Here is a 112,582-nt window from a genome sequence, read left to right as displayed (position 1 = left end):
GTCGGTTTTTCGCCCGCGGGCCTATCCTGACGTCGCCTGACACCGTGGCGGCTTACCTAAAACTGCGTCTTGCGCAACAAGACCATGAAGTCTTTGGTGTGATTTTTTTTGACGCCCAGCACCGGGTGCTGGCGTTCGAAATCCTCTTTCACGGCAGCATTGATGGCGCCAGCGTTTACCCCCGCCAAGTCGTTAAGCGTTCCCTCGCGCATAACGCTGCAGCCGTCATTTTTGTTCACAACCATCCCTCAGGGTGCACAGAGCCCAGCCAGGCGGACCGTGTTTTGACCGCACGGTTGAAAGAGGCCTTGGCATTGATCGACGTGTGCGTACTGGATCACTTCATCGTGGGTGAAGGTCGCCCGCTCTCCCTTGCCGAATACGGCTGGATTTAACCCTCACAGGCGCCTACGGGCGCCTTGTTCATTTCAATTCTGGAGAACCCTCATGAACCAAACCCTAGCCCTGCTCCCGGCTTCAAACCCATTTGCTCGCGGTTATGACAACCTTCATATCGAACGGCTGCTACTGATCACCTACGAAAACAACTACCCTCCCTGCTTTCGCCCCCTGCACTACTCACAGGTCCATTTGCCCGACGATGAACTACAGATGTTCCTCTGCATCTTCAATGAAGATTTCGCCTTGATCAGCGAAGGTCAATTCATTCCGGATGAGTTGGAAGAACGCTGTCAGTCCACCGGACTGGTGCGCCAAGTGATCTACGCCGTAATGGGAGAAATGCTCAACGAGCGGCATCATGTCGGCGATCTGTACTCCCTGGAAGATGCCGAAGCTGTGATCCGTCGCTTGAGCTTCGAGACAGGACACTACAGTCGAATCTGGGAGATCAGTACCACACACCTCACTGAAGAAGCATTGCGTTACGTGGAGCGCCGGGCTGGCAATTTCGACTCCAGACCATCCGGTCTGCTGTTCGAACCCTTTGCCCTGAAGGACTGCAATGGCGTCGGGTGTAAGCTGATCGGCACGCCCTGGACCGACGATAACCTGGTCAAAATCGAGGGCTGTTCTTACTCATCGCTGAGGCAACAGCAACTCGATGCCGGTACACCGGCAGCCTTGGTCAACGTACTGTATCTGGCGGCATTGGCGGATGTGCGCTTGTTGATTTTCGACCCCGACGCTGCCGTCTTGGACACGCTCGCCATTTTTGATGAATAGCAACGCATTTAGCGTTAACACGACCCGCCATAAATCGACTTTCTCACTGAATCGCTCCTTCACCTCATGTCAGGTTCTGCACTGAATCTGACATGAGGTTTTTTTCATGGAGCGTTTTTTTACGCCTGTCTGCCTGCTGGGTTTTTTGAGTGCCTGCAGCGCGCAAATCCCCACCCCATTGCCGACTAATCCAAAGATCGACAGTGGTTCCAATCGGACCCAGTTATCAAGGAGCCCAGCCGAAGCAAGCCATCCGGCGGAAATCCGTTATGGTCGCTATACGCTGGTGAGCACCGAGCCCACCACGGAGCAACGTGATCTTCTCGCTCAAATCATTGATGTGAACATACCGTCCAACTTTAATCCCTCGGTACAGGAGGCGATGCACTACGCGCTGCAGCGCTCGGGTTATTCGCTCTGCCCTGCCACCGAACCAGTAAAGACACTTTTCACTCGACCTCTGCCTGCAGCCCATTACCGGCTCGGCCCGGTTCCGTTACGCAGCGCACTACAGGTATTGGCTGGCTCCGCCTGGCAACTCATGACCAATGAGGTCAGCCGTTCGGTCTGCTTCGAACAGCAGAAAGCTGATGTCGGCATCGTGCCGGCTAAACCAGACTCGTCCCATCAGACGGAGGCACGGCCATGAAAGCCTCGACGTTTCAAACCATCATTGTTGGCTTACTTTGCCTGGCGGTCTCCGGACTGAGTGGTGGTTTGTATGACCAGCATCAACGCGTGACCGAGCTGGGAAATGCGAACGCCCAACACCTACAGATCCTGCAAACCTTGCAACGTGATTCGAGCGATCTCAAAGACGCGCAGGAGAAGCTGCAGCATGCACTGAAGGACCTGAAGCAGATGGTGGATTCCGGTGAACAACAGGCCAACACACTCGGCCCTATGTTGGATCAATGGGCACAAGAGATACAGGAGCTACGCGACGGTCTGGCAGACCGAGCCACCACAGCCGACATGAACGCGCTACGCGCACGACTTGAGCACGTCGAGCAGCAACTCCTGGACCTCAAGCCACAGCCAACACTTCCTCCACCGACATCTTCCCCGGCCAAACCGAAGAAAACCTCTCGCCCCAAGTCTGTACCGCTCCCGCCGCCATTCTCAGTGTTGAGTGTCGAGTCCCGTGGTGGCGAGCGCTTTCTGGCGGTCGCGCCTCCTGATAGTCGCTCGCTCAACGATACCCGGTTGCTGCACACCGGCGAGCAGCTTGGCACATGGCGACTGAAAGTGCTGGAGCCGAAGGCGGCCATCTTCGCAGTGGCTGCTCAGCCAGACCAGACAGTGCAACTCCCTTGAGAAGCGATCATGAACAGAGCCTCACTACTCCCCATCGTCTGTCTCGCTTCGCTACTGGCCATAGGCGCTGCGATGGGCAACCCCGTCACGACACCGTCAAGGAACCAGGACACGCAGGTCGCGCCCTTGGGGCGCTCTGACTCTGAACAGGCAGCGAGTTGGGGCCTGACCGAGCAGGAATGGACACGCTTCGAACAGATCCAAGCCGGTCCACGCGGTTTCTGGAGCCCGAACCTCGATCCGTTAACCGCCCTCGGGGTTGAGTCCAAGACCGACCAAGAGCGCCAGCGATATGCCGAATTACAGGTAGCACTGGAAGCCAAGCGCGCCGAGCGTGAATTGGCCTACCAAAACGCTTACACAGCGGCCTGGGCCAAGCTGTTTCCGGGGCTGTTGCCGGTTCAGGGTATGGCATCCCCGCCCTCGTCTAGCTCACCGGTAGAGCCGCGCCGAGCTCTGTTTGTCGAAGATCACTGCTCTGCGTGCACCGCCGAAGCACAGCGTCTGCAAAGCAGTGATACGGCGTTCGATATCTACCTGGTGGGCAGCCAAGGCGAGGATGAACGCGTCCGCAGCTGGGCTCGGCAAGCGGACATTGATCCGGCCAAGGTTCAACGCCGGCAGATCACCCTGAACCATGACCGTGGTCGCTGGTTCAGCCTGGGCGCCCCAAGACCATTACCCGTCACATTTCAACAGGTGAATGGACAATGGCAAAGTCTCGATTGATTGCTATTGCGCTCCAACTGGCAGTGCACGCGGTTCGGGCTGACGAACTTCCGCCTCCGGCTTATCAACTGGCGGCGCATGATGCCGACATCCCGTCTACGGTGTTGTTCGCGATTGCCTTACAGGAGAGCGGTATTCGCGTCCGTGGTCGACTGCTGCCGTGGCCGTGGACCCTAAATATAGCCGGAACACCCTACCGTTTCGCCACTCGCCAGGCCGCATGTCACGCCTTGCTCCAGGCGCTCAAACAATATGACGCTAAACGGGTCGACGCCGGACTTGGGCAAACCAACCTGGGTTATCACGGACAACGTTTTTCCAGTCCCTGCGAAGCTCTCGAACCCTACCGCAATCTGGCTGTGACTGCCGCCCTGCTGCAAGAGCATCACGCGGTCACCGGTGATTGGGTTTCAGCCGCTGGGCGTTATCACCGCCCTAGGGGAGGTTTACCCGCAGCGCGTTACCGCGATGGATTCTCCCGGCAACTCGCACGGCTACAAGCTTCCGCTGAACAAGGCACACCACCATGAAACGAATTCCTATTACCTATTACTTCTCCCTGCTCTTGGCTGCTTTCGCCCAGTCGAAACAATCCGTTGCAGAGGACCAGTTTGGCGGCTTCAACCGTCCCCATTTTCAAGTTGCCAGGCCGCCCATGAACAACAATCTCCAGCCTGGTCGCGCCATGCATGCGGACTTATCCACGTTTGCCGATGAAACCTGGATATTACCCGTTCGCAGCGCTCACTTGAGCCCCGGCCAAATCACGTCTCGCGCCCTAAACATGCCAGGCTTACGGCCATTTTTCCTGGTGGGTGAGGATACCCACTCACTGGCTTGGTTGCGTCAACGCGCGCCTGAACTGCAGGAAATGGGCGCAGCCGGTCTAGCGGTTGAAGTAACCGATACCGAAGCTTTGTCCCGGATTCGAGCCGCCGCGCCGGGCATCACCATCCTGCCGGTCAACGGTAACGACATCGCCACCCGCTTGCAGATCGAGCACTACCCCGTCTTGATCACCGCCACCTCACTGGAACAGTGAGTCCAGGTCATGGCCGAGCATGCGATGGAGTCCAAGCTCCGACCGGCGGTGGAGTTGTACACCGTAGCGATCTGCATCGCCGCCGCGGTGTTGTGCGTGTACTCGCCCTGGGCTGTGGCCCTGTCACCCGAGATCGGGCTGGTTGCGGCGCTGGCCTATACACTATTCGGCCTGATACGCCTGCGACAAGCATGGGAGGTACTGCGCTATCGGCGCAATATTCGCAGACTGCCCCGATACGAACTGACTAGTGGGGAAATCCCGGTCAGCCGCAAGCGTCTGTTTATGGGCAGAGGATTTCGCTGGACGCGCCTGCACACCCAGCGCTTGGTCGAGGCTCAGGATCCAGCGGTCGCCCATTATGTCGACCAACCAGCCCGTTATCGCCTAGCCCGTGGACTCGAACGGTCCCTTGAGCAGGCACCGTTTCCGCTCTCGACATTGGCCCGTGTCACTGCCTGGGACAGTGCCTTCAATCCATTGCGCCCTTTACCTCCGGTAGGAGGCTCACCGCTGCTGCATGGGGTCGAGCCCGATGAAACGGAAGTCAGTCTACCTCTGGGCGAACGGGTCGGTCACACCCTGGTGCTGGGCACGACCCGCGTCGGCAAGACGCGACTCGCCGAGGTATACATCACTCAAGACATTCACCGCGTTGAACATGAGGTAGTGATTGTCTTCGACCCGAAGGGCGATGCCGACTTGCTCAAGCGCATGTACGTCGAAGCCAAACACGCCGGTCGGGAGAAAGAGTTTTATGTCTTCCATCTTGGCTGGCCAGAAATCTCCGCGCGCTACAACGCGGTGGGACGTTTCGGGCGCATCTCGGAAGTGGCGTCGCGCATCGCCGGGCAGCTCAGCGGTGAAGGCAACTCGGCGGCCTTCCGTGAGTTCGCCTGGCGTTTCGTCAACATCATAGCTCGCGCTCTGATCGAGCTGGGCCGGCGCCCGGACTACCTGCAGATCCAGCGACATGTGGTTAACATCGACGCCCTGTTCATCGAGTACGCCCAGCAGTTTTTCGCCAAGACCGACCCGAAGGCGTGGGAAGTGATCGTCCAGCTCGAAGGCAAGCTCACAGAGAAGAACATTCCCCGGCATATGATAGGACGCGAAAAGCGGGTGGTGGCCATCGAGCAATACCTGGCGGTGAAGCGTGTATTTGATCCGGTAATGGACGGACTGCGTTCGGCGGTGCGCTACGACCGCACTTACTTCGACAAAATCGTGGCCTCGCTACTGCCGCTGCTGGAGAAACTCACCACCGGCAAGACCGCTCAGTTACTGGCTCCCAACTACACCGACCTGGATGACCCGCGGCCGATCTTCGACTGGATGCAGATCATCCGAAAACGCGGCATCGTCTACGTTGGCCTGGATGCGCTGACTGATGCCGAAGTGGCCGCCGCCGTGGGCAATTCAATGTTCGCCGACTTGGTCTCGGTCGCGGGACATATCTACAAACATGGCATTGACCATGGGCTGCCTCAATCTGGCAACGCTGGTGACAAACTGCCAATCAACCTGCATGCCGATGAGTTCAACGAGTTGATGGGCGATGAGTTCATTCCGCTGATCAACAAGGGGGGCGGTGCCGGTATCCAGGTAACCGCCTACACCCAAACCCTCAGCGACATCGAAGCACGTATCGGCAACCGCGCCAAGGCCGGCCAGGTGGTCGGCAATTTCAACACCCTACAGATGCTACGGGTACGCGAAACCGCGACCGCGGAACTGCTCACCCAGCAGTTGCCCAAGGTTAATGTGCTGACCAAGACCCTGGTCTCGGGTGCGACCGACACCTCCGATCCGGGGGCCAACACGGACTTCACCTCGTCCTCACAGGACCGTGTCAGCAGCACCAGTGTGCCGCTGATCGAGCCAGCACACATCGTTAGTTTGCCCAAAGGGCAGATGTTCTCCTTCCAGGCCGGTGGCCAGCTCTGGAAAGTTCGTATGCCGTTACCGAAACCTTCTAACGACGACGCCATGCCCAAGGACCTGCAGGAGCTCACTCAGATGATGCGGGCGACTTACAACCAGCAGGCGGGTCAATGGTGGAGGGCTAGCGGTGGTGGCCCGACTACAAACTTCGATTTGGATCAGGTGGGCTAGCCCGGTCTCACCACAGGAGTCGATGCAGCAGCAAGCTATTCAGAAAGTTTCGTGACGATACCAAATGCAAAGCACAATGGAGTGAACGATGGCGACTTCCGTCCGGAACACGCCGCCACAACAGACCCAGCGCTCAGGATTGCTCATCTCGGCGATCGGCTTAGTACTGCGCACTATCAGTTTGTTAATTGCCTCATTGCTGTTCTCGATCTTGATCGAGTGGGCTGGCCTGCTTTTCTTTTGGGGGGATCAAGGCTGGAGGCACAGCCAAGGCATGCTGACTAATGAACTGGGGTGGCTTAGCGCGCACTTCAAATCTTCACTCATTCTTCAACAACCCGGGCAGATGATTGTCCAGATACTGGATATCCTCACCCAGTGGCTTTTGGTCAAAACTGGATTTGCGGACTTCGCTCATCAGGCCCGGGTGTCGAGCCAGGGACACGGGTTCTGGCACTGGACCAATCAGCTCTACGTGAGTATTGAGGATTTCGTGCTGGCCGCGGTGTACGTTACCTTCACCTTCGTAGTGCGCCTGACCATTCTGGTCTTAGCCACGCCGCTGTTCTTACTGAGCATGCTCACTGGTTTTGTTGATGGATTAATGCGCCGTGATCTGCGCAAATTTGGCGCTGGGCAAGAAAGCAGTTTTGTCTATCACCGTGCTAAGCGAGCAGTGTTACCACTGCTAATCGTGCCCTGGATTATCTACCTATTCCTACCGTTTTCGCTCAATCCCATGGCGATTTACTTGCCTTGCGCGGTGATGGTCGGAATAGCAACTGCTATCACCGCGGCAACGTTCAAAAAACACCTTTGATAGAACGTACTGCTTGAATGTAATGCACGAGGTTGCTATAGCCAGAGAGAAAGGAACCGGGCTTCGGTGCGTGGGATTGTGGCGGTAAGGATGCTTGATGGCTCCGTTTTGTCAGGCCTGTAGGTTTAGGCATTCCAAGCCATCCTCGGCGTGTGAGAAAGTCCTGCAGCGGGCTGTAATAGACCACTTTTCGGCAGTAATCGGCCAAAAGGATACTACACAAGGGCTTATCCAATGCCGGTACACATACGCCAGTCAATGCCGACCACGGCCAATTCCTATATCGACTGGATTGCCGAACAGATGGGACACACCAATAGCACATGATCCGCCAGCACTATGCACATGGATCAACGAGGACGGCCCGGACGTGGTGGGTATGCTGCAACTGGCCTTGAAGCTTTCGCCCGTCACAGCTCAACATTAAAGCTACGCAACTCAATCCCATCGGCAAAGCGCCCTACAGCCGTCAGGCTGGTCCAAATGCGCAACGCCTCACGGCGCGAGCGTACCGCCAACCAGCTACTGCCAGAGCCGCCTAGGCGGATAGCCAGCGTCCACTTTTCCTCTTGTCGGCTGACCAGCGTATCGCGCACCGCGCCGCCTCCATCAGGGCGCGCAGTGCTTCTTCCTGAATCCGTTGTTCATGATTAAGCGTGCCTCCTGACTCGATCGGTAAAGTCGCTGACCTGGGTGGGTATCAGGCAATTCAACTTACCGAAGGTCGCCAGGTGCTGGATCATTGCTTCTTGACTGCCGGGTTCACGGGCGACCATGCGCCGGCAGGTCTTGTCCAGGATCAACACGGCCAGCTCCGGGTTTTCGACCCTCGCGGCATCGAAGGCCTGTGCGATAGCGATGGCCAGTTCGCCCAGGTCCGGGTCCTGCCGCTGAAGCGCCTTTAGCGCATTCATCTGCCGCGCAGTGATGGGTAGCGACACGTCGCTCTTCCTTAGTAAGCACGCTTCGACCAAGCGCAGCGGTAATGGTAGACCAGCCTGCCGGGGCCTGGTTTACGCAGGCAAACAAAAAGGCCCGCGCACCTGGTCAAAGTGTGGGGGCCTTTTGAACATAAGCGGCGATATCAGAATACTTCGCGTTGTTAGCCGCGGGATACCGTTGCGTCCGATACGTTGAGTAATCCCGCAGGGGGCATGCGCCGACGTTCGAAAGCTTCCCAGTGTTCGCGCCTGCGCTGTTCTCCGCAGCGCATGCACACGTATACATCCGGGCTCAACCCTAGGTAGTAGCCCTTTCTGATATAGGGATGGGGGCATTGGCTTGATGGATACCCGCCATTAACTTCATACGATTCAGTCATCATATAAAAACCTAAAAAAAGCCCGCACTTAGTGCGGGCAAAACAGGAGTAATACCTTGAGACTGATTGAGCGAACAGGCTCAGTATTGAGAGCCAAAGGATGCAGAGTCAGTTTAGTTTTTATTTGTCGCTGTCGACGAACGGCGAATAACAAGCGAGACGGAATTGTACAACCCGAACTATTTTGTACAACACAAAAATTCTGAACCTTCTTTCTGATGAAGTAACAAAAAAGTTCAGGGAGAAGCGATATGAAAAATTCTTTATATATCATCGAATACGAAATCCATGACGTACCTAAATCTTTCATCGTAAGAGCGGAGGTCATGAACAATGCGGAAGCTTGGCACTGGGCAGCGTGCGATGTAGGGATAGGGATCATCCCTAGGTTTCGGAACGAAAAAATAAAACGGATCAGCAAGCCAATGGGTGAGCGGTACGGCCTTACAAACGTGAGGTGGCGTCCGTCGGGTGATATCCCGTTTATCGCCCAAGCATATGTACCGCCCCCACCAGATTTGAGCGAGAAAGCGACCCAACTACACGATGACTGATGGCGCTTAGCTATAACGCGTTCTAATTTTTTCGGTTGTCCACCATGATGTACATCCTTTTAACGCTTTGGCTAAGTGCGGTGTTCATGACCCGCACGGAGTACTTGCGTCGGCACTTTGGGCAGCGCTGTTCAGATGCGGATGGAACCATGTAGGTGACCTCGCTCTCGCCAAGTTCGAGCGGTGCATCACATTTGATGCACTTGTGATCGTCGTAGTTAGCAAACATATCGGGTCGTCCATGAATAGTCGAACATATACCATCGACCATAAACGCCATGTATTCAATGAAAACGCTGATGAAGATTCAAACAAGCGCTTACTTGCCACCCTAATGCCAGCATTCGGAGATTAGTTAGCTAGCTGTCGCGCACTTCCGTCGACAGCCTGAGGGCGGAGTTCTGGCGGGTTTGCAGGTGGCTGACGAATTGCCGGGTGATCTCGCCGAAGTTGACGTCAGTGCCGATGGGCGTCCAGGTCGCGGCGATTTTTGCGAGGGATCGCGGCCCTCCATCATCAACGGCACCCATTGTTTGATCTGAGTCGGGTCTTCGGAATACTGCATCGGCCGGAACAGCGGGCTGGCCTGCAACGCCTCGTAGCGTTTTTTCAGGAAGCGGATGTTGTCGTCGCCCCACACGAAACTCATGTGCGGCATGGAGTTGATGAACGAGCGCGGGTTGTGCAGCACGCCGGTTTTGACTTGCCAGGCCAGGAACTGCCGGGTGATCTGGAACGCTTCGTTAATTTCCACGGCCTTGGTGATGTCGATCTTGCCGTCTTTTTCCGGGGTGTAGTTCAGCTCGGCGAGCGCCGAGTGGCCGGTGCCGGCATTGTTCCAGCCGTTGGAGCTCTCCTCGGCGACCTTGTCCAGGCGCTCGACCATCTCCATTGACCAACCCGGCTCCAATTCACTGAGCCACACCGCCAGGGTCGAACTCATGATCCCGCCCCCCACCAGCATCACATCGACGCGCTTGGTTTCGGCGGCATACGCGTGCGGGATGCCCAGCGACAGGGCCAGGGCAGTCAGTGCCCCTTTGAGTGTCGGGTTGTTCATGGTTGCCTCCAAGACACGACGGTCGGTTTATTTCGGGGAGGACGTCGACTGCGCCGCATCGATGCACAGGTCGATGGCCACGGTGTCGAGTCGATCACGTTCCTGGGCTGCAAGGCTTTGCAGCGTTTTTGCGTAGACCGCGTCTGCGGCGTCCTTGAGCCGCTGCCACTCCTCCAGGCTGATGATCTCGCGCAGCACCAGCTCGTCGGCGCGGTTGATGAGGGTCCGATAAAAGTCGTCAAGCTGATCCAGGCGGTAGCTATCGTCTTCAAGCAAAAGGTGCCAGGCCCGAATCTCCATCGCTTTTTCGCTTTTTTCCATGCTCGCGCTCCTGCTGAGTAAAAAGCCCGTGCGCCTCAGTAACGCAATACAGCCGCCGCGCGGGTGTCGGTGGGCATCGAGCGCTCGGCAGGCACCACCACCACTTCGCCGCCCTGGCGGATAACGGCCAGGATCAGCTCGTCCAGCGCAGCGTCTTCCTCGGCGACCTGGGCGCCTGGCTCGCTGCCGTCAGCCTCCACCAGCAACAACGCCACCCGGCCTTCCAGCGTCGCATGCTCAATGTCCACCAGCCGCGAGGCATAAAGCCGCTGCCCTACGGCCACGCCAAATCGATCAAACGCGGTGTTCAGCGAATCCTCGTAGCGCTTGCTCATCACGGCGGTGCAGGCCTGCGCCAACTCGGTTGATGAGAGCGTGGCGGGGTCTTTACGCACGCCGTCCGCCAGCAGGAAGGGGTTGTGACTGAGCGCCCTGAACACGGCCTGGTTCTCGGGCAGCGCCACCAGCACCAACGGCAGTTTGCAGACGCGCGAACAGTGCTCGGTGATCGCTTTGTCGACGGCACGGAAGAACCGCTCGCGGTCCAGGTTCACTTCGTCCTGCTTACCGCCACCGCCCGACTCATGCATCATCGGATCGCCGCGCTCACCCGCGCCGCTGAACCCGTCGGGGTGGCCTTGCTGGTCACGGGAGGTCAGTTGATCGCCCAAGGCATCGGCCTGGGAAGTGGGCACCGCCTCCGGCAATTCGACTTGCTGCAGTGTCTGCGCGGCACCCTCGTAAACCCGCACGCTGTCCCGCGTCAGGCACAGCGCCTGGTAGCGTTCGGTCATTGGCGCCTGGCGCAGCAGCGGCCTGAGATAGGGGTGGCGGTTGACGATGGCGGTTTCTTGGACCATCCGATGCAACCCCACCACCAGAAAATACTCGGCGCCGCCAAAGATCGCGATCGAAGGCGGGCAGCTATTCCAGAATTCGGTGTCGGCCACCAGGTCATGAAACGGTGCAAGCAGCGTCTCGGCCTGCGCCTGATCAGCCAGCAGGCCTTCGAGGTCTTTGATGAGGTTCTTCAAACGAATCGGGTTTTGCGTGCGCTCGGGAAACGTCTGCTGGGCGGGCATGTAGACACTCAGGTTGGTGCGATCCGCCAGGGCCAGAAGCGTGTCCAGAGTGTCGCGGGTAAAGGTTTGAACGTGGACCATGGGGAGCCTCCTCAGTGTTTGTCCAGATCAGCCTGCCTGGCCAGGAAATCGTCTTCGAGCAGCGCGTCGATTTGCGCCGGCGATTCTTCCTGGACCGGAGGCGCCGTCAGATGCCCGGTGGATTCGACTTTGGGCGACAAGCGTCCCATCAGATGTTCCAGCGCGTGGTGGATTTTGCGCGCGGCGCCAGCGACGGCCAGCTCCAGGCTTTCCGCCTGATGCGTAACGGACAACGAGCTGTGGCCCTTGGGGCGCACTTCGATCTGGCAACGTTTGTCTTGCGGACCGGACTTCTGCGCATTCACGTCGCCCACGTGGATTTCCACGCGCGTCAGCATCGAGCTGTAGCGCTCGACCTCGTCAACCACTGTACTGCCTACCCACGCCTGAAGATCGGCACTGCCTTCAATATGATTACTGTCTACCTGTACCAGCATGGTCAATTCCTCTTCTGTCCTGAAAAGTAGGCTCGCCCAAGGGCGTCAACGGCCATGTAAGGTTCGAACCGAGGCTATTCTCACGCGTTCGTTCGGCAAACGGCGCAGGCCGATCAACGGCGTACTCCGCTCCGAGCACGCTCAGGCATCAGTGGTCCTGGACCATCGTCTGCATCTGCCAGAGCGTGCGGAAACGTCCCTGGCGGCGACGCAGTTCATCGGGTGCACCGTCCTGAACCACCTTCCCCTCTTCCAGCACCAGCACCCGGTCGAAGCTGGCGATGGTCGAGAGTCGGTGAGCCACCGCAAGTACCGTCCTGCCGCGCATCAGGTCCATCAGCGCGCACTGGATGATGGCCTCGGAATCGGAATCCAGTGCGGAGGTCGCCTCGTCGAGGATCAAGATTGGCGCGTTCTTCAGGAACGCCCGCGCCAGCCCCAGGCGCTGGCGTTGCCCGCCGGAAAGCGTCACGCCACGTTCCCCCACAAGCGTGTGATAACCATCAGGCAGCGCCTGCACGAACTCATCGCAGTAGGCTCGCCGGGCGGCATCAATAATCTGTTGCTCAGTCGCGCGCGGCTGGCCGTAGCCGATGTTTTCCAGGATGCTGCGATTGAACAGCGCCGGCTCCTGGGGTACCACGGCGATTTGCCGGCGCAGGCTGTCCTGGCTGACCGAGCGGATGTCCCGGTCGTCGATCAGGATCGCGCCGTTGTGCACATCGTCCAGACGCTGGAGCAAGCTGAGCAGCGTGGATTTTCCCGAACCCGAGGTACCGGCAATCCCGACGCTCTGGCCCGCAGGAATGTCCAGGAATAAATGGTTGAACACCTGGCGCCCGCCGGGGTATGCATAGCTGACGTCCAGCAATTTGATGCTGCCCCGGGTCGGCGCGAGTTCTTCCGGCGCATCGCTGAGTTCGTGCGGCTGCGCGATGATGCCGAGCGTTTCGGTGATGACGCCCATCTGCTGGCTGGCTTCCACCAGCGCCAGCGCCAATTCGCGCGAGCCGTGGAGGATACGAAACGTCAACGCGCTGACCATGACCACATCGCCCGCCGTAACCTGGCCCTGGCGCCACAGCAGGATCGCCCAGCCCAGCATTGACCCGGCCATGATGGACAGGCAGATATCGTGGAGCACGCGTGCCTTTTCCAGGTAGATCCAACTGCGCCGATGCGCGCCCGCCTCGACGCCTATCTCCCGCTCCAGCCTGACGCGCTCGCGCTCGCGCCCGGAGAACGCCTTGATCGTCCAGACATTGGACACCAGGTCGACAATCTCGCCCCCGACCTGCGCCGACTGCGAGGCGAAGGCGATATGCCGGTTCCTGCCACGCACGCCGACCACAGTGATCAACGCGGCCACCAGCACCACACACGCGATCAGGGCCAATGCCATTGAGCCGCGCACGGCGAACAACACCACTACGGCACCGATAAAATCCACGCACGGCGGTACGATGCGCCAGGCCAGGCCGCCGTATACCGTGTTGGCGGCGGCACCGGCCGCCGACACTCGATTAGCCAGCGAGCCGGCGAAATGCCGGTTGAAATAGCGCATCGGATGACCGGTCAGGTGATGAAAAAGGTCAACGCGCAGGTCGGCGCAACTGCCCACCACGGTATGGCAGCCGACCCAACCGCCCAACCGCCACAGCACGTTTTCCAACACGATCAACCCAATGAACAGACTGAACGCATGCCACACCTGGTCGGCCTGCGACTCTCCGGCCATGGCGTCCACCAGCAACTTCATGCCGTACTGCACCGCCACCGCGCAGCAGGCCGCGCCGATCACCAGTGACAACATCGCGCTGAAATGCAGCGGGCGCACCCTCACGTAGCGCCATAAAAACGCGCTGGCTGTCGTCGGCAAAGGCTCGTCGCGCAAGCGCTGGAAGATCATGTGCGCAGCCTCTGCGCCCGCCTTGCATCAAGCTCGCGCAAGCGTGCCTCGATACGCTCGGGCAGGGCTTTGAGCTGCAGGTGCAACGGGTGGAAAGGCGCGCGTTCGCCCTCTCCGTCGGCGTAGCCAAACACGCCGGTGGGGCAATAACGGCCATCATCCCAGCCGGGGTAATCGAGAAACGGGTACCAACAAATGCCTTGCACCGGCACCCCCCGTTCCAGCGACATCAGCACCTGGTCCACGACATAGCTCAACCAGGGCAAACGCTCCTGGTCCTCCGCCCCGGTTTCGGAGATCAGCAGCGGCCGCTGATAGCGTTGGTGCAACTCTTTGAGCATACCGGCGAGTGGGCGGTAATCCGACTCACCCAGCGCAATGCGCCCGCCGTGGAAATACCACTGATTATGCGGATAGAAATTCGCGCCGATGATATCCAGGTAATCCTCCTGCCCGCCCAGGCCCGGCCACTGGCGCCCGATCAGCATGTCCCAGGCCTCGAATTGGGCCACCCGGTAGCGTTCGGCGTTTTCAATGTCCTCGCTGCGCTGCGACTCGGAGACCACGTTGATCAGCGGGTCGCACTGCACGAAACGCGCAGCCGGCGCGCGCTCGCGAATCGCCTCGATCGCGGCGATGCTGGCGCGCACCAACTGGTGCTTGAGCTCCTGGCCGCGCCCGTGGGCATTGGGGTTGAAATAACCGACGTCGCCCCCCGCCCAGCTCCAGAACGATATCTCGTTGACCGGCGAATAGATCGGAACGCTGATACCTTCATCCGCCATCAGCCCTGCCACCGCGCCGGCAAAACGTGCGAACCGGTCGACAAACGACGGGCGCCAGACGTCCAGGTCATCCGGATACCCGTAATGGCAAAGGTCCCAGATCACTTGCACCTGGTGATCGCGCGCAGCCCTGAGCATCGGCAGGAAACTGCTCCAGTCGTAGCGACCGGAGCTGCGCTCGATCAGGTGCCAACGCAGGCCGTCACGGGCGCAACGCACATTCAGGCCCGCCAGTTGCGCGTAGTCCTTGTGTGCCCAGCGCGCGTGCCCGGTGGCGGCCAGCAAGTCCAGGCGCCGACCATCCTGGCGGCGCTGGCTGGAGCACTCATAGCCCGCCATCACGAAGCTGTTGAAGAGCGCGTGATGACCGCGCTCGCGGGGCTCCCTCTGGCTCTGCTCCGGCGGCGCGCTCATAACACATCGAGCCCGGCTGCAACGGTGGCTTCGCTGCTCGCGGCTTCAATGTCGCGGTACAACGCAAGCGCCTGGCCCACCACTTGGTCCATGTTGTAGTACTTGTAAGTACCCAGGCGCCCGAGAAACGTCACATTCGGCGTCTGCTCCGCGAGGGCCTTGTACCGCTTGTACAGCTCGACGTTTTCGGCGCGTGGAACCGGGTAATAAGGGTCGCCCTCATCGCAGGGAAACTCGCGAGTAATGCTGGTGCAGGGGTGGACCTGACCGGTCAGGTGCTTGTACTCGGTGATGCGCGTGTAGGGCACCTCCGGGTCCGGGAAGTTGACCACCGCCACCGGCTGATAGCGCTCCTGCTCGAGCGTCTGGTGCTCGAACCGCAACGAACGGTAGGGCAAGCGTCCCAACTGGAAATCAAAGTACTCGTCGATCGGGCCGCAATAGATCACGTGGTTGAACTTCACCTCATCGCGCACGTCCTTGAAGTCGGTATCCAGCAGCACGTCGATCCGGGGGTGATCGAGCATCTGCTCGAACATGCGCGTGTAGCCATCGCGGGGCATCATCTGGAAGGTGTCGGTGAAATAGCGGTCGTCTTCATTGGTGCGCGTGGGGATCCGCGAGGTCACCGACTTGTCCAGCGCGGAAGGGTCCAGGCCCCATTGCTTGCGGGTGTAGCCACGGAAGAATTTCTCGTAGAGCGTGCGCCCGATCTGATTGACCACCACGTCCTCCGACGTGCGAATCGTGGCCACCGGCTCCGCGCGCTCGGCCAAGAACACTTCGGCTTGCTCGGACGTCATCGACAAACCGTACAGTTTGTTAAGCGTGGTGAGATTGATGGGGATCGGCACCAGTTGCCCATCGACCTGCGCCAGCACACGGTGCTCATAGGGCCGCCACTCGGTAAAGCGCGACAGGTAGTCGACGATCCGCTGCGCGTTGGTGTGAAAGATGTGCGGACCGTAACGATGCACCAGTACCCCCGCCGCATCCGGGTGATCGTATGCGTTGCCGGCGATATGCGCGCGTCGGTCGATCAACAGCACGTTGCGCCCCAGCCCCTGGGCCAGCCGTTCGGCGATGACGCTGCCGGCAAACCCGGCACCGACGACCAGGTAGTCATAGACCCCGCGCCCGGGTTGGCAGGACGGTCCGGACTTGGCGGTTTCAAGGTTTATCTGAGGCATTCGATCTGCTCCTTCATAAAGCGGCACGTGTTGTCCCAAGACATCCCCTCAAGCGCCGCATCGGCACGTTTTAGGAAATCGGGCGTGCCTTTCAGGCGCAGAGCGCCTTCGATGGCGCTGACAAACGCGTCGGCAGTGTCGGCGATAAATACGGCACCGCTTTGGCCGTAGCCATTGACTACATCGCGTATCGGCGTCGAGACCACGGGGCAGCCGCCGGCTAGGTACTCGGGGGTCTTGGTTGGGCTGATGAAACGGGTGGACGCATTGAGCGCGAACGGCATCAGGGCCGCGTCCCAGCCGTTCAGGTAAGCTGGCAGCTCGGCGTATTGCCGCCCGCCCAGATAATGAATATTGGGGCGTCGCGGCAGGGTCTGCGGATCGATCTTGACCACTGGCCCAACCAATACGATCTGCCAGTCGGGACGCAACGCCGCCACATGGTCAACCAGCTCGATGTCGAAGCGCTCATCGATCACACCGAAAAAGCCTAGGCGTGGCCGCGCGACCGGCGCCTGGTCGGCAGGGTCCGCCAACGCGTTTCGTGCCTGCGCAAAATGGCCAATGTCGACGCTGCTAGGCACAGGGTGCGCATTGCCGTGCTGGTGCTGCTTGACCTCCCAGATGCTGAAACCGCCAGTGAACACCACGTCGGCCTTGTCCATGAGCAGCCGCTCCATGTGCACCAGTTGGGCCGGCGCGCCCTTGAACGCAGACAGCTCATCCATGCAGTCGAACACCGTGACCCGCGCCTGGAGGTGGTCGGTAAACGCCAGGCTCATGGGCGTGAAATACCAGAGCAGAAGATCACCTTGCACGGCCTTGGCAAGACGCTCATCCAGCAACCGTCGCTGCGCCTCGATCATCGCCTGCTCACCCAGGCCCTCAGGCAGGTGCGGGACGACCACCCGGATGCCCGCCGCCGGGCTCGACGTTTCCAGGCGAGGAGGCTCGCCACCGCCTACCACCGGTTCTTCGAAGAAGATCACGTCGTAGTCTTTCGCCAGGCGCGACATCACATGCTGCGGACGCTGGTAGACGAACTCCCAGCGCAAATGGGATAGGCACACCAGCGTAGGACGGGCCTGGCTGGCGGATTCAACAGGACTTAGCCCACTTACTTGGGCAAACGGCACGGGCTGTTCCGAAAGGTTCATATCAACGTCCTTATCAAGCGAAAAGATGACGGCTCATGCATCGAGCCCTTTGGCCATACCGTGTCGATACGGCAAGTGCACAACAGTCTTTATCCAGGCTATTCGGCTCTTGAAAGTTGGAAGCACGGTCGTCGCAGGTCGTTCAGTGCAAGAATCAGCGCAGCCGATGAACTGCATATACCGATCAGTCAAACGGCTTGAACTCCTCCTAGAAAGCGACCCCTACCTTGAACAGTCAGCTGCACAAACAGCGCTGACCGAACTGAGGAAACAGGCATCGGGTAGATGCCAGGCGAACGAGGGCGAGCGCATGATTTTGATTACGGGCGGTGCGGGATACATCGGTGCGCACGTCGCATTGGAATTGATGGTCCGAGGCGAAGAAGTGTTGATACTGGATAATTTGTGCAATAGCCGTCGCTCGACGATCGACCGGGTAAGCGCCTTGGCGGGCAAGCGGCCGGAGTTCATTTATGGCGACGTGCGTAATCGACGGTTGCTCGACAGGCTGCTGCGTGACTACCCCATCGACGCCGTAGTGCATTGCGCGGGGTTGAAAGCCGTCGGCGAGAGCGTGCGCGAGCCATTGCGCTACTACGACACCAATGTCGGCGGCAGCGTGGTGCTTTGCCAGGCCATGGCAAAGGCCGGCGTATTCCGGTTGGTGTTCAGCTCATCCGCAACGGTGTATGGGGATTGCACCCGCATGCCAATCAACGAAGCGTGCGCCACCGGGCAACCGACCAACCCGTACGGGATGTCGAAGCTGATGTGTGAAAACGTTATGAAAAGCGTGGCTAGCTCTGACCCGCGCTGGTCGATAGGCCTGCTGCGCTACTTTAACCCAATCGGTGCCCATGCCTCCGGCCTGCTGGGCGAAGCGCCGACCAGCACACCGAACAATCTATTGCCCTATCTGCTTCAGGTTGCCAGTGGCGAGCGGCAAGCGTTGTCAGTGTACGGCAAGGACTACCCGACCCCGGACGGCACCGGCGTTCGCGATTACATCCATGTCGTCGATCTAGCGTTGGGGCATATCAGCGCGCTAGAAGCGTTGCGCGAACGCTGTGGCGTCAGTATTTGGAACCTGGGAACGGGGCGCGGGTATTCGGTGCTGGATGTGATCAACGCCTTTGAAAAGGTGAGCGGCGTCAGGATCCCGCTGAATTTCGAAGCGCGTCGCCCAGGCGACATAGCCTGCTGCTGGGCCGACCCCCAAAAGTCCATCGACGAGCTGGGCTGGCAAGCGCGCTTTTCACTGGAGCAAATGCTCTACGACGCGTGGCGCTGGCAAATCAACCAGCGTGAGCATAAGGCGATTTGGCAGACAAAGTGAAGCGCACACATTGGCAGGGAACATTGATTCAGACACACCGGAGTCAGCGCTGGAATGGAGGAGATGTCTCAAGAAGTCATCTTTTGGCTCGAAGCGCGTGGGACTGGGTTCCGCAATTTCCCTGCAAATGTAGCGCCGTTCGTGAACTGGGAGTCAAATGCGGCCCTCCTGCTCCAAATAAGATATAAACCCTGAAGACGGGCAGCAACCAAGGGCAGCGTTGCGCACCCATGCTGTTTGAGCACATCCAGAAAGGCGAGCTCGACCCGTCGTTTCTACTGACCTATCCGATGAACCCTGAGGCAGTGCGCGTAGTTTCACGCCCATGTCCGGCGCGAAACTACGCATCGCGCAAACCGTCAGCTCACTTGGGCAAGCAGGTCGTCGCGAATGAATTGGCTAACCGTCGCTAAGTGTGTTTCCTCCTGCTGCAACGCATGCTCGAAGCGCTTCGCAATCAGCGGATGGCCACCTGCGCGGGCGAGCTCAATCAACAAATCCCACGCCGCGTTGTCCTCCAATTCAATGGTCAGGATCGCACTCATCGACTGCGACACAGTCGTGCGTGGGTCAGTCAGTACCTGCAGAACACCCATGGCCTTGACCCCGGCCACGTCCGCGCACGGCGTCATGGCGGTGGGGTCGGCGCCCAGGGTTTCGATGGCTTCGCGCACCAGGTCCATGTGCTCTAGTTCTTCGGCCTGGATCTGGCGCAGGGTGCCCACCAATGCGGGGTTGGCGCCCGGTGCGGACATGGCCTTGGCCACCATCGCTTCATATAAACGTACGCCAGTGCGCTCGAAAGCCAGGCGCTCGCCGAGCTTGTCGAGCAGCACTTCAGGCGCCTTGCCTATAGTTTTGTCCAGCGCAGTCTTGACCACACCCTTAGCGCTACCTGGAGACGGCACCGAACCGATCAGGTCGGCTTCGCGAATAGCACTCTCGCGCGCGGCGGTGTAGGCGCCCATGTCGCCCGGGACATCGGCGGGAAACATGCGCGTAGCTTCCAATTGGCGTGCAGTGCCTTCAGGCGACATCTGCGCGCCGGTGCGGTTGGTGCCGATGATCACTTGACGTTCGCTCATTGCTGTTCTCCCGCTGGGTTGAGTTCGGTGCCCGGTTTGAAGGCGTAGCCAGCTGACACCACGTTGGCTGGAACGCCCTCACTGTTAAGGCGTGCGCGTTGATCCAGAGACGCCTGCCCTTCCCTTTCCTTTGGTAAGTAATTGATACCATGGGCGCGCAGGTCGACCTCGCGAGACAAGGTCTCGCGCACGAAATCGCGCTGGCTCTTGAACTCGATCATGCGCGGCAGCGGGCCGGCCAATACCTCGGCGGGATCGCGGCGTTCATATTGCTTGAATAACTCGCAGGCCAGGTTCAGGTGTCCCAATTCATAGTCGACGAAGCGTTCCCAGAGCGCCTTGATGCGCGGATTTTCTTCCTGCTCGGCGCAACTGGCGTAGGTGTAGACCTCCATCGCCTCATGCACCAGCCACTTTTCCATGAAGGTTTCGCTGGGGTCCTGCAACGAACCGTACTGGGTCACGTGTTGCTCCTCGACCGAGGCGATTTCGGCGTACAGCGCGCGAGCCACCGGGTCGGCGAACAGCGGACCGATGTTCATGTAATAGTCGTGTGTCTGGTATTCGGCCCCGGTGATCAGTGCGGCGTGAATCTTGGTGATCAGTGCGGCACTGTCTTTCTGATAGTTGTCTCGCAGGTCATCGCCGGGGGCGCGGTGATGTTCGCTGGTAGGCCTGCCGGGTACGAGGTCGGTGTAGCCCTGCAGAATATTGTTGGCGTCCTTTCCCTCTAGCCGGTCGAGCATAGCGGCGTAGCGGTAGAGGTGGTCGAAGTCTTCCAGCAAGCCAAAGCGATAGGTTTGGGCCTGGTAGGGGTCGGGCTCATTCTGGGCGACGGCGGCGGTCACCTCGATCGCTACCTGCTCGTAGGCAACGGTGGTTTCCAAGGGAGAATGATCCGCGGACAGCAGCCAGTTGACCGCCGTCATCTGGTGCTGCTCGACACGGCGGATCTGTGCCAGCGGCAGCTGCAACTCTTTGTGAAACCGCGAGCCGAAGTGCTTGAGTCGTAAGGCGTCGGATTCAACGCCGTTCATCAAAATCACCCGTACCCGGGTGAATGCATCATCGTCCAGCTTACTGATCGGCTTGCCGGCCAGATCGCGCCAGGTAAAGCTCTGCTTGTCCAAGGGCGTGCCCTTGTTGTCCAGCAGATTATCGATTTTGGACATTGGTCGATCTCCTTCATCAGTCATCACCAAGTGAATGTTTCAACGAGCCGGCACCTGAATTCTCCGCTCTAATTGATGACAAAGAGATCTGAGGAGGGCATCGAAATTTTTTGATCATCCTCAGACGAACGGTTAGCTACGACGGCTAGTCGCACATGCAACCAGACTCCGCAACTGTAGTCGCCAAGCGGTTGCACCCGTAAAGGGCAATTCCCAGCAGCATCAGCGCACCGCCGCATACCCAAGTATTCCCTTTACTGGGAAGAAAGCGGCAACCCTGGCGGCGTTCCAGTCGTGTACTTGCACGGCTGCCGTGGTGAAGGAGCGCCGCTCGGCAAACGTCAGTTCTGGGATCCGGATCACTACCGCATCGTGCTGTTCGATCGACGCGGCGCCCTTCGCTCAACGCCACTTGGAGAACTGCGCAACAACACGACGCAGGCGCTGGTCGGGGACTTGGAAAAACTTCGCGAGCATCAAAGCAGGCTGATCACCGGTGGCTCGTGGGGCACCACGCTCGCTCTGGCTTATGGCGAGACTCATCCGCAGCGCTGTCTGGGTTTCATCTTGCCGGGGCGTATTCATGGGCACCGAAGATGAAATCAACTGGTACATCCACGGTATGCGCCGGTTTTCCCCTTGCACTTGAGGATTTCATTAACTTCATTCCCAAGGAGGAGCGGCACGATCTGCTGCAGGTATATCTTGATCGAATGACAGGCGATGACGAGGTTTCAAGCGGCGGAGCCATTCGCGCTTGGGTTCGTTACTCGGCCAGTGTTCATTATTGCGCCACGATCCGGACGGCATTGAAGAGCAAGCCGCCGATCAAAAGACCAGCACCAGCATGGGACTTCTTGATGTTTGGTATTTCAAGAACTGGATGTTTCTTGGAAAAGACCAACTGATAAATAACATTGAGGCAGTCAAATACCTACTGTGCAAGATCATTCAAGGGGGGCACGACATGATTGCCACGCCCAACTCCGCTTTTCGCTTGCATAAAGCCTGGACAGACTCGGTGCTGAAAATCATCATAGCAAGCCCCCCCATCGCGGGTTGCCTGACTTCCACGTCGAATAAATACGTGCTATCAGGATTTAGAGATCGAAACGGTGAATTGAAGTGTCCGATGACCTCTACCGTGGAGCTCGCGGTGTTACGCTGGTTAGGCTGAAACTATTTTGACCGAAGACGCTATTCCGCTTATGTACTCAAGCGGTACCCCGAACGGTTCTTTCGTCCCGTAACCGATCCCAAAGACGTAGTTCCAGGCTGTTATGCACAGCAGTCGCGCAGACCGCCGCCTGGCCTGTAGCGACGCTAATTTGCTTGAGCGAGTCCACGACATCCCCGACAGCGTAAAGCCCGTCAATCGATGTGCGCTGATGGTTGTCAACGCACAAAGCGCCCTCCTCGTCCACCTGCGCGCCCAGTTGCACCGCTAGCTCCGAGCGATACCGTGAGCCCAGCGATGGATAGACGATATCGAAGCAGTAATCTTCACCTTTCCCCGCTTTTACGTAGACTTTGCCGCCCCTCACTTCGATGTACTCGACCCGGTCCCTAATCAAACGTATACCGGCGCACCGCGCTCTCGCGCTCACGTCCTCACCAGCTTCGCTATCACCCTCGGCCAGCACCGTCACGTGGTCGGTGAAGTTGCGCAAAAATAGCCCGTGCTCAACAGCACAGTGTGCTTCGCCATATACCGCCACGTTGTCACCGTTGACTTCGTAGCCATCACATATGGCGCACAGCCGAATCACCGAGTGTGCAATGCCATCGTAGGGTCGATCCATCTGCGGCAAGGTATCGACCATTCCAGTTGCCAGCACCACACGCCGCGCGCTCAGCGCTCGTCCGTTGAGTTGCGCAACGAAACCAGTGTGGTCTTTGCGCAGACATTCCACGCTTCCGGCTTCAATCGTCGCCCCGTAAGACACGGCCTGCTCGCGCAATCGATCGAGCAAATCGTTGCCCGATATGCCTGGCGCAAAGCCGGGATAATTGTGCGAAAGCGGAATTAGGCTTGCACGGCTTTGCCCCCCGTCGGCGACCACGACTCGCCGATGGAAACGACTCAAATAAACCGCCGCCGTTAACCCTGCAGGGCCGGCGCCGACAATCAAGCAATCGACCTCGATATGACCTGCTGACGGTGATTCGGGGCGCTCTGGAACGTCCCGGTATTTGTCTGACTTAACTGACATCCGCTGCCCTCCTGGTTTGCTTGGAAGCCGATTGAATGACGACAAAAAGATCGAGCTATCACCTCAGTTTTTAAACGGCAGCATCCGATGAGTGGTCACCTAAGCCGATGAAACGCAAATTCTTTTTGCCGTTCGTCTGCTCAACAAAAGGAGTTTCGAACCGCCAGGCAACACCTTGGTTCGCATTTACATAATCTGCCGCATTCAATCCGTAAAAATTGATAAGACGCGACGCGGCAGACTCTTTAGAAGTGCCACTGCCAGGAATTTCGCGATGTGTGAATACATTGTTCAATATGATGTAGCCGAGGGTTTCGAAGCGCTGTTTGCCAAGGTGCAAAACCAAGGCGTGGGGAATGCAACTGGCATTGCGGATAGTAGCCTGCACCGAACCTTTGAACCGCAGGACAGCCGAAACGTGATCAAACCGAACATGCAGGTCAATGCCATACACAGCCGCAACGGCGTCCTAGAATGCATCAAGGTTCGTTGGGGCTGGAAACCGTTCTGGTCGATGGGAACAATGCCGCCGATGACTCATCTGCCACTCCATCTTGTAATGCGTTCGAGGGTATTCGACCGGGTGAAGCGCGACGGACGCATGCTAGTAGCGGTTGACGGTTGGTATGAAGCCTGCGAACCCGAGCAATTGAAAAACAGCCACCGCCTCAGCTACACCACGTCACGCGAGAACGGGCCGATCTTCCTCGCGGCGCTGGCGCAGGTCAGTGAACACTTCAATGGCTGTGACGGGCTCGTATTGGTCATGCACAACGACAGTTCCACAAGACAGCAGCGCCTGCTGGCGTTCACTGCCGAGGATGCGCAGGTATGGTTACGCCCCGATCTGCAATGGGAACAGGCGCAGGACCTGGCCATGCACATGGCGCTGGCAGAACCGCAACTGGAGCATGTTCTGACCTCCACGCGCAGCCTGCGTGGCCGATGAGTACCGACATGACCTTGGGCCGCTTGGAACCTCACAAGGCCACTCCGAGCGGCCCGCCATCGACTCGGTGCCGAAGTCAGGAATCTATGAGGCACCAGCAGTTTGCCGAGAGGATGAATAATGCAAGCTCCTTGTGAAGTCACCTACAACTTGTTCCCTGCCATCGAAGAAGCGCGACGCAGCGGTACGTTGCAAGTCGATGAACCTCATACCCTCTATTGGGAGGAAAGCGGCAACCCTGGCGGAGTCCCAGTGGTGTACCTGCACGGTGGCCCCGGTGAAGGTGCGCCACCCGGCAAGCGCCAGTTCTGGGATCCCGATCACTACCGCATCGTGCTGTTCGATCAACGTGGCGCCCTCCGTTCGACGCCACTGGGAGAATTGCGCAACAACACGACACAGGCGCTGGTCGACGACTTGGAAACACTTCGCAAGCATCTGGATATCGAAAGCTGGCTGATAACCGGTGGCTCGTGGGGCACCACGCTCGCTCTGGCTTATGGTGAGGCTCATCCGCAGCGCTGTCTGGGTTTCATCTTACGGGGCGTATTCCTTGGCACCGAAGATGAGATCGACTGGTTCATCCATGGCATGCGTCGGTTTTTCCCACAAGCACACGAGGATTTCGTGAACTTCATTCCCGAGGAGGAGCGCCAGGATCTGCTGCAGGCTTATCTCGATCGAATGACGAGCGACGACGAGAAATCAAGCGGAGAAGCCATTCGCGCTTGGGTTCGCTACTCGGCAAGTTGTTCGTTGTTACGCCACGATCCGGACGGGGTTGAAGAACAAGCCGCCGATCAAACAACCAGTACCGGCATGGGGCGCCTTGACGTTTGGTATTTTAAAAACCGTCTGTTTCTTGAAGAAGACCAACTGATAGCCAACATTGAGGCGATCAAGCATCTCCCGTGCAAAATCATCCAGGGTGGACACGACATGATTGCCACGCCCAATTCCGCTTTCCGCTTGCACAAAGCTTGGCCAGACTCGGTGCTGAAGATCATAAACGACGCAGGCCATGCGCCGTCTGAACCAGGGATTATCAGCGCGCTGATCGAGGCGACCGAGCAGTTCAAGGAAATGGGGAAGTTCTATTGAAGCGAAGGCGTGGTCCGCTCATACGGGTTGACTGAACAGTGAAATATGTAGTGAGTAGACGCGCGGAACATCGTGTCTGAGAGGGAATTCGGAATGTCTCTGAAGAACTCGAAAAGCGGAGTGAAGACTTCAAAAAAAAGTGTGGTCATCCCTATATACGCAAGGGTTACTACCTGGACTTAAATCCGGAGGAATATGTCTGCACGTATTGTGGAGAGCAGCGCAGGCCTGAGCAGTGGGACGATCTCGAACGTCGCCGTACGCCGCCGGCTGGGATGCTCAACGCCAAGGAGTCGCGTTAGCCTTTTAGCGCGATTGATGGCTTTTTTGATGCGCCGTTTATGTTCAACAGGCCCCCAACACCTGACTCAGGCGTGGGGGCCTTTTTTTGCGCTGGCGGCAACCACTCTCCCGGTGCTGGTCTGCCACGCTAACTTTCTGGTCAATGCGTCGGACGCTGCCCCATGTCATACGCCTATGAAGGCCTGGCGACCGCCACCGTGCTGTCACTGTACTTGGGTCAGCCGTCGAAGGACCTCACCATGCTGGAATTGAACGCCCGCGTGCGTAATGTCGGTACCGGACGGTTTCGCACGAGTTCGACCGTTACCTGCAGGGCCCGAATGAAGCGAACGCCTTGCGCGTGATCCTGCCGGGTGGCTTGTTGCTGCAAGGACCGATCACCGACGGGCGCAACGAGCCGGGTGGCTGGCTGTTGATCCAGGCAGAACAATACGACCTTGCGGTCGAGCAGCCCGCGAGCTTCAATGCTGGAAATGGGCATGAACAGCGTGATCGACCCCTTCGTGGCGTTGGACTTCCCGCAAGCGGTGCATGTCCGAGCCCTTAAGTTGCTGAACAGTATTGCCCAAGCGAGCACCGTGGCCGATACGTTGCACGCCGCCGACCGGGCCGAGGGCTTCGCCTTCGGCATCGAGACAGTGAAGGACGCATATGCTCTACGCCCCTGACCAAAGACTGCCCCCAAAGCTGAGCAGCTTTTTGGAGTTCGCACGTGAGGCGTTTGGGCAACGGGGGCTCTCTGACTATAGGAGAATTACGGCCGCTGCTCGCCGATTTCTGCCGGTCAGGAAAGGCAGCTTTCGGCCCAGAGTGTGTAAAAACGCTTCGCCAAAATTGAAGTGTGCGCGTCTACGTTAAATCTGAAATTTATCGGCACGTCTGAAGATGTGGATTTTGCGTAGAAACGCGATTTTCAGTCCGGTTTTGGGCACATGGCGCGCTCAAAAACGTTTTTACACAGCCTCGGCCAGAAGCGGTCATTCATACGCGTCTACCAATTGGCATTCAGAACGGCGCGACAGGCTAGAACCCACTATTCAGTGCAGTCGTCCTGCAAATCGCTCTTCAGGCAATCCGGCAGCTAAAACGGCTTCGGCTTTATCAGCGTGCCATCGAAATCTGCCGGCTTATCCAGCCCTATCCTTGCGCTGGTGCAGTAAAGCGTTTCATAACCAGGTCCCGCTAAGACCGGGCAAGTGGTCTGAATACACGGGGAGCCGATCACGCTGTCAACTTTGCCGTCTGCCGCGTAACGCACGACTCTGCTACCGCCCCATTCCGCACTCCAGAGAAAACCATGCGCATCAATACAAGAACCGTCTGGAGCACCCTGACCGTTGACTGTAGTGAATACACGCTGGTTTTCTAGCGATGGGTAATCGCAGCAGAAAATGCATCCTTGCAGGGAGTCCGCGTAATACATGGTGAAACCGTCCGGGCTAAAACAGATGCTGTTCGGGATCGCCACTTCGGGAAGGTCCAGCGTTTCTGTCTCGAGCGTCGCGGCATTGAGCCGGTGAAATCTGCCTATGGTTTGCACCGGCTCGCCGGTGTCCATCGTGCTGAATACGAAGTTTCCCATACGGTCGCAGCGGCCATCATTGATCCGGGTTCCTGCCACGCCAGGGGTGGCTGTGACTTTGCTGAAACGACCGGAGCTCAGGTTGTAGTAGCCCAAGCAGGATGCCAGTCCCATCAGCAATATGTCTTCGTCTGCCGTGAGGGCAAATGACCCTAGCGGCTCTGGCAGGGACCATCGCTGCACTTCGCCGTTTTCGGGGTCCAGAGCACGCAACTCGCGGCCGGGGATGTCGGTCGAGAACAGGCGTTCGGTTCTTTCACACCAGACAGGACACTCGCCAAGAAGACTGGTCGTGTCGGTTAGGGCTTTAAACATGGTTGCGTCCTACGAAACAGGATGGGATAAACAAGGCAGTCAGTTGGAGAAAAGCGCTAACCACCTGTCACCGAACAGAGCGATGGCCAGGCCTGCGAGCATCACCATTGCCCCGGCCAACTTGACGAGAGACACCGGCCTTTCCAATGCCCCCATCAAGCCGAAGTGATCGATAACCAGTGACGAAATAATCTGCCCGGCGATAGCGAGGCCCAGCAGGGCTGACAGACCGATTTTTGGCGCAAGCACCACATAACTAAGCAACGCGCCGGCACCCAGCAGACCGCCCAGCAGGCTCCACCAGGGCTGGGCAGGTATAGCCGCCAGTGAGACCACTATCCCGCCGCGCATCAATGAAAAGATACTCAGGCATAACGCACCGGCAGTAAAAGAGAACAGCGCCGCCGCGACCGAATCTCCACCCACGCCTTTAGCGAGTTGGCCATTCAGCGTGGTCTGCAGGGTGATGCCAAGCCCTGCGCAGACGGCCAGCAGGTAGTAGGCTGCGTTCATCTCACGCCTCCTTACTTGGCTGACTCAAGCGGCAGGAATTTCTCGGCAAACATATCCGGCTGATAGCCTGCAGCAGCAAACAGATGCTCACGGGATTCGTCGATCGCCGCACGCAGCCTTTCGCTGTCCACGCCCAGCACCTTGCCGCCCTGCTTGACGATGCGCCCGCCAATAATGACGGTATCGACATTACTGCGTTCGGCCGCGTGTACAACGGTGCCGAATGCGTTGCCTGACGGGTAAAGGTTGATGTCCTGCGCGTTTATAAGGATCAGGTCGGCCTGTTTGCCGGGGGCCAGGCTGCCGACTTTGTCCTGCAATCCGGCACAGGTAGCGCCGTCGAGAGTGGCGGCTTTCAGTAGGCCATGAGCAGGTAGGGTCACCGGATGATGTTCTGCGCCGCAGCAGCGCTGCTGGTGCATGCCCATGACGCGCTGCAGGTAGAACGCCACCCGCATCTCCATGAACATGTCACCGCTGTAGGAGGTTTCGTTATCGACACTCAGCCCCGGACTGATGCCGTGACGCTGGGCCGACTGCATGGCGAACATTCCATCTTCAATGCCGTAGTGGGCATCTGAACGCGGGCATACGTTGACCCGCACGCCAGCCTCGCGAAGGATTTTCCAGCCGGCGTCCGGCAGCGAGGTGCAGTGGTTGAAGATGTTATCGGGGCGCAGCAGACCCTCGCGATGCAAACCCTCCAGCTCAGCTGCCATGTCCCCACCGAAAAATTCGGTAATGATCGGCAGCCCCAGACGCCGGGCTTCAGCCCACAGCTCAAGCTCCAGCTGCGCCATCACCGCCAGCGAGAGCAGTGGGTTGTCGCCGTTCTTGACGTATTTTTCCTGCAGGCGCTCCAGGTTGCCGGGCCAGTGGGCTTTGTCCCACTCACCGGAAACTGGCGCACCGGAGGCGTGTACAGAGCGGATACCAGCATCGAGCAATGCCTCGACTGCGGCGTCAGAATGCGCGCCGGTACGGCTGTTGTGCGAGTTATCGACCACGGTGGTGATGCCGGCATCGATGCAGCCCAATGCAGTCAGCAGGTTGCCGATATACATGTCAGCCGGGCGATAGTATTTAGCGAACGAGAAGTGCGTGGCGTTGCAGTAGTCTTCAAGGGTTTCGGCATTTGGATTGATTCGACGCAGTTGCCCTTCCCAGGAGTGACGGTGCGTATCGACCATGCCCGGCATGGCGATCATGCCGGATGCTTCGATAACAACAGCATCGCCTGCCTCGAGGTTTTCACCAATGGCCGTGATGGTGCTGCCTTCGATAAGGATATCGCCGCGCGCCAGATTGCCGATATCGCCATCCATGCTCAGCACAGTGGCGCCACGGATAAGTGTGCGGCCGGCCGGAGCGGCTGGGCCTTGCACGATGCTGCGGTTATATTCAGCCATTTTCTGTACACCTCTTCAAATTTCGTTGGAAGCAATGTACGCAAGGCGATACTGCGGGAAAAAGGTGTAAAACTGTTTTAGTTATTCAATTTCTACGAATAATAAGACCTTTCCCGATCACTGCTTTGAGGCTGCTAACAGTCATGGACCGTATTCAAGCGATGCAGGTTTTCGTCCGTGTGGCTGAAGCAGGAAGCTTTATCCAGGCGGCGCAGACGCTCTCTCTGCCGGCCTCGACAGTTACCAGCAGCGTTAAAAATCTTGAGAAGTACTTGCAGGTGCGCCTGCTGAACAGAACAACGCGGCGAGTCAGCCTGACGCCTGAGGGCGCTCAATATCTGGCGCAATGCAGGGAAATATTGGAGCTGATCGAACACACAGAGAACAGCCTGACGGATTCCGTAAAACGGCCACAGGGGCGTTTGCGTGTCGATATGCCGGGTGGCATTGCACACTTCATCGTCATGCCAAATCTGCAAGACTTTTACCGGCGCTACCCGGATATCTATCTGATGATAGGCGTCAATGACCGGCAGGTTGATCTGATTCAGGAGGGTGTCGATTGCGTCATTCGTACAGGCGAGCTCGATGACTCAACGCTCGTTGCGCGCCCACTCGGACGGTTTCGCTGGGTGACCTGTGCGTCTGCCGCCTATCTCGAAGAGAACGGTACTCCGCAAACCCCGCAAGATTTGTCTCACCATCGATCCATTCATTACTTATCAGGCCGCGCAAGGCAAGCAGGTGAAATGCGCTTTGCCCGTGGCACTGAAAAGGTCTCAGTCCCGGTCAACGGCACAGCGGCCGTCAACGAGACTGGGCTCTACATCAAAATGTGCCTTGAAGGTTTTGGGTTGGTGCAGCTCGCCGAGAACGTGGTCAGCGAGCATCTGCGAGAAGGGCGGCTGGTCGAAGTGCTTGCTGACTGGCAGCCTGCATCGGTTCCTGTGCACCTGCTATACCCTCATCAGCGCTTTCTTTCGCCAGCCGTGAGTGCATTCGCTGACTGGATTGCCGGGCTTGTTCGCGACGATGATTCAGCATGTTCAAGTTGAACGTTGCGCCCGGCCAGCATGCCAGTGAATGCGCCGGCTACGGAGATTGCGGCTGTGATCAGCAGCGGTGCTGTCCAGCCACCGGTCCAATCGTGCAGTTGGCCCAGCAGCAAGGGGCCTGCAGCTGCCATCAGGTAGCCGACGCACTGCGCCATTCCTGAAAGTGCCGCCGTGTCACCGGCATTTTTTGTGCGCAAGCCGATGAAGGTCAGACCGAGCATCATGATGGCACCAGAGCCCAAGCCCAGGAACGCGGCCCACAACATGGCGTAGTCTGGCGCGTAAATGAGCCCGATCAGGGATGAGGCGGTTAACAGGCTGACGGTAGCGGCTGCCAGTTTCTGGTCTTTGAGACGGCGAAGCGTGGCCGTTAGAATCAGGCCGGGAATGGCCGTGGTCAGTTGAAGCGTGCCGTGTACGGTGGCTGCTGGCTCCGGGGATATGCCATGGTCTATCAGAATCGTCAGCAGCCAGCCGACGGCGACATAAAAAGGCATCGCGTTCAGTCCCATGAAGAGTGTGACCTGCCATGCCAGCGGCGAACGCCAGACGGCCACGGTTGGCGCTTGTTTCGGACCGGACAGATTTACGTGTCCGTGTTTTTTCAACTGCGGCAGCCACACCACCAGCGCCAATAATGGGGCTGCGACCAACAAACTCAGGGCCATCGGCCATCCCCATGATTGGGTCAGCGGCACTATTACGGCTGAACCGACAGCGCCCGCTGCGCCCATCGTTATGGAATAAGGGCCGGTCATGGACGCCATTTTTGTCGGGAAGTCGCGTTTGATCAGGCCGGGCAGCAGCACGTTGCCCAGGGCGACCCCAGTGCCTATCAATATCGTACTGGCGTACAACGCCCACGCGCTGCCATCGCTTGAAGCTCCTTCATTTGCATTTAAGCTTGGCGATTTTCTCTTCCAGCCGCACGGCGCTGGGCTCGGAAGCTGTGGGTTCTTGCTGGTCGGCAGAGTCGAGTGCCGCCAGCTAACGATTGATACTCGATTCAATTTCTTCTATTCGCCGCTTCAGCTTGGCGCTGGTAAAATTGCGGTCGCGGTTGTTGACTGCTTTGAATTTACCGCCATCGATGGCGATCAAATTTTCTCCGAACAGTCCCAACTGCTGACACAGCACAACGAACTGGCGACAGACGCCTTGGATGGCCTTGCTGTTGTCGTTCCGGAAGTTAGCGATGGTTTTGAAATCTGGCATCAAACGCCAGGGCAGCCACATCAGCTCGACGTTGCGCTGGGCTCCTCGTTCCAAACGTCGGCTCGACTGGATGCGGTTGAGATAACCGTGGATATAGATCTTCAGCAGGATTGCGAGGTAGTAACCAGGCCGGCCTGTATCAACAGGAATAGCACCGTCAAAACCCAGACTGGCCACGTCGAGTTCATCGACGAAGGCGTCGGCTATGCGCACCGGATTTGTATCGCTGACGTAATCGTCAAGGCTTTCGGGAAGTAACGTGCCTTGGCCTCGATATTCCCCTTGGATAAAAGTCATGGCGATCCTTGCGATGAATTCTGAAATCATAGCGAGTGTTCGCGAAGGCGTTTTTACACACTCTGGGCCAGAAGCAGACTGACTTACCGCATACTCGGAAATATGGTTTACATCGACTGGACCGACGCCACTTCTACATACCGGAATTTTTTTCTGGCTGCTTTGGTGGCTTCCTGCTCTGCCAGCAACGTACTGAGAGTATCGGCTTCATGGGCGATCTCAAGCGTCTTTCCTTCAAACTCATTGCTCACACGAAGAGTTACCCGAAGCCTTGGGGTAAAGGCTTTGGGGGCTTTCTTTTTCGCCATTTTTGATACGGGTGCGGCAACGAAGTCCGGCTGGATTTTTTCCACGGGAACGGTGCTCATCGGCGCAGCTATTTCAGCGTTGCCGAACAATGCTTGGCGCATCTCTTCTTCGGTCAATTTTTTGTTCATGCTGGTTCTCAAGCGCCTGATCACTAAACCGGTGTAATTCTAACAGCTAATCTTGGCGAGGCAGTTTCCAGCTACCGGAATGTTTCCTGAACACTACTCTCCGGTGGGGAACAAGGCTGGTCAATTCGCATCGGACTCCCCACATCTCAAATGATCAGATCCAACGAATAAAGCGACAGGTTACAGGTTAATTCAACAGAATCACTTCGGTACTTGCAAGCGTGTAGCGGGCGTTAGAGGATGCCTATAACTGACGTAGCCGCATAATCGCATCAGTGATGGCTCGGGCATTTTGGTCGAGCGTTTCCATGGTCCCGATTGCGTTAACGGCGACACTTTCCACTCCATTCTCTGAGATCCATTTGGTCACCTCTTCAAGGGCGGCTGCTAGGGCGTGCTGGTTGTGCAGGAGCAGTGTGAGAGCGTCCGCTGTGGCTATGTTGGCTTCAGAGTTATCTGACATGGGGATCATCCTTGAGTAAGTGGTATTGGAAGACTAGTTAAACACACCGTTGGCTGGAGCTATTTCTCCCAGACCCGCTGACACCTGGAGGTATTTGCACTGACTTAACGACTCATTTGCACGACCTCAGTAAGCCCTCATAAATCGAACTCGTATTTGCGCTCCAATTCACTTCCTTTCTCCGCGACATAACCTCGACACAGGGAACAAGCTCGCTACATCGTCAGCGCCGGTATCGAAATAAAATGACGTCGCGCACTTCGTATTTTTTACTGCTGAGCCCTATTCGTCAGTTGGATGCTAGCCCCATAACCAAATGGGCTATGCACATGCCAACTGTATTTTGCCGAATCTGCTGCCTGCTCGTACTGACCACGTTCAATAGTGGCAGCTATGCCGCATCTGCTCATGAACAGGAGCAGTTGAGTCTGATTTTGCAGCAACTCGACGCTATCGAACATCTTGCGACAAGAGCCCAGACAGCTAGCCAGGATGAATCAACCGAGCGTTATCGCTTCGACTATCCCCACCTAACTCGAGACATCCAGCGCATCCGCCAGGGTGTGCAGGACTATCTCTCCCCCTCCCGCGCTCAACCTCGCGATCCCCGTGAAATGGTCGGTGATTACCGACTTGATACCCCGTCTGCGGAGCCTTCGCCATGAGCATGACTGACGCTCAGACCGCCGCCTTTCAAAACGCTTCCGGCTTCTCGGCACAGAGCAGTTCGGCGCTTTGGATTTCCATGGTTATGGTCCTGGCGTTGCTGTGGTGTGCCTGGGTGATGTGGACCGCTTACCGAGGTTGGGCCACCGGCAATGTGCGTTTTGGAGCCTTCGGCGGAAACGCTGCGCGCGTACTGCTTACCTTGCTGATTTTGATGTTCTTCACCCTGTCCTAACACCGGAGATCGCCATCATGCTCAAGTGCCTTGTCCCCCTTAAAAACAACCTGCGTGATCGTGCAAGCCAACGCCTGATCGGTCTGCTGCTGGTCCTTGGGCCAGGCCTAGCCTTTGCCGAGCTACCGACCATGGAGGCGCCTTCCCGAGGCGAAGGTTCGGGATTGATCGAGACGATCAAAAACTACGCCTACGACGCCGGCATTCTACTAGGTCTGCTGATTGCCCTGCTCGCGTTTCTCGGCGTGGCTTGGCATTCCCTGACCGTATTTGCCGACGTCCAAAACCAGCGCAAGACCTGGAAAGACCTCGGCGCGGTAGTTGGTATCGGCGCCCTGTTGGTGGTGATCATCATCTGGTTCCTCACCAAAGCTTCCGCGATTCTCTGAGGTTGGCATGAACGACACTATCGAACGCCTTGCCGACGGCACTTTGGTCTTTCTGCCGGAGCGACTCAATCGTGATCCCGCCGTATTGCGCGGTTTAACCAATGATGAAATGTGGGTGGCCCTAGGCACCGGCGCCGTCATTGGCCTGCTGGTGGGCGTTCCTCTGGCAATCGCCACCGCCTCGATTGCCATGGCGCCGACCAGCATGATCGCAGGCATGACAGTGGTGTTGTTGGTTGGGGGCACGCTACTGCGTCGGGCCAAACGGGCTCGACCGGAGACCTGGTTGTACCGCAAGCTCGAATGGATACTCGCCAGCCGTTGGCGCCTGGGGCGTGGAAGTTTGATTCTCCACTCCGGTGCCTGGACAGTTCGCCGTTCGCGTCGACTGCGCCCTGCCCTGTCTCGGTGGCAGCCATGAGTCGATTTCGAAACAAGGTCGATGCCCAACAGGCCCATATCTTCAGCCTACGTCTGGCGATAGTGACGCTCGCCCTGCTCAGCGCCGGACTATGGTATGGCTGGCGCTCAGCACCAACCGATCTGACCGTGCATGTCCCCCCTGATCTGCGCGCGGGCAGCACGCGCAAGTGGTGGGATGTTCCCCCAGAGAATGTGTATGCCTTTGCCCTGTACATCTTTGGCCAACTCAACCGCTGGCCCTCGGATGGCGAACAGGATTATCGCCGCGCGATCTATGGCTTGCAGTCCTACCTGACACCCGCCTGCAAGGCCTTCCTCGATGGCGACTACGAGTATCGCAAGGCCGCAGGCGAACTGCGTCAACGGGTGCGTGGCGTCTACGAAATTCTAGGCCGAGGCTACAGTGAAGATCCGGAACTGCGGGTCAAGCAACTTGATCGCGACAGCTGGTTGGTCACACTCGACCTCAACGCTGATGAGTATTACGCCGCCGAACCGGTGAAACGGGTGGTCGTGCGTTATCCGTTACGGGTGGTGCGGTTCGATCTGGACCCCGAACGCAATAAGTGGGGCCTTGCACTGGATTGCTATCAGGGCACGCCGCAAAAAATCTCCCCGCCTGGAGGTGAACCATGAAGCGGATTTCTACCCTGGGACTCAGCCTCACACTGATGCTATCGGGCGCAGCCGCGCAGGCCATCGAACTGATGCACTGGGAACGCCTACCGCTCGCGGTCCCACTGGTGATCAATCAGGAACGAGTGGTCTTTATCGATGAAGCTGTTCGTGTCGGCGTGCCTTCCGCTCTGAAGGATAAACTGCGCGTGCAATCAACCGGAGGCACGCTGTACCTGCGCGCGTCGGAAGCCATTGCACCGACACGACTGCAGCTGCAATCGGTTAAGACGGGCGAGATCATCCTCTTGGATATCGCGGCCACGCCTGGCGATCAACCCCTGGAGCCCGTGCGTATTCTCAAGAATGCTCCGATGCAAGCTATCGAGTCTGAATCGAGCACCGTCCCCGTTCCCGAACGTACACCGATCCCGGACGCGTTGACGCGCTACGCCGCGCAAAGCCTGTACGCGCCGCTGCGCACCGTGGAGTCCCTGCCCGGTGTACGCCGCGTCCCGCTCAAGCTGCGCACCGAACTGCCGACCCTGCTGCCGAGCGAAAACGTTTCCAGCACACCTATCGCCGCCTGGCGGCTTGGTGACTATTGGGTGACGACCGTGAAGTTGCGCAATCGAGGTACAGCTACGGTGCAACTAGATCCACGTGGACTGCAGGCAAAGCTGTTCGCCGCGACCTTCCAGCATGCTTTCCTCGGGCCGGTCGGCAGCGCGGAAGACACCACGATTGCCTACCTCATCACTCGCGGTGCCGGCCTCGAACACGCCCTGATGCTTCCGCCCGTTGCGCGGGGTGCTGACGATGAAGGCTAACGCCTTGCTCAAATGGCTGGTACCGGCTGCGCTGCTGGCCGTGGTACTGATCATCATGAAAAGCTGGGTCGCGGGAGGCAGCAAGCCGTCTCCAGAGCACCCAGTTCATCAGGGCGATATTCAATTATCTGCCGAGCAAGCCAAGTCGCTCGGCATTGCGGGCGATACCCCACGCGACACGGTCGCCACCTTGGTAGGCCAAGTGAAGGCCATGCGCAGCGACATGCTAGGTTTGAAGAAACACAACGATTCGCTGCAGACGGAGAACAACCGCCTGCGCGAGCGGGAAAACAGCGTCGACTCGCGTATTCAGACGGCACTTGGCAGTGTGACCCAGCAGGTAGACGAAGGCCGCCGGCAAGCCAATGAAGCACGCATCAAAGCGGAACAAGACAGTCGTCAGGCTAGCGGTCTGCTGACGCAATTGCAGGAACAGTTGTCGGGGCTGACCGGCAAAGGCAAGGATATGCCGATCGGACTGGGTCTTGAACCGGGCGATGGGGACCAGTTCGAAGGGCGGCATACTGCCAACGATGCGCTGCAGTGGATTGAACCCTCGGATGCTCCCTCCACCGAAGCCCGAGGTAAAACCAAGACCTCTTCCGCACCGAGTCTGCCTAATGCCTTCAACTCGCTCGAGGGCTTGAAGGACAATGCCATCAACCGCAGCCAAAAGCAGTTACGCGAGGTCACCAAGGGTGAGCGTGACCTGACGCGATCCGGTGATCGTACCGAAGGTGCGCAGCCGGTCTACACCATTCCCGAAAATGCGACATTGATGGGCTCGGTCGCCATGACCGCGCTGATCGGCCGAGTCCCTGTGGACGGCACCGTGAATGATCCCTATCCCTTCAAGGTGCTGGTCGGCCCCGAGAACCTAACGGCCAACGGCATCGACCTGCCGGACGTCGCAGGGGCCGTGATGAGCGGCACAGCCTCCGGTGACTGGACCTTGTCTTGCGTACGCGGACAGGTCGAGTCGATCACCTTTGTGTTTACGGATGGCACCATCCGCACGGTGCCTCAGCCAAAGACGGTCTCCAGCCGCAATGCCTCCACCACCCAGAGCTCAAATACCGACAAGATCCGCGGTGGACTCGGTTACCTCTCCGATCCGTATGGCATTCCTTGCATTGCCGGCGAGCGTCGCTCGAATGCTCAGCAGTACTTGGGCAGTCAGACTCTGATCACTGCCGCCGGTGCTGGCGTCGCCGCCCTGCTCGGGAATGAACAGAACAACAGCAGCGTCATCAGTTCGGGCGGCAGTGCCTTCGGGGTCACTAACAACAGTGGTAATAGCGCACTGACCTCAATTCTCAGTAGTGGGGCCAGCGACATTCGAGAGTGGGTCAACAAACTGTATGGCGAAGCCTTTGCTGCCGTGTACGTACCACCGGCAGCAGAAGTCGCCCTTCACCTCGACCATGAGATCACCATCGACTACGAGCCCAAGGGCCGGAGTGTTCGCCATGAAAAAGACCATGCTTCTCTGCCTAACCTGGATTAGCTTGATCTGCGGGGTCCTGACGGGGTGTTCCACCGACAAGGACACACTTTTGCCCCATGGCGAGCAAACCATGCTGGATATCTGGAACGGCGCCGGCTCACAGGGTATTCAACAGCAACTGTTGGATGCTCGGCGACAGTTGCGTCGCCCGTTGGCTCAAACAGATCTCTCCACTGCGCTCCAGGAACCGTATACGCGTACAGCAGCGAATGAAATTCGCAACCTGTTCCCTCGCCTGCCCAATCCTGATTTGGTGATGTACGTGTATCCGCATCTGAGTGGTACCGAGCAGGCACCAGTGCCGGGGTACTCGACCGTCTTTCCATTCTACCAGCGGGTGCAGTACGCACTGCCGGGTGAACGTCAGGAAGATCTGTAATGTGTAGCGACGATACGGGCGACCGCACGTCTGCATGGAAAGACTGGCGCAACCCATCGCGCCCCCGCGCGACACTGGCCGATGAAGCTGCGCTCTATGCGCACAATCCCAGCTTCGCCGATCACCTGCCGTGGGTCGAATACCTCGAAACCGAGCAGTGTTTTCTACTAGATGACAATCGCTCTGTGGGTGCGGTGTTCGAGTTACTGCCCATCGGCACCGAAGGGCGTGAACCCGATTGGCTAACGGCAGCCCGCGATGCCCTTGAGGATGCCCTGCAGGATAGCTTTGACGAGCTGGACCAAGCACCTTGGGTGGCGCAGTTTTTCTGCCAGGACGACAACGACTTCACCCCCTACCTCACCCGGCTCACCGACTATATTCATGACAGCGCCCGAGGCACGGTTTTCACCGAAGCGTACCTGGAACTCATTCGCCGACATCTGAAAGCCATCTCCAAGCCTGGCGGCCTGTTCGAGGACAAGGCAGTCACGCGCCTGCCCTGGCGAGGAAACAACCGTCGGGTGCGATTGGTGATCTATCGCTGGCTTGAGTCTGACGGTGAGGAAGCGGGACTCAAGCCAGTGCAATCGCTGCGACAAACTTGCGAACGTGTCGCTGTTTCGTTGCAGGCGTGCGGGGTGCAATCGACGCGCGTCGATGGCCGAGGTTTGTATGCCTGGTTGTTGCCCTGGTTCAATCCAGCCCCCAAGCTCACAGACGAATCGCCCGAAGATTTCTACCGCCGTGTGGCCTATCCGGAGTCTGGCGAGAGCGAGTCGCTGGAACTGCCCTTCGATCATGACTTTGCCGAACGCCTGTTCTTCAACGAACCGCGTTCGGACGTGCAGCAGGGACTCTGGTTTTTTGATGGTCAGCCCCACCGGGTCATGGTGGTGGACAAGCTGCGCCGGGCGCCATTGATTGGTCAACTCACTGGCGAAATCCGCAAGGGAGACGCGGTGAATGCACTGTTCGACCAGTTACCCGAAGGTACGGTGATGAGCCTGACCCTGGTGGTCAAACCCCAGGATGTGCTCGAGGACCAGTTGAACCGCCTGGCGCGCAAAGCCATCGGTGAAAACCTGGCCTCGACCCAGACCCGCCAAGATGTTGAAGAGGCTCGCGCGATCATCGGTCGCCAGCACAAGCTGTACCGCGGCACCCTGGCGTTCTACGCGCGCGGTCACAATGAGCAGCAATTGCACCAGCGTTCGGTCAGCCTGGCTAACACACTACTGGGTGCGGGCCTACAGCCGGTACGCGAAGGCGATGAAGTCGCCGCCTGCAACAGTTACCTGCGTTGGTTGCCGATGGCTTACAACCCGGCCCGCGACACGCGAAACTGGTACACCCGCCTGATGTTTGCCCAGCACCTGGCTAACCTGGTTCCGGTGTGGGGCCGCAGTACCGGCACCGGCCACCCGGGCATCACCCTGTTCAATCGTGGTGGCTCGCCGTTGAGTTTTGATCCGTTGTCACGTCTAGACCGGGCCATGAACGGCCATCTACTGTTGTTCGGCCCCACCGGTGCCGGCAAGTCGGCCACCCTGGTCACCCTGCTGATGCAGGTCATGGCGGTGTACCGCCCTCGCCTGTTTATCGTCGAGGCCGGTAACTCATTCGGTTTGCAGGGTGACTACTTCGCGACACAGGGCCTCTCGGTCAATAAGGTCCAATTGAAACCTGGCGCTTCGGTCAGTCTCGCCCCCTTTGCCGATGCTTGGCGCCTGGTCGAGCAGCCGGATCAGGTGGCGAGTCTGTCGATCGATGAGCTGGACGATGAGGTGGTAACCAATCGCGAAGACCAGCGCGATGTCCTCGGCGAACTGGAAATCACCGCCCGGCTGATGATCACCGGCGGTGAGGCCAAGGAAGAAGCGCGCCTGAGCCGGGCCGATCGCAGTCTGATTCGCGAGTGCATCTTGGATGCGGCGCATACCTGTGTCGCTGCGGATCGCCAGGTGCTGACCCGCGACGTGCGCAATGCCTTGCTGCGCGTCGCCGCTGACCCGCACTTGCCGGAGAAACGTCGTGAGCGTGCCCAGGAAATGGGCGAGTCCATCGACCTGTTTTGCCAGGGCTTCGAGGGTGAACTGTTCGATCGCGAGGGGACGCCTTGGCCTGAGAGCGATGTGACCATTGTCGATCTGGCCACTTACGCTCGCGAAGGCTACGAGGCACAGATGTCCATCAGCTACTTCAGCCTGATGAACACCGTGAACAACCTCGCCGAACGCGACCAGTACCTGGGGAGGCCGATCATCATGGTCACCGACGAAGGCCATATCATCACCAAAAACCCGCTGCTGGCGCCATTCGTGGTCAAGGGGACGAAGATGTGGCGCAAGCTCGGCGCTTGGTTCTGGCTGGCGACGCAAAACCTTGCCGACTTTCCCGCTGCCGCGCAGACCATGCTCAACATGATCGAATGGTGGATTTGTTTGAACATGCCGCCCGCGGAAATCGAAGAGATCGCACGGTTCAAGAAACTCACGCCGGCACAGAAAGCCTTGCTGCTCTCCGCCAGTAAGGAGCCGGGTAAATACACTGAGGGGGTCGTGCTATCGAAGAAGCTCGAAACGCTGTTTCGGGCCGTGCCACCCAGCCTCTATCTCGCCCTGGCCATGACGGAGCCCGAGGAAAAAGCCGAGCGCTGGACACTGATGCAGGAGAACGTTTGCTCAGAGTTGGAAGCGGCTTACCGGGTAGCTGAACGGATCGATAGAGCGCGAGGAATAGAATCAACATAGGAATAGCTATTCAGGCATTGCTCTTCCAGAGAGTGAACTATGAAATTGCATCGCAACTGACCAGACGTTTGCACGGCAACTGAACAGTTGATTGCATTCGTATTCCACACTTAACCGGGCGGTCTGTTGCTGGCCATCGCCCGCGCGGGGCCACTTCAAATATTTTTTATATCCGCAAAATGCAACACCACTTTCTATGATTAATGATGCGACCCTGGTTGTGACCTTGCTTTAGCAGCCTTCTTCACTTCTGATTCCAAGCTGTTTATCAGATAACTCAAATCATGCTTCGAAATACGCTTCGGTCTGGCCATACGTACTGGGTCATTTATTCGCACCTTTGTTTTATCCGAAAGCGCGCGATCTAGACAAGTGGAAAATTCCATCTCATCATCAAATATAGCTTCTACTTTTCGAGCCTCATCATGAATCAAAAGCGCCCTCAGTGGACAGCTCTTAATGGCTTTTAACAAACCATCATCAAGCGTAGTTACAACAGGAATCATGAATTGATTACCCTTCTTTTCTGTCATAAGCGTTTCGCAATGTCGAAACATATAAAGGTCCCACGCAAGCGCGGAAATCCTATTATTCGAATCTCCGTTCGGGTTCCGCAATGCTGGCTCGTCAAAGATAGGCATTCTATTCTGCTTATCAGCGAATCCGCTCAGGGCCTTCCATCCGAAGTAAAGTTCCTTTAGGGGTATGACGTCAAAATTATCAAGACAAAAATCCACCAAGCAGCGAATACCATCATCTACGCTTTGGCCACTCCAGCACTCTAGCATCGCGCGTAAAATTATCGACTGCATCATATCTCGCCGCTGGATACAGGCCCATACCTCCCGATTGGTCAAGAATGCATCCCACATTTCCTCAGCTGCCGGTATGTAGTCCTGAATCTGTTCGGCATGCCCGTTCAGCACCCTTCCCTTCCCCTAACTTCGGGGATATGCATCATGGCATCAAACATCTTTGCCGCCGCAACTTTCTGGTACGGCCAAGGGTTATTAGGTTTTACAACCTCACGTAGGTTTTCCAGTGCCGCAAACATCCAATCAAAACCACGCCCGCCTTGATCTTCAATGAACTGCAAGGTCGCCCGCACCTTTTCGCGGTGACTCGAATCTTCATGACGAAAAAAACCAGGTAACTCAGTAAGAAAGTTTGTATCGAGTAGTGAGAAAAAGGGAAACTCCAAAGGCGCACTACCGCTCCTCATCTGCCTCTCGATTGCATCGGAAAACGCAAAAATGCCCTTTCCAGCAAATAGAGGAACCACGGGCACATTTGGATTATCTGACCGGCCCAAAGCTTGCAATGGAACCCCTCCCTCATCGCTCGCGAACAACACACGAATGCCCGAGAACGCTTCACGATCAGAAGCGACGATGTCTGCGAGGGAATCACCTGGTGAGCGACGTAGAATGGCAGTCTTTACGCGTAGCATCTTTTTCATTTCGTGATGCAGATCGAGTTTGTTTGCCATAGTGATGTGCCCTCTTGAAGATATGCTGGTGCTGTTACCGACGCGGAGAATGAGAGAGATCGGTGGGTTGCTGCCACATATCTGGACTCCTTGCGCAACCTGATGCCCGCTCGCTTTCGTCGAGGGCAGCGCGAGTCGCAGAGCAAACATCGGGACAAAACGCCGCACCTAAAAACCAAAAGTAATTTAGGACCGCAACCTGCTGGACTGTGCCAATGCGATAGGCCAGGCTAAATGCAAACGGGTGGTCAAGTCGATACAGGTATCCGTGTACCGCGCTGAAGCCGCTGCTGAATCCTCAACAAGAATCCTGCTTCAAAAGCATCTTGGCAGTCACCGACAGGAAAGGTCTTGCGGGTTTGAACCAGTTCCCACCACAAAGGAGTATCGGTCGTTGCCTCAAGCCAAGCCTGGGCACATTGCACACCAAGCTCGATCATCGGCGAAAATTCGCTACCCCAAGGTGTCAGAAGACTTGGGCAACCATCCGCCGCGGGAATTGAAATGTAGTTTTCGTCCATACACACCCTAGATGTCTGATTTTATTGTTAGACGCTGGACCCAGCCTCGAAATCTTAACGACACCAAATGAACGCTCGATAACAGGCATAAGCCTCAAATGGCCTAGATCAATACCAATGTAGACTATATCCCGTGGATTGAGAGTCCCTCAAGGCGCAATTTGCGCGCATGACTCAAGACTACGAACAGCTTCGTCTGCAGCTGGCGGAAAACATCCGCTGGATGCGACGCGTAAAAAACCTTACCCAAGAGCAGCTCGCGCTCATGGCCGAGGTGGATCGCACCTACGTCAGTCAAATCGAACGATGCACGGGCAATCCGTCGCTGTTGGTCCTGTGCAAACTCGCCAATATTTTCGAAATTACCGCAGATCAGTTACTTGTGGAACCCGATATCCTGCGCAGCTCCCTTCACGTCAAATAATAGTCTCACGTCTCACAAACCCGATACATCCGCCTTCATAATTTCCACTGACAGTCTTCGGTTCCTAACCGAACCTGCCCAGGCCATACACTGAGAGCCTGGATCATGCCTGTTGCCTGCTCGTCAATCACGCCCACAAAGCTACGGCCCTTGGCGCTGGGCGTCCTGCTGGCGTGCGGCCCAAGCATGGCGCTGGATACCGGCAGCATCACCGCCTCTGTGCTTTCGCCAAATTGCCTCGCATACAAGGTCGTAGGCATTTGTTTCTGGCTCCTCTGCACACCCTTCGGCTGCAAGGTCAAAACCTCAACCAAGGTTCGTCATTTCATTCCTGAACTGGTGGTTTCGAGCTATACCACCACCGGCAACAATCCCTGGGCCGAGATGGCTGCCCTCTCATCTCCCATCAGCGGTGCGGAAGGTGGCGGCAACCTGATCACCCCGAACACCCACCGCGACAACCTGCCCCGCTTTAAGAACGTCGACGGGATCGGCCACCCCGGTGGCTGGATCGCAACGCAACTGGCTTCGCAATCCGGCTATGCCTGCGCCAGCGGTGCAACTGCACTCATGCCTTACTACCTGAGTACCCTGGACTCACTGGCCTGGCGCCATGGCATCCCGGAAAGTTTCTACCCCGAGTCGCTCGTGCCGGGGATCCGTGAAATCGGACGTCAGGCCACGGGAAACATGTGGGGTAACGTTTATCCCCGGCAGGGTTTTCTGGTACAGCCCGACGACTTCAAGGCTGCCGCGGTCATGGCGCAACGGGCCGGCGATGTGATGACCCGCAGCTGGCAGCCGCATGTGTATGTACCGCTCACACCCATACCACGCGACGGCTACTGGCCGCCTGGCCCGATCGTCGAAAACGACGCCTCAACCCACAAATGGCAGTTGCTCTACCCCCAGGTTCAGCCCACGTGCGCCATCTTCCCCAGCGATCCGGTCCAGAGCACGGATGGCGGCTACGCCTGGTCGTTGTGGCGCCCCTATAGCTGCTGCAAGCGTGAGGGGCAGACCTTCCTGTTCAGCATTGACTTCGAAGGAGGTGCTTCATGAGTCGGTTTCTCGTACGATCCTGGTTGGGCATGATAAGTCTGTTGCTCTGTGGACTGCTCGCCATGGCCACGCATGCCCACGCCGCCGAAGGCGATTACCGCCTGGGCACTCAAGGCGAAGTGCTCGATGACCGAGTGATGTACACCATTGGTGGCGGCTCGGCAGTCGGCTCACCGAGTTCGCTCTACCGACCCAGTGGTCTCGGTGTCGGCGGCTCCTGGCGAGCGAACATGATGTGCGGAAACATGAGCCTCACCAACACCCTGCAAAACCAGCTGAACGGCGTCACCGAAGGTTTCCAGCAGATCATGGGCAGCATCGTGCAGAACGCGACCCAAGCGGTGATGTCGCTGCCGGCGTTGATCATCCAACGCGCCAACCCCGGTCTCTATGAGTTGCTCAGTAACGGGGTGATGCAAGGTCGGATCGACTTCGACCGCTCCAAGCTAACCTGCCAGGCCATGGCCGAAAAGATGGCGGATAAGGTCGGTCAAGCCGGTTGGGGTGCGCTGGCCAAAAACCAGGAGATGCAGGGCAATCTGGAGCAAACCGGCGGTGATGCGGTGGCAGCGGTGAAAAACACCGAGGCCCATAACGGCAACAATGGGGTGTCCTGGGTCGGCGGTTCGAAAGCCGGAGGTAACGGACAGACACCCATTCGGGTGACCGCCGACGTGGTCCGCGCAGGCTATAACCTGCTGCATAACCGGTCGGTGGATGACAGTGCCTCGATCAGTAGCAGTGATTGCCTGGGAGGGGCTATTTGTCAGACATGGGCTTCGCCCCAGGAGGAGTCCGACTGGGCCGTTCGGGTGTTGGGCGAGAACGAAGTCGCGACCTGCGACAGCTGCGAAACTCTGCGTGCGACCGCTGGCAGCGGACTGACGCCGCTGATCCAGGAGGCCTATAACGAGCGCCTCAAGGCCCTGCAAGGGCTGTTGTCTGGCGCGCTGCCGCCTACTTCTGACAATCTGACTAAAGCCTCCAGCCCAATGCTGCCGGTGACCCGTGGCGTGATTGAAGCCCTGCGCGACGATCCCGACCAGGATCTGTTGACACGGCGCTTGGCCAGCGAGACGGCCTTGTCCAGTGTGCTCGACAAAGCACTGCTGCTACTGCGCACGCTGCTGGCAGGCAGTCACGAACCGAACATCGCCTCCGCCGAGCCAGCCCAAACCGCCTTGACGAAAAATATCGAAACCCTGGAGCGCGAAATTCGCCTGCTGCAGACCGAGTTGCAGGTCAGGCAGATGCTGACGACCAATACCGCCAGCCTGGTGCTCGATCGGCATGCCGGTGGTGCCGATGCTTCGCGCACCGTCGAGCAAGGCGACCCCGAGCCCGGTCGACTCAATGATGCTGACGCCAGGCGCAAGTGAGCCATGAAACGCTCACCGCTATTCACTTTGCTTTCGAGTCTGGGGATTGCCGCGGCGATGATCCTGACCGCCGCACTGGTCGCCTGGATTGGCCGCACTGCGCTGGGTAGTTTCGAGGTCTGGCAGCAGACATTCGAATCCGCACGACCTTATCTGCGGTGGTGGCGCGCCCTGCTCTACGCCGCCCTCTTTGCGCTCTGGTGGGACCTGCTTCGGCGCTACCGACATCGACCACAGGATCGACTGCGCCTGAAACGCATCGGGACAATAGGGCTCGTGCTCTTTACCTGCGTCGAACTCACCCGACTGTGAGGTCAGCACCATGCTTATGAGCACCAACAGCTACCTGGAGTTTTACCTCTCTCTGCTGGCCTGGATCATCAACAACGGCCTCTGGAGTGTCCTGTCCGACACCGGGCTGTTCGCCGCGCCCTTTGGTGCAATCATCCTCCAGGAATGGTTGTCGGCCCGTCAGCAAGGCGCGGACGAAGGTAACAAGGGGCTGCTCTCGGTGCCACGGATAGAGAACCGTTTGTGGCTGGCCTACATCGTCGTCTTGTTCGGTTGCGCGCCTGTGTTTCCGTTGAGCCTCTCATCAATGGCGTTCAATGATGCGGCAAGCCAGCGCTGCGGCGTCAGTGTGGCCCAACCGACGGAAACCGCCTGGGGGATGACCTTCAATACTATCGGCGAACGCTCCGCCAACGTACCGATCTGGTGGTTTCTGGTGCATGCCTTGAGCAAAGGCGTGACCGCGGCGGCCACCGCTTCCATCCCCTGCGCACCGGATATCCGGCAAATGCGCATGGAGATCGACAGCTCGCGCATCGACAGCCAGGTGCTGCTGCAAGAGGTCGCCGATTTCACCCGCGACTGCTACGGCTATTCCCGTTCTCGGCTGTTCACCAACCGTCCGCAGTTGGACAAGGCACAAAGTCATGACGCCTCCTGGATCGGCTCAAGCTATTTGCTCGATACGCCCGGCTACTACGATACGGATCGTTCACGCACACCGCGCGTCAATTGGCCGTATGACGACAACCGCGATGTATCCTTGCCGCGGTTAGAAAATGGTGCGGGCTACCCCACCTGCAAGCAGTGGTGGAGCGACAGCGGTGTCGGGTTGCGCGAGCGCTTGATCGAGCAGGTCGATCCATCGCTGCTGACTCAGCTGAAAGGTTGGTTGACTGGCCGCTCGAGCAACGAGATCGAAGATGCCACCCTGCGCGAACTGGTCAGCCCGCGCCAGCAAACGATGTCCATGTCGCCCGGACAGGTGTACCAGGACTATGGCTCCAGCGCCCGCGGGGGCTCAATCAATCAGAGTCTCAATAACCTGGCTACCAACACCGGGCTGGCCCTCGGCTCCTTCAGCAACTTTCCGGCGATGAATGCGCTACGCGCCGCCCTACCGATGGTGCAGGCTTTCCTGATCATGGGCGTCATCATCAGCTTGCCGCTGATTCTGTTGGTCAGTACCTACCAGTTGAAGACCGTCATGACCGTGACGTTCGCGCTGTTCACCTTACACATGCTGAGCTTCTGGTGGGAACTGGCGCGTTGGGTCGACTCCAGTATGCTCGATACCTTGTACAACCAGGTTTCGGCTTCAAATCAGGTGCTGTTGTCGCTGCCCACATCCGGACTTATGGATGGGACGGTCACCGCGCAGGTGATCGAGTACGTGATGGGGGCAATGTTCGTCGTGCTTCCGATGTTGTTTTTGGCTGCAATGAGCTGGGCAGGATATAGCGTTGGCTCAATTGCCGACGGCATGCTTAGCAAAGGAGCAGCTCAAGCGCAGGACGCCGGTGCAAGGGGCGCTGGAGCTCTGATATCTGCTGGAAAAGCCTTAAGGAAGGGGTGAAGAACTCCACTACAGGTCTTTTAAATCAGGCTGACCGGGTGCGCGGCCATACTCATACTCACCATATGGGTCGCCATATGCCTTGTACCGGAGAGCATCCTTAGGTTTGATAGGCGTTCCATTGGCGATGGCCCAACACAAGACAATAAGGATCATCACCGACACTGTGAACCATAAGCTAACTAGAAGGAGTCCGGCGGCTATTGCCAACTTGATAACTAGAAAACTCCCGCGAACAAGTAATTTACCTGCGGGCATTCCTGCCGTCTCCGCACTCTCAACCACGCGGGATTCAAACGCTTTCACCTTACGATAACCACGCTTCACCGACAGACCACAGGCGTACGCCCAGCGGTGGGCACGTAAACTTTGAACAGGTTGCTGAGTCGGCATGGTCTCGCCCTCTTCTGAGCGTTTTCATGGTTGAGGCAAGAGTATTAGCCTACTACTGAAAGCGGTCGATATCTGACCGTTTATCAGTTTGCTCAGACGGCGCCGCGAGCGTTGATATGGGCTGCGCGTTGAAAACAGCCCCCATATCCTAGTCCGCCAAGAATAGGACCCGTAAACGGCTAGTAACCTTTCGGTATGCGATAGGTCTTGCCCTTTTTTGTGCGGTCTTCGAAAAAGTCCGCATGCTCCGATTCGTCCGTGCGTATGCAATCGCGCGTCTGACCATTCCCAACGTTGCATTTCGACCACTCAACCCGACTGCGTAATTCGTCCAGCCTCGCCACCTCGCCTCGACGCGCTTTTATTTCGTCTAACGACGGCACCCACAGATAGAGAGACACTACTACCAATGTAAGGATCGTAGCCTGCGCCGACAGGAAGTAGAGCCAACGCCTGCTATTCAATTTCTTTGCTGCCATGTTGTACAGTTCAGCAGCCCGCTGAGCGGCAGCATCTGCCTCCGTGAATCTCTTGCTCAACAGCTCAGCGGCTTGATTCGCAGTTGACTGTGCAGAACTCTCGATGCTCTGTTTGACGCCCGCCTCCAGTCGAACCAGCTTCTTTTCGACGCTATCCTGCAGCTCACGCAACGCCTCAGTAGCCCGTCGAGACTTGCTCTCATCGATCTCTACAGCTTCGAGAACTTTGCGAGCCGCGCCAAAGAGGGCCTGAAAATTTCGATCGTGCGCTTGCTCTTGACTTGTTCCGGCCATCAATATCTTCCTAAAGTTGGACCTTTTAGATCGGGCATCTCGTGATCTGGTTGCTTCATCTCTCTCTGAAGGGAAAGATATCGCTCCTGGCTGTACTCGATCCATTGTTTGTGGGACAGGTTCAAATCCATCAAATCCTGTAAGGCGGCGAAATGCAGACCTCCACCGCTGCCGGCCACCAGCACCAATCCGCCTGTTCCGGTCTCCTCTGGCCCTTGAGCAAGCCGCACCAGATCGATGTAGTCGCGCTCAGCCCTTGTAATCTCAGCCGATCTGCGTTGCAGAATGCCAGCAGCCAGCTCCTCGATAAAATTTTGGAACCTCTCGCTTGACTTAGGCCGTTGCCTGGCGCCTTCGCCAAATGCATCGAGATAGGGCTCAATGCGTGCCGACAGTGCAGCGCTGGGAAGAGGCGCCGTTTCGATGTACCAATGCACCCGCCGCGAAGTACCTGGCAGGTCAGGCAATTCGTCCAATTTTTCGGAAAAAATTCGAGATAGAAACTGGTGACGACCAGCCTCTTTTTTTGACTTGTTAGCCTCAGTCTTAAACTCGATCAAACGTACTGTGCCAGGGAATGCCATCAGCAAATCCCCCAATCGTTTATCGTCTGGCGTTTGTTGAAGCAAGTTCACCATACTTGGTAACTGACCGGATCTCAGCTGTGAACCAAGAGCGAACCCCAGCCCGTAGAGAAAATTTCCGATAACCACATTTTCATACAACTTCATTGAACATCATCACCCTAGTATCACGCCCTTTAGAAGCTTGCCGGTAGCGCTCCAAGCCTAACCGTTTGTCAGTCAATCCGGTCGAAAAACAAGGCTGGCTTTCAGTAGACTCAGTTCGTCTAAAGCGTTGGTTTATCTCGTTGCTATTCGCGAACAGCTCGGCTAAACCCGGGTACGGATCGCTGTTATCGACAGCATTTTCCCAGGTAGCCAGAACCTTCAAGGCTACGTCACTTCGGTGATGGTTCTCCCCAAGTGCGATTAGCGTTCGGTGGCTCGCACGGTGACCGTTTCTACGGTGATGAACGCCTACTGCTCTCCTGAGCGCCTTTCGAGCTCTGCTCGCCAGGCAAACCTTCTTGTTTTTCTTCAACCCACAGCGGGGAAATTCTTTCCCCCACGGGACAGGTTTCTTCGCGTTTCAACGGAGACATTCCATGCCCGACTCACTTACACCGGAAACACTGAACACCCTTCGGTTGCCCATTGTGTTCACGCTGGCGCGTGGCAATGCGCAGTACTGCTCGAGCGTTCAGGTCGTCCTGAGAGGCTGCAGGTCGATCGGCTGAGCCACGTATTGCGCGCAGCTTTCGAGGCTCACCTGGCCTATCCACACGAGCCCTATGTGCTGTTCGAGGTAGCCCACATCGCGCCAACGGGTCATCCACACCATGACCCGCTGCTGCAACTGAGCCTCAGTCTGCTCCAAGAGCCGGACCAGCCTGACGCCTTGTTGATAGCGCTTGCAGGAGAACACCTGCTCTAAGCGCAATTGGCGGCGCCCACCTCCACATTTGGACGGCATGCAAGACCTGCATCAATCCAACCCATCACCCAACCGGGGAACCCTCCCCCGACGGGCAAGGCGTTCCTCCGTTTTTCTCTCGAGGAAATTGCCATGCGCGATATCTACCAAGACGTAACTGACAAGATCGTTACCGCGTTAGTCCAAGGCGTTGCTCCCTGGATCAAACCCTGGTCCTCAAGTGGCTCCGCTGACGTCGGTCATCATCAACCCTACCCCATCAACGCCATCACGCGACGTCCGTATTCGGGCATCAATTTACCGCTGCTCTGGGCCGAGGCCAGGTTGCGGGGATTCACTCAAGATCGTTGGCTGACCTTCAATCAAGCCAAAAAGGCCGGCGGGCACATCCGTAAGGGTGAGCACAGCGCCCTGGCGGTACTCTACAAGCCGATGGAGCGCGAGGAACAGACCGAGTCAGGCCAACCCGTACTCGATGAAAACGGTCAGCCCAAGGTCGCTCACTTCGGCATTCTCAGGACACATTTTCTGTTCAACATCGAGCAAACGGAAGGGCTCGAAATGCTCAATGACACCCTGATCGAGACGGAACAGAGTGATCCCTTCCAGCCCAACGGCGCCGCGGAGAATCTGCTGTTAAGTTCGGGTGCACACATCGTTCATCGATCTGCCGACGAAGCCTTTTACCACCCGATCAGGGATCTCATCCAACTACCGACAAAAGCGCAATTTCACGATGAAGGTGGGTACTACGCCACCGCACTTCACGAGCTGACGCACTGGACCGGGCATCACGCTCGGTTGCAGCGCGAGGGGGTGACTTCATCCTGTCCGTTCGGCTCGCCAGGCTACGCGTTTGAGGAGTTGATCGCCGAAATGGGCGCTGCTTTTTTATGTGCTTACGCCGGCATTCAGGGAGAGGTGCGGCACGAGGGCTATATCGACTCCTGGCTCGGCCTGCTCAAGGCTGACAAACGCGCGATCTTTCGCGCCAGTGGTCAGGCCCGAAGCGCCTCGGAATATGTACTCAACCTGGAGCAGCAACTGAAGCGAGCGGTCTTGGACGACTCACTCTGCATGAACGATGGAGCTTGATCGTTACCTCTCCGCTGCAAACGCCTCACAGGGTCCAACACGAGTTGGACCCTTTTTTCTGCGCCCAGAAAAAAACTTTTGCCGCCGGCACTGACGCAAAGAGTCAGGGATGGGCACACACCCGCAGCCTGTCATTCCGCATCCAGGTTCTGCGCCAGAAAATCCACCAGCTCGAGCGGACTCCGGCTATCGATCACCTTGTAGATCAGATCGCGTTTACTGCGCGGTAACTTCTTGACCACGCTCTTCGCCGAGGCCCGGACGGCTTCGTCGGTCCCATGGATACGTGCCGCGAGCAGCAGCACGAGCGTGGCGTCAGTGAGGTTCATGGCTAGACCCAAAAAATATGCACCGCAGTGTACCGACTCTTGTCTTTGCCGTACTAGCCCCAACAAAACGATGCCTAGCCGTATCCATATTCCGATTGCCATGCAAAGGGACACGAGCCAAAAGGACGGGTAAGGGTTGGAAGGGAATGGGGACTCAAGGGTAAGAGCGCTATCCGAAAAGGCTAAAAGGCCACTGACCCAGCCACTTTCCGGAGGTCACGATGCTCAGCCTGTTTCGCCGCAAAAGGCAGAAGCCCCCTCTGCCACCGACCGTCAACGTCGCCGAAGGTTACCTGTCCATCGAGTCGGCTCACAACTTGTTAGCCGCGGAGCACCGCCGCCAGCTGCTCGATCGCATCTGGCAGTACACCGCCCTCTCCCACGCGCAGTTCATCCAGCTCTATTTAAATCCGATCCATCGCTACGCCGAACAGGTCCAGCAACTCCCGGCCAGCGAGACGCACCACCATGCGTATCTCGGCGGCATGCTCGACCATGGACTGGAACTGGTCGCCTGCAGTTTGAAACTGCGCCAATCCTATCTGCTTCCCACTGGTGCGGCGCCCGAAGACCAGGCCGCCCAGACTGACGCTTGGTCCGCTGGCATCGCCTATGGCGCGTTGCTCCATGACATCGGCAAGATTGCCGTGGACCTGTTTGTCGAACGCCAGGATGGCCGTGTTTGGCATCCTTGGCAGGGTTCCCTGGATCAGCCGTATCGTTTCCGCTATCTCAAGGGGCGCGACTACCACTTGCACGGCGCGGCCGCAGGCTTGCTCTACAACCAGATTATCGACCGGCCAATTCTCGATTGGCTCAGTGGATTTCCGCCTCTGTGGGCCAATCTGCTGTATGTCCTGGCGGGCCAGTACGAACGTGCCGGCGTGCTCGGTGAGTTGGTGATGCAGGCCGACCGCGTTTCCACCGCACAGAACATCGGTGGTAACCCGAGCAAGGCGCTGCAAGCACCGATTCATTCGCTGCAACATCACTTGATCAGCGGATTGCGTCATCTGGTTCAGCACGAACTGAAACTCAACCAGCCAGGTGCCGCGGGATGGCTGACCCAGGACGCGCTCTGGCTCGTCAACAAGACGGTCACGGACAAGCTGCGAGCCTATCTACTGTCGCAATCGATTGAGGGCATTCCCTCGTCCAACCTCGCAGTGTTCGATGAGCTGCAGTCGCACGGATTGGTTGAGTCCACGCCGGAAGGAAAAGCCATCTGGACCGCGCTTGTGGCACAGGGAAATTGGCAGCAGCATTTCACCTTTCTGCGCCTTCAACCGGCACTGATTTGGGGGAACGAAGACCGGCCTGAGACTTTCAGCGGAACAGTGAGCGTGGTAACCGATGACCATCCGTCTGACGCTTCGGCATCACCTCCAGCGCCTAAGACTGTCAGTAATGGATCGCGTCAAAGCTCTTCGCTGACAAATCCCATGGCGATGGAAGACGCTGACTCTCTCGGCACGCTGTTGGATATGTTCGAGCTGGAAGAGCCTGAGGTCAGCGACGAATCGTCAGCACACATTCTCGAAATCTCAAATCCCTCGTCGGATGACCCTGGCCAGGCATTCCTGAATTGGGTCAAAGAAGGCATCCGGAGTCACAGGCTGATCATCAATGACAGCAAGGCCAAAATCCACACGGTGGGTGGGAACGTATTTCTGGTCACCCCTGGTCTCTTTCAACGCTATACGCAGGAGTTCCCCGGCATCTCTCTGGGCGCCTGCCAAGAGATCGAAGAATGGCGTTGGGTGCAGAAGCAGTTTGAGAAACTGAGGGTTCATAGAAAGCGTGGCAACGGTATGAATATCTGGGTATGTACGGTGAGGGGGCCACGAAAAACCTCGAAAATACAAGGATATATCTTACAAAGCCCCGACTACCTATTCGAGAAACTACCAGAGGATAACCCGTTCCTAGAAATAACCGGCAGTACCTAAATGTAGAGATTTCGACAACGTCACCATAAAAATTGGCGCCCTCCAGACTCCTCCCGATAGGCCTCCAGTGCCTCCTCCCGAACCGTCGTGCGGCACACTCCTGAAACTTCATAGGCGTGCGCCTCCGGACTTGCCTAGAGCTTTAGAATCGACTTAACTACGATGGACGCAATAGCAATGAGACAGTACAGTGATATTTTAAAATCAATAATCAAGGAATGACATGGCTGAGACAGCTAATATTGCAAAAATGGCGGAAATACTCTCGAAAGGTATATTCGGAGAGTTTTTATGGAACAGAGTTGGCCCGCACGATAGGAACTGGACTTGCGAAGAACCTGAAAAACATAGCGTTTCGACCCACCCAACCGATATTGTTTTTTGGTACGAAGAGCCGTATTCACAAGCTCGAACCTATATCAACTGCGACCTAAAAAGCTACAAGAAAGAAACAATTACGACTGAAAAAGTTAAAGTGGCCGTAAAGAGTTTGGCCAACAGCTTGGAGTGTGCAGAAAAAAGCCAACCGTGGCAATCTGAATACACTCACGAACATGTCGCAAAAAATATCTGCGGATTGCTTTTTATTTACAACCATGATGGGAAGTTCGATGCGGATTTCTCCAAAAGAATTGAAAATATAAAAAGCGAAGAGCTCAACATCCCCAAAGGTTCTAAGCTCGTCGTACTAAGCCCTGCGGATATATTCTGGCTTAACAATGTCAAGGATGAAATACTTAGAATGCGAGGCAGTGAAGACTTACCATCTCGCAATCAATGCAAATTTTTCTACCCTCATCTATCAAACAAAAAAAACGTTAAGCTTGAAAAGGCCCCAGCTGCCACACTTGAAATGCTTACCTCTTCTTGGATCATCATGCAGTACTCTATGGTTCCCGACGCTCCCAAAAATGATTTTGTAATCTTTTATAGGAAACGAGGCTTTGAACAAGCCGAGTTTTTATACCTGATCGACTGCCTTATGCATTATCAGGTTCTAGTCAGCGGAAACAAAGTGACAATAAAAATTCTTGACCCCCATCAATCAGCAAACGCTAAATTCAAGCTAGCTGTCGACGAATATGCGGAACGTTGCGGCGGTGGAGAAATCGGAAAAATATTGAACAGCATAGAATTCTCCCAAATGACGACTACCACCCAAACATTTTCAGAGGTCGAAATAGGTATGCGTGATGACTGATAAAAAAAATCCACTCTATTATTGTGCTACTGATAAAGAAATTTTTGACGTTCTAAAATCAGCCAAGCAACGATTAACTGAACACGTTCTTTTAGAGCTCGCAAAAGACAAAGGGATTTTCTACTCTGCAAATGAAGATAGAGATGATCTTGCAGAAAAAATCTCACTTCTCCCGCATGATTATTACGACCTGAATGTTTTGCTCTCTAGGCGTGAGCAAAACAATAGAAGTGACAAAATCAAGAGTGAAACGCTTAATGGAAGTCTGACTATTGAAGAGATCAAGGAAATTGCCAAGGAGTTCCAAGAGAGTCCTGAGGAGGATGAGAAAGTAAAGATAGTTCAAGACGGAAACAAGATCACCGTAAAGATAGAATATTCCGACTTGAACTACGCCAAAAGCAGACTGATGCAACGCATCAAAAAAGAAGCCGACATTGAGTTTGAGGTTAATTCAAAAAATACAATCTTGAGATTCCCAGCAAACAGCAAAGGAGAATCTATAGCAAAAAAAACTAACAAACAGGATAGAAGAAAAAAAGAAAGAAATCATTCCTATCTTAAAAATTGAGCTAATTGACATTTCGGGACATCTCGCAAAAACTGAATTTTTCACACGACTTATCACATCACTACCCGGATTTAGACTTAGCAATGTTACCAATATAAAAGTTGAGTCCAGCCACACAAAGAACAATCTGCCTAGCGATGACGAGGAGGAAGCGGACATTAGTGATGAAGCCCGGGATGAGATGTTAGGCGTAGTAAAAAACGCAGCACTACGTGGAGAAAGCCTTCTCAGCTCTAAACAATACCAAGATCTCAAAAACGGAGGATTCTACATAGCCTCTATCGTATGGAGGTCCGATAAAACTTCAGGAAAAAGAGAGCGAGTAGAATTTTTTGCTGGATTTGAGAAACCTGAAACTGGGGAAGGTTTTAAATTCAGTATCAAAGGGTATTACAACTTTAGCAGCCTTGAATACACAAAAAGCATTAGATCATTCAAAGACGATGAAAAACGAGAGTATATTGCACTAATTGAGCAGACAGCTCAAATTGTGATCCATAACTTAAAGACAGAGCAAACCTCGTACACCAATGGCAGCCAAAAGGAAGACGAGCAATGACCAGAATAAAATGGTACAAGTTTTCCTCTAGTTTAGACGCCGAAACTTTGAACTCAAAAATCAACAAGATAAAGTTCAATCAATATTCTTCCGATGGTTTTCAAATCTCAAGTTTTCGCAAGGATAGAATCGAGGCAAGATATATCGAAAGAATTGAATATGACGAATCCCAAAAAGATCCATTTGGCGAAACCATAACCACCCGCAGAATCGTATATAGGGACACACAGTTTAAGATATTTTTTAGCAGTAACACTTTGGAAATCATCAATCCAGGAAGAAACTTAAACACATTTATAATGAAACTTGGCGAAGCTAGTGGTTTTAATTTTTCCATCGAACCCATCTCTTTGGACATTAGAAAACTCACTTATACCAATAATTTCTTAGCTTCGAATTTCCAAAACACCTCAATAAGTATCTCGCAGATAGACCTTGGCGAGGGTACCTCTGCAAAAATCACTGCAACTGGCGGATTGAACATCAAAGAAACGGTTGAGCAGTTGATCGCCGGAAGAGCCTACTACATATCGGCATTGACATTTAAATCAACCACTCGGGATTTTGTTGCGAGCTTTGTTATAACAAGAGATGGAGGGCTCAAAACCGCAGGAAAAGATTCCAACCGGCTTATAGAGTTTCTAAAATCTGAAATTTTTATTATTTGACAAGCGCTCTAATAGCAAGAGCGCTCATCACTCAAGCACGCGACGCAGTCCTTGTCACCGCGTTGATATAGCACCACAGTTTTTAGCTTAAGCATTGGACCACTTTTCTTGTAGTTTGATTGAAATTTTCGGGAGTAAGAGCATCAATAGGTGAAAAGCCTTTTAGTCGCTCATGGGGCTCACAGAGCATCCGATAAAGCGTCCAAGCATTTACATCTGGAAACCGCTCAAGCAATACGAGTACCAACTTATGCCGCAACGGATCAAGCTGCCAATCCGGAATGCGCTGACCGCGATTCCCCAGGCTCAGGGACAGCAGACGGCGAGCCTTGATATCACGGTTGATCTGATCTCGGGATTTGCCAGCCAATTTCGCGAAAACCAGTAACGGCAAATTACTAGCGGCCTCATAAATGGCAAGCATCTCGGCGCGTTCGCGCTGGATGTCAGACACGTGAGATTTATGCGGCGTTTCAGTCGGGGCCGAAAGAGGTACGACAGGCGGCTGGTGCGACACAATCAGAGCTGGTTCGTTGCTAACCGAAGCCTTGGGCGCCGAGACGGTTGTCATCGGAAAGGCGCCGTTGAATTGAATGGAATTCGTTTTCACGTTTTCCAGCGACGGCAGCGAAGCGGCCCCCTCCAATCGGATGGTAAGCGGAGAGCTTGCCGCTTTCAGCTGGCCCTGCCCCCAAAGATCGAGACGATTCGCCCAGTCCTGCATCATCGTCCGGCGTTGCTCGACATACTCCGCGTGATTGTAGGCCGCACTCACCTTGTCTGGATCGGCATGAGAAAGCTGGGCATCCACCCACACCTTCGGGTATCCGATCTCGTTCAGCGCCGTCGAGATCGTCGCTCTCATGCCATGACCGGTGAGTTGATCGGCGTACCCCATCCGGCGTAACGCGCCATTCAGCGTGTTCTCACTGATACGCTTGCTCAGATCGCTTCGATGCGCAAACAAGTAGCGTTGTGCGGGGACAACCTGTTCCAGCAAGTGACGCACAATCTCCAGAGCCTGAACCGACAACGGCACGATATAAGGCGGTACACTTTGGGTCTGCTTACCTGGCTTTCGCATGGCTAGCTGGAGCTGTTTCACCACCTCCGCGGGTATCACCCACAACCGTTTCTCCAGATCGAACTGGTCGGGTGTTGCCAACCGCAATTCGCCCGTGCGGACACCGGTCAGCAGCAACAACCGAAGGCCAAGCCGAGTTTGGTTGGCGCCACCGTAGTTTCGAAGAGCAGCCATCAATGCCGGGAGCTCGTCCATACGAAGAAATGGATTATGCGTAACCGGAGGTTTGGGGAGTGCAACCACATCAAGGTCTGAAGCTGGGTTGTGTTCCAGCCCCTCGATCTTCACCAGCGCATAGCGGAACAATTGGTTGAACCAGGTCCGGCATTTTTCGGCGGTCGTTAAGGCTTTGCGCTGTTCGATCCTGCTCAGCAAATCCAGCAAATCATGACGACTGATATCGTAGATAGACCGCACACCGAGCGTGGGCAGAACGTCCTTATTGAAGATTCGCAGGATTTGCGAGAGCGTACTCTGGCGCCCTTCCTTCAGGCTCAGCCTACGGAACTCCACCCACTGATTGAACACAGCCTCAAAGGTGTGCTCTGCCGCAAAACGAACAGCACGACGCTGCTGCTTACGGTGCTCATAGGGATTGATGCCTTGGGCGACCAAGGCTCGCGCCTCGTCACGTCGGACGCGGGCTTCTTTGAGGCTGATTTGCGGATAGCTACCCAGAGACATGCGCTTCTGCACGCCCGCCCAGTAGTATCTGAAACGCCAGATTTTTCCGCCGCGAGCCGTCACGTTGAGCGCAAGCCCATCCGTGTCGCCTATCGTGTAGTCATTGCCGGTGATTCGGGCTTGCCGAACGGTAGTATCCGAGAGTGCCATAGCGAGCTCCTGAACAGAGTCAGGGCCAGATGCTCGTCTCGCTATCCAAGCTGCTCCAGCAAAAAACCGATTCAGTGCACATCCAAATCCAAGATCCTCATTCGGGACTTAAATCGGGACTTAAAAGCACTGGATGGAGCTGGATTTCAGTGGTTCCCGCTGGAACGAAAAAAGGGCCTAAAGGCCCTGATTTCAATCACTTACAGAATTCAGTGGAACTCTGCAGCGCAATATTTGGAGCGGGAAACGAGACTCGAACTCGCGACCCCGACCTTGGCAAGGTCGTGCTCTACCAACTGAGCTATTCCCGCTTGGTGATGCGCATTCTATAGAATCCCCAGCACCCGTCAACCCCTTGATTCAAAAAAGTTTATTTCTTTTCAACGGTGGTGCGCAGGTGGGGCCAGGCGGCGCGCAGGTATTGCAGCATGGACCACAGCGTCAGGCCTGCAGCGATGAGCAACAAGGCGTAGCCGGTGAGGACCCAGAACGAGAAGTCCGACGGATTGGCCAGCAGGATGACCAGCGCGAGCATTTGCGCGGCGGTTTTCCATTTGCCCATGTTCGATACGGCGACGTGGGCGCGGGCGCCGATTTCGGCCATCCATTCGCGCAGGGCCGAGACAACGATCTCGCGACCGATGATCACGGCAGCCGGTAGGGTCAGCCACAGGTTGCCGTGTTCCTGCACCAAGAGCACCAGGGCCACGGCGACCATGAGTTTGTCGGCCACCGGGTCAAGGAACGCGCCAAACGGGGTGCTTTGCTCCAGGCGGCGCGCCAGGTAGCCGTCGAGCCAGTCGGTGGCGGCGGCAAAGGCGAATACCGAACTGGAGGCGACATAGCTCCATTCATACGGCAAATAGAACAGCAGGATAAAAATCGGGATAAGCAGGACGCGTAGAACGGTGATCAGATTAGGGATATTCATCGGCACAACTGGCTACGAGGTGAGAAGGCATTCTATTCGCTGTGCAGATTGGCATAAATCAATTCAGCGAGCTTTTTACTGATACCGGGTGCTTTGGCTATTTCGTCAATGCTGGCACGGGAGAGCTCCTGCAAGCCACCAAAATGTTTAAGCAAGTCGCGACGCCGCGTCGGGCCGACCCCCGCCACCCCTTCCAGGGTTGAGGTTCGGCGGGTTTTGCCGCGTCGTGCACGGTGGCCGGTAATGGCGAAGCGGTGGGCTTCGTCACGAATCTGTTGGATCAGGTGCAGCGCCGGGGAGTCGCCCTTCAAAGTGAACTCATGCGCGGCATCATTCAAGTACAACGTCTCGAAACCGGCCTTGCGCGTGGCGCCCTTGGCCACGCCGAGCAGGATCAGGTCGGGCACGGCCAGTTCATTGAGGACGTCGCGGGCCATGGATAACTGGCCCTTGCCGCCGTCCACCAAGAGGATATCGGGCAATTTGCCCTCGCCGTCCTTCAATCTGCTGAAGCGCCGCGTGAGGGCTTGGTGCATGGCGGCGTAGTCATCGCCGGCGGTAACGCCTTCGATGTTGTAACGCCGGTAGTCGGCCTTGATCGGGCCTTCAGGGCCGAACACTACGCAGGAGGCCACGGTGGCTTCGCCGCTGGAGTGGCTGATGTCGTAGCACTCCAGGCGCTGGGGTGGCTCGTCCAGGTTGAGCACCTCGGCCAGGGCTTCGAAGCGCGCGGCAACGTGCTGTCGATTGGCCAGGCGCGCGCCCAGGGCCTGTTCGGCGTTGGTCACGGCCAGCTGCTGCCAGCGGGCACGGGTGCCGCGAACGCGGTGGCTGATGTCCAGCTCGCGACCGCGCAGTTCATGGATCGCCTCGATCAGGGTCGGGAAATCCTCATGGACCACGTTGACGATCAGCTCCGATGGCAAGTCGCGCTCAGGACTGCTCACATAATATTGGCCGAGAAACGCGGCCATCACCTCGGAGACGTCTTCATCGATCCCGGTTTGCGGGAAGAAGTTCTTGCTGCCCAGCACCCGCCCGCCACGCACGCTGATCAGGTGCACACAGGCGCCACCCGGGTTGACGAATGCCGCGATCACGTCGACGTCGCCGGTGCCGCCTTCCATGCTCTGCTGGTCCTGGACGCGGCGCAGCAGCGATATCTGGTCGCGCAGCTCGGCAGCCTTCTCGAAATCCAGGGTACTGGCCGCCTGCTCCATGGCCCCGGACAGTTCATCGGTCAGCGCGTTGCTGCGCCCCTCGAGAAACATCACCGAGTGACGCACATCCTCGGCGTACTCCGCCGGCTCCACCAGGCCCACACAGGGCGCCTTGCAGCGCTTGATCTGGTACTGCAGGCACGGGCGCGTACGGTTCTTGTAGAAGCTGTCTTCACACTGGCGCACAAAAAACGTCTTCTGCAGCAGGCTCAAGCTCTCGCGAATGGCGCCGGCGCTGGGGTAAGGCCCGAAATACTTGCCCTTCTGCTTCTTCGCACCCCGGTGGATGCTCAGGCGCGGGAAGGCGCCATCCGACAAAAACACGTAGGGGTAGGATTTATCGTCACGCAGCAGGATGTTATACGGCGGTCGCCATTCCTTGATCAGCGTCTGCTCAAGCAGCAGCGCTTCGGTTTCATTGGCGGTAATGGTGGTTTCGACCTGGGCGATACGCGCAACCAGGGCGGCGGTTTTCGTCGCGAGACCGGTCTTGCGAAAATAGCTCGCCAGACGGTTTTTCAGGTTCTTGGCCTTGCCCACGTAGAGCAGGCGCGCCTCGCTGTCGAACATACGGTACACGCCGGGGCGGCCGCTGCAGGTCGAGAGAAAGGCACTTGGATCAAACGGTGTGGTCATGTCAGGCGCTAGCGTCCACCATGCCGTGGCGCACCGCGAGCAGGGTCAATTCAACATCACTGCTGATGGCGAGTTTCTCGAAGATGCGATAGCGGTAGGTGTTGACGGTCTTGGGCGAGAGGCACAGCTTATCGGAGATCGACTGCACCTTCTGGCAACCGACGATCATCAAGGCGATCTGGATTTCCCGCTCCGACAGCGCGTCAAACGGCGAGTCGCTGGTGGGCTGGAAGGATTTGATGGCCAACTGCTGGGCAATCTGCGGGCTGATGTAGCGCTGGCCGGCAAATACCAGGCGAATGGCTTGCACCATTTCCGCCAGGCCGGCGCCTTTGGTGAGGTAACCCGCGGCTCCCGCCTGCAACAGACGCGTAGGAAACGGGTCTTCCTCGCACACCGTTACCACCACAACCTTGATATCCGGATGGCTGCGCAATAATTTGGTAGTGGCGCCCAGACCGCCGATCCCCGGCATCTTGACGTCCATCAACACCACATCGGGTTTCAATTCCCGGGCCTTGATCAGAGATTCCTCCCCCGACTCGGCCTGGCCGACTACTTGCAGGCCGTCGATGTCAGCCAGCATTCGTGTAATGCCTGTACGAACGAGATCATGGTCATCGACTACTAGCACCCTAATCAAGCAGACACCTCGCGATATGGTCTTATAGGTTGCTGAACACCTTAGCAAAAAACCAGGGCGCAGACCTAGCTGCAAGCGTCATATATGTGGAGTTTGAGCGCTTGGCACGCCTCTATCGAGCGGCGAACGGCCGGATTTGCTGGGCAAAAGGTCAGGAATCCTGCGGCGCAGGCTTGGTTTTTCCATGGCGAGAAAGGGAATGCTCGGCCAGGGTCGACGTCAGGCGGCGGATTGCCTCTTGGTCTTCCTTGAACAATGCCCGGTAATCAACCAGCACTTTTTCTTCAAGCCGGCTCAGATTTTCCAGTGGAGTCGGCGTCGCGGTCCCGGTCAACACGTACAGCACATCCACGCCTCTGCTGGCCACGCGAGACAAGTAGTCGGCCTTGGGCGCGCGCCCACCGCTTTCATATTTGCCCTGGGCGTTGGCTTCGACGCCTCCGATTTCACCAAACACTTTTTGCGACAGGCCAAGTCGCTCTCTTTCTTGCCTTAAACGCGAACCGATTCCACTCATCTGGATGCATGATCCTATTTGGCACACCGCAAGAGGTGACAGGCTCATCACTTCGTTAAACAAATTAAACGGTTTTTTTGAACTATGCCCGCAATGCGTACCCCTGCACAAGACCAGGCTGAAACATCAAGGAACGGCACCGTCAACAGGATGTTGAGCGACAAACGCGTTCCATCCGCCAGAATCCGGCGTCTTCACCGACAACGCTGAACCCCGTGCGCTGATAAAGCCTTTTGGCCGGGTTGGTCTTGAACACGGTTAAACGCAACAGGCCAGGCACTTGGGCCTTGAGCGCCATCTGCTCCAGCACCCAGGTGCCCGCACCGAGCCCGCGATAGGCCTCGAGCATATGCAGTTCGCGGATATAGAGCGCGTTGCTATCACGGCTCAGGCTGATAAACCCGGCAACGCAGTCATCCGCGTAAATCAGCCAGTTTTCCCGAGCAGCCCAGGCCCTATCAAAGCCATCGTCGGACCATAGCAACTGGTTTTGCACGTAGTAACGGTCCATCGCCCGGTGAGTCAGGGATCGTGCAAAAGGCAGGTCGTGGTCCGTCGCAGCGCGCAGGTAGAAAGGCATTTACACAGCCACCACGTGCCCAACCCAGCGCTCGCCATCGCGACGGGCAATCGCCAGCGCTTCGCCGACGCCAGGCACCGCCGCCAGCAAACGACCATCATCCGCCCATATCGCACTGCGGCCGGCACAAGCCCAGCCGCCCGACGGGCCACCATGGTTAGCCATCAACACCAGAAGGCGATGCTCGGCCGCATACCCCTGGAGCAGCGCGCTGTCCGTGGCGTAGCCGCTCTCGCTGATCAATACGCCTGCGGCATAGACCGTGGCGCCCGCCAGCGCCGCCTGGCGCGGATGACTGGCGTGGGAAAAGTCAGCGCACACAGCCAGCGCAATACGATCCTTCCCCCACTCAAGCGCCGCACCGCCCTGCCCGGCCGCAAACGCAAGTTCTTCGCCCGGATGCAGATGCTGCTTGGTGTAGACCGCCACCGAGCCGTCAGCTCCCAGTACCAAAGCGCCGATCAGCACATCCGCCTCTGGCGCCAGGCGGATCGGCATACCCACCACCGCCGTCAACTGCAGCTCCCGGGCCATCTCGCGTAATGGCGCCAGCAGTGGGTCTTCAGGCGCAATGGCCAGCTTGGCTGCCAGCGCGGGCTCATAGCCGGTCAGCGACAGCTCTGGAAACACTAGCAATTGCACGCCCTGTGCAGCTGCAGCCTGCATGAACTCGAGATGTCGCGCGATGTTGGCTGCTACATCGCCTGCGACGGAAAGGGTTTGCGCCGCAGCAAGGGTCAAGGCAGTCATGGTTGCGTCCTGGCGATCTTAAGTGCGTCCAGCATATCGACACTCCCCCCATAGCCGTAAGTCCCCCCATGCGATAGAAATTACTGATTGAATACACCTGCGCCGCTCTAGTAAGCTCCCCGCATAATTTGGAGACATGCCATGTTGCAACTCACCCACACTCAGGTTTGCCCCGCTGCCAGCGCATCGCGCTCGGTGTCGGCTACCCGTGTGAACGGTTCGAGCGCACTGGTCAGCTTTTATTTTGGGTATTGGTTTAGCCGCTGGCGCGCCTGATACCTGAAATCGGCGCCCACTACTCAAGGGGTCGCCTGCCAGAGAAATCTAACCCCCGGTCGGCTCCCCGACCGGGGGTTTTGTTTTTTCAGGCCCCTGATAATTTTTTGATCACCCACTTAAGGAATCACGCCATGAACACCATCACCTATTACCGCCACGACACTTGCGCTGCATGGCGATTTAGCCAGCTCCGTTCGGGACAGCCTGCCGCCTCCGACCGGTCACTTCTTGGTGGCAAGCCAACACACGTAGCCGATACGGCCAATTGTCGAACACCCCAGTAGGCCAAGCGCGCGGGAATTGCCCGCCGCTTGTCCAGGAAATCTAGAATATGAACGTCTCTGTCGCCGCTTTGCCCGTCTCCACCCTGGACAGCGCCAATGAAGCCCTGACCCAGCGCCTGCCCAGCGCCCTTGAGCTCAAGCATCAACTGCCCCTCAGCCCGTTCCTCAATGAACAGGTACACGCCCACCGCCAAGCTGTGCGCGCCATCCTTAATGGGCATGATCCACGCTTGCTGGTGATTGTTGGCCCGTGCTCGATACACGACCCGCAATCGGCCCTGGAATACGCGCGTAACCTGAAGAAGCTCGCGCTTGAAGTCAGCGACCAGATGCTGCTGGTCATTCGCGCCTACGTCGAAAAACCGCGCACGACTATTGGCTGGAAAGGCCTGGCTTACGATCCGCACCTCGATGGCAGCGCCGACATGGCCGCAGGCCTTGCGCTGTCTCGGGAACTGATGCGCGAAATGCTGCGCCTGGGCTTGCCGGTCGCCACCGAGCTGCTGCAACCCATGGCCGCCGGCTACTTCGATGACCTGCTCAGTTGGGTCGCGATTGGCGCGCGCACCACCGAATCGCAGATCCACCGCGAAATGGCCAGCGGCCTGGGGATGCCCGTTGGCTTCAAAAACGGCACCGACGGCGGCGTCGCGATTGCCTGTGACGCGATGCGCTCGGCCTCGCACCCGCACCGCCACTTCGGCGTCGACAGCCAGGGCCATCCGGCGATCATCCGGACGTCGGGCAACCCCGACACCCACCTGGTGCTGCGCGGCGGTCACCGCGGGCCAAACTACGATGCGCAGAGCGTGTCCCGAGTCAAACACGACCTGGCCAAATCCAGCGTGGCGGCACGCATCATGGTCGATTGCAGCCACGCCAACAGCGGCAAGGACCCGTTGCGCCAGCCGGCGGTGTTCAGCGAGGTGCTGGAGCAACGCTTGCAAGGCGATACGTCGCTGATCGGCATGATGCTCGAAAGCCACCTGTTCGAAGGTTGCCAGCCTCTGAGCCCGTCAATGAAATACGGCGTGTCGGTAACCGATGGCTGCCTGGGTTGGTCGGGCACCGAGCAGTTGCTGCGCAGTGCCGCCGAGCGCCTTCGTGAACACAGCCATACCCAGTGATTGGCCGTCATCGGGCACAAGCCACCTGGGCAGTTACGTGGGCCTAGACGCCGACCACCGGTTGGCGGGACAGCGCTCTTAGCCACGGCAAAACCCGCAAGCCGGTCATGGCCTCGGGAGGGTCGATGATGTCCATGAAATGTTCGAGATTGACGTTATCCGGTACGCCCGGCAGGCGTACCGCTACCGTCGGCATTGCGCCGGCGGGATCACCCAGGTCAAGGTTGTCGTAGATCAATACATGGCGTGCCTGAGGGTGGGGCCCACGCGCATGGGCCGCCAGCCCCGCATTGATGATCAGCACATCAAAGGGTTCGGCCGGAATGGCGGTGAGAATCTGGACTTCTTCGAAGGTTTGCACCGGCACGATCCGGTGATACCCCAACTGGTTAAGCATCTTTTCGATGTAGAGCCGCTGCAAGTGCAGATCATCGGCAATCAGAATGGTCAGTGCTTTGTTCGGCATGGCAAGCCCCTGGGCAGGCAGCGCTCGTCAGTGAGCGTGGCCCATTTTCCAGACAAATCCCGACGACAAAATCAGGCATGTTCCCCCATCACGTAGGACTTCTCCCAAAAGCTCCGAATGGTCGTCATCGGGATCAAGACTGATTGCAATGGCGACTCAACCCCTCATGCAAAGCGATGATCGCCTGCGCCACCTCATCGATCGCCACCCCCAGCGCGTTGCGGTCCTGGCTTTCACAGGCTGCCTCCAGTGCTTCACAGCGAGCGATCAACACCTGTGCCTTGACCATGCGGGCACCGCCCTTGGCGCGATGAGCGAGGTCGTGCAGCCTGGCGAAGTCGGCCTTGCGTTGCAGCGTCGGCAATAGCGCCCGGTCCGCCTCGAGGCTGTCGAGCAAGGGGGTCAACAATTCGGTAAGCGCGTGATGGTCCTCGCCTGTCAACGCGATCAAGGTGCTCAAATCAAATGCTGCCGCCTCTGGGCTCATGGCGTAAGTGGAGCGCGACGCCAGCGCCACGCGCAAATCGTCAAGCCCGGTGGGTTTGAACAGGCACCCATCCATACCGGCTTGCCGACAGCGCTCGGCCTCTTCGGGCTGGGCATTGGCGGTAAACCCCAGCAGCAGGCACGGCACCAGGCCTCGTTCACGCTCCAATACGCGGATGTCCCGTGCCAACTGGTAGCCATTCTTGAACGGCATGTTGCAATCGGTGATGACGCCATCGAACTGCCCGGCACGCCACTGCTCGAGCCCCTGAATCCCGTCCTCGGCCGTGGTGATACGGTGGCCCAGGAAACTCAACTGCCGAGCCAGCAGCAAGCGGTTGGCCGGGTAGTCGTCCACCACCAGGATACTCAGGGCATCGGGCGGCTCTGCCGGAGGGTTTGCCGACGCTCCCTCCTGCGCCAATACAGCGGTCATGACCAAGGCCAACGTTACATCTACCCGCGAGCCCTGCCCCAGCACACTGCTCAAGTGCAGTCGCCCCCCCATCATTTCGCACAGGTTGCGGCTGATCACCAACCCCAGGCCGGAGCCGCTACGTGCCGACTGTTCGCCATTGCTGCCCTGGATAAAGGGGCTGAACAGGCGCAGCTGGTCGTGGGCGCTGATGCCAATTCCGGTGTCCTGCACCCAGAATTTCAGCTCCAGATGCTCCCCTTCGAACGCCGCATGAGCACCGAGCCTGACCTCGCCCTCGTGGGTAAACTTTATGGCATTGCTCAGCAAATTCGACACCACCTGCTTGAAACGCAGTGGGTCAATCAGGACCACGCGGTCGATCAACGGATCAAGTTCAACCTGCAGCGCCAGCCCCTTGGCCCGCGCCAGACCTTCGAACACCCGCACCACCGAGGTCAGTAACTCGTGCAGATTGGCCGGTTCCAGGGCCAACGACAGATGACCGGACTCGATCCGTGCGATGTCGAGAATATCGCCGATCAATTCCAGCATGCCACGCGAAGCCTCCGACGCCACTTCCAGGGCATCCCGGTCGGCCACGCCCCGCTCGGCATTCTTCAGGGCCAGCTCGATCATGCCGATCACCGCATTCATCGGCGTACGGATCTCGTGACTCATGGTCGCCAGGAAGGTGGTCTTGGCCCGGTTGGCAGCGTCAGCCTCGTCCTTGGCTTCTTGCAGCTGACCCAACAACTGTTGGCGCTCGCTGACGTCCACCCAACCGGCAATCATGCCCACCACTTTCTCGTCACCGTCGCGATAGGGCAGCATCCACTGGTAGATGGTCAGGGCATCGCCGTTGGGCAATTTGAGTATTCGATCATGAATCTGCGGCTCGCCTTCTGCCATCAGGCGCAGGTAATCCTGATGAAACGACTGAGCCTGGGGCAGGTTGTCGGCGTCGGTTTCGACCACGGTTTTACCAATCACGTCTTCGAGCTTATAACCGAATACGTCCAGGTAAGCGTTATTGCAGGCCATCAATCGCCCCTGCCGGTCACGCACGTAAATCGGGTGCGGCGTGCCGTCGATCAAGACGCTCATGAAGCGCATCTGGTCGCTCAAGGCGCGTTCGGCCTGGACGCGCTTGCGAATCAGGCGGCGCAGGTAGATGGCCCAGCTCAACGTGACGATCAGCAGCAACGCGGCCAGCCCGAACCCCTGAATGATCATGTTGCGGTGCCGTAGCCAATAGCTGTCTTCGATGATCACCTCGCTGCGCCATTGGGTGATCATTTCATCCATTTCCTGCGGGGTGATGCTCAGCAGTGCTTTGTCGAGGATCGAATAAAGCTCCAACTGACTGCGGTTGACCCCGAACGTGATGCGCGCAGGCTCGGAGCCGACCGTACTGGTGATGCGCAACCGGTCGCGGTAATACCGGGCGATCATATAGCGCGCACTGATCAGCGAATTGACCGCCCCCTCCGCTTCGCCTCTGGCTACCATCGCCATCGCCTGCTCCGCGCTGTCCACATCGATAAACACGACGCCGGGAAAATCCCGCATGATCGTATCGCGCAGTCCGTTGCCGCTGATCATCGCCAGGCGTTTACCCACCATATCTTCCAATGTGACCGGGCTGTGTTCATCACCTCGGGTTATCAGCACCAAGGCGTTGGTCAGGTAGGGCCGGGTGAACCGCACCTTTTCGGCGCGTTCGACACTGGGGGTCACGACCGCCAGCATATCCGCCGCGCCCGCACTGACCTGGTCGATCTGTTGGGGTATCGAGCTACCCCGTATCACGTCGAACTTCAAACCGGTGCGCAGGCTGATACGCGACAGCACCTCGGCACTCAGCCCCTCGAACTGGCCCCGATCATCGATGACCGACAGCGGCAGGAGCTTGTCCAACACCGCGACCTTGACCCGTGGATGCTTGAGGAGCCAGCGTTGTTCACTGGCACTCAAGTGCAACCGACCGGCACCGACAATACCGAGGTTGCCGCCGCTCCAGCGGCGCAATATTTCCATTTGCTCCCCGGCAGGAATCGCCTCCAGCGCCGCATTGATGATCGGCGGCAGCCGCGTATTCTGCCGGGTGAATGCAAAGGCGAACGGGTTGACTTCAAGGGTGGAAAAATCCGCCATGCGCACAATGTTGAGCTGGTTGCGGTGGATCAGGTAATTGGTGCTGATGGCATCGCCCAGATACACATCGGCGCGGCCAAACGCTACTGCACCAATCGCCTCGAAGGCCGAAGAAAACAATTCCACCTGGGCATGGGGGTAAAACGCCCGCACCACTTCAGGCTGCAGATAGTGATAGAGCATCGCCACGCGCTTGCCCGCCAAGTCCTCGGTCAGCGCCTGGCTATCGCTGGTGCGGGTCACCAGGGTGGGTTGGTCATTGGCGTAGGAGCGGGACAGGACCAGTTGCGGGTCGGCCGCTTCATAGCCATTGGCCGAGCCGAGGAAATCCACATCGCCTCGCTTGAGGGCTTCGATCACTTCATCGCGCGTTTCGTAACACCGAACTTCAATGGAGACATTCAGGGCCTGGCTGACCAGCGCTGCAAAATCGGCGGTAATGCCTTCGAGCTCCTCACGGTTGTTGGTCAGGTCAAACGGGGCGTAATCGGGAGCGGACACCCCCATCAGCAAGGTGCGCCGTTCGCGCAACCAGCGCCAGTCGGCCTCTTGCAGCGTGACGACGGGAGGGTCAATACGAGAGTGGCCCAACAGCCGCAAAACCGTGGGCTCGTCAAAGGCCATCGCGACCATGGGCAACAGGCTCAACCAGAGGATCGTGGCGAACCGCTTGAACGCGATGGCGGTCATTTCAAATCAGATCAGATGATTGCGCTGGGCAAATTTGGACAGGTGCACCACTGAGGACATACGTAACTTGTCCTTGAGGCGGGTCTTGTAGGTGCTGATCGTCTTGTGGCTCAGCAGCATGTCTTCAGCAATTTCCTTGTTGCCCAGCCCCAGGGCCAGTTTCTGCAACACAGTCAGTTCACGGTCCGACAAGCATTCGATCATCTGCCGCTCCGTTTCTTGCAGATCGTCACGGCGTACCGAGCTGGTAGGCAGGCTCGGGAAACAGCTGTAGCCGGACTGGATCGCTCTGATGGCCTTTTGCAGTTCGTCCAGCTCGCCGGTCTTGGCCACAAACCCCATGGCCCCGGCTCGCATGCAACGGGTGGAAAAAAACACGGCCAGGTAGGAGGTCAGCACCAGGATCCTGCACGGCAGGCCCTGGGACTTGATCCGACAGATAACCTCCAACCCACCCAGCTTGGGCATCGCCAGGTCGAGGATGATCAGTTCGGGACGTTGCTCCCGCGCCAATTGCATTGCATCTGCACCGTCACCCGCCTGATAAATCTCATCGAATCCTTCCAACTTCAGCAAATGCTTGACGGTCGCACGTATAAACGGATGGTCATCCACGATTAATGCTTTGCTCATACACACCCCTAGGCTGTCAAAGTACCCTTACACATCAACTGGGACCTAGGTACCTGTGAGAAATGACAGTTCCGACAAACGGTACTGCACCCGCTCAGGACGAAAACCGCTCGCAGCCTGGCCCCTTCCATTGAACATCACGAGCAATCACGGCTGGACGAGAACGAGCGCCCAGCCGTAAGTGCCCAACCTTAACAATGCAATGACGTTTTGATTGAAGGGATAGTCCTGACTACTTGTAGGATTTTTCCTCGCGAAAAAGCTTAGCTGATATTGGCTCGACGGGCTTTCAGGCGGGCGGGTCAGTCGGTGGTACTGGGGCTCCAGAACGCCTGCACCACCAGGCTGGAGGTGGAAATACGCGCCACCAACGCATCCAGCTCGTCACCGTCGACCGACGTCGCGGCCAGGGTGGCCTCGATTTCAACCTCTTCGCTGCCGAACGGCCTTACGTCGACATCGCTCGCCGGGTAGTTGCATCGCGCCAGCTCGGCTTCCAACAGCACCATGACCGCCTGTTGCTGGCTGCGCCGCGCGATGACATAGAGGATGTTGGTGACCTCGGCCGAGACTACGTCCAAAGGCTGGCGGTTGATGTTGTTGACGATCGGCCGCAGCAAAGTATTGGCGGCCAGTACGAACAGCGTACCCAGCAAGGCCTCAAGGATCAGGTCGGCCCCCGCACAGGCTCCCACTGCGGCCGACGCCCAGAGGGTGGCGGCTGTGTTGAGCCCGCGCACATTGCCTTCTTCGCGCATGATCACCCCGGCCCCCAGAAAGCCGATGCCCGACACTACATACGCGACCACGCGCACCGCGCCTTCCGCACCGCCCAGGCGATTGGCCATGTCGACAAAGATCGCTGCGCCGACCGCCACCAGCACATTGGTGCGCAAGCCTGCGGTGCGTTGGCGGTACTGGCGCTCGAAGCCGATCAAGCCGCCGAGGAGGAACGCCGCCGTGAGGCTGACGACGGTATCCACCAGAGAGTCGAGGTTGATGTTGTTGATTGCCTGCATAAAAAAACCTCCATGACTGCTGCGGCAACTACTGCCAGCCAAACTTGCGGATGTAGTAGCCCTTCACCGCCTGGGTCAGCGCCATGTACGCCAGCAAAATCACTGGCAGGAACACGAAGTACAGCGACGGCAGCGCCTGCAGTTTGAAGTAATGCGCCAGTGGCCCCATCGGCAGGAAGATCCCGACCGCCATGATCACGCCCGTCATCACCATCAACGGCATCGCCGCACGGCTTTGCAGGAACGGGATTTTCGGGGTGCGGATCATGTGCACGATCAACGTCTGGGTGAGCAGCCCCACCACGAACCAGCCCGACTGGAACAGGGTCTGGTGGTCCGGGGTATTGGCATCGAACACGTACCACATGAGTGCGAACGTGGTGATGTCAAAGATCGAGCTGATCGGCCCGAAGAACAGCATGAAGCGGCCCACATCTCCCGGCTGCCAGCGTTGCGGCTTGGCGAGCATCTCCTCGTCGACGTTGTCGAACGGAATCGCGATCTGCGAGATGTCATACAGCAGGTTCTGCACCAGCAGGTGCATCGGCAGCATTGGCAGAAACGGGATAAACGCACTCGCCACCAGCACCGAAAACACGTTGCCGAAGTTGGAGCTGGCGGTCATCTTGATGTACTTGAGCATGTTGGCGAAGGTGCGCCGGCCTTCCAGCACGCCCTCCTCCAGGATCATCAGGCTCTTTTCCAGCAGGATGATGTCGGCGGCTTCCTTGGCGATGTCTACCGCGCTGTCCACCGAAATGCCGATATCGGCCGTACGCAGTGCCGGTGCATCGTTGATGCCGTCCCCCATGAACCCGACCACATGCCCGTTGGCCTTGAGCAGGCGCACGATGCGCTCCTTGTGGCTGGGCGTGAGCTTGGCGAACACATTGGTGGTTTCCACGGCCTGGGCCAGCTCGGCGTCGCTCATGTCCTCGATGTCGTTACCCATCAGCAGCCCTTGCTGCTCCAGGCCGACTTCACGGCAGATCTTTGCGGTGACCCGTTCGTTGTCGCCCGTCAGCACTTTGACCGCTACGCCATGGGCCTTCAGGGCCTTGAGCGCAGGCGCGGTGCTTTCCTTGGGTGGGTCGAGGAAGGCCACATAGCCGATCAGGGTCAGGTTGTTTTCATCCGCCAGGTTGTAGGTGTCGCGACCTGGCGCCATCGGTTGTGCGGCCACGGCCACCACCCGCAGGCCCTCGTCATTGAACGCTGCAGTCACTTGGCGAATGCGTGCCAACAGCTCGTCCGTCAATGCCTCGTTGACCTCGCCGTGGCGCACGGTGCTGCACACCGCCAAAATCTCCTCCACCGCGCCTTTGCAGATCAGCAGATGCGGCTGGTCCTGCTCCGCCACCACTACCGACATGCGACGCCGATTGAAGTCGAATGGAATCTCATCGACCTTCTGGAACGCGGTACCGACCTTTAAGTCACGATGGATTTCGACGTGCTCGAGCACGGCCACATCCAACAGGTTTTTCAAACCGGTCTGGTAGTAGCTGTTGAGGTAGGCCATTTCCAGTACATCCTCGGATTCCTGGCCCCACACATCCACATGGCGCGCCAGGAAAATCCTGTCCTGGGTCAGCGTGCCGGTCTTGTCGGTGCACAACACATCCATGGCGCCGAAATTCTGGATCGCGTCGAGGCGCTTGACGATGACCTTCTTGCGCGACAGGAACACCGCGCCCTTGGCCAACGTCGAGGTGACGATCATCGGCAGCATTTCCGGGGTAAGGCCCACGGCAATCGACAGCGCGAACAGCAAGGCTTCAGTCCAGTCACCCTTGGTGAACCCGTTGATGAACAACACCAGCGGGGCCATCACGAACATGAAACGGATCAACAGCCAGCTGACCTTGTTGACTCCCTGCTGGAACGAGGTGGTGGCACGGTCGGTCGCCGTGACGCGTTGCGCCAGGGCGCCGAAGTACGTGTGATTGCCGGTGGCGAGAATCACCGCCGTGGCGGCGCCGGACACCACGTTGGTGCCCATGAACAGGATGTTTTCCAAGTCCAGCGGGTTGCGAACCTGGGCATCCTGCTGCTGGACGAACTTCTCCACCGGCATCGATTCGCCGGTCATCGCCGCCTGGCTGACAAACAGGTCCTTGGCACTGAGCACGCGGCAATCAGCGGGAATCATGTCCCCGGCCGACAGCACGATCAGATCGCCCGGTACCAGTTGTTTGATCGGCAGCTCAAGACGCTTGGCCGCGTCCCGGCGCAACACTGTGGCCGTGTTGCTGACCATGGCCTTCAAGGCGTCGGCGGCCTTGTTCGATTTGGCCTCCTGCCAGAAACGCAACAGGGTCGACAGCACCACCATGGAGAAAATCACCAAAGCGGCCTTCATGTCGTCGGTCAGCCAGGAGATCACTGCCAGCAACGTCAGCAACAGGTTGAACGGGTTTTTATAGCAGTGCCACACGTGCACCCACCAAGGCAGCGGCTGCTCGTGCTCGACTTCATTGAGCCCGTATCGCCCGCGCAACGCGTCGGCCTCCTGGGTGTTCAAACCCTCGGCGTGGCTGCCCAGCATACCCAGCAGCTGCACGGCACTGCCGTTGGCTGCGGCCACCAGGGTTTGCGCAAGGCTAGGCGGTACTTCGCGGCTGACGCTGGCGTCGGTCACGGTCTCCAGCATCGTCAGGCGCCGAAAATGCCGGGCGATATGCCGGGTCCGCAGAAAACCGGCGAAGAACTCTTTGAGCAGCGTGAGGTTCATGGTGTTACTCCTGCGCGATGAAAAACCCTCGTGCAGGTACCGCCCATCCGCACCGCGCCTGCCGAACAGGCGCAGCCGAACCTGGCCCGCCCACCGTAAAAGGCAGGCGCGTCCGTAGCCTCCCGAGGCAACTCGGGTGCTGGTCAGCGTCGATGAGAGCGATCAGGCAGGCGCCAGGAATGGCTGCTGCCGAGATGCCGCTTCTCGCTTTTCTGGCGAGACAACGGCATCGAAAAAATGCGCGTTACCTTGCCAAGTATGTGCCGGTTACTGAAACCGGCCGACTACTGTCACTCGAACAAGTACCCACTGAGGGTCTCCGCTATTGATGAAAACGCGCGAAGCTTACGCCGCGATTTATGCAGAGTAAACCGTAGGAAAGTTTCCACATGGTGAATAAGAAATTTCTTCAGGATGGGTTCAGGAACGCGCTTACTGGAACCGTCCTCAACCTCCATGTTCAACCTCTTCAATCATCCCGCGTCAGCACTTCCAGCAATTCAATCTCGAAACGCAGGTCGCTGTTTGGCTTGATATGCGCCCCCATCGAGCGCTCGCCGTAGGCCAGGTGCGCCGGTACATACAACGTGCGTATACCGCCAACCTGCATGCCCATCAATCCCTGGTCCCAACCCTTGATCACGCGACCTGTACCAATCACGCACTGAAACGGTTTGCCCCGCTCCCAAGACGAATCGAACACCGTGCCGTCTTCCAGGGTGCCGGTGTATTGAGTGGTGATCAGCGCGCCCTTGACCACGGCTTTGCCGTCGCCCAGGCGGATGTCGGTGATCTGCAATTCGTCGTTGCTCATGGGGCTCTCATTGAAGGCGTGAAAGGCTGCGGTTTTCCCAGAACCGGGTGGGTTTGGCAAGTGTCATGACCACGCGATCCAATGTAGGAGGGGGTAAGCCCTAATGCCAGTCAGTTAAGCGTACACCACCGTCTGTAGGAGCGAGCTTGCTCGCGAAAAACTCACAGGCACCGCGTTTATTCAGGAAGCACGCGTTATCGTTGACGTTTTTCGCGAGCAAGCTCGCTCCTACAAAAAGCCTTAACTGACTGGCATTAGGGCAAGCCCCCTCCCACATTTTGATTCGCGTGCATCCAGCACCGGGCTCTATAACCAATGCCAGAACCGACTCCAAAACCCTCGCCCCAATTCATCCTTGCACCCGGCATACTGCCGCGCATACATCTGCGAACGGGCCTGCACTTTGCTCGCCACCGGCGGCAGCCAGGCTTTGCTGGCATAGGTGCGCTGGCGATAGCCACCCCAGCCTTCGTGGTAGTTCAGGTATTGGCCGTAGGCGTCGTACTTGTAGACGCCATTGATGGTGTAGGTCTTGTCCATGTACCAACCGATAAAGTCGATGGCGTCGTCGAAATCCTCGCGATCGGCGCCGCTGCGGCCGGTGCTTTTGCGGTAGTCATTCCACACTTCGTCCTTGGCCTGGGCATAGCCGGAAGCGGTGGAAACGCGCCCCCAGGGAATGATCCACAACAGGTATTTACGCGGGGTCTTGGCGTCGTAGCGAAAGCCCGACTCCTGATACATGATCGCGAATGGCACCTGGATCGGCACGCCCCAGCGTTTTTGCGTGACCTTGGCGGCGTCGTACCAGTCATCCTTTTCGCGAAAGATGCCGCAGATATCATTGGGCGTGCGTGGCGGCGAGGTGCCGCACGCCGCCAGCAGGGAAGTGAGTAGTAACAGTCCGACGGTTTTGCTTGCGCTCAAAGGGCACCCTTGCGTGAAACGCGTGAAATGCCGGCATTTTACGCACTCATACAGGCGGCGTCCTTACTGCAAACCATATCAAGCCAATGGCACGCGACGGGGCCCATATGCACTACCCCCCCTGGTCCATTCGCACTCCCACTCAGACAACTTCTCTGCACTATCCTGAACCGGGGATGTCGTAAAACCCATGCGTCCACACCTTGGAGAACCTATGACACAGGATGTTCTTGCCAAAGAAACCAACCGCCGCCAACTGCAGCAGATCATCTCCGGGTTGTCCGACGGCGTGATCCTGGCCGAGGTCGACCAGACCATTCTCTGGGCCAACGAAGCCGCATTGACCATGCACGGCGTCACTGACGTCATGGGGCTGGGCACCAATGGGCAGGAATACGCCGAGCGCTTCACCTTGCGTTATCGCAATTACCACCCGTTGCAGTTGGATAACTACCCCCTCGCCCGCGCGGCGGCGGGTGATGAGTTCAGCGACGTGATCGTGGAAGTCATTCCTACGGCCGATGAAGAAAAGACCTGGGTTCACCGCCTGCGCAGCCTGGTGATCACCGACTCGCACGGCGAGCCGGAACTGCTGGTGCTGATCCTCAGTGACGCCACCGAATGGGCGAGCGCCGAGCAGCGTTTCGAGAAAACCTTCAACGCCAACCCCGCGCCCGCCGTGATCTGCCGCCTCAGCGACCTGCGCTACATCAAGGTCAATCAGGGCTTCCTGGAGATGACCGGCTACAACCGCGACCAGGTCATCGGTAAATCCGTGTATGAACTGGACGTGCTCGAACAGGCCGAACGCAAGGACTTGGCCATCGAGCGGCTGGGGCAAGGCTCGACCATTCCACAGATGCAGGCAGAGCTGCGACTGCCCGAAGGCGGCAGCAAGCTGGTGATCGTCGCCGGCCAGCCCCTGGACATGAACGAAGAGGACTGCATGCTGTTTTCGTTCATGGACCTGGAGCCGCGACGCAAAGCGGAAATCGCCCTGCGCCAGAGTGAAGAACGCTTCGCCAAGTCCTTCCGCCTGACGCCCGTGCCAACCCTGGTGTGCAACGCCGCCAATCGCCAGGTGGTGGATATCAACGAAGCGTTCATGAGTATCACCGGCTATATCAGTGAAGAACTGATCGGCAAATCCATCGAAGACATCGACTTCATCGACAGCCCCCAGGCTGGCGCCCAGTTGTTCGCGACCCTGGAGAAAGCCGGAAACCTGGAAGGTCATGACCTCAAGGTGCGCAAGAAAGGCGATGAAGTGATCGACTGCGTGGTGTCGGCCGACACCGTGATCATCCAGGACATGCCGTGCTACCTGCTGGTATTCATGAACATCACCGAACGTAAACGCTCGGAGCTGGAACTGGTGGCGGCCATCGAGGAAGTCATGCAGGACACCTCCTGGTTCAGCCAGACCCTGATCGAAAAACTGGCCAATGCCAAAAGCGTCAACAGCCCTGACCTGCCCAACGTTTCCTTTACCGACCTCACCGCTCGTGAGCGCGACGTGCTGGGCTTGATCTGCGAGGGCCTGGCCGACAAGGAGATCGCCTCGCGCCTGAAGCTGGCACCCAACACCGTTCGCAACCATGTAGCGACGGTGTACTCCAAGCTGGGCGTGCACAGCCGCAGTACGGCCATCGTCTGGGCCCGCGAGCGCGGGCTGTTTGCTGGTGAAGTGCGGGTAAAAAACAAGCGCTGAGAGTGCAAATGCACTAGTGCAGCTAGTGCGAATTCGCCTTATTAGGCAGCAGGCTAATCAATAACCTTTAAGGCATCGTCTCTGTGCCTTGAAGGAACTTGCATGTTTACCCTCTCTCAACTGCGAAATTGCATCGAAGAAGGCTTGTCGCCGCTGACCTGCGAATTCACCCTGTGCCGGGATGCATCCTTGACCCTCAAGGTATTCGACGCTGAAACCGGACGGGTCGATCTGGTGGTCACCGGGATCAGCACCAATCGGCTGCAGACCCCGGAGGAAGTGGCGAAAATGGTGGATGAATTGCGCTATGAGCTGCAAAGCAACAACGTCGGCAAGCTCACGCTGGATGACTTGCCTTCAGCTTCGCCCCAATGAAATAGAACACCCCGCCGCCGACAATAAACATTCCGAGCATATAAAACATGTAATGCGCCGGCAGGCTGGCCAGCACCATCCCGCATAACACCGGCCCCAAAGCGGCGCCGAGATTGGACAGATTCTGCGCGCCGTAATACATGCCGCGCAGGGCGTCAGGCGCAATTCGGTCGATAAACATGTACTCGGCCGGGAACACGATGATTTCCCCCACGGTAAACACCGCCATCGCGACCACCCACCACACCACGCTGTTGGCCAACGCAAAGCCAATCAGCCCCAGCATGAACATGCCCAAACCCGCGATCAGCCACTGGCTTAGGTAACGGTGCGAGATGCGCCGGCCAATCAGGTACTGCAAGGCAATCACCAGCACGGCGTTGGTGGTGAGCACGGCGCTGATCACGGTGTAGGTATATTCGGCAGTGGTGGTAGTCACCAGGTATTGCGACAGGTAGGCCGTGAATTGGCCGAATACCACTGCACTGAGCAGGCCGCCGAGGGTGAAGCACACCAGGCGATGATCCTTGAGCAGCACACGGCCCACGGCGAGGAACGGCACCGGTTTTTGCGTGGCGTCGACGGAGGTCAATGTGCGGTCGCCCAAACGCCAGTACAGCAGGAAAAATCCCACGCCTAACAGCGCCGACAGTATAAACGGCAGGCTGATATCCAGCGTCGCCACCATCGCGCCAAAAAACGGCCCCACCGCGTAGCCGATATTGGTCAATGTATATTTGATCGAGAACACTTCGCTGCGCCCATCCTCGGGCAGCAAGCTGGCGAAGCCGGCCTTGATCGCAATATCGATGACCGCATAGGCCAGGTTGATCAGGATCAGGCAGCTATAGAACGCCCAGATATTCTGCGCCACAACCGTACCGATAAAGCCCAGTACAAACACCAGGCTCAAACCGAGCAGCAAACGGTAACTGTTGACGCGATCGACAAGGAACCCGCCATACACGCTGAGCAACGAGCCGACAATCAGCGAACTGCCGATCACCAGGCCGACCTGGCTGATGTCGAGGGCAAAGTGGCGGGTGAGGTAGATCACCAGGTACGGAAAGGTGATCGCCTTGGCCAACGTCAGCAGCAACGTGGCGGACAGCAACAGATTCACCGTGCGGGGGTAGTTTTTGGTGGCAAGCATCCTGCTCTCTTTTCTTTGAAGGTAACGCGACCATTGCGGTCGGTTACCTTAACGCAAGAAACGTGACACGAGCAGGTGGTGCGGCAGGATTATTTCTTGACCGGGGTGATCTCTAGGATGGTGCCGTTGGTGGTCTTGAGCAGCACATATTTATCGCCGACCCGCGCCCACTGGCTCTCTTCCTCGGGCTGCTTGAGGCCACGTTTTTTCCAGTCGCTGAGGGCCGACTCCTTGCGCATGAGGATATCCGGGGCGCGGTCACCTTCCTTCAAATCACGGGTATTGATGTTGGAAGGCTGCACGGTTTCCTGGGGCGTATCGCCGGCCTGCACCACAAAACTGGCGGTAGACAGGCCTGCCGCAACGAGAACACAGGCAACGAGGGATCTGGACTTCATGGGTGCTCCTTCAATTTTGAGTGCGTACCCAGGTTCCGACCGCAGGGGCGTGAAATCATTCAGGTGAAAACACTACCCGATCACCAATAACCCTTGTGGCGAGGGAGCTTGCTCCCGCTGGCTGCGCAGCAGCCCCAAACAGCCCGACCGAGATATACCTGAACGAACGTGGTGGATGGATTGGGGCCGCTTCGCGGCCCAGCGGGAGCAAGCTCCCTCGCCACACGCGGGAACTCAAACTCATAACCAGATTGCATCCCAGAGCGAGTAGTCGCCGATATGCTCGACCAGCCCCGCCCGCAAGGGATTGGCAATGATGTAACGCGCGATTTTTATAAGATCTTCCTCGGCTCGCGCCGCGCGATCATGGTATCCGCTCTGCCAAAAAGCACCCTTCGTACCCCTGGCTTGGTTGATGGTCAGCGTGCTGCGTGACTTCACTTGCTGCATCACTTGCGGCAACGTCGCATCACGCAGCTCAAACATCCAGTGAAGGTGATCCGGCATGATGACCCAGGCCAACGAAGCAAGCAGACCTGCATCGTGGGCTCGTTTGAGCTCTGCAACCAATAACCGCCCCAGAGCCATTTCAGCAAAAACCGGACGCCGCTGATAAACCACGGCCGTCACCAAGTACACGCGACCTGCTTCTGAATAACGACCTCGCCGTAGCAAATGAGAGTTGGGCCTTTGAAGCAATCCGTCGCTCCCTTTGATTGAATGACTCATTCAACCTAGCAGGCCCGAGAAGGGTCGCTCCGCGACTCAATTTCATTATGTTTCCCCACTCCCCGTGGCGAGGGAGCTTGCTCCCGCTGGGCTGCGCAGCAGCCCCAAAAAAGCCGGCCGGGACACACCTGAACAAATGCGGTGGCCGAATTAGGGCCGCTTCGCGGCCCAGCGGGAGCAAGCTCCCTCGCCACAATGATCCTCCATGGTCATTGCTTACGTGAAATTAATCCTGTAATTTTTCATGAAATTATTCGAATTAAATTTCATGATACCTCAAGATGAACTCGCCACCCTCGCCGCCCTGATCCACGACCTGCGCAAGCACAAGAAACTCACCCTGGCGCAATTGGCGCACAAGATCCAACGTTCGGTGGGTTTCCTGTCCCAAGTGGAACGTGGCCTGTCGCGCCCGACCGTGGCCGACCTGACCGCCATCAGCCACGCCCTCGATGTGCCTACCACTTACTTCTACAGCCTGCCCAAACCCAAGGCGGTGGACTGGGTCACGCGGCCCAACGAGCGGCGCACGCTGTATTACGCCAATGGCATCACCGACATCCTCGTCTCGCCGAGCATGAACGGCGCGTTTTCGATGCTCGACAGCCTGTTGGCACCCGGCGCCAACAGTGGTGAGCAGGCCATGAGCGACCGTGCCGAACAGGCCGGCTTTGTGCTGGAGGGTGAGTTGACGCTGTGGGTTGAAGGCGAGGCCGATGCGGTCACTCTTGGCCCTGGCGACAGCTTTCATCTGGCCAGTTTCGCCCACTGTCGCTACGCCAACCTGACCGACCTGCCCGCCCGCGTGCTGTGGGTTTACAACTAGGAGCTGCACCCGTGAAAAGCCCATCTGCAACCTTGCTGGCCGAAGTACGGACCTTCCGCCAGAACCACCCCGAGGTGCGCTACGTCGATCTGATCGCCCTGGACATTCCGGGGCATTTCTACGGCAAGCGCTACCCGGTGGAGATGCTCGAGAAAGTCGCCGCCGGCAGCCCGTTGAAGCTGCCGCAGAACGCCGTATTGCTGGGCGCCCAGGGCGGGTTGTTCAAGATCGGCGACTACTGCTTCAACGACGGTGACCCGGATGCCAATCGGCGCCTGGTGCCGGGTACGCTGAAGCCGGTGAGCTGGGAGTCGCAGCCGCTGGGGCAGATGCTGATCACTTCCGACGGCACCGAAGCGCCCATCGAATTCGAACCCCGCGAAGTGTTGACCAGGGTGCTGGAACGCCTGCACCACAAAGGCATTCACCCGGTGGTGGCGTTTGAACTGGAGTTCTATCTGTTCGACAAAAAGCTCGACAATGGTCTGCCGCAATTCCCCCGCGACCCGCTGAGCGACGATGTCGACGACCAGCCCAACTTGCATATCGAGCGGCTGTCGCGCTTCAGCGACGTGCTGGACGACATGGCACAAACCGCCAAGGCCCAGGGCATCGATATCACGGTGATCACCGCCGAAATCGGCCCGGGCCAATTCGAAATCAATTTTGGCCATTGCGATGACGGCCTGCGCGCCGCCGACTGGGCCGCCCTGTTCTGCCGTAGCACCCGCGGCGTGGCGCTCAAACACGGTTACCGCGCCAGCTTCATGGCCAAGCCTTACCTGCAGTTTCCCGGCAGCGGCATGCATGTGCATGTCAGCCTGTATGACGGCGGGGGCAACAACGTGCTGGCGGCGCACCAGCAGCAACCGCTGCGCCACGCCGTGGCCGGTTGCCTCGCGTTGCTGCCCCACTGCATGCCGATCTTCTCGCCCAACCACAACGCGTTCCGCCGCCTCGGCGGTACGGTCAACGCCGCTACCCGCGCCAGCTGGGGCTTCGAAGACCGTGATGCGTGCGTGCGCATCCCCAAGTCCGACCCACGCAACTTGCGGATCGAGCATCGCCTGGCCAGCGCCGACGCCAACCCATACCTGGTGTTGGCCGCGATCCTCGCCGGTTTGGAGCATGGCCTTGAAACCAGGCAGGAGCCCATCGCGCCGCTGAACGAAGACCGCAGCAGTGGCACCGATTTCCCCGTGGACATGCTCGACGCCGTGCGCGCCATGCAACATCAGTCGGTGGTGCGCGACAAGCTGGGCGCGGAATTCGTCGATGTGTATTGCGAGAACAAACGCCAGGATCATCTGGCGTTCCAGCAGGAGATTTCTGCGCGGGAATACCGCTGGTTTCTTTAAAAACCGCCACGCCCTGCGTGTGGAGATCCAAATGTGGGAGGGGGCTTGCTCCCGATAGCGGCGGGCCAGTCATAGAGAAAGTCAGCTTCGAATTTGCTGACTGATACACCGCCATCGGGAGCAAGCCCCCTCCCACAGTGTTGATTCGGTTTCGTCAGTCAGCCCTCACCCAGCAACAGTTTCTGCTCGCGCGCGCACAACTCCACCACGTAATCCCACAACACCCGCAACCGCACCGACTTGTGCAACTCCCGACGCGAGCTGATCCAATAGCTGCGCTGGATGCTCTCCCCCGGCAACAACGGCACCAGGTCCGCATCGCCTGCCGCCATGAAACAGGGTAATACCGCAATGCCCAAACCCGACCGCGCGGCCTGGTGTTGCGCAATCACGCTGGTGCTGTGGAAGACCACCTTGGGGTTGCGACAGAAACTGCTGAGGAATTTCAGTTCCTGGCTGAACAGCAGGTCGTCGACATAATCGATCCATGAATGGGCCGCGAGGTCTTCGCGTTTTTCAATCGGCGGATGACGCTCCAGATAAGCGCGGCTGGCATACAGCGCCAGGCGATAATCGGTGAGTTTGCGGGTGACCAACTGATCGACGCTGGGGCGTTCCAGGTGAATGCTGATTTCCGCTTCGCGGTTGAGGATGCTGACAAAGCGCGGCACCGCGAGCAATTCCACTTCCAAGCCGGGATAACGTTCAAACAGCCCAGCCATGCGACCGGCGAGGAACATCACCCCCAGGCCCTCCGCCACCCCGAGACGAATCTTGCCCAGGGGCGCTGCAGAATGGGTGAGTTCGTCTTCCGCCAGCAGCGCCACGTTTTCCATGGCTTCGGCGTGTTTGAGCAGGGCTTCGCCGGCCGGCGTCAGCTCATACCCCTGGGCGTGCTGCACAAACAGCGCGGTGCCGAGGCTTTTTTCGATGGCCTCGATATGCCGGGCCACCGTGGCGTGCGTGGTTTTCAAACGTTGCGCGGCGGTGAGCAAACGGCCGCTGCGCTGCAACTCGAGAAAAAACCGCAGGTCATTCCAGTCGAACATATCGCCTCCGTTGCGCACCCATGGGCAGCGCTGTTTAAAAACGCACAGCAGCTGGGCAAAAACTAACATTTTTAAGACGAAAACTAACAACTAGGATGGAGCCAATAAGAAAAACAAGCGAGCCCCCCAATGCCCATTGCACCTGCTGAATACGATTACGTGATCGTCGGCGCCGGCCCCGCCGGCTGCTTGCTGGCCAATCGGCTGTCCGCCAACCCGGCCCATCGCGTGCTGCTGCTGGAGGCCGGTGGTCGCGACAACTACCCCTGGATCCATATTCCGGTCGGTTACCTGTTCTGCATCGGCAACCCGCGCACCGACTGGTGCTTCAAGACCGAAGCCCAGGCAGGCCTGCAAGGTCGTGCCTTGAGTTACCCGCGCGGCAAGGTGCTGGGGGGCTGTTCGTCCATCAACGGCATGATCTACATGCGCGGCCAGGCCCAGGACTATGACGGCTGGGCGGCGCAAGGCAATCCGGGATGGGCCTGGAATGACGTCTTGCCGCTGTTCAAGCACAGCGAAAACCATTTTGCCGGCGCCTCGCCATTCCACAGCGACGGCGGCGAGTGGCGCGTCGAGCAGCAGCGTCTGTCGTGGCCGATCCTGGATGCATTTCGCGAGGCCGCAAAGCAAAGCGGCATCGCCAACATCAGCGATTTCAATCAGGGCGATAACGAAGGCTGCGGCTATTTCCAGGTCAATCAGAAGGCCGGGGTGCGCTGGAATGCGGCCAAGGCGTTTCTCAAACCGGTGCGCCAACGGCCTAACCTGACCGTGTTGACGGATGTTGAGGTCGATCGAGTGGTGCTGGAGAACGGCCGCGCTTCTCAGGTCGTCGGGCGCCAGCTCGGCCAGCCACTGAGCTGGAAAGCGCGCCGGGAAATCGTACTGTGCGCCGGCGCCGTCGGCTCGCCGGGCATCCTGCAACGCTCGGGTATCGGCCCCGCCCATGTGCTCAAGCCGTTGGGCATCGACGTGGTTCATGAACTACCGGGCGTGGGTGGCAACCTGCAGGACCACCTGCAACTGCGCCTGATCTACAAGCTGGAAAACGCCCGCACCCTGAACCAGATCGCCGGCACCCTCTGGGGCAAGATGGGCATGGGCCTGCGCTACCTGTACGACCGCAGCGGGCCGCTGTCGATGGCGCCCAGCCAGCTTGGCGCGTTTGCCCGCTCCGGGCCGGAGCAGACCTCGGCCAACCTTGAATACCATGTGCAGCCGCTGTCCCTGGAGCGTTTTGGCGAGCCGCTGCATGCGTTCCCCGCGTTTACCGCGTCGGTCTGCGACCTGCGCCCGCACAGTCGCGGGCGCATCGACATACGCTCGGCCAACCCGGCGGACGCACCGCTGATCCGGCCCAACTACCTCAGCCATCCCGAAGACCTGCGCGTAGCCGCCGACGCCATTCGCCTGACACGGCGGATCGTGGCTGCACCAGCCCTGAGCCAGTTCAAGCCGGTTGAGTATTTGCCCGGTGACGCCCTGCAAACCGAAGAACAGCTGCACGAAGCAGCGGCGCGTATCGGCACAACGATCTTCCATCCGGTGGGAACCTGCCGCATGGGCAATGACCAGGACGCCGTGGTCGACGCGCAGTTGCGCGTGCATGGCGTGCCGGGCCTGCGCATCGCCGATGCCTCGATCATGCCGCGCATTACCTCCGGCAACACCTGCTCACCGACGCTGATGATCGCCGAGAAGGCCGCGCAACTGATCCTTTCACCGAACACAAGGAGCCTCGCCCCGCAGAGAGAAACGGTTCACGCAATCTGAATAGCGGCGCCGCACCTGGCGCCGACAGTGGAACAACAATAAATAATCACTGTGAGGGCTACCCGATGTCAGAACATGCTCAACCCCTGGGCTCGGCGATACATGCGAGCACCCGTAACGACTCCAAGAAAGTCATTTTCGCCTCGTCTCTCGGGACGGTGTTCGAATGGTATGACTTCTTCCTCTACGGCGCCCTCGCGGCGGTGATCAGCAAGCAGTTCTTTGCCGGGGTCAACGACACCACGGCGTTCATCTTCGCATTGATGGCGTTCGCCGCAGGCTTCGTGGTGCGGCCCTTCGGCGCGCTGGTATTCGGCCGCCTGGGCGACATGATCGGGCGCAAATACACCTTCCTCGTCACGATCATCCTGATGGGCGTGGCAACCTTTTGCGTGGGGCTGCTGCCGACCTATGCCAGCATCGGCATCGCGGCGCCGATCATTCTGATCGTGCTGCGCATGCTGCAAGGCCTGGCTCTGGGCGGTGAATACGGTGGCGCCGCCACCTATGTCGCCGAACATGCGCCCCCCGGCAAACGGGGCTTGCACACCAGCTGGATTCAATCCACCGCCACCCTCGGCCTGTTGCTGTCGTTGCTGGTGGTGCTGGCCTGCCGTTATTTCACCGGCGACCAGTTCGAGGTGTGGGGCTGGCGTATTCCGTTCCTGTTTTCCATCGTGTTGCTGGGCATCTCCACCTGGATTCGCATGAGCCTGCACGAGTCGCCAGCGTTCCTGAAAATGAAAGAGGAAGGCAAGGCCAGCAAGGCGCCCATCCGCGAGTCGTTCGGTAAATGGGAAAACCTCAAGGTCGTATTGATCGCGCTGTTCAGCATCAACGGCGGGCAGGCGGTGACCTTTTATGCGGCGCAGTTTTATGTGCTGTTCTTCCTCACCCAGTTCCTGAAGATGGACCCGGCCTTGGCCAACATGCTGCTGATCATCAGTGTGGTGATCGGCGCGCCGTTCTTTATCCTGTTTGGCTGGCTGTCGGACAAGGTCGGGCGCAAACCGGTGCTGATGCTCGGCCTGCTGCTGGCGACCGTGCTGTATTTCCCGATCTTCAAGAGCCTGGCGCACTACACCAACCCGGCGATGGACCAGGCCAGTCACCAGGCACCGATTACCGTACTGGCCGACCCGGCCACCTGCACCTTCCAGTTCGACCCGGTGGGCAAGGCGCGCTTTGACAGCCCGTGCGACAAGGTCAAGACCTTCCTGGTCAAGCAAGGCCTGCCGTACAGCAGCGTCGCGGCGCCGGCCGGCGCGCCGGTGCAGGTCAGCGTCGGTGACGTGCGTATCGATGGCTTCGATGAAGCGGCACTGCGCGGCGCGGTGACCTTGGCCGGCTACCCAAGCTCGGCAGACATGGCCCAGGTCAACAAGGTCATGGTGGTGGTGCTGATCGTGGCACTGATCCTGATCGCCGCCATGTGCTACGGCCCTCTGGCGGCGCTGATGGTGGAGCTGTTCCCGACACGCATCCGCTACACCTCGATGTCGCTGCCCTACCATATCGGTAACGGCTGGTTTGGCGGGTTCCTGCCAACCGTGTCGTTTGCCTTGGTGGTGTACACCGGGGACATTTTCTACGGCTTGTGGTACCCGGTGGTGGTGACCGGCGTCAGCCTGGTGGTCGGCTTGTTCTGCCTCAAGGAAACCCGGCATGTGGATATCGATAACAACTGAGTTTGTCTGAACACCGCAGAGCCCCTGTGGGAGGGGGCTTGCCCCCGATAGCGATATATCAGTCAATATCTCCATTGGCTGACACACCGCTATCGGGAGCAAGCCCCCTCCCACAGTTTGTTTTGCGCGGCCAACACAATTTGCTGTACATCCATACAGATAATAGTTGCTCAAATCTCTCTGACTAAGCATCCTGCCAAGCATCAACCCGATCTGATGTGATGACCATGCAGCTGTACCTCTGTGAAAAACCCTCCCAGGCCAAGGACATCGCGGCCGTGCTCGGCGCCAGCCGCCGGGGCGATGGATGCTGGCTGGGCAGCGGGGTCACAGTCACCTGGTGCATCGGCCACCTGTTGGAAACCGCCCCGCCTGACGCCTATGACGCCAAATACAAACGCTGGGTGCTCGCCGACCTGCCGATCGTCCCGCAAACCTGGAAAATGCAGGTCAAGCCCAAGACCGCCAGCCAGTTCAAGGTGGTCAAGCGCTTGCTGGGGGAAGCCCGGGAACTGGTGATCGCAACCGACGCCGACCGTGAGGGTGAAATGATCGCCCGAGAACTGGTGGAGCATTGCCGTTATCGCGGGCCGATCCAGCGGTTGTGGTTGTCGGCACTGGACGAGGCCTCCATCCGCAAGGCCCTGGCCGCCCTCAAGCCCGGTGCGCAAACCTTCAGCCTGTATCACTCGGCCCTGGGCCGCTCCCGCGCCGACTGGCTGATCGGCATGAACATGAGCCGCTTGTTTACCCTGCTTGGGCGACAATCCGGCTATCAGGGCGTATTGCCGGTGGGCCGGGTGCAAACCCCCACCTTGCGCCTGGTGGTCGACCGTGACCGCAGCATCGCCGATTTCATACCCGTGGCGTATTGGGCCATCGACGTGGACCTGCTCCACGAGCGCATGACCTTCACTGCCCAATGGCGCGCCGTCGACGATGCCTGCGATGACCAGGGCCGTTGCCTCAATCCGCAACTGGCCCGGGACGCCGCTGACGCCATGTCCCGCGCTGCCAGTGCGCGATTGGTTAAGCTGCGCACCGAGCGCATACGCGAGGTCGCGCCCCTGCCCTTCGACCTCGGCACCCTGCAGGAAATCTGCTCCAAGAAGCTCAGCCTCGGCGCTCAGGAAACCCTGGATATCGCCCAATCCCTCTACGAAACCCACAAGGTCATCACCTACCCGCGCAGCGATTGCGGCTATCTGCCGTTGAGCCAGCACAGCGAAGCGCCGAAGATCCTCGCCGCTCTCGGCCGCGCGGACGCAGCCGTGGCCGAGCTGATGGCCTACATGGACCCCAATCGTCGCTCACGCGCCTGGAACGATGCCAAGGTCAGTGCCCACCACGGCATTATTCCGACAGGGGCCGGCAAGGACGTTGGGCAACTCACCGGAAAGCACCGTGCGGTCTACACGCTGATACGCGCGCGATACCTGGCGCAATTCCTGCCCGACCATGAATACGACCGTACCCAGGCGGATTTCGATTGTGCCGGCCAGGCGTTGCGCGCGGTGGGCAAAGTTGTCATCGAACCGGGCTGGAAACGCGCGCTGCCCGAAGCCCTTGCTCCCGCCAAAGGCAGGGAAACGCCTGCGCCTCAAGCCTTGCCAATGCTGGTGCAAGGCCAGGACTGTGCCGTGGCCAAGGTCAATCTCAAGGACCTGTGGACCCAACCGCCCAAGCCCTTTACCGAAGGCGACCTGATCAAAGCGATGAAAAACGTCGCCAAGCTGGTCGAAGACCCGCTGCTCAAGCAGAAGCTCAAGGACACCACTGGCATTGGCACCGAAGCCACCCGCGCCGGGATCATCCAGGGCCTGCTGGACCGAGGTTACCTGGTGAAGAACGGCAAGGCGCTGTCGGCCACCGCAGCGGCTTTCAGCCTGATTGACGCGGTGCCTCGCGCCATCGCTGATCCCGGCACCACCGCCATCTGGGAGCAGGCGCTGGATATGGTGCAAAGCGGCGAAATGAGCCTGGAGGAGTTTGTCGCCAAACAAGCGGCGTGGATGAGCAAACAGGTGGCTCGCTGTCATGGCATGCGCATGACCATCACCGGTCCCGCCAGCCCGGCAGGCAAAGGCGCCACACCGTGGAAAAACAAGCGCAAGAGCGCGCCACGCAAGACGACGGCCAACCCCAAACGGGCGAAAAAGCCGGTAAAAGCCGGATAAAACGCAAAAAAAACCGGCGAATGACGCTTTTCGACGGGTTTAACGCCGCTTTGGACCTTGCTGCAACGTGGCCCGTCTAGGATTCTGTAGGGGCAATCGCTGACTACTAACAACAACACCGGAGTGGCCGCCATGAAAACCGTCGCAGAATTACTCAAAGCCAAGGACCAGAAGAACCAGGACGTCCACACTATCCAGTGGGACCACACCGTATTCGAGGCGCTGGTGCGGATGTCCGAGAAAAACGTCGGGGCGTTGCCGGTGGTCAAGGATGGCGCCGTGGTCGGGATCATCAGCGAGCGCGATTACGCACGTAAACTTATCCTCAAGGGTCTGTCGTCGGTGACCACCCGGGTGGATGATGTGATGAGTTCGCCGGTCATCACCGTAGATACCCACAAAACGGTTGAAGCGTGCATGAACATCATGACCGACAGTCACCTACGCCACCTGCCCGTGGTGGAAGACGGCAAACTGCTGGGGCTTTTGTCCATCGGTGACCTGGTCAAAGAGGCCATCGCCGAACAGGCTGACCTGATCAAACAATTGGAGCAGTACATCCGCGGCGAATAGGAGACTTCATGCTCGACACGCTGGAACATCAAGAGGACCACCTCGACACCTTGCATCGGGCGATGGCCGAAAAACGCTTCCTGGTGCTGACCGGTGCGGGGATCAGCACCTCGTCGGGCATCCCCGACTACCGTGACAGCGAAGGGGTGCGCCGGGGCAAGGCGCCGATGATGTACCAGGAGTTCCTCGCCACCGCGCAAGCACGACGCCGTTATTGGGCCAGGGCAATGCTGGGTTGGCCACGGGTGCGCCTGGCCCGGCCGAACAAGGCCCATCAGGCGCTGGCGACCTTGCAGCAACGTCAGGTCATCAGCGGCCTGATCACGCAAAACGTCGACACGCTGCACGATCAGGCCGGCAGCCATGATGTGATCGAATTACATGGCAGTTTGCATCGCGTGCTGTGCCTGGATTGCCAGCAGCGCAGCGAGCGCGATGTGGTGCAGCGGCAGATGGAAATCGACAACCCACACTTTGCGCACGTCCATGCGGTGCAAGCGCCTGACGGTGACACCTTGCTCGACCCTACGCTTGAGGAGCACTTCCAGGTGCCACGCTGCCCCCATTGCGAAGGCCAACGGCTGAAGCCGGACGTGGTGTTTTTTGGCGAAAACGTGGCTCCCGCTACAGCCGCCAGGGCGATGGCTGCCGTGCACGATGCCGAGGGGCTGCTGGTCGTGGGGTCATCGCTGATGGCTTACTCGGCGTTTCGCCTGTGCAAGGCGGCAGTGGAACAGGGTAAGCCGGTGATTGCGATCAACCTGGGCAAGACCCGTGGGGATGAGCTGCTGCAGGTGAAAATCGAAGCGTCGTGCGAGCAATTACTGCCCTTGCTGGCCGAACGACTGTAGGAGCGAGCTTGCTCGCGAAAAACTTACAGTCGCAATGTGCACCCAGGAAACACTAGTTACTCCTGAGACCGGCCGCCCCAAAAAATGACGCCCAAGTCACGTTTCCCCGCATCTTCCCGCCCCCACAGCGATTTATGTAGTGCCTGAAAATAATCACTACATAATCGTTGACGTAAGCTTTTTGTCCTTGCATTATCGAGACGTCTCCCGGATCGGGAGCGTTGGTAACACGCGTTTTGAACAGGCTCGTCTGACCGCCGAGCTGTTTTTCCGGATGTGCACTGCCCACAAGGCAGATTGATGAAGCTGACCGGCCCCGAAGGGGCTCGGTACAAGGAGCTAAGGCGCTGCTTGTCTTCGTTACGAAAGCGTTGCGTAGCGGTTCATCAGCAAAACTACATGCATCAGGTTCAAGACCCTGCCCGTATTCGGCAGACCGTCACCGACGCCCGGTTTTCGTAACCGGAGACAACTAAGCAAGTATTAACGAACCAACTGATAGATCGCCAACTGGTCAAGGGGCTTACACATGAATCTGAACAACCAACCAACTATCGATGAATTGGCTGAGATGTTCGCAGCGCAGAAAGACACACTCGACGACCATATCCTGTGGATTCGCAAGTCGGGCGAAGTTCAACTTGACTGCCTGGCGCCCCACACCGAAGAAGCCGAGTTCGACCGCAATCACCGCGAACTGGCGGCGCGCCTGAAGATGTACCGTCGTGGCCAGGGTTATGTCGGCAAGAAAGCCGCAGCCGATCGCAACTTTATCGAGCAGGTGTTCGACACACTTAACAATGCCTGGGCCTCTTTCAAAGACAGCTCGCAAGTTAAAGTGATCGACCGTTACTACTAGGTAGTACTTGATCTATTGTGGGAGCTGGCTTGCCAGCTCCCACTTTTGTTGTGTGAACTTCAGAACGTCGGAAACCGTCCCTTCCTCGCTTCATCCTGAAAGATATCAAACAACACCTGCGCCGCCGCCGACAGTTCATGCCCTGGTTTGGTCAGTACCCCAATGGGCCGCTCGATCACCGGGCCGGTCAAGGTGATGCAATGGGCGCCCGCCTCCTCCATCTGCCGCGCGCACAATGCGGGCACAGCGCTGACACCCAAGCCGCTGGCAACCATCTTGCCCACTGTGGCCAGTTGATGACTTTCCAGCGCGACCGGCAGTTTCATCTGCAAGGCACCCAGGTGCTCTTCGAGCATAACCCGCACGGTCGATGGGCGCTGGAGGGTAATGAAGGGTTGTTCCAACAGGCTTTTCCAGTCGATCTCGTTCAACTGCGCCAAAGGCGAATCTCCCGGTACCACGGCAATAAAACGGTCCAGGTACAGCGGTGTGAATGCCAATGACGAACCGTCGGACGGTTCGAACGCTACGCCCAATTCCACTTGGCGGTCGCGAACCATCTCCAGCACCTGCTCGTTGATCAGGTCATGCACCGTCACGTTCACCTGCGGGTAACGGGCGCGGAATATCTTCAGGATCGGCGGCAGCAGGTTACCGGCAAATGACGGCATTGCCGCCACCGTCACGCGCCCACGTTGCAAGGTGAAGCGTTGACGCAGTTCGTCCTCCGCGTTGTCCCAGTCGGCAATCAAGCGGCGAGCCAGCGGTAGCAGCGATTCGCCCTCAGGCGTGAGCGCCACATTACGCGTATTGCGACTGAACAAGCGTCCACCCAGCCCTTCCTCGAGGCCTTTGATAGTCAGGCTCAGCGCCGACTGGGACAGGTGCAGGCGCTCACAGGCAGCGGCAAAACTCAGGCTCTGGGCCACGGCCAGGAAGGCACGCATCTGTTTAACGGTCATGACACAACTCCGCACAGTGGTTCGACTATGCTGTTTTCTAAATCAATCAACCTAAAAAAACAACTTAACAAATCAATCCGTCGGCGCAACACTCGGTCCATTGGCTGGCCCACTAATAATAACGAGGTGCATATGGCAGGTTTCGATAAGCGCGTGGCGTCCTATGAAGAGGCGCTGGCAGGCCTGGAAGATGGCATGACCGTACTCTCCGGCGGTTTTGGCCTGTGTGGCATTCCGGAAAACCTCATCGCCGAGATCAAGCGCAAAGGCACCCGTGATCTGACCGTGGTTTCCAACAACTGCGGCGTCGACGGTTTCGGCCTGGGCATCCTGCTGGAAGAAAAGCAGATCAGCAAAGTGATCGCCTCCTACGTCGGTGAAAACGCCCTGTTCGAGAAGCAACTGCTCAGCGGTGAAATAGAAGTAGTGCTGACCCCCCAAGGCACCCTGGCGGAAAAAATGCGTGCAGGCGGTGCTGGCATCCCGGCCTTCTTCACCGCCACCGGCGTCGGCACCCCGGTTGCCGAAGGCAAGGAAACCCGCGAATTCAAGGGCCGCCCCTATCTGATGGAAGAGTCCATCACCGGCGACTTCGCCATCGTCAAAGGCTGGAAAGCCGACCACTTCGGCAATGTCATCTATCGGCACACCGCCCAGAACTTCAACCCACTGGCCGCCACCGCCGGCAAGATCACCGTGGTCGAGGTCGAGGAAATCGTTGCACCGGGCGAGCTGGACCCCGCGCAGATCCACACCCCTGGCATCTACGTCGACCGGATTATCTGCGGCACCTTCGAGAAGCGCATCGAACAGCGCACCGTGCGCAAGTAATCCGCCCCGGCCCGAACAATAAGGACTCATGACATGGCTCTTACCCGCGAACAAATGGCTCAACGCGTCGCCCGCGAAATGCAGGACGGTTTCTACGTCAACCTCGGCATCGGCATTCCAACCCTGGTGGCCAACTACATTCCCGGAGGCATGGAAGTGATGCTGCAGTCGGAAAATGGCCTGCTCGGCATGGGCCCGTTTCCGACCGAAGAAACCATTGATGCCGACATGATCAACGCCGGCAAACAAACCGTCACCGCACGCATCGGCGCCTCGATTTTCTCCTCCGCCGAGTCCTTCGCGATGATTCGCGGCGGCCACGTGGACCTCACCGTACTCGGCGCGTTCGAAGTCGACGTACAGGGCAACATCGCCTCGTGGATGATCCCCGGCAAGCTGGTCAAGGGCATGGGTGGCGCGATGGACCTGGTGGCCGGTGCGGAAAATATCATCGTGATCATGACCCATGCGTCCAAGGACGGTGAGTCGAAACTGCTCAGCCAGTGCAGCCTGCCGCTGACCGGCGCCAACTGCATCAAGCGTGTGCTCACGGACCTGGCCTACCTGGAAATCGAAAATGGCGCTTTTGTCCTCAAGGAACGCGCACCTGGCGTCAGCGTTGAAGAGATTGTGAGCAAGACCGCCGGTAAACTGATCGTCCCGGACCATGTTCCAGAAATGCATTTCCAGTGAGGACAGATTCCATGCAAGACGTCGTGATTGTTGCTGCCACCCGCACCGCCGTGGGCAGCTTTCAAGGTTCGCTGGCCAGTATCCCGGCCCCTGAACTGGGCGCTGCGGTGATTCGTCGCCTGCTGGAGCAGACCGGCCTCGACCCGGCGCAAGTGGATGAAGTGATCCTCGGCCAGGTGCTCACCGCCGGCAGCGGCCAGAACCCGGCGCGCCAGGCCTCGATTCTCGCCGGCCTGCCCCACGCCGTGCCGAGCCTGACCCTGAACAAGGTCTGCGGCTCGGGCCTCAAGGCCCTGCACCTGGGCGCACAGGCGATCCGTTGCGGCGACGCCGACGTCATCATCGCCGGCGGCATGGAAAACATGAGCCTCGCGCCGTACGTACTGCCCGCCGCGCGCACCGGTTTGCGCATGGGCCACGCCAAGATGATCGACAGCATGATCACCGACGGCCTGTGGGATGCGTTCAACGACTACCACATGGGCATCACCGCCGAAAACCTGGTGGACAAGTACGGCATCAGCCGCGAGGCGCAGGACGCCTTTGCCGCCGCCTCCCAGCAAAAAGCTATCGCCGCTATCGAAGCCGGCCGCTTTGCCGATGAAATCACGCCGATCCTGATTCCCCAGCGCAAAGGCGACCCGCTGGCCTTTACGGTGGACGAACAACCGCGTGCCGGTACCACTGCCGAGTCCCTGGCCAAGCTCAAGCCCGCCTTCAAAAAAGACGGCAGCGTCACCGCCGGCAACGCCTCCAGCCTCAACGACGGTGCTGCTGCCGTACTGCTGATGAGCGCCGACAAAGCCAAGGCCCTTGGCCTGCCGGTGCTGGCACGTATCGCCAGCTATGCCAACGCCGGGGTCGACCCGGCAATCATGGGCATCGGCCCGGTTTCGGCCACCCGCCGCTGCCTGGACAAGGCCGGCTGGCAATTGAGCGATCTGGATCTGATCGAAGCCAACGAAGCCTTCGCCGCGCAATCCCTGGCGGTGGGCAAAGAGCTGGAATGGGACGCTGACAAGGTCAATGTCAATGGCGGCGCTATCGCCATCGGCCACCCTATTGGAGCTTCAGGCTGCCGCGTTCTGGTGACCCTGCTGCATGAAATGATCAAGCGCGACGCCAAGAAAGGCTTGGCGACACTGTGCATCGGCGGCGGCCAGGGCGTGGCGCTGGCCCTCGAACGCAACTGATTCAACGAGCAACATGGAAAGGGCCCGGCTCCACGAAAAGCCGGGCCTTTTCTTTTTTCGATCCGCCTGAAAGAACCCGGTCAAATCTGGGCCGGCCTGCCTGCGATGGCAACGCTTCAGCCCGACGCGCCGCACCTAATCAACGTTTCATACAGCGCTGATACCGCTCATCCACGCGCTTGGCGAACCAAGCCGTGGTCAAGTTGCGGGTGATCTTCGGGCTTTTGAGCACGATGCCCGGCAGGATCGCTCGCGGCAGCGGCTTGCCGGCGGCTTTGTCGCCCAAGGCGAATACCCGCTTGTAGAGCGTGGTGTCTTCAAAATCCAACTGATCACCCTGCTCCAGCTGGCTACGGATACTGGGATTGCGCATATCCAGTTTCGCTCCCAGTGAACGCACCGCCAGTTCGGTGGTACCGGGCAGCAGCGAACCATAGCGAATCAAATCCCCATCCAGCGTCAATTCGGTGCCTGAGACACGGCTGACCGCAGCCTGGAACGCGGCATTGCGGCTGGCGTACCAACCCGCGTTGAAATCGGCGAAGCGGTACAGCGGCTGGTCATAGCTCACCGGGTAGCCGAGTAAATGAGCGATGCCGAAGTACATACCGCCACGACGAGTGAATACTTCGCGGCGAATCGTGCCGTCCACCGTGTAGGGATAACCCCGTGCCTGTTTTTGCGCGAAGTCGATGCTGACCTGCATCGGGCCGGCGGTGTGCACCGGGTTGAAGCCGCCAAACAGCGTGTTGCCCAAGGGCACCACGCTGATGAAGTCGTCGAAGATCGCGCTCAGGTCCTTCTCCGTGCGTGCGGCATTCAAACGCTCGGCGTAGGTTTTGCCGGTGGGCGAGCGCACTTGCAAGGCGCTGCGTACGACAAACGCCGGTACATGAACTTTCCCGGCACGCCGCAGGATTTCATCCTGGGCGATCTTGCCCATGCCTGGCACCGGTGGGTCGACCTGAAAGGTGGACTCCTGCTCGGTCACCGCCAGCACGGCGCAGATATTTTCGGTGCTGGGGTAGATCTTCTGGGTGTCGAACGCGGTGTAGATGTCCTGGGCCCAACCGTCGCGGTCCGCAACCTTGGCGGGGAGCAGGCGCACGATCTGCGCCTTCACCTCGGCCTCGCTGCGCTCGGGTTGTTGCGGCCCTCGCGAGGTGGCGCAACCGGCCAGCAGCAGCAAGGTGGCGAGGCAGAGGATCAGGCGGCTTGAATACATGAGGCTTCCTTGGTGGACGGCGGGCCGGGCAATGGGGATATCGACAGGCAAGTCTAACCGGGGTTCGTTGCTCTGCCGAACCTGGTGCGGCACTGGCTGAAACTTCCCACGTAACCGCCGGATAAGCTCTACTCCCCTGCCCTGAAAACCTCTGCAAAGTCCTTCGCCTGATCAAACAGTGCGAGGGAGTGCAGATGGTTTTTCCAGTGAGAGCCCTGATCGATGGGGCTCATTCATGATCGAAGCAACCGGCCGAGCCATAGGCTTTCTGGTGCTGGCCGCAATGGATTCAAAGACGCGAGACGTCGAGTCCGTGCTCAGCGATTTTCGCGGCTGCCTCAACCACTACGATACCTGGGCACAGGGCTTTTTCAGCGCGTCGGCACTGGATGTGGAGCAGGTGTTCAAGGTTGGGAATGAGGTGGCTCTGGTCGCCCCGATCAACCGTTCGATTTTTCCCAGCAGCACCGTCGCTACATGCCAGGCCAACGGCACGTTGACGCTGGTGCATATGTTCCAGAGCTCGCGGTTCGTGCCGATCGGCAATACGCCGGTGATGTTGCAGCGCATCGATCCAGACGGTGGCGCGCTGGGCGAGCCGATCCATAAAACCATCGGCCCGAGCGGCATCCTCGAAGTCAACGAATGTGACCGCAACCAGCGGTACCGGGTCAGTTTCTACCCCGACGTTTCCTCGGCGCATTTCAAGGCGCTGTACGCCTCTTATCAGTCGGTCATCACGCCACTGGAAGGCTGGCTGCGCAGTAAATGGGACACCACCTTCGAACCGCTGTGGAAGAACTATTCCGAAGCGAATTTTCTCCAGCGCTACCTCTCGCTGCACCGCGCTTATGCCCAAGGCTTTGGCGAAGTTCTTTACTCGGTTTGGGACAACATCACGCAGTTACTCCAGTGGTTGTCCGACCCGCTGGCCAACGCTGAAAAGCTGCTGCATTACCTTTCCCAGGACGAGCTTGAAAAGTTACTCGCGTTAAGTGCCGAGACCCTCGCGAAGGGTTTGCTGGTGCTCAGCGATGAGCCTTTGCTGTTCGTTCACCTGGCGGCCCTGGTCAGCTGGATGCGCATGCTGCCACCGCCGTATATGAACGAAATGCTCGGGTCGATTGGCGCCGAGGTCGTCATCACCCTGTTATTGGGACTGGCGACGGCCGGCATGGGTTTTGTAGTGCGCATCAGCACCAAAGTGCTGGCCGGCATCAAGTCACGTCGGGTGCGCACGTGGCTGGAGCAGATAGCCACGCAGTTCGGCACAGCTCGCTTGGAGGGGCACACCGAAGCGCTTAAGCCGGTGTTGCTGGGCAGCGCCCCAATTCCGATCAAGGCGGTGCCGGTGGCGCCGTTGAAGGCGGGTGACACGCTGGTTTCGAACGCGGTGCCAGCGGTGCGTAGCAAGACCCAGCGTACGGCGTTGGTGCGGCAGGAGGCGGTGGATGATGTGCCTGCTGTTGCGTCGAATCCGAAGGGCGATGCGGCGGCTCCGGCGGATAAAACCGTTACGAACGGTTGCCCGGTGTCGATGGTCACCGGCGAAGAACTGCTGACCCTTACCGATGGCGCGCTGGATGGGGTCTTGCCGTTCGAGTGGACGCGCTTGTATCGCAGCAGTGCGGTGGAAGTGGACTGTGGACTGGGGTTTGGTTGGAGTCATGCGCTGGCGCAGCGGCTTGTGGTTGTGGGCGATTCGGTGGTGTGGACGGATCATGAGAATCGCTCGACCACCCTGCCCTTGCCGACGGTGGCTCGGCCAGCGATTACCAACAGCTTGGCTGAAGCGGCGATTTATTTGGGCTCGGTTCCTGACGAGTTGGTGCTGGCCCAGTCCTCTCGGTTTTATCACTTTTGCGACGGTGTGCTGACGGCGATCAGCGATGCGTATGACAACCGGTTGTTGGTTGTTCGGGATCGGTTGGGACGGATCGAGCGGTTGGATAACGGCGTGGGCCGCTCTTTGCTCTTGCGCTATGAGCTGGATCGCATCGTGGCGGTGGACTACCAGGTTCATCGCGCCACAGGGCATGAACCCTTCGTCTGGGTGACCGAGCAGAACGTCGTTTCCTACGCCTATGACGGCGCCGGACGACTGGTTTCAGCGACCAACGCTGTCGGTGAGTGTGAGCGTTATCGGTACGACGAACAGCACGTCATTCTTGAACGGCAACTGGCCGGTGGGGCGAGTTTCTTCTGGGAATGGGAACGCGCTGGCAAGGCAGCGCGCTGTATTCGGCACTGGGCCAGTTTTTCGCAGATGGACACGCGGTATGCCTGGGGCGATGACGGTCGCGTCACCGTGCACAACGCCGACGGCAGCCAGGAAGTTTACGTACATGACCAGCGGGCGCGGCTGGTACAGCGCATCGATCCCGACGGCGCCCAGCATTTCAAATCCTACGACGATAAAGGCCGCCTGACGGTCGAGCAGGATCCGCTGGGTGCGGTGACGGCGTATCAATACGACGACGCCGGACGCTTGATCGCGCTGTTTCCGGGGGATGACGAACCAACGTCCTACGAGCATGACAACGGTTTCGTACGGGTTATGCGCCGCGGTGAGGCGGTCTGGAAATACGAGCGTAATGACCAGGGCGATGTCATTCGCCAGATTGACCCGGATGGTAACGCCACCGACTACAGCTACGACCAGCAGGGGCAACTGACCGGGGTTTGGTATCCCGACAACAGCTGCCATCGCTTGGTGTGGAATGAACGCGGGCAGCTCGTTGAAGAGCAGTTGCCCAATGGCGGGATCAAGCGCTACCGCTATAACGACCTGGGCCGGCAGGTTGCGCGTGAGGATGAACAGGGCGCGCTGACTCAGTATCAGTGGGACGCTGTAGGACGCCTGCTGAAACTGACCCAACCCGACGGTACCTACCGAGAATTCAGCTACAACCCCTACGGAAAAATCACCGCCGAACGCGACGAACTCGGCCACGTCACCCGCTACGAATACGCCGACGGCCTGCACCTGATCAGCCGCCGCATCAATGCCGACGGTACCCAGGTCAAGTACCGCTACGACAACGCCCGCTTACTGCTGACCGCCATCGAAAACGAAGTCGGCGAAACCTACCAGCTCCACTACCACCCCAACGGCCTGATCCAACAGGAAACCGGCTTCGACGGCCAACGCACCGCGTACACCTACGACCTCAACGGCAACCTGCTGGAAAAAACCGAATACGGCGACGACGGTAGTCAGCTAGTCACTCAATACCAGCGCGACTATGCCGGTCGCCTCGTAAGAAAAACCCTGCCCGACGGCAGCGTTGTCGACTATGCCTACGACCGCCAAGGCAACCTCCTCAGCGTCGACGACGGCCACTGGTTCCTGGCCTACGAATACGACCGCCAAAACCGCCTCACCGCCGAACACCAGGGCTGGGGCACGCTGCGCTACGGCTATGACGCCTGCGGCCAACTTCAGCACTTACGCCTACCGGACAACAACCGCCTCACCTTCAACCACGACAAAGGCGGCCACCTTGCCACCGTCGAACTGAACGGTGCGCTGCTGACCTCACACCTGTTCAAAAGCGGCCGTGAACACCAACGCCAACAAGGCCAACTCCTCAGCCACTACCACTACGACGAGCAAAACCGGCTACATACCCACGCCGTCACCCAACAGCAAAACCACCTCTACCAACGCCACTACGACTACGACAAAACCGGCAACCTCACCCGCCTGCACGACACCCGCAAAGGCGAACACCTTTACCGCTACGACCCACTCCACCGCCTGACCCGCGCCGACCATACGCAAGACGTACGAGAACGCTTCGGTCACAACCCGGCCGGCAACTTGCTCATGCAAGACAGGCCAGGACCGGACATCGTTGCGGGCAATCGGTTGATGATCCAAGGCGATCACCACTACGACTATGACGCCTTCGGCAACCTGATACGCGAGCGACGTGGTAAGGGTCATTCACTCGTTACCGAGTACCGCTACGACTGTCAGCACCGGCTGATCGGCATCACAAAGCCCAATGGCCAAACCGCCAGTTATCGCTACGATCCGTTTGGGCGGCGCATCAGCAAAACCGTGGATGGAATCACCACAGAGTTCTTCTGGCAAGGCGACAAGCTGATCGCCGAACACCATGCAGATCGTCATCGCAGCTACCTCTACGAACCCGATAGCTTCCGGCCACTGGTACTGCTGGAAGGCTTCGGCCCAGCAGAGACCAAGCCCTACTACTACCAACTCGACCACCTCGGCACACCGCAAGAACTCACCACGCCTGAAGGCGAAATCGTCTGGTCCGCCCACTACCGCGCCTACGGCGAAATCAGCCGCCTCGACGTAGGTAAAGTCGACAATCCGCTACGTTTCCAAGGCCAATACTGCGACCACGAAAGCGGCCTCCACTACAACCGCCATCGCTACTACAATCCAAATATTGGTCGTTACCTGACGCCTGATCCGGTGAGGCTGGCGGGTGGGATCAACGCGTACCGGTACGCGCCCAATCCTACTGGATGGGTGGACCCGTTAGGACTAAGCTGCAAAGTTGGAGCTTGTCCGGGCTCACAAGTCGATTCCGCTCAAACAAACAAACTATCCGACAGCCTATTAGCTGAGCATGAAAAATCCGGCGGACATTTAATCAGAAAGCATATCGGGCAGACCGATGCTCAATTAGTTGAAAGGCTTGAACGGGAACCTAATATACCAGCAGCATCTACGTTCAAAACCTTTGCAGAAGCAGAAGCTCTTGTATCTAAAAGCTTAACCACACGCCATCAAGAAATTTTAAAATTCCTAAAAGGAAAAAAAGATAAACATATAATTAGAGAACAATCGAATGACCCCGTAGGCTTGAGCGTTATAAGAGGCGCCACAGAGTCCATACCCGTACATAAATTTATTCTGGTCCTAATAAGAAAGCCCAAAACACCGAATGACTACCTATTACTTACAGGATATCCAATAGAAAAATGAACACTACACTAACTGAACTACAGCAATTTTTTGGTGCCTACTTCAATCAAGACTGGGTAGACGATCACGCCTGCGCCGACGATGTCATAGACACTTTCCTAATGGACTCGTCCACAGACATAATTTGCACTGTAAGAAATGAAATTCTAGAACTAATTGACGCTTACACAAACGAATCAGAACTCCTAGAAAACTTACTACACGAACAATACTGCTACTATTACTATCCCAATGAATGGGCATCAGGGCCGTTATGGCTTCACCACATAATAGAAAAATTCGACCGTTACTTACTTAAGGAATAAAAATGATCAGTACGGCGCGCTCAGTCAATTATATCCGTGTAGCCAGTTATGTGGCGCAGCCCCCCCCCCGCTCGCTATAGAGCTAACCAACGCCCTTAAGTTCCTACCAACACCTAATCTAGTTCCGAGGGAGCTTTAGCCGTACACGAGTCGGCAGGAGGCATCTAACAACCAGATAGCCATCACTCAAAAAATTCGAAGCCGCGATAGACACTAGATTTAAAAAGAACATTACAACATCTGCTCCCAAAGATATGATAAACGCTTCAAATACAGTAGAACTCGATAGACTAGGAAAGCCAAGACGATGAGCGCTCAAACTATAGAAAATTTGATCACCGAATATTTGGCGCAAGTAAAAAAGGCCACCGATTTATTTGAGCACGTATTTGGAACCAAAAATCCCCACAGACTATGGCGATCCAAAAAAATCCCACGACGCGGAACTGTTGGTGAAGGAGTCACCTACGAACTGCACGGAATTGGTTGTAGCGTTTATCTATCTGAAATATGTGTCGACTTTAATTATGGTCCGGACGAAAGGGTCGACGGCTTCGACTCTTGGAGGCTGTATATGTACGCATGCGAGACACCGCACAAGTACAAAAAATATACAGATAGAGAAACCGTGGAGCGTGAGCTCAACGCTTACCTAAAAAAGGGAAAAGCCAGAAAAATTGACAGCTCCACATCTAATCTATATTTCATACAGCCTTGAAAAAACAAGCCATTCAACGCGGCAGTGCGCAAGCCTCCTATCAAAGTCTAATCCGCTTAAAAGACTTTAGTTCTACAATCTGCTTTTCCGACACCTACATAATATCGAAAAAGAAAATTCAACACAAATTCAAGCATCATCACCATGAGGAAATACGGATACCTGAATTAAAGACCAACATGATGAATGTCGACAATACTGTCGTACGAGTCCCATTAACGGAGAAGTGAAATGAAAATACGAACTATCGATGTTTTTTCCGAGCAAGACACTTTATATGTGGAATTCAGCTCACCTTTTGGAAATGGCACGGCTTTCTGGCATGGCGCCAAACCAAGCATCGGTGAAGATTTGGATGTGGAATTCGAGTTAGACGAAGTATTTTTCTGGAAGAAAAATATTGATCTTTCCTCTGACATGACCCCAAAAATCACCGCAAACGATGGTACACACACCATAACTGGCGAGCTTATTAACGACACAGATAACTATGCAATACTAAAGTTAGGGAATTCAGTAATCCTTGTAGAACTGAATCAATCAATCTCGCACAATGTCGGTTTCGTCGACGTAAGGACTACTGCCATTCACTTTTACCCGACTAACATTTAGATCAACAAACAAACCCGTTCCTTTTTCCCGCACACAGCGTTTCCAAACCCATGAACCAAGACTATCCTGAATTACAACAATTCCTTGCTGGATATTTCAATCAAGACTGGGTTGATGATCACAACAGCGCAAACGAAGTAATTAATTTCTTTATATCCGAATCTTCCGATGAAACATTGACCACAGTACAACTTGAACTGGATAAATTAATCTCCACCCCAAAAACCGAGCAAGAGCTTCAAGATTTTCTGCTTTCCGATATCGGATGCTACTACTATTATCCTAACGAGTGGAACGATGGCAAAACTTGGTTAAGACATGTTGCTTCCGAATTAAAAAACGGCCAAACCTCAAATAACAGATAAAAACAGAATCCCAGTCGACACTCTCGACCTTTCAAAATAAATCAACCTCTATTACTGAGTTATGGGGCTGCTACGCAGCCCCACGCGAGCAAGCTCGCTCGCCACAGGTAGGTTGAGAAGCAGCGCCTTTAAACCCCCGCCAACGCCAAATCCATCGCAAAGTACGTAAAAATCAAATCCGCCCCCGCCCGCTTGATCGAGCCCAAGGTCTCGCGTACCACGCGTGCCTCATCGATCGCCCCCGCCTGGGCGCCGAATTTGATCATGGCGTACTCACCACTCACCTGATACGCCGCCACTGGCAGGCGTGAGGCTTCGCGGATGTCGCGGATGATGTCGAGGTAGGCGCCGGCCGGTTTGACCATCAGCGCGTCGGCGCCTTCCTGCTCGTCGAGCAGCGATTCGCGGACGGCTTCGCGGCGGTTCATCGGGTTCATCTGGTAGCTTTTGCGGTCGCCCTTGAGGGCGCTGCCGCCGGCTTCGCGGAACGGGCCGTAGAGGGCCGAGGCGAATTTGGTGGAGTAGGCCATGATAGGGATGTGGGTGAAACCGGCGTCGTCCAGGGCGCGGCGGATGGCCTGGACCTGGCCGTCCATAGCCGCCGAGGGCGCGATCACGTCGGCGCCGGCGCGGGCGGCGGCCACGGCTTGTTTGCCCAGGTTGACCAGGGTCGCGTCATTGTCGACGTGGGCGCCATGCATCACGCCACAGTGGCCGTGGTCGGTATATTCGCAGAAGCAGGTGTCGGACATCACGATCATTTCCGGCACGGCGTCCTTGATGATCGACGACATGCGCGAGACCAGGCCGCGTTCTTTCCACGTGTCGCTGCCGCTGGCGTCCAGATGGTGGGACACGCCAAAGGTCATCACCGACTTGATGCCGGCACGGGCATAACGCTCGATCTCGCCGGCCAGTTTTTTCTCAGGAATACGCAATACGCCCGGCATGCTGGTGATCGGCACGAAGTCGTCGATTTCTTCTTCGACGAAAATCGGCAGCACCAGGTCGTTGAGGGTGAATTCGCTTTCCTGGAACAAGCCACGCAGCTCCGGGGAGCGGCGCAGGCGACGGGGGCGGGCTTGGGGGAACTGGCTGGTCATGGCTTTCCTGAAAAAATGGCTGAAATCTTTGGGACCAAAGCTTATGCCCCAAGCACCCGCAGCACAAATGCCGAGGGCCCAACAGTGTATTGCGCGGCACGTAACAATTGCATTGATCTAGAGCTGTAGACGGCCTTCGATGCATACCGCAACGGCGCCGCCGACCCAAACTTCATCACCCTGGCGCTCGATACGAATACGCCCGACGCGGCCCATGACCGTGCCCTGGCTGACCACATAGCGCTCCGGCGCCAGGCCCTCGCTGAGCAACCATTGGGCCAGGCCGGCGTTCAAGCTGCCGGTGGCCGGGTCTTCCTGGGCACCGTCGCCGGCGATAAAGGCGCGCACCTCAAACTGTGCGTCCTCCCCATCGCAAGGAGCAATGATACCAACGGCCAACCCGAGCAGTTGCGCGTAGTCAGGCCTCACCTCCAGCACGGCCCGGCGATCAGCCAGCATCACCGCCAGCCAACCGGCGCCGTTATCCACCCATTGGCTGCGCACAATAGCGCCGGGCGCCAGGCCCAACCCCAGGCGCACACGCTCCAGCAGCGGCGCCTCGACAACGCCCGAACGCAACAGCGGTGGCGCGATAAACGCCAGTTCGTCGCCTTCACGTCGGATGCGGACCAAACCGATTTCGCACTCCTGAATGACCTCTTGCCCACGCGGAACACCGCCTGCGTGCAACCATGCCTGGCAACTGCCCAACGTCGGATGCCCGGCAAACGGCAGTTCGTGCAAGGTGGTGAAAATTCTCACCCGGTAATCGGCGCGTGGGTCACGGGGCTTCAGCAAGAACGTGGTTTCGCTGAGGTTGGTCCACTTGGCGAAGTCGGCCATCTGCTGGTCCGTCAGGCTGTCGGCCCCGAGCACCACGGCCAGCGGGTTGCCTTTGAAGGGCACGCTGCTGAATACATCCAGTTGCTTGAAATCGAAAGTCGGCATGCTTCAGCTCGGAATGTTCAGGCCACGGATCACCGCAGGGCGTGAGATAAAGCCATCCAAGGCGCGCAGTACATTGGGGAAATCGGCGATACCCACTAGGTCGCCCGATTCATAGAAGCCGATCAGGTTGCGAATCCAGGGGAAGGTGGCGATGTCAGCGATGCTGTAGTCATCGCCCATGATCCAGGTGCGGCCCAGCAGGCGTTTCTCGAGCACCTGGAGCAAGCGGCGGGACTCGGCGACGTAGCGGTCACGCGGGCGCTTGTCTTCGTAAGCCTTGCCGGCGAATTTGTTGAAGAACCCCACCTGGCCGAACATCGGACCGATCCCTGCCATCTGGAACATCAGCCACTGGAGGGTTTCATAGCGGGTGGCCGGGTCTTCGGAAAGCAACCGGCTGGTTTTTTCCGCCAGGTAAATCAGGATCGCGCCGGACTCGAACAACGCCAGCGGCTGCCCGCTTGGGCCATTGGGGTCGATGATCGCGGGGATCTTGTTGTTGGGGTTCAGGGACATGAACTCGGGAGACAACTGGTCCTGGGTGTCGAAACTGACCTTGTGTGCCTCGTAGGGCAGGCCCAGCTCTTCGAGCATGATCGATACTTTTACACCGTTGGGCGTAGGCAGCGAGTACAGTTGCAGGCGTTCCGGGTGCTGGGCGGGCCATTTGCTGTTGATCGGGAAAGCGGCAAGTGCGTTCATCGGAAGAGGTCCCTGGGCGGAAAGTCCCCATGATAGTCATCTGTTCGCCACCCTGCATGGGTCATCAATAAGCAACATTGCCTGGCTAGAATCCCATGGGCGAACCAAAACGCCCAAGCGCACTCTTAAATGCGCTCGCAGGGTGAATGGAGGCACCTGGCTATACCGACAAGGAACACCCCCAGGACGCACACTGCGTCATTGGGCCGGGCCTGTCCGCCTTAACCCGACGCATGAAGACTCGAACCCATAATGAAGATCAAGCCTCTGCGCCTTGTGCAACAATTCAAACGCCATTCATACATGATGTTACCGCTGCTGCTGGTCACCGCCGGCATTGTCACGGCATTGGATGCCCGCGAAAGCCGCGCACAACCGGTGGACGGCGTGCAAACCCTGGTCTTCCTGCGCCACGGCGAAAAACCTGCCGGCGGCCTGGGCCAACTCAATTGCCAGGGCCTGAACCGCGCCATGAACCTGGCCAGTGTATTACCGGAAAAATTCGGCAAGGCCGATTTCGTATTCGCCGCCAACCCCACGCGCAATGTCGAGGAAGGTGAGCTGGATAACTCCTACAGCTATATCCGCCCACTGATGACCATCAGTCCCAGCGCAATCAAGCTGGGTTTGCCGGTCAACATCAAGTTCTCCGCGAACGACACCAGTGCCCTGGCCGATGAGCTGGTCGAAGACAAGTACCACAACGCAACGATCTACACCGCCTGGTCCCACGGTTACCTGCCGGAGTTGATCAACAAAGTCGCCAGTGAAGCGGCCGGCGAGAAGCACACCATCACCGAAGACTGGTCCGGTAACGACTATGACTCGCTGTACGTGCTGACACTGACCTGGCACAACGGCAAGGCCTCGCTGCTCAGTCGCAACTACAAGCAGGGGCTCAATAATGGTGAGGAAACCTGCCCGGATCCGACCCAGGTCAGCGCCGATACCTGAAGGTTGGGCGTCAGGCGCGTATGATGGCCGCTATTGACTCATCTGCGGATCATCTCCATGCCCAACCTCGCTTCTGCCCAGCCCAACCGGGGCTGGTCGTTCTGGTGCAAACCTGCGCTGTTTCTGTTGGTGGCCTGCATCGGCCTCTACTATGTGAAATGGTCGCCCTACTACCTCAAGGCTTTTGTAGCGGCCGATAACCACAGCATCGGCGCGTCGATTCTCAATGACCAGCAAAGCTCGCCCCTCGCAGCGGCGCTGGCCTATGCCCAGGTGTATTTCCTGGCGATCTGGAAGGCCGCCGTACTGGCGGTAATCCTCGGTTCGCTGTTACAGGTGTTGATCCCTCGCGACTGGCTGTTGCGCCTGTTTGGCCGCGCCGGCCTGGGCTCGACCCTGCGTGGCGGGCTGTTCGCCTTGCCGGGCATGATGTGCAGCTGCTGCGCGGCGCCTGTCGCGGCGGGTATGCGGCGCCAAAAGGTATCGGTCGGCGCGGCGCTGGCGTTCTGGATCGCCAACCCGGTCTTGAACCCCGCCACGTTGGTGTTCATGGGGTTTGTGCTGGGCTGGGGCTTTACCGCGCTGCGGCTGGTGGCGGGGATTGTGCTGGTGGTGGGTGTGTCGTGGGTGGCGCAGCGCATTGCACGTCCGGAGCAAGTGCCGGAAGCGGCGCTGCAGGCTGTGGCCGAAGTCAGCACGGTTGAGTCCGAATCGTTCCTGGTGCGCTGGTTACGGACCTTGTGGCAGCTGTTCTGGAGCACCATCCCGGTGTATATCCTCGCGGTGCTGATCCTTGGCGCGGCGCGGGTCTGGCTGTTCCCCCATGTGGATGGGGCGATGGCCGACAGCCTGGTGTGGCTGGTACCGCTGGCGATTGTCGGCACGTTGTTCGTGATTCCTACGGCGGCGGAGATTCCCATCGTACAAACCATGATGACCCTCGGCATGGGCACCGGCCCGGCCGTCGCCTTGCTGATGACCCTGCCGAGCGTGAGCCTGCCGTCGCTGCTGATGCTGCGTAAGGATTTCGATGCGCGGGTGCTGGTAACGGTGGCCGGGCTGACCATGCTGATGGGGGTGGTGTGCGGGTTGATCGGGGCGGTGATTCTTTAGGTTTTGCGTGAAGGCTTCATTGCACTCCGCGACCCAAGTGTGGGAGGGGGCTTGCTCCCGATGGCGGTCTGTCAGTTAAAAAAAGGGTGACTGCTACACCGCAATCGGGGGCATGCCCCCTCCCACATTGGGCCTGCGGCGTTTGGACTGGAACATCCGGCGCTCGAGAGCCAAAACTCCTGTTTCCCGGCATTAACTGAAGAAACCGGCTCAACCTGTTGTGAGCTCAATGGCATCCGAAACTCACCCCACCCGAGCAGCCCGCTCGCGCAAATACTCCACCACCGCGCCCTGCTCGCCGGCAAACTCGATCCGCGCGCCTTTCTTTTCACGCTGAAACGCGTACATCGGGTCGTAGTACTCGCGCAGCCCGACGATCCAACCCCGATGCAAATCCACGCTTGCACTGCGGGCCTGCTCGGCCAGGGCCTCTTGCATCAGCGCATGCAAACGCTGAAAGCGCTCCCCACCCAAGCGTTTCTGGATGTTGGCCAAACTCTGGGTCAGACGCTCGGCAAAGCGCGCAAAGCCCGACTCGCCAAACGCTGCATTGAACTCTGCGCACAGCTCAATGACATATTCGCGCAACACCCGCTCCACGCGGTTTTCCAGACTTTCTTCCAGCCACACCATCGGATACGTCTGCATACCCCGGTGCAAATTCAGCGGCAAGGCGCAGCTACCGATCATGCGGCTTTCATCTTCGAGCAAAAACTGCTCGATGCCTTGTGCACGCTTTTTTAGAACGTCCACCGCCAGGCGGTTCTCAAAGTCGATGGTGGACGGCTGGCCCGTCGCGCGTTTGCCAAAGCTTGAGCCGCGGTGATTGGCGTAGCCTTCCAGGTCCAGACCATTGTTCAACTGGTTGATGACCTCGGTTTTGCCGCTGCCGGTCAGCCCCCCCAACAAGACGAAGTCGCACTGCTCAACAGCCTGATCCACCGTCTCCAGCAGAAACGTGCGCATGGCCTTATACCCACCACTCACTCGGGGGTAATCGACACCTGACTCGTCCTTCAGCACCCGCTGCACCAATTGCGAGCGCAAGCCGCCGCGGAAGCAATACAGGTAACCGTGAGGGTTGGCCTTGGCAAATGCGGTCCAGCGCGCCAGCCGTTCCTCAAGTACTGCGCCACTGACCAACTCATGGCCCAGCACGATTGCAGCTTGCTGGCCTTGCTGCTTGTAGCAGGTGCCTACACGTTGGCGCTCCTGGTCGGTCATCAACGGCAGGTTGACCACCCCGGGAAACGCGCCTTTGGTGAATTCGACCGGCGCGCGGGTATCCATCATCGGCCGGTCGTTGAGGAAGATGTCGCGGTAATCGGTGATGTCAGTCGCCATCAAACCACCTCTACCGCGTTGCTCTGTCGCTCAAGCAGTTCGCCGATCGGCTCGAGGGTAAGGCCCAGTTCAGCGGCCACCGCGTGGAACTCGGCGTCGCCTTCGGGCGTGACGGCGATCAGCAGGCCGCCGCTGGTTTGCGGATCGCACAGCACGCGCTTGTGCAGCTCCTGCACACGCCCCAGTTTGCTGGCGTAGCTGTCGAAGTTGCGCAAGGTGCCCCCCGGTACGCAACCCTGCTCCAAGTAATACTCGACGCCCGGCAGACGGGGCACTTTTGCATACTCGATGCGGGCCGTGAGGCCGCTGCCGTCGGCCATCTCTACCAGATGACCAAGCAGGCCGAAACCGGTGACATCGGTCATCGCCGTCACCCCGGCCAATTTGCCGAAACGGCTACCGGGTTTGTTGAGGGTGCACATCCAGTCGCGGGCCAGGCCGATATCCGCTTCGCGCAACTTGCCTTTCTTTTCGGCGGTCGTGAGGATGCCGATGCCCAAGGGTTTGGTCAGGTACAGCTTGCACCCGGCGGTGGCGGTGTCGTTGCGCTTCATATGGCGCTTGTGCACGATGCCGGTCACGGCCAGGCCGAAGATCGGCTCCGGGGCGTCGATGGAGTGCCCACCGGCCAGCGGGATGCCGGCGGCGTCGCAGACCGCGCGGCCGCCACGAATGACTTCGCGGGCAATCTCCGGTGCCAGCACATTCACCGGCCAACCGAGAATGGCGATGGCCATCAACGGGTCGCCGCCCATGGCGTAGATGTCGCTGATGGCATTGGTGGCGGCGATGCGGCCGAAGTCAAAGGGGTCGTCGACGATCGGCATGAAAAAATCGGTGGTGGAGACCACGCCGCGCTCGTCGTCGATGGCGTACACCGCCGCATCGTCACGGGAGGCGTTGCCTACCCACAGGTTGGGGTCGAGGTTCTGCGCGCCGCTGCCGGCAAGGATCACTTCCAGCACCTGGGGCGAGATCTTGCAGCCGCAACCCGCACCGTGGCTGTACTGGGTAAGGCGAATCGGCTCGTTCATGGTGGACCTCAAGCTATCAAGTGCGCCGATTCTAGCAGACAGCAAAAGGCCGGCTGGGCTCATATGAGCGCAGCCGGCCTTTTGGTTCAGCGCTTACTGGCGGGCAGCGAGCAAACGCTTGTGGCGGTTACGCCGTGCGATATTCAGGCACTCGATAGCCGCCGAGAACGCCATGGCCGCATACACGTAGCCTTTGGGCACATGGGCGCCGAAGCCTTCGGCGATCAGCGTCATGCCGATCATGATCAAAAAGCCCAGGGCCAGCATCACCACGGTCGGGTTGTCGTTGATGAACTTGGCCAAGGGTTCGGCCGCCACCAGCATCACGATCACCGAGGTCACCACGGCAATGATCATGATCGGCAAGTGTTCGGTCATGCCCACTGCCGTGATGATGCTGTCGATGGAAAACACCAGGTCGAGCAGCAGGATCTGTCCGATCGCCGCGGCAAAACCGATGGCGACTGTATTGCCGAGCGTGGTCGTTTCCTCAGGCTCCGGGTCCATGCTGTGATGGATCTCGGTGGTGGCCTTCCACACCAGGAACAAGCCACCGGCAATCAGGATCATGTCTTTCCACGAGAACGCCTGGCCGAACACTTCGAAGACCGGCGCCGTCAGTTGCACGATAAACGCGATGGTGCTCAACAGGCCCAGGCGCAATACCAACGCCATGCTGATGCCAATGCGCCGCGCCTTGGCCCGGTGCTGCTCGGGTAATTTGTTGGTGAGGATCGAGATGAAGATCAGGTTATCGATGCCCAGCACGATTTCCATGACGATCAAGGTCGCCAGTGCGATCCAGGCGGTGGGGCTGGCGGCCAGTTGTAAAAGATAATCCATAGGTCAGTCCTGACGTTGTGCTGGGGAATTAGGTTTCTTGGGTATCGGATTCTGCATCTTTTTCTGGCTGATCATCCTTCTTCTGCGGATTGATCAGGCCCTGGGTCGCTTCACTCAATGCCTGTTCAGCGGCTTTCTGGGTGTCATCGATTGCTTGCTTGGCCGTTTCGGTGGCTTTGCCCAGCACCTGCTGCGCGCTTTTCTCGACTTGATCACACCCGCCGATCATCACCAATGAAAGCGCAAGCAGTGCAGCCGCGCCCAGGGAATTGAGTTTCATGATGTATTCCTCGTTAGAACGCTTGGGTCCAAATAGTAGCCCCGCGATAGCGACGCATTCTATGCAGGCGAACAGTTCAGTAAAATTCGTATTTTTCTCGCGTATACTTCGGTTTTTACGAAGTGTAGAAGGCCATGCTCAATTATCGTCAATTGCATTACTTCTGGGTGGTGGCAAAGACCGGCAGCATCGTGCGCGCCTGCGAGCAACTGAACCTCACGCCCCAGACCATCAGCGGGCAGATCAGCCTGTTGGAACATACCTTTGGCATCGCACTGTTTCAGCGCGTCGGCCGTCAGCTGGAGCTGACCGAAGCCGGACGCCAGGCGCTGCCCTATGCCGAGCAGATGTTCCAGACCGGCAATGAATTGGAAGCGATGCTGCGCGCACAACCCAACGAGCAGCAGATTGTATTTCGCGTCGGCGTGGCGGATGTGGTGCCCAAGTCCATCGTGTACCGGCTGATTGCCCCCACCATGGAGCTGAGCGAACCGATCCGCATCACCTGCCGTGAAGACAAACTCGAACGGTTATTGGCCGACCTGGCCATCCAGCGCCTGGACCTGGTGATCTCCGACAGCCCGATGCCCACGCACCTGGACATCAAGGGCTACAGCCAGAAGCTGGGGGAATGTGGCATCAGTTTTTTCGCCACCCAGGCATTGGCTGACCAACATAGCGGCGATTTCCCAGGGTGTTTGCACGGCGCACCGTTGCTGATCCCCGGCGCAGAGACCGTGGTGCGCAGCCGTCTGCAACGCTGGTTTGCCGATCAGCAGATTCAACCCAGGATCATCGGCGAGTTCGACGACAGCGCGCTGATGCAGGCCTTCGGGCAATCGGGCAGCGGCATCTTTATCGCCCCCAGCGTGATCGCCGATGAAGTGGTGCGCCAATACGGCGTGGCGCTGATCGGCCAGACCGACGCGGTGACCGAGTCGTTTTATGCCATCTCGGTGGAGCGCAAGGTCAAGCACCCTGGCATCGTGGCGATTACCGAGGGCGCCCGACGCGAACTGTTTACCACCCTGCCCTGATGACACGCCCGCGCCGATGAATCCAAATCCGACAGTGCGGGTGACGGAATGACGCAGCGAACGGGAC

The 112,582-nt window shown here is 58.1% G+C and carries 111 protein-coding genes, 1 tRNA gene and 5 pseudogenes (1 of these 117 running past the window's edge); 61 read left to right on the top strand and 56 right to left on the bottom strand.

Annotation, left to right across the window (positions count from 1 at the left end; all coding sequences use genetic code 11):
• The 10 genes and pseudogenes from radC to C4J85_RS27665 form a co-directional block, all read left to right on the top strand.
• A protein-coding gene (gene radC, locus C4J85_RS09810) for a DNA repair protein RadC (protein ID WP_124403717.1) crosses the window boundary here: on the top strand, positions 1-395 show its 3' portion. The gene continues 100 nt to the left of window position 1, outside the view; 395 of the gene's 495 nt are visible here — the last part of the coding sequence; its start codon lies beyond the left edge, outside the window; it ends in the stop codon at positions 393-395.
• A 52-nt stretch (positions 396-447) separates the two neighbouring features.
• Positions 448-1,185 carry an ABC transporter substrate-binding protein gene (locus C4J85_RS09805; RefSeq protein ID WP_124406840.1) on the top strand — a complete coding sequence of 246 codons (738 nt, stop codon included), beginning with the start codon at positions 448-450 and terminating at the stop codon, positions 1,183-1,185.
• A gap of 106 nt (positions 1,186-1,291) precedes the next feature.
• A complete protein-coding gene (locus C4J85_RS09800; protein WP_124403715.1) occupies positions 1,292-1,834 on the top strand; it encodes a PilL N-terminal domain-containing protein in 543 nt (180 codons plus the stop codon).
• Complete coding sequence (locus tag C4J85_RS09795) at positions 1,831-2,502, top strand: chemotaxis protein (protein ID WP_124406839.1); 672 nt, start codon at positions 1,831-1,833, stop codon at positions 2,500-2,502. Before C4J85_RS09800 ends, C4J85_RS09795 begins: the two co-directional genes overlap by 4 nt.
• A 9-nt stretch (positions 2,503-2,511) precedes the next feature.
• Positions 2,512-3,231 carry a TIGR03759 family integrating conjugative element protein gene (locus tag C4J85_RS09790; protein ID WP_124362200.1) on the top strand — a complete coding sequence of 240 codons (720 nt, stop codon included), beginning with the start codon at positions 2,512-2,514 and terminating at the stop codon, positions 3,229-3,231.
• A complete protein-coding gene (locus C4J85_RS09785; protein ID WP_124362199.1) occupies positions 3,213-3,761 on the top strand; it encodes a lytic transglycosylase in 549 nt (182 codons plus the stop codon). The genes C4J85_RS09790 and C4J85_RS09785 overlap by 19 nt, the downstream gene beginning before the upstream one ends.
• Complete coding sequence (locus C4J85_RS09780; protein WP_124362198.1) at positions 3,758-4,273, top strand: integrating conjugative element protein; 516 nt, start codon at positions 3,758-3,760, stop codon at positions 4,271-4,273. The genes C4J85_RS09785 and C4J85_RS09780 overlap by 4 nt, the downstream gene beginning before the upstream one ends.
• A 9-nt stretch (positions 4,274-4,282) precedes the next feature.
• The gene (gene traD / locus C4J85_RS09775) at positions 4,283-6,388 is read left to right on the top strand and encodes a type IV conjugative transfer system coupling protein TraD (RefSeq protein ID WP_124362197.1); all 2,106 of its coding nucleotides are present in this window, start codon (positions 4,283-4,285) and stop codon (positions 6,386-6,388) included.
• 88 nt (positions 6,389-6,476) lie between these two features.
• Entirely contained in the window at positions 6,477-7,208 is a 732-nt protein-coding gene (locus C4J85_RS09770; protein WP_124362196.1) for a TIGR03747 family integrating conjugative element membrane protein, read from the top strand.
• 232 nt (positions 7,209-7,440) lie between these two features.
• A pseudogene (locus C4J85_RS27665) lies at positions 7,441-7,635 on the top strand (site-specific integrase); the annotation flags it as partial.
• Here C4J85_RS27665 and C4J85_RS09760 read toward each other — a convergent pair.
• Positions 7,619-7,818 (bottom strand): annotated as a pseudogene (locus C4J85_RS09760) (hypothetical protein). The pseudogenes C4J85_RS27665 and C4J85_RS09760 sit on opposite strands and share 17 nt — an antisense overlap.
• A gap of 40 nt (positions 7,819-7,858) precedes the next feature.
• Complete coding sequence (locus C4J85_RS09755) at positions 7,859-8,149, bottom strand: hypothetical protein (protein ID WP_124362195.1); 291 nt, start codon at positions 8,147-8,149, stop codon at positions 7,859-7,861.
• 631 nt (positions 8,150-8,780) lie between these two features.
• Here C4J85_RS09755 and C4J85_RS09750 point away from each other — a divergent pair.
• On the top strand, positions 8,781-9,083 hold the full coding sequence (locus tag C4J85_RS09750) for a DUF6555 family protein (RefSeq protein WP_124362194.1): 303 nt from the start codon (positions 8,781-8,783) through the stop codon (positions 9,081-9,083).
• A gap of 365 nt (positions 9,084-9,448) precedes the next feature.
• On the opposite strand, the pseudogene C4J85_RS09745 reads toward C4J85_RS09750, so the two are convergent.
• The 8 genes and pseudogenes from C4J85_RS09745 to C4J85_RS09710 all read right to left on the bottom strand — a co-directional run.
• Positions 9,449-10,143, bottom strand: a pseudogene (locus tag C4J85_RS09745) (malate:quinone oxidoreductase); the annotation flags it as partial.
• A 27-nt stretch (positions 10,144-10,170) separates the two neighbouring features.
• Entirely contained in the window at positions 10,171-10,464 is a 294-nt protein-coding gene (locus tag C4J85_RS09740) for a hypothetical protein (RefSeq protein ID WP_124362193.1), read from the bottom strand.
• 35 nt (positions 10,465-10,499) lie between these two features.
• Positions 10,500-11,627 carry a hypothetical protein gene (locus tag C4J85_RS09735; protein WP_124362192.1) on the bottom strand — a complete coding sequence of 376 codons (1,128 nt, stop codon included), beginning with the start codon at positions 11,625-11,627 and terminating at the stop codon, positions 10,500-10,502.
• A gap of 11 nt (positions 11,628-11,638) precedes the next feature.
• On the bottom strand, positions 11,639-12,064 hold the full coding sequence (locus C4J85_RS09730; protein ID WP_124403711.1) for an HPF/RaiA family ribosome-associated protein: 426 nt from the start codon (positions 12,062-12,064) through the stop codon (positions 11,639-11,641).
• A 148-nt stretch (positions 12,065-12,212) separates the two neighbouring features.
• Positions 12,213-13,973 carry an ABC transporter ATP-binding protein gene (locus C4J85_RS09725; RefSeq protein WP_124362190.1) on the bottom strand — a complete coding sequence of 587 codons (1,761 nt, stop codon included), beginning with the start codon at positions 13,971-13,973 and terminating at the stop codon, positions 12,213-12,215.
• Entirely contained in the window at positions 13,970-15,172 is a 1,203-nt protein-coding gene (locus C4J85_RS09720; RefSeq protein ID WP_124362189.1) for a beta-glucosidase, read from the bottom strand. The genes C4J85_RS09725 and C4J85_RS09720 overlap by 4 nt, the downstream gene beginning before the upstream one ends.
• Entirely contained in the window at positions 15,169-16,362 is a 1,194-nt protein-coding gene (gene glf, locus C4J85_RS09715; RefSeq protein ID WP_124362188.1) for a UDP-galactopyranose mutase, read from the bottom strand. The genes C4J85_RS09720 and glf overlap by 4 nt, the downstream gene beginning before the upstream one ends.
• The gene (locus C4J85_RS09710) at positions 16,350-17,519 is read right to left on the bottom strand and encodes a glycosyltransferase family 1 protein (protein WP_124362187.1); all 1,170 of its coding nucleotides are present in this window, start codon (positions 17,517-17,519) and stop codon (positions 16,350-16,352) included. Before C4J85_RS09710 ends, glf begins: the two co-directional genes overlap by 13 nt.
• Positions 17,520-17,829: 310 nt before the next feature.
• On the opposite strand from C4J85_RS09710, the gene galE reads away from it, so the two are divergent.
• Positions 17,830-18,855, top strand: coding sequence for a UDP-glucose 4-epimerase GalE (gene galE, locus C4J85_RS09705; RefSeq protein WP_124362186.1), 1,026 nt, complete (start codon positions 17,830-17,832; stop codon positions 18,853-18,855).
• 359 nt (positions 18,856-19,214) lie between these two features.
• Here the strand turns inward: galE and C4J85_RS09700 are convergent, their stop codons facing one another.
• Positions 19,215-19,940, bottom strand: a complete 726-nt coding sequence (locus C4J85_RS09700) for a ferritin-like domain-containing protein (protein WP_124362185.1) — start codon at positions 19,938-19,940, stop codon at positions 19,215-19,217.
• The gene (locus C4J85_RS09695) at positions 19,937-21,112 is read right to left on the bottom strand and encodes a hypothetical protein (protein WP_124403710.1); all 1,176 of its coding nucleotides are present in this window, start codon (positions 21,110-21,112) and stop codon (positions 19,937-19,939) included. Before C4J85_RS09695 ends, C4J85_RS09700 begins: the two co-directional genes overlap by 4 nt.
• A gap of 294 nt (positions 21,113-21,406) precedes the next feature.
• Between C4J85_RS09695 and C4J85_RS27660 the strand changes: the two genes are divergently transcribed.
• Complete coding sequence (locus C4J85_RS27660) at positions 21,407-21,712, top strand: alpha/beta fold hydrolase (RefSeq protein ID WP_256657469.1); 306 nt, start codon at positions 21,407-21,409, stop codon at positions 21,710-21,712.
• Positions 21,713-21,869: 157 nt separating this feature from the next.
• Positions 21,870-22,289, top strand: coding sequence for a hypothetical protein (locus C4J85_RS27655; RefSeq protein WP_256657894.1), 420 nt, complete (start codon positions 21,870-21,872; stop codon positions 22,287-22,289).
• A 37-nt stretch (positions 22,290-22,326) separates the two neighbouring features.
• On the opposite strand, the gene C4J85_RS09685 is transcribed toward C4J85_RS27655, so the two are convergent.
• Positions 22,327-23,325, bottom strand: a complete 999-nt coding sequence (locus tag C4J85_RS09685) for an NAD(P)/FAD-dependent oxidoreductase (protein ID WP_124403709.1) — start codon at positions 23,323-23,325, stop codon at positions 22,327-22,329.
• Positions 23,326-23,599: 274 nt separating this feature from the next.
• On the opposite strand from C4J85_RS09685, the gene C4J85_RS09680 reads away from it, so the two are divergent.
• Positions 23,600-24,274, top strand: a complete 675-nt coding sequence (locus tag C4J85_RS09680) for an SOS response-associated peptidase family protein (protein ID WP_124362183.1) — start codon at positions 23,600-23,602, stop codon at positions 24,272-24,274.
• Positions 24,275-24,394: 120 nt separating this feature from the next.
• Positions 24,395-25,375 carry a prolyl aminopeptidase gene (gene pip / locus C4J85_RS09675; RefSeq protein WP_124362182.1) on the top strand — a complete coding sequence of 327 codons (981 nt, stop codon included), beginning with the start codon at positions 24,395-24,397 and terminating at the stop codon, positions 25,373-25,375.
• Between the two features lie 520 nt (positions 25,376-25,895).
• On the opposite strand, the gene C4J85_RS27465 is transcribed toward pip, so the two are convergent.
• Complete coding sequence (locus tag C4J85_RS27465) at positions 25,896-26,159, bottom strand: hypothetical protein (RefSeq protein ID WP_164484523.1); 264 nt, start codon at positions 26,157-26,159, stop codon at positions 25,896-25,898.
• On the opposite strand from C4J85_RS27465, the gene C4J85_RS09665 reads away from it, so the two are divergent.
• The gene (locus C4J85_RS09665) at positions 26,158-26,346 is read left to right on the top strand and encodes a hypothetical protein (RefSeq protein ID WP_124403708.1); all 189 of its coding nucleotides are present in this window, start codon (positions 26,158-26,160) and stop codon (positions 26,344-26,346) included. The genes C4J85_RS27465 and C4J85_RS09665 overlap by 2 nt on opposite strands.
• 413 nt (positions 26,347-26,759) lie before the next feature.
• Here C4J85_RS09665 and C4J85_RS09660 read toward each other — a convergent pair whose 3' ends face one another.
• The 3 genes from C4J85_RS09660 to C4J85_RS09650 are packed head-to-tail and all read right to left on the bottom strand — an operon-like array spanning position 26,760 to position 29,497.
• A complete protein-coding gene (locus tag C4J85_RS09660; RefSeq protein WP_256657465.1) occupies positions 26,760-27,575 on the bottom strand; it encodes an SMP-30/gluconolactonase/LRE family protein in 816 nt (271 codons plus the stop codon).
• Positions 27,576-27,614: 39 nt separating this feature from the next.
• Entirely contained in the window at positions 27,615-28,088 is a 474-nt protein-coding gene (locus C4J85_RS09655; protein ID WP_124362181.1) for a DMT family transporter, read from the bottom strand.
• Between the two features lie 11 nt (positions 28,089-28,099).
• Positions 28,100-29,497, bottom strand: coding sequence for an amidohydrolase family protein (locus C4J85_RS09650; protein WP_124403707.1), 1,398 nt, complete (start codon positions 29,495-29,497; stop codon positions 28,100-28,102).
• A gap of 143 nt (positions 29,498-29,640) precedes the next feature.
• Here C4J85_RS09650 and C4J85_RS09645 point away from each other — a divergent pair, with 143 nt between their 5' ends.
• Positions 29,641-30,552 carry a LysR family transcriptional regulator gene (locus C4J85_RS09645; RefSeq protein WP_124403706.1) on the top strand — a complete coding sequence of 304 codons (912 nt, stop codon included), beginning with the start codon at positions 29,641-29,643 and terminating at the stop codon, positions 30,550-30,552.
• Here the strand turns inward: C4J85_RS09645 and C4J85_RS09640 are convergent.
• From C4J85_RS09640 to C4J85_RS09625, 4 genes and pseudogenes are all read right to left on the bottom strand, one after another.
• The gene (locus C4J85_RS09640; RefSeq protein WP_256657463.1) at positions 30,465-31,409 is read right to left on the bottom strand and encodes an MFS transporter; all 945 of its coding nucleotides are present in this window, start codon (positions 31,407-31,409) and stop codon (positions 30,465-30,467) included. The genes C4J85_RS09645 and C4J85_RS09640 overlap by 88 nt on opposite strands.
• Before the next feature lie 14 nt (positions 31,410-31,423).
• Positions 31,424-32,064 (bottom strand): annotated as a pseudogene (locus C4J85_RS09635) (transposase); the annotation flags it as partial.
• Between the two features lie 107 nt (positions 32,065-32,171).
• Entirely contained in the window at positions 32,172-32,501 is a 330-nt protein-coding gene (locus C4J85_RS09630) for a hypothetical protein (RefSeq protein WP_124362178.1), read from the bottom strand.
• A 244-nt stretch (positions 32,502-32,745) separates the two neighbouring features.
• Positions 32,746-32,964, bottom strand: coding sequence for a hypothetical protein (locus C4J85_RS09625; RefSeq protein WP_124403705.1), 219 nt, complete (start codon positions 32,962-32,964; stop codon positions 32,746-32,748).
• A gap of 329 nt (positions 32,965-33,293) precedes the next feature.
• Here C4J85_RS09625 and C4J85_RS09620 point away from each other — a divergent pair, with 329 nt between their 5' ends.
• From C4J85_RS09620 to C4J85_RS09580, 9 genes are read left to right on the top strand one after another with little or no spacing between them, the layout of a single operon-like run.
• Complete coding sequence (locus C4J85_RS09620; RefSeq protein WP_124365133.1) at positions 33,294-33,629, top strand: RAQPRD family integrative conjugative element protein; 336 nt, start codon at positions 33,294-33,296, stop codon at positions 33,627-33,629.
• Positions 33,626-33,865 carry a TIGR03758 family integrating conjugative element protein gene (locus tag C4J85_RS09615; RefSeq protein ID WP_124362176.1) on the top strand — a complete coding sequence of 80 codons (240 nt, stop codon included), beginning with the start codon at positions 33,626-33,628 and terminating at the stop codon, positions 33,863-33,865. The genes C4J85_RS09620 and C4J85_RS09615 overlap by 4 nt, the downstream gene beginning before the upstream one ends.
• A gap of 17 nt (positions 33,866-33,882) precedes the next feature.
• Positions 33,883-34,254: a TIGR03745 family integrating conjugative element membrane protein gene (locus tag C4J85_RS09610; RefSeq protein ID WP_124362175.1), complete on the top strand. Its 372-nt coding sequence runs from the start codon at positions 33,883-33,885 to the stop codon at positions 34,252-34,254.
• A gap of 7 nt (positions 34,255-34,261) precedes the next feature.
• Positions 34,262-34,675, top strand: a complete 414-nt coding sequence (locus C4J85_RS09605) for a TIGR03750 family conjugal transfer protein (RefSeq protein WP_124362174.1) — start codon at positions 34,262-34,264, stop codon at positions 34,673-34,675.
• Positions 34,672-35,313 (top strand): PFL_4703 family integrating conjugative element protein, encoded by a 642-nt coding sequence (locus C4J85_RS09600; protein ID WP_124362173.1) that lies wholly within the window; start codon positions 34,672-34,674, stop codon positions 35,311-35,313. The genes C4J85_RS09605 and C4J85_RS09600 overlap by 4 nt, the downstream gene beginning before the upstream one ends.
• Positions 35,310-36,122: a TIGR03749 family integrating conjugative element protein gene (locus C4J85_RS09595; RefSeq protein WP_124362172.1), complete on the top strand. Its 813-nt coding sequence runs from the start codon at positions 35,310-35,312 to the stop codon at positions 36,120-36,122. The genes C4J85_RS09600 and C4J85_RS09595 overlap by 4 nt, the downstream gene beginning before the upstream one ends.
• A complete protein-coding gene (locus C4J85_RS09590; protein WP_124403704.1) occupies positions 36,112-37,629 on the top strand; it encodes a TIGR03752 family integrating conjugative element protein in 1,518 nt (505 codons plus the stop codon). The genes C4J85_RS09595 and C4J85_RS09590 overlap by 11 nt, the downstream gene beginning before the upstream one ends.
• Entirely contained in the window at positions 37,592-38,008 is a 417-nt protein-coding gene (locus C4J85_RS09585) for a TIGR03751 family conjugal transfer lipoprotein (RefSeq protein WP_124403703.1), read from the top strand. The genes C4J85_RS09590 and C4J85_RS09585 overlap by 38 nt, the downstream gene beginning before the upstream one ends.
• On the top strand, positions 38,008-40,761 hold the full coding sequence (locus C4J85_RS09580) for a conjugative transfer ATPase (protein ID WP_124403702.1): 2,754 nt from the start codon (positions 38,008-38,010) through the stop codon (positions 40,759-40,761). The genes C4J85_RS09585 and C4J85_RS09580 overlap by 1 nt, the downstream gene beginning before the upstream one ends.
• A 200-nt stretch (positions 40,762-40,961) precedes the next feature.
• On the opposite strand, the gene C4J85_RS09575 is transcribed toward C4J85_RS09580, so the two are convergent.
• The 3 genes from C4J85_RS09575 to C4J85_RS09565 all read right to left on the bottom strand — a co-directional run bounded on the left by C4J85_RS09575 (position 40,962) and on the right by C4J85_RS09565 (position 42,771).
• Positions 40,962-41,687, bottom strand: a complete 726-nt coding sequence (locus C4J85_RS09575) for a hypothetical protein (RefSeq protein ID WP_124403701.1) — start codon at positions 41,685-41,687, stop codon at positions 40,962-40,964.
• Positions 41,681-42,250 (bottom strand): hypothetical protein, encoded by a 570-nt coding sequence (locus tag C4J85_RS09570; RefSeq protein WP_124403700.1) that lies wholly within the window; start codon positions 42,248-42,250, stop codon positions 41,681-41,683. Before C4J85_RS09570 ends, C4J85_RS09575 begins: the two co-directional genes overlap by 7 nt.
• A gap of 248 nt (positions 42,251-42,498) precedes the next feature.
• Complete coding sequence (locus C4J85_RS09565; RefSeq protein ID WP_124403699.1) at positions 42,499-42,771, bottom strand: LasR-specific antiactivator QslA; 273 nt, start codon at positions 42,769-42,771, stop codon at positions 42,499-42,501.
• A 169-nt stretch (positions 42,772-42,940) separates the two neighbouring features.
• On the opposite strand from C4J85_RS09565, the gene C4J85_RS09560 reads away from it, so the two are divergent.
• From C4J85_RS09560 to C4J85_RS09540, 5 genes are all read left to right on the top strand, one after another.
• Positions 42,941-43,195, top strand: a complete 255-nt coding sequence (locus C4J85_RS09560) for a helix-turn-helix domain-containing protein (RefSeq protein ID WP_093432220.1) — start codon at positions 42,941-42,943, stop codon at positions 43,193-43,195.
• Between the two features lie 105 nt (positions 43,196-43,300).
• The gene (locus C4J85_RS09555; RefSeq protein WP_124403698.1) at positions 43,301-44,257 is read left to right on the top strand and encodes a TIGR03756 family integrating conjugative element protein; all 957 of its coding nucleotides are present in this window, start codon (positions 43,301-43,303) and stop codon (positions 44,255-44,257) included.
• Positions 44,254-45,636 (top strand): integrating conjugative element protein, encoded by a 1,383-nt coding sequence (locus tag C4J85_RS09550; RefSeq protein ID WP_124403697.1) that lies wholly within the window; start codon positions 44,254-44,256, stop codon positions 45,634-45,636. Before C4J85_RS09555 ends, C4J85_RS09550 begins: the two co-directional genes overlap by 4 nt.
• 3 nt (positions 45,637-45,639) lie before the next feature.
• Positions 45,640-45,948: a hypothetical protein gene (locus tag C4J85_RS09545; protein ID WP_124403696.1), complete on the top strand. Its 309-nt coding sequence runs from the start codon at positions 45,640-45,642 to the stop codon at positions 45,946-45,948.
• Positions 45,949-45,958: 10 nt separating this feature from the next.
• Entirely contained in the window at positions 45,959-47,503 is a 1,545-nt protein-coding gene (locus C4J85_RS09540) for a conjugal transfer protein TraG N-terminal domain-containing protein (protein ID WP_124403695.1), read from the top strand.
• 9 nt (positions 47,504-47,512) lie between these two features.
• On the opposite strand, the gene C4J85_RS09535 is transcribed toward C4J85_RS09540, so the two are convergent.
• The 3 genes from C4J85_RS09535 to C4J85_RS09525 all read right to left on the bottom strand — a co-directional run bounded on the left by C4J85_RS09535 (position 47,513) and on the right by C4J85_RS09525 (position 49,400).
• Entirely contained in the window at positions 47,513-47,896 is a 384-nt protein-coding gene (locus C4J85_RS09535; protein WP_124403694.1) for a DUF3742 family protein, read from the bottom strand.
• 179 nt (positions 47,897-48,075) lie between these two features.
• Positions 48,076-48,669: a hypothetical protein gene (locus C4J85_RS09530; protein ID WP_124403693.1), complete on the bottom strand. Its 594-nt coding sequence runs from the start codon at positions 48,667-48,669 to the stop codon at positions 48,076-48,078.
• Entirely contained in the window at positions 48,669-49,400 is a 732-nt protein-coding gene (locus C4J85_RS09525) for a hypothetical protein (RefSeq protein ID WP_011334428.1), read from the bottom strand. The genes C4J85_RS09530 and C4J85_RS09525 overlap by 1 nt, the downstream gene beginning before the upstream one ends.
• Before the next feature lie 437 nt (positions 49,401-49,837).
• Here C4J85_RS09525 and C4J85_RS09520 point away from each other — a divergent pair.
• Positions 49,838-50,166: pseudogene (locus C4J85_RS09520) on the top strand (hypothetical protein).
• Between the two features lie 132 nt (positions 50,167-50,298).
• The gene (locus tag C4J85_RS09515) at positions 50,299-51,261 is read left to right on the top strand and encodes an ArdC family protein (RefSeq protein ID WP_124403692.1); all 963 of its coding nucleotides are present in this window, start codon (positions 50,299-50,301) and stop codon (positions 51,259-51,261) included.
• Between the two features lie 131 nt (positions 51,262-51,392).
• Here the strand turns inward: C4J85_RS09515 and C4J85_RS09510 are convergent, their stop codons facing one another.
• Positions 51,393-51,590: a hypothetical protein gene (locus C4J85_RS09510; RefSeq protein ID WP_007901093.1), complete on the bottom strand. Its 198-nt coding sequence runs from the start codon at positions 51,588-51,590 to the stop codon at positions 51,393-51,395.
• A gap of 221 nt (positions 51,591-51,811) precedes the next feature.
• Between C4J85_RS09510 and mobH the strand changes: the two genes are divergently transcribed.
• The 5 genes from mobH to C4J85_RS09485 all read left to right on the top strand — a co-directional run bounded on the left by mobH (position 51,812) and on the right by C4J85_RS09485 (position 56,538).
• The gene (gene mobH / locus C4J85_RS09505) at positions 51,812-53,539 is read left to right on the top strand and encodes a MobH family relaxase (protein ID WP_124403691.1); all 1,728 of its coding nucleotides are present in this window, start codon (positions 51,812-51,814) and stop codon (positions 53,537-53,539) included.
• A gap of 223 nt (positions 53,540-53,762) precedes the next feature.
• The gene (locus C4J85_RS09500) at positions 53,763-54,740 is read left to right on the top strand and encodes a hypothetical protein (RefSeq protein WP_124362159.1); all 978 of its coding nucleotides are present in this window, start codon (positions 53,763-53,765) and stop codon (positions 54,738-54,740) included.
• Positions 54,733-55,311, top strand: a complete 579-nt coding sequence (locus C4J85_RS09495; protein ID WP_124409517.1) for a hypothetical protein — start codon at positions 54,733-54,735, stop codon at positions 55,309-55,311. Before C4J85_RS09500 ends, C4J85_RS09495 begins: the two co-directional genes overlap by 8 nt.
• Before the next feature lie 181 nt (positions 55,312-55,492).
• Positions 55,493-55,870 carry a hypothetical protein gene (locus C4J85_RS09490; protein WP_124403689.1) on the top strand — a complete coding sequence of 126 codons (378 nt, stop codon included), beginning with the start codon at positions 55,493-55,495 and terminating at the stop codon, positions 55,868-55,870.
• Positions 55,867-56,538 carry a hypothetical protein gene (locus C4J85_RS09485; protein ID WP_124403688.1) on the top strand — a complete coding sequence of 224 codons (672 nt, stop codon included), beginning with the start codon at positions 55,867-55,869 and terminating at the stop codon, positions 56,536-56,538. The genes C4J85_RS09490 and C4J85_RS09485 overlap by 4 nt, the downstream gene beginning before the upstream one ends.
• Before the next feature lie 82 nt (positions 56,539-56,620).
• On the opposite strand, the gene C4J85_RS09480 is transcribed toward C4J85_RS09485, so the two are convergent.
• The 8 genes from C4J85_RS09480 to C4J85_RS09445 form a co-directional block, all read right to left on the bottom strand.
• Positions 56,621-58,456, bottom strand: a complete 1,836-nt coding sequence (locus tag C4J85_RS09480) for an integrase arm-type DNA-binding domain-containing protein (protein WP_124362156.1) — start codon at positions 58,454-58,456, stop codon at positions 56,621-56,623.
• 235 nt (positions 58,457-58,691) lie between these two features.
• Positions 58,692-58,767, bottom strand: a tRNA-Gly gene (locus C4J85_RS09475).
• Positions 58,768-58,826: 59 nt separating this feature from the next.
• Positions 58,827-59,387, bottom strand: coding sequence for a CDP-diacylglycerol--glycerol-3-phosphate 3-phosphatidyltransferase (pgsA, locus tag C4J85_RS09470; protein WP_034119069.1), 561 nt, complete (start codon positions 59,385-59,387; stop codon positions 58,827-58,829).
• A gap of 32 nt (positions 59,388-59,419) precedes the next feature.
• Positions 59,420-61,243, bottom strand: a complete 1,824-nt coding sequence (uvrC, locus tag C4J85_RS09465) for an excinuclease ABC subunit UvrC (RefSeq protein ID WP_124406837.1) — start codon at positions 61,241-61,243, stop codon at positions 59,420-59,422.
• A gap of 1 nt (position 61,244) precedes the next feature.
• Positions 61,245-61,886: a UvrY/SirA/GacA family response regulator transcription factor gene (uvrY, locus tag C4J85_RS09460; protein WP_017530522.1), complete on the bottom strand. Its 642-nt coding sequence runs from the start codon at positions 61,884-61,886 to the stop codon at positions 61,245-61,247.
• Positions 61,887-62,037: 151 nt separating this feature from the next.
• Positions 62,038-62,403: a helix-turn-helix domain-containing protein gene (locus C4J85_RS09455; protein WP_124409516.1), complete on the bottom strand. Its 366-nt coding sequence runs from the start codon at positions 62,401-62,403 to the stop codon at positions 62,038-62,040.
• 142 nt (positions 62,404-62,545) lie between these two features.
• Complete coding sequence (locus C4J85_RS09450; protein ID WP_124406836.1) at positions 62,546-62,983, bottom strand: GNAT family N-acetyltransferase; 438 nt, start codon at positions 62,981-62,983, stop codon at positions 62,546-62,548.
• A complete protein-coding gene (locus C4J85_RS09445) occupies positions 62,984-63,733 on the bottom strand; it encodes a carbon-nitrogen hydrolase family protein (RefSeq protein WP_124406835.1) in 750 nt (249 codons plus the stop codon).
• A 610-nt stretch (positions 63,734-64,343) separates the two neighbouring features.
• Here C4J85_RS09445 and C4J85_RS09440 point away from each other — a divergent pair.
• Complete coding sequence (locus C4J85_RS09440; RefSeq protein WP_124409515.1) at positions 64,344-65,423, top strand: 3-deoxy-7-phosphoheptulonate synthase; 1,080 nt, start codon at positions 64,344-64,346, stop codon at positions 65,421-65,423.
• A gap of 43 nt (positions 65,424-65,466) precedes the next feature.
• Here the strand turns inward: C4J85_RS09440 and C4J85_RS09435 are convergent, their stop codons facing one another.
• The 7 genes from C4J85_RS09435 to C4J85_RS09405 all read right to left on the bottom strand — a co-directional run bounded on the left by C4J85_RS09435 (position 65,467) and on the right by C4J85_RS09405 (position 75,764).
• Positions 65,467-65,889 (bottom strand): chemotaxis protein CheY, encoded by a 423-nt coding sequence (locus tag C4J85_RS09435; protein ID WP_124366569.1) that lies wholly within the window; start codon positions 65,887-65,889, stop codon positions 65,467-65,469.
• 133 nt (positions 65,890-66,022) lie between these two features.
• Entirely contained in the window at positions 66,023-69,637 is a 3,615-nt protein-coding gene (locus C4J85_RS09430; RefSeq protein ID WP_124409514.1) for a transporter substrate-binding domain-containing protein, read from the bottom strand.
• A gap of 6 nt (positions 69,638-69,643) precedes the next feature.
• Positions 69,644-70,270 (bottom strand): response regulator transcription factor, encoded by a 627-nt coding sequence (locus C4J85_RS09425; RefSeq protein WP_124409513.1) that lies wholly within the window; start codon positions 70,268-70,270, stop codon positions 69,644-69,646.
• A 302-nt stretch (positions 70,271-70,572) separates the two neighbouring features.
• Positions 70,573-71,289, bottom strand: a complete 717-nt coding sequence (locus C4J85_RS09420; RefSeq protein WP_124362147.1) for an MgtC/SapB family protein — start codon at positions 71,287-71,289, stop codon at positions 70,573-70,575.
• Between the two features lie 28 nt (positions 71,290-71,317).
• The gene (gene mgtA, locus C4J85_RS09415) at positions 71,318-74,023 is read right to left on the bottom strand and encodes a magnesium-translocating P-type ATPase (protein WP_124409512.1); all 2,706 of its coding nucleotides are present in this window, start codon (positions 74,021-74,023) and stop codon (positions 71,318-71,320) included.
• Between the two features lie 469 nt (positions 74,024-74,492).
• Positions 74,493-74,837: an FKBP-type peptidyl-prolyl cis-trans isomerase gene (locus C4J85_RS09410; protein WP_124409511.1), complete on the bottom strand. Its 345-nt coding sequence runs from the start codon at positions 74,835-74,837 to the stop codon at positions 74,493-74,495.
• A 306-nt stretch (positions 74,838-75,143) separates the two neighbouring features.
• The gene (locus C4J85_RS09405) at positions 75,144-75,764 is read right to left on the bottom strand and encodes a hypothetical protein (RefSeq protein ID WP_124406830.1); all 621 of its coding nucleotides are present in this window, start codon (positions 75,762-75,764) and stop codon (positions 75,144-75,146) included.
• 214 nt (positions 75,765-75,978) lie between these two features.
• Between C4J85_RS09405 and C4J85_RS09400 the strand changes: the two genes are divergently transcribed.
• Both C4J85_RS09400 and C4J85_RS09395 read left to right on the top strand, forming a co-directional pair.
• Positions 75,979-77,475 carry a helix-turn-helix transcriptional regulator gene (locus C4J85_RS09400; protein ID WP_124409510.1) on the top strand — a complete coding sequence of 499 codons (1,497 nt, stop codon included), beginning with the start codon at positions 75,979-75,981 and terminating at the stop codon, positions 77,473-77,475.
• 102 nt (positions 77,476-77,577) lie between these two features.
• Positions 77,578-77,850 carry a DUF1652 domain-containing protein gene (locus tag C4J85_RS09395; RefSeq protein ID WP_124366563.1) on the top strand — a complete coding sequence of 91 codons (273 nt, stop codon included), beginning with the start codon at positions 77,578-77,580 and terminating at the stop codon, positions 77,848-77,850.
• Here C4J85_RS09395 and C4J85_RS09390 read toward each other — a convergent pair.
• The 3 genes from C4J85_RS09390 to C4J85_RS09380 form a co-directional block, all read right to left on the bottom strand.
• The gene (locus C4J85_RS09390) at positions 77,813-79,003 is read right to left on the bottom strand and encodes an MFS transporter (RefSeq protein WP_124409509.1); all 1,191 of its coding nucleotides are present in this window, start codon (positions 79,001-79,003) and stop codon (positions 77,813-77,815) included. The two genes, C4J85_RS09395 and C4J85_RS09390, sit on opposite strands and share 38 nt — an antisense overlap.
• Positions 79,004-79,092: 89 nt before the next feature.
• Positions 79,093-79,401 (bottom strand): RcnB family protein, encoded by a 309-nt coding sequence (locus C4J85_RS09385; RefSeq protein WP_124370291.1) that lies wholly within the window; start codon positions 79,399-79,401, stop codon positions 79,093-79,095.
• A gap of 240 nt (positions 79,402-79,641) precedes the next feature.
• Positions 79,642-80,100, bottom strand: a complete 459-nt coding sequence (locus C4J85_RS09380; RefSeq protein ID WP_124368953.1) for a transposase — start codon at positions 80,098-80,100, stop codon at positions 79,642-79,644.
• 298 nt (positions 80,101-80,398) lie between these two features.
• Between C4J85_RS09380 and C4J85_RS09375 the strand changes: the two genes are divergently transcribed.
• Complete coding sequence (locus C4J85_RS09375; protein WP_124409508.1) at positions 80,399-80,956, top strand: helix-turn-helix domain-containing protein; 558 nt, start codon at positions 80,399-80,401, stop codon at positions 80,954-80,956.
• An 11-nt stretch (positions 80,957-80,967) separates the two neighbouring features.
• Complete coding sequence (locus C4J85_RS09370; protein ID WP_124409507.1) at positions 80,968-82,314, top strand: glutamine synthetase family protein; 1,347 nt, start codon at positions 80,968-80,970, stop codon at positions 82,312-82,314.
• Between the two features lie 158 nt (positions 82,315-82,472).
• On the opposite strand, the gene C4J85_RS09365 is transcribed toward C4J85_RS09370, so the two are convergent.
• The gene (locus C4J85_RS09365; RefSeq protein WP_124366558.1) at positions 82,473-83,363 is read right to left on the bottom strand and encodes a LysR family transcriptional regulator; all 891 of its coding nucleotides are present in this window, start codon (positions 83,361-83,363) and stop codon (positions 82,473-82,475) included.
• 129 nt (positions 83,364-83,492) lie between these two features.
• On the opposite strand from C4J85_RS09365, the gene C4J85_RS09360 reads away from it, so the two are divergent.
• The 6 genes from C4J85_RS09360 (at position 83,493) to C4J85_RS09335 (ending at position 91,287) form a co-directional block, all read left to right on the top strand.
• A complete protein-coding gene (locus tag C4J85_RS09360) occupies positions 83,493-85,139 on the top strand; it encodes a GMC family oxidoreductase (protein WP_124409506.1) in 1,647 nt (548 codons plus the stop codon).
• 65 nt (positions 85,140-85,204) lie between these two features.
• The gene (locus C4J85_RS09355) at positions 85,205-86,827 is read left to right on the top strand and encodes an MFS transporter (protein WP_124366556.1); all 1,623 of its coding nucleotides are present in this window, start codon (positions 85,205-85,207) and stop codon (positions 86,825-86,827) included.
• Between the two features lie 227 nt (positions 86,828-87,054).
• Positions 87,055-89,004: a DNA topoisomerase III gene (locus tag C4J85_RS09350; protein WP_124409505.1), complete on the top strand. Its 1,950-nt coding sequence runs from the start codon at positions 87,055-87,057 to the stop codon at positions 89,002-89,004.
• Between the two features lie 132 nt (positions 89,005-89,136).
• Positions 89,137-89,577 carry a CBS domain-containing protein gene (locus tag C4J85_RS09345; protein ID WP_124409504.1) on the top strand — a complete coding sequence of 147 codons (441 nt, stop codon included), beginning with the start codon at positions 89,137-89,139 and terminating at the stop codon, positions 89,575-89,577.
• 8 nt (positions 89,578-89,585) lie between these two features.
• The gene (locus C4J85_RS09340) at positions 89,586-90,428 is read left to right on the top strand and encodes an NAD-dependent protein deacetylase (RefSeq protein WP_124409503.1); all 843 of its coding nucleotides are present in this window, start codon (positions 89,586-89,588) and stop codon (positions 90,426-90,428) included.
• Between the two features lie 529 nt (positions 90,429-90,957).
• Complete coding sequence (locus tag C4J85_RS09335; RefSeq protein ID WP_124366552.1) at positions 90,958-91,287, top strand: hypothetical protein; 330 nt, start codon at positions 90,958-90,960, stop codon at positions 91,285-91,287.
• 59 nt (positions 91,288-91,346) lie between these two features.
• On the opposite strand, the gene C4J85_RS09330 is transcribed toward C4J85_RS09335, so the two are convergent.
• Positions 91,347-92,249: a LysR family transcriptional regulator gene (locus C4J85_RS09330; protein WP_124366551.1), complete on the bottom strand. Its 903-nt coding sequence runs from the start codon at positions 92,247-92,249 to the stop codon at positions 91,347-91,349.
• A 132-nt stretch (positions 92,250-92,381) separates the two neighbouring features.
• Between C4J85_RS09330 and C4J85_RS09325 the strand changes: the two genes are divergently transcribed.
• From C4J85_RS09325 to C4J85_RS09315, 3 genes are read left to right on the top strand one after another with little or no spacing between them, the layout of a single operon-like run.
• Complete coding sequence (locus C4J85_RS09325; protein ID WP_124409502.1) at positions 92,382-93,080, top strand: CoA transferase subunit A; 699 nt, start codon at positions 92,382-92,384, stop codon at positions 93,078-93,080.
• Between the two features lie 33 nt (positions 93,081-93,113).
• Entirely contained in the window at positions 93,114-93,773 is a 660-nt protein-coding gene (locus C4J85_RS09320; RefSeq protein WP_124409501.1) for a CoA transferase subunit B, read from the top strand.
• Between the two features lie 11 nt (positions 93,774-93,784).
• Complete coding sequence (locus tag C4J85_RS09315; RefSeq protein ID WP_124409500.1) at positions 93,785-94,966, top strand: acetyl-CoA C-acetyltransferase; 1,182 nt, start codon at positions 93,785-93,787, stop codon at positions 94,964-94,966.
• A 139-nt stretch (positions 94,967-95,105) separates the two neighbouring features.
• Here C4J85_RS09315 and C4J85_RS09310 read toward each other — a convergent pair whose 3' ends face one another.
• Complete coding sequence (locus C4J85_RS09310; RefSeq protein WP_124409499.1) at positions 95,106-96,191, bottom strand: DUF1615 domain-containing protein; 1,086 nt, start codon at positions 96,189-96,191, stop codon at positions 95,106-95,108.
• A 235-nt stretch (positions 96,192-96,426) separates the two neighbouring features.
• Here C4J85_RS09310 and C4J85_RS09305 point away from each other — a divergent pair, with 235 nt between their 5' ends.
• From C4J85_RS09305 to C4J85_RS09285, 5 genes are all read left to right on the top strand, one after another.
• Complete coding sequence (locus C4J85_RS09305) at positions 96,427-101,157, top strand: RHS repeat-associated core domain-containing protein (protein ID WP_124409498.1); 4,731 nt, start codon at positions 96,427-96,429, stop codon at positions 101,155-101,157.
• A complete protein-coding gene (locus C4J85_RS09300; RefSeq protein WP_124409497.1) occupies positions 101,154-101,462 on the top strand; it encodes a contact-dependent growth inhibition system immunity protein in 309 nt (102 codons plus the stop codon). The genes C4J85_RS09305 and C4J85_RS09300 overlap by 4 nt, the downstream gene beginning before the upstream one ends.
• A 307-nt stretch (positions 101,463-101,769) precedes the next feature.
• Positions 101,770-102,180, top strand: a complete 411-nt coding sequence (locus C4J85_RS09295) for a hypothetical protein (RefSeq protein ID WP_124409496.1) — start codon at positions 101,770-101,772, stop codon at positions 102,178-102,180.
• Positions 102,181-102,411: 231 nt separating this feature from the next.
• Entirely contained in the window at positions 102,412-102,792 is a 381-nt protein-coding gene (locus tag C4J85_RS09290; RefSeq protein WP_124409495.1) for a hypothetical protein, read from the top strand.
• 50 nt (positions 102,793-102,842) lie between these two features.
• A complete protein-coding gene (locus C4J85_RS09285; protein WP_124406816.1) occupies positions 102,843-103,157 on the top strand; it encodes a contact-dependent growth inhibition system immunity protein in 315 nt (104 codons plus the stop codon).
• A gap of 128 nt (positions 103,158-103,285) precedes the next feature.
• Here the strand turns inward: C4J85_RS09285 and hemB are convergent, their stop codons facing one another.
• From hemB to C4J85_RS09270, 3 genes are all read right to left on the bottom strand, one after another.
• Positions 103,286-104,260, bottom strand: coding sequence for a porphobilinogen synthase (hemB, locus tag C4J85_RS09280; protein WP_124366545.1), 975 nt, complete (start codon positions 104,258-104,260; stop codon positions 103,286-103,288).
• Between the two features lie 117 nt (positions 104,261-104,377).
• Positions 104,378-105,208, bottom strand: a complete 831-nt coding sequence (locus tag C4J85_RS09275; RefSeq protein WP_124409494.1) for a PhzF family phenazine biosynthesis protein — start codon at positions 105,206-105,208, stop codon at positions 104,378-104,380.
• A 3-nt stretch (positions 105,209-105,211) separates the two neighbouring features.
• Positions 105,212-105,910, bottom strand: a complete 699-nt coding sequence (locus C4J85_RS09270) for a glutathione S-transferase N-terminal domain-containing protein (RefSeq protein ID WP_124409493.1) — start codon at positions 105,908-105,910, stop codon at positions 105,212-105,214.
• Between the two features lie 252 nt (positions 105,911-106,162).
• Here C4J85_RS09270 and C4J85_RS09265 point away from each other — a divergent pair, with 252 nt between their 5' ends.
• Both C4J85_RS09265 and C4J85_RS09260 read left to right on the top strand, forming a co-directional pair.
• Positions 106,163-106,864, top strand: coding sequence for a histidine phosphatase family protein (locus C4J85_RS09265; RefSeq protein WP_124362121.1), 702 nt, complete (start codon positions 106,163-106,165; stop codon positions 106,862-106,864).
• Between the two features lie 57 nt (positions 106,865-106,921).
• Positions 106,922-107,977 carry a permease gene (locus C4J85_RS09260; protein WP_124409492.1) on the top strand — a complete coding sequence of 352 codons (1,056 nt, stop codon included), beginning with the start codon at positions 106,922-106,924 and terminating at the stop codon, positions 107,975-107,977.
• Positions 107,978-108,220: 243 nt separating this feature from the next.
• Here the strand turns inward: C4J85_RS09260 and mnmH are convergent, their stop codons facing one another.
• The 4 genes from mnmH to C4J85_RS09240 all read right to left on the bottom strand — a co-directional run bounded on the left by mnmH (position 108,221) and on the right by C4J85_RS09240 (position 111,478).
• Positions 108,221-109,321 (bottom strand): tRNA 2-selenouridine(34) synthase MnmH, encoded by a 1,101-nt coding sequence (mnmH, locus tag C4J85_RS09255; protein WP_124409491.1) that lies wholly within the window; start codon positions 109,319-109,321, stop codon positions 108,221-108,223.
• On the bottom strand, positions 109,321-110,355 hold the full coding sequence (selD, locus tag C4J85_RS09250) for a selenide, water dikinase SelD (RefSeq protein WP_124362118.1): 1,035 nt from the start codon (positions 110,353-110,355) through the stop codon (positions 109,321-109,323). Before selD ends, mnmH begins: the two co-directional genes overlap by 1 nt.
• A 93-nt stretch (positions 110,356-110,448) precedes the next feature.
• Positions 110,449-111,198 (bottom strand): TerC family protein, encoded by a 750-nt coding sequence (locus tag C4J85_RS09245; RefSeq protein WP_124366540.1) that lies wholly within the window; start codon positions 111,196-111,198, stop codon positions 110,449-110,451.
• A 28-nt stretch (positions 111,199-111,226) separates the two neighbouring features.
• On the bottom strand, positions 111,227-111,478 hold the full coding sequence (locus C4J85_RS09240; RefSeq protein ID WP_124362116.1) for a hypothetical protein: 252 nt from the start codon (positions 111,476-111,478) through the stop codon (positions 111,227-111,229).
• 134 nt (positions 111,479-111,612) lie between these two features.
• Between C4J85_RS09240 and nhaR the strand changes: the two genes are divergently transcribed.
• Positions 111,613-112,515: a transcriptional activator NhaR gene (gene nhaR / locus C4J85_RS09235; RefSeq protein WP_124362115.1), complete on the top strand. Its 903-nt coding sequence runs from the start codon at positions 111,613-111,615 to the stop codon at positions 112,513-112,515.
• Positions 112,516-112,582: the final 67 nt, after the last annotated feature.

Source organism: Pseudomonas sp. R4-34-07 (assembly GCF_003852375.1).
GTDB lineage: Bacteria > Pseudomonadota > Gammaproteobacteria > Pseudomonadales > Pseudomonadaceae > Aquipseudomonas.
This window is presented reverse-complemented; position numbering and strand designations above follow the sequence as displayed.

What these genes read in the sequence shown, in the direction of transcription:
- C4J85_RS09490 (WP_124403689.1), top strand. Translation starts at nt 55,493, where the DNA reads ATGTTAGGCGTAGTAAAAAACGCAGCACTACGTGGAGAAAGCCTTCTC.
- traD (WP_124362197.1), top strand. Translation starts at nt 4,283, where the DNA reads ATGGCCGAGCATGCGATGGAGTCCAAGCTCCGACCGGCGGTGGAGTTG.
- C4J85_RS09410 (WP_124409511.1), bottom strand. Translation starts at nt 74,837, where the DNA reads ATGAGCAACGACGAATTGCAGATCACCGACATCCGCCTGGGCGACGGC.
- C4J85_RS09440 (WP_124409515.1), top strand. Translation starts at nt 64,344, where the DNA reads ATGAACGTCTCTGTCGCCGCTTTGCCCGTCTCCACCCTGGACAGCGCC.
- C4J85_RS09770 (WP_124362196.1), top strand. Translation starts at nt 6,477, where the DNA reads ATGGCGACTTCCGTCCGGAACACGCCGCCACAACAGACCCAGCGCTCA.
- C4J85_RS09545 (WP_124403696.1), top strand. Translation starts at nt 45,640, where the DNA reads ATGAAACGCTCACCGCTATTCACTTTGCTTTCGAGTCTGGGGATTGCC.
- C4J85_RS09450 (WP_124406836.1), bottom strand. Translation starts at nt 62,983, where the DNA reads ATGCCTTTCTACCTGCGCGCTGCGACGGACCACGACCTGCCTTTTGCA.
- C4J85_RS09265 (WP_124362121.1), top strand. Translation starts at nt 106,163, where the DNA reads ATGAAGATCAAGCCTCTGCGCCTTGTGCAACAATTCAAACGCCATTCA.
- C4J85_RS09400 (WP_124409510.1), top strand. Translation starts at nt 75,979, where the DNA reads ATGACACAGGATGTTCTTGCCAAAGAAACCAACCGCCGCCAACTGCAG.
- C4J85_RS09375 (WP_124409508.1), top strand. Translation starts at nt 80,399, where the DNA reads ATGATACCTCAAGATGAACTCGCCACCCTCGCCGCCCTGATCCACGAC.
- nhaR (WP_124362115.1), top strand. Translation starts at nt 111,613, where the DNA reads ATGCTCAATTATCGTCAATTGCATTACTTCTGGGTGGTGGCAAAGACC.
- C4J85_RS09555 (WP_124403698.1), top strand. Translation starts at nt 43,301, where the DNA reads ATGCCTGTTGCCTGCTCGTCAATCACGCCCACAAAGCTACGGCCCTTG.
- C4J85_RS09345 (WP_124409504.1), top strand. Translation starts at nt 89,137, where the DNA reads ATGAAAACCGTCGCAGAATTACTCAAAGCCAAGGACCAGAAGAACCAG.
- C4J85_RS09485 (WP_124403688.1), top strand. Translation starts at nt 55,867, where the DNA reads ATGACCAGAATAAAATGGTACAAGTTTTCCTCTAGTTTAGACGCCGAA.
- C4J85_RS09800 (WP_124403715.1), top strand. Translation starts at nt 1,292, where the DNA reads ATGGAGCGTTTTTTTACGCCTGTCTGCCTGCTGGGTTTTTTGAGTGCC.
- C4J85_RS09365 (WP_124366558.1), bottom strand. Translation starts at nt 83,363, where the DNA reads ATGTTCGACTGGAATGACCTGCGGTTTTTTCTCGAGTTGCAGCGCAGC.
- C4J85_RS09740 (WP_124362193.1), bottom strand. Translation starts at nt 10,464, where the DNA reads ATGGAAAAAAGCGAAAAAGCGATGGAGATTCGGGCCTGGCACCTTTTG.
- C4J85_RS09550 (WP_124403697.1), top strand. Translation starts at nt 44,254, where the DNA reads ATGAGTCGGTTTCTCGTACGATCCTGGTTGGGCATGATAAGTCTGTTG.
- C4J85_RS09655 (WP_124362181.1), bottom strand. Translation starts at nt 28,088, where the DNA reads ATGAACGCAGCCTACTACCTGCTGGCCGTCTGCGCAGGGCTTGGCATC.
- C4J85_RS09590 (WP_124403704.1), top strand. Translation starts at nt 36,112, where the DNA reads ATGAAGGCTAACGCCTTGCTCAAATGGCTGGTACCGGCTGCGCTGCTG.
- C4J85_RS09385 (WP_124370291.1), bottom strand. Translation starts at nt 79,401, where the DNA reads ATGAAGTCCAGATCCCTCGTTGCCTGTGTTCTCGTTGCGGCAGGCCTG.
- C4J85_RS09700 (WP_124362185.1), bottom strand. Translation starts at nt 19,940, where the DNA reads ATGAGCGAACGTCAAGTGATCATCGGCACCAACCGCACCGGCGCGCAG.
- C4J85_RS09295 (WP_124409496.1), top strand. Translation starts at nt 101,770, where the DNA reads ATGAGCGCTCAAACTATAGAAAATTTGATCACCGAATATTTGGCGCAA.
- pgsA (WP_034119069.1), bottom strand. Translation starts at nt 59,387, where the DNA reads ATGAATATCCCTAATCTGATCACCGTTCTACGCGTCCTGCTTATCCCG.
- C4J85_RS09350 (WP_124409505.1), top strand. Translation starts at nt 87,055, where the DNA reads ATGCAGCTGTACCTCTGTGAAAAACCCTCCCAGGCCAAGGACATCGCG.
- mnmH (WP_124409491.1), bottom strand. Translation starts at nt 109,321, where the DNA reads ATGGCGACTGACATCACCGATTACCGCGACATCTTCCTCAACGACCGG.
- C4J85_RS09615 (WP_124362176.1), top strand. Translation starts at nt 33,626, where the DNA reads ATGAGCATGACTGACGCTCAGACCGCCGCCTTTCAAAACGCTTCCGGC.
- C4J85_RS09495 (WP_124409517.1), top strand. Translation starts at nt 54,733, where the DNA reads ATGACTGATAAAAAAAATCCACTCTATTATTGTGCTACTGATAAAGAA.
- C4J85_RS09790 (WP_124362200.1), top strand. Translation starts at nt 2,512, where the DNA reads ATGAACAGAGCCTCACTACTCCCCATCGTCTGTCTCGCTTCGCTACTG.
- C4J85_RS09315 (WP_124409500.1), top strand. Translation starts at nt 93,785, where the DNA reads ATGCAAGACGTCGTGATTGTTGCTGCCACCCGCACCGCCGTGGGCAGC.
- C4J85_RS09240 (WP_124362116.1), bottom strand. Translation starts at nt 111,478, where the DNA reads ATGAAACTCAATTCCCTGGGCGCGGCTGCACTGCTTGCGCTTTCATTG.
- C4J85_RS09665 (WP_124403708.1), top strand. Translation starts at nt 26,158, where the DNA reads ATGAACAGCGTGATCGACCCCTTCGTGGCGTTGGACTTCCCGCAAGCG.
- uvrC (WP_124406837.1), bottom strand. Translation starts at nt 61,243, where the DNA reads ATGACCACACCGTTTGATCCAAGTGCCTTTCTCTCGACCTGCAGCGGC.
- C4J85_RS09680 (WP_124362183.1), top strand. Translation starts at nt 23,600, where the DNA reads ATGTGTGAATACATTGTTCAATATGATGTAGCCGAGGGTTTCGAAGCG.
- C4J85_RS09725 (WP_124362190.1), bottom strand. Translation starts at nt 13,973, where the DNA reads ATGATCTTCCAGCGCTTGCGCGACGAGCCTTTGCCGACGACAGCCAGC.
- C4J85_RS09580 (WP_124403702.1), top strand. Translation starts at nt 38,008, where the DNA reads ATGTGTAGCGACGATACGGGCGACCGCACGTCTGCATGGAAAGACTGG.
- mobH (WP_124403691.1), top strand. Translation starts at nt 51,812, where the DNA reads ATGCTCAGCCTGTTTCGCCGCAAAAGGCAGAAGCCCCCTCTGCCACCG.
- mgtA (WP_124409512.1), bottom strand. Translation starts at nt 74,023, where the DNA reads ATGAACCTCACGCTGCTCAAAGAGTTCTTCGCCGGTTTTCTGCGGACC.
- C4J85_RS09515 (WP_124403692.1), top strand. Translation starts at nt 50,299, where the DNA reads ATGCGCGATATCTACCAAGACGTAACTGACAAGATCGTTACCGCGTTA.
- C4J85_RS09710 (WP_124362187.1), bottom strand. Translation starts at nt 17,519, where the DNA reads ATGAACCTTTCGGAACAGCCCGTGCCGTTTGCCCAAGTAAGTGGGCTA.
- C4J85_RS09275 (WP_124409494.1), bottom strand. Translation starts at nt 105,208, where the DNA reads ATGCCGACTTTCGATTTCAAGCAACTGGATGTATTCAGCAGCGTGCCC.
- pip (WP_124362182.1), top strand. Translation starts at nt 24,395, where the DNA reads ATGCAAGCTCCTTGTGAAGTCACCTACAACTTGTTCCCTGCCATCGAA.
- C4J85_RS09245 (WP_124366540.1), bottom strand. Translation starts at nt 111,198, where the DNA reads ATGGATTATCTTTTACAACTGGCCGCCAGCCCCACCGCCTGGATCGCA.
- C4J85_RS09335 (WP_124366552.1), top strand. Translation starts at nt 90,958, where the DNA reads ATGAATCTGAACAACCAACCAACTATCGATGAATTGGCTGAGATGTTC.
- hemB (WP_124366545.1), bottom strand. Translation starts at nt 104,260, where the DNA reads ATGACCAGCCAGTTCCCCCAAGCCCGCCCCCGTCGCCTGCGCCGCTCC.
- C4J85_RS09535 (WP_124403694.1), bottom strand. Translation starts at nt 47,896, where the DNA reads ATGCCGACTCAGCAACCTGTTCAAAGTTTACGTGCCCACCGCTGGGCG.
- C4J85_RS09285 (WP_124406816.1), top strand. Translation starts at nt 102,843, where the DNA reads ATGAACCAAGACTATCCTGAATTACAACAATTCCTTGCTGGATATTTC.
- C4J85_RS09750 (WP_124362194.1), top strand. Translation starts at nt 8,781, where the DNA reads ATGAAAAATTCTTTATATATCATCGAATACGAAATCCATGACGTACCT.
- C4J85_RS09685 (WP_124403709.1), bottom strand. Translation starts at nt 23,325, where the DNA reads ATGTCAGTTAAGTCAGACAAATACCGGGACGTTCCAGAGCGCCCCGAA.
- C4J85_RS09620 (WP_124365133.1), top strand. Translation starts at nt 33,294, where the DNA reads ATGCCAACTGTATTTTGCCGAATCTGCTGCCTGCTCGTACTGACCACG.
- C4J85_RS09320 (WP_124409501.1), top strand. Translation starts at nt 93,114, where the DNA reads ATGGCTCTTACCCGCGAACAAATGGCTCAACGCGTCGCCCGCGAAATG.
- C4J85_RS09425 (WP_124409513.1), bottom strand. Translation starts at nt 70,270, where the DNA reads ATGAGCAAAGCATTAATCGTGGATGACCATCCGTTTATACGTGCGACC.
- C4J85_RS09290 (WP_124409495.1), top strand. Translation starts at nt 102,412, where the DNA reads ATGAAAATACGAACTATCGATGTTTTTTCCGAGCAAGACACTTTATAT.
- C4J85_RS09500 (WP_124362159.1), top strand. Translation starts at nt 53,763, where the DNA reads ATGGCTGAGACAGCTAATATTGCAAAAATGGCGGAAATACTCTCGAAA.
- C4J85_RS09805 (WP_124406840.1), top strand. Translation starts at nt 448, where the DNA reads ATGAACCAAACCCTAGCCCTGCTCCCGGCTTCAAACCCATTTGCTCGC.
- C4J85_RS09610 (WP_124362175.1), top strand. Translation starts at nt 33,883, where the DNA reads ATGCTCAAGTGCCTTGTCCCCCTTAAAAACAACCTGCGTGATCGTGCA.
- C4J85_RS09660 (WP_256657465.1), bottom strand. Translation starts at nt 27,575, where the DNA reads ATGTTTAAAGCCCTAACCGACACGACCAGTCTTCTTGGCGAGTGTCCT.
- C4J85_RS09300 (WP_124409497.1), top strand. Translation starts at nt 101,154, where the DNA reads ATGAACACTACACTAACTGAACTACAGCAATTTTTTGGTGCCTACTTC.
- C4J85_RS09390 (WP_124409509.1), bottom strand. Translation starts at nt 79,003, where the DNA reads ATGCTTGCCACCAAAAACTACCCCCGCACGGTGAATCTGTTGCTGTCC.
- C4J85_RS09530 (WP_124403693.1), bottom strand. Translation starts at nt 48,669, where the DNA reads ATGGCCGGAACAAGTCAAGAGCAAGCGCACGATCGAAATTTTCAGGCC.
- C4J85_RS09260 (WP_124409492.1), top strand. Translation starts at nt 106,922, where the DNA reads ATGCCCAACCTCGCTTCTGCCCAGCCCAACCGGGGCTGGTCGTTCTGG.
- C4J85_RS09645 (WP_124403706.1), top strand. Translation starts at nt 29,641, where the DNA reads ATGGACCGTATTCAAGCGATGCAGGTTTTCGTCCGTGTGGCTGAAGCA.
- C4J85_RS09435 (WP_124366569.1), bottom strand. Translation starts at nt 65,889, where the DNA reads ATGCCGAACAAAGCACTGACCATTCTGATTGCCGATGATCTGCACTTG.
- C4J85_RS09430 (WP_124409514.1), bottom strand. Translation starts at nt 69,637, where the DNA reads ATGACCGCCATCGCGTTCAAGCGGTTCGCCACGATCCTCTGGTTGAGC.
- C4J85_RS09780 (WP_124362198.1), top strand. Translation starts at nt 3,758, where the DNA reads ATGAAACGAATTCCTATTACCTATTACTTCTCCCTGCTCTTGGCTGCT.
- C4J85_RS09730 (WP_124403711.1), bottom strand. Translation starts at nt 12,064, where the DNA reads ATGCTGGTACAGGTAGACAGTAATCATATTGAAGGCAGTGCCGATCTT.
- C4J85_RS09510 (WP_007901093.1), bottom strand. Translation starts at nt 51,590, where the DNA reads ATGAACCTCACTGACGCCACGCTCGTGCTGCTGCTCGCGGCACGTATC.
- C4J85_RS09355 (WP_124366556.1), top strand. Translation starts at nt 85,205, where the DNA reads ATGTCAGAACATGCTCAACCCCTGGGCTCGGCGATACATGCGAGCACC.
- glf (WP_124362188.1), bottom strand. Translation starts at nt 16,362, where the DNA reads ATGCCTCAGATAAACCTTGAAACCGCCAAGTCCGGACCGTCCTGCCAA.
- C4J85_RS09650 (WP_124403707.1), bottom strand. Translation starts at nt 29,497, where the DNA reads ATGGCTGAATATAACCGCAGCATCGTGCAAGGCCCAGCCGCTCCGGCC.
- C4J85_RS09340 (WP_124409503.1), top strand. Translation starts at nt 89,586, where the DNA reads ATGCTCGACACGCTGGAACATCAAGAGGACCACCTCGACACCTTGCAT.
- C4J85_RS09570 (WP_124403700.1), bottom strand. Translation starts at nt 42,250, where the DNA reads ATGGCAAACAAACTCGATCTGCATCACGAAATGAAAAAGATGCTACGC.
- C4J85_RS09360 (WP_124409506.1), top strand. Translation starts at nt 83,493, where the DNA reads ATGCCCATTGCACCTGCTGAATACGATTACGTGATCGTCGGCGCCGGC.
- C4J85_RS09720 (WP_124362189.1), bottom strand. Translation starts at nt 15,172, where the DNA reads ATGAGCGCGCCGCCGGAGCAGAGCCAGAGGGAGCCCCGCGAGCGCGGT.
- C4J85_RS09330 (WP_124366551.1), bottom strand. Translation starts at nt 92,249, where the DNA reads ATGACCGTTAAACAGATGCGTGCCTTCCTGGCCGTGGCCCAGAGCCTG.
- galE (WP_124362186.1), top strand. Translation starts at nt 17,830, where the DNA reads ATGATTTTGATTACGGGCGGTGCGGGATACATCGGTGCGCACGTCGCA.
- C4J85_RS09600 (WP_124362173.1), top strand. Translation starts at nt 34,672, where the DNA reads ATGAGTCGATTTCGAAACAAGGTCGATGCCCAACAGGCCCATATCTTC.
- C4J85_RS09395 (WP_124366563.1), top strand. Translation starts at nt 77,578, where the DNA reads ATGTTTACCCTCTCTCAACTGCGAAATTGCATCGAAGAAGGCTTGTCG.
- C4J85_RS09605 (WP_124362174.1), top strand. Translation starts at nt 34,262, where the DNA reads ATGAACGACACTATCGAACGCCTTGCCGACGGCACTTTGGTCTTTCTG.
- C4J85_RS09540 (WP_124403695.1), top strand. Translation starts at nt 45,959, where the DNA reads ATGCTTATGAGCACCAACAGCTACCTGGAGTTTTACCTCTCTCTGCTG.
- C4J85_RS09595 (WP_124362172.1), top strand. Translation starts at nt 35,310, where the DNA reads ATGAAGCGGATTTCTACCCTGGGACTCAGCCTCACACTGATGCTATCG.
- C4J85_RS09480 (WP_124362156.1), bottom strand. Translation starts at nt 58,456, where the DNA reads ATGGCACTCTCGGATACTACCGTTCGGCAAGCCCGAATCACCGGCAAT.
- C4J85_RS09565 (WP_124403699.1), bottom strand. Translation starts at nt 42,771, where the DNA reads ATGGACGAAAACTACATTTCAATTCCCGCGGCGGATGGTTGCCCAAGT.
- C4J85_RS09455 (WP_124409516.1), bottom strand. Translation starts at nt 62,403, where the DNA reads ATGAGTGGAATCGGTTCGCGTTTAAGGCAAGAAAGAGAGCGACTTGGC.
- C4J85_RS09560 (WP_093432220.1), top strand. Translation starts at nt 42,941, where the DNA reads ATGACTCAAGACTACGAACAGCTTCGTCTGCAGCTGGCGGAAAACATC.
- C4J85_RS09625 (WP_124403705.1), bottom strand. Translation starts at nt 32,964, where the DNA reads ATGTCAGATAACTCTGAAGCCAACATAGCCACAGCGGACGCTCTCACA.
- C4J85_RS09630 (WP_124362178.1), bottom strand. Translation starts at nt 32,501, where the DNA reads ATGAACAAAAAATTGACCGAAGAAGAGATGCGCCAAGCATTGTTCGGC.
- C4J85_RS09585 (WP_124403703.1), top strand. Translation starts at nt 37,592, where the DNA reads ATGAAAAAGACCATGCTTCTCTGCCTAACCTGGATTAGCTTGATCTGC.
- C4J85_RS09525 (WP_011334428.1), bottom strand. Translation starts at nt 49,400, where the DNA reads ATGAAGTTGTATGAAAATGTGGTTATCGGAAATTTTCTCTACGGGCTG.
- C4J85_RS27465 (WP_164484523.1), bottom strand. Translation starts at nt 26,159, where the DNA reads ATGCCCATTTCCAGCATTGAAGCTCGCGGGCTGCTCGACCGCAAGGTC.
- C4J85_RS09310 (WP_124409499.1), bottom strand. Translation starts at nt 96,191, where the DNA reads ATGTATTCAAGCCGCCTGATCCTCTGCCTCGCCACCTTGCTGCTGCTG.
- selD (WP_124362118.1), bottom strand. Translation starts at nt 110,355, where the DNA reads ATGAACGAGCCGATTCGCCTTACCCAGTACAGCCACGGTGCGGGTTGC.
- C4J85_RS09695 (WP_124403710.1), bottom strand. Translation starts at nt 21,112, where the DNA reads ATGTCCAAAATCGATAATCTGCTGGACAACAAGGGCACGCCCTTGGAC.
- C4J85_RS09325 (WP_124409502.1), top strand. Translation starts at nt 92,382, where the DNA reads ATGGCAGGTTTCGATAAGCGCGTGGCGTCCTATGAAGAGGCGCTGGCA.
- C4J85_RS09735 (WP_124362192.1), bottom strand. Translation starts at nt 11,627, where the DNA reads ATGGTCCACGTTCAAACCTTTACCCGCGACACTCTGGACACGCTTCTG.
- C4J85_RS09305 (WP_124409498.1), top strand. Translation starts at nt 96,427, where the DNA reads ATGATCGAAGCAACCGGCCGAGCCATAGGCTTTCTGGTGCTGGCCGCA.
- C4J85_RS09445 (WP_124406835.1), bottom strand. Translation starts at nt 63,733, where the DNA reads ATGACTGCCTTGACCCTTGCTGCGGCGCAAACCCTTTCCGTCGCAGGC.
- C4J85_RS09795 (WP_124406839.1), top strand. Translation starts at nt 1,831, where the DNA reads ATGAAAGCCTCGACGTTTCAAACCATCATTGTTGGCTTACTTTGCCTG.
- C4J85_RS09270 (WP_124409493.1), bottom strand. Translation starts at nt 105,910, where the DNA reads ATGAACGCACTTGCCGCTTTCCCGATCAACAGCAAATGGCCCGCCCAG.
- C4J85_RS09420 (WP_124362147.1), bottom strand. Translation starts at nt 71,289, where the DNA reads ATGCAGGCAATCAACAACATCAACCTCGACTCTCTGGTGGATACCGTC.
- C4J85_RS09785 (WP_124362199.1), top strand. Translation starts at nt 3,213, where the DNA reads ATGGCAAAGTCTCGATTGATTGCTATTGCGCTCCAACTGGCAGTGCAC.